The following is a 111249-nucleotide window of genomic DNA, read 5'->3' on the forward strand; positions in this document are numbered from 1 at the left end:
TGCCGCCGCCGACGCCACGACGCGGCGCTTGGCGATCGCCAGCGCCGCCACCGACACCGCGGTGCCGACCACCAGCGCGACGACGAAGCTGCCCAGGTGCGTCACCGCGTTCGGGATCGGCAGCACGAAGACGCCGCCGTGCGGCACCTTGAGCTGCACGCCCATCGCCAGGCAGATCGCGCCGGCGACCGCAGAGCCGGCGATCAGCGACGGGATCACGCGCAGCGGGTCGCGTGCCGCGAACGGGATCGCGCCTTCGGTGACGAAGGCCAGCCCGAGCACGAAGGCGGCGTTGCCGGCTTCACGCTCCTCGGCGGTGAAACGCGAGGGCAGCAGCTTGCAGGCCACGGCCAGCGCCAGCGGCGGCGTCATGCCGGCGCACATCACCGCGGCCATCGGCTCGGTGACGTTGGCCGCGATCAGCGTCGTGCCGAAGACGTAGGCCGCCTTGTTGATCGGCCCGCCCATGTCCACCGCCATCATGCCGCCCAGGATCAGCCCGAGCACCACGGCCGACGCGCCCTGCATGCCCTGCAGCCAGGTGGTCAGCGCCGCCAGCAGCGTCGCCGCCGGCGCGCCGACGACGTAGTACATCAAGAGCCCGGTCGCCGCCGTGCCCAGCAGCGGCAGGATCAGCACGGGTTTGAGGCCCTCCAGCGTGCGCGGCAGCTTGATCGCCTTGTTCAGCCACTGCACGCCGTAGCCGGCGATGAAGCCGGCGACGATGCCGCCGAGGAAACCGGCGCCGATCGCCCCGGCGATGACGCCGCCGGTCATGCCCGGCGCGATGCCCGGCCGGTCGGCGATCGAGTAGCCGATGTAGCCGGCCAGCGCCGGCACCATCAGCGTGAACGCGCCCTTGGCGCCGATCTGGAACAGCGTCCAGCCCAGCGTGCCCCTGTGAGCGTCCTCGTAGACGTAGATGCCGCCGAGCGCGAAGGCGATCGCGATCAGCAGCCCGCCGGCGACGACGAAGGGCAGCATGAAGGACACGCCGGTCATCAGGTGCTTGTAGACGCCGGTGCGTGCGGCCGGGGCAGCGGCCGATGCCGACGCGTCCGGCGCAGCCTCGCCGCCGTGCACACGCGCCTCGGCCAGCGCACGCTTGATCAGGCCGGCGCCGTCGCCGATCGCCGGCTTGGTCGGCGACTGGAACAGGCGCTTGCCGGCGAAACGCGACAGCTCGACCTGGCGGTCGGCGGCGATCAGCACCAGGTCGGCGGCGGCGATCTCCTCGGCCGTCAGCGCGTCCTGCGAACCGACCGAGCCCTGGGTCTCGACGCGGATCTGGTGGCCCAGCGCCTTGGCGCCTTCCTGCAGCCCTTCGGCGGCCATGAAGGTGTGCGCGATGCCGGTCGGGCAGGAGGTGATGGCGACGATCTTCAGCGCCGCCGACGCCGGCGCAGCAGCCGGCGAGACGGGTGCCGGCGCGGCCGGCCGCGGCGCGCTGGCTGCCGCCGGCGTCGCCGCCGCGGCGCCGGCCAGCACGAGCACGGCGCGGGCGTCGTGCAGCACCTCGGCCAGCGTCGCGGTGTACGGCGACAGGCCGTCGAAACGTGCGTCGGGACGCAGGTCGCCGACCAGCAGCAAGGCGTGCGCCTCGTGCAGCGCGGCGGCGTCCAGCGGGTCGATCACACCGTCCTCGGTGTGCAGCTCGACGGCGATCGTGCGCCCGGCTTCGCGTGCGGCGCGCTTCAAGGCCTCGCGCACGAGGTAGGCGTGGGTGCCGCGGTCCCCGGCACCGACGACGGCAACGATGTGACTCATGTTCTGCTCCCGGGGGCCGCGGCCCAGACGTCCAGCGGCTGCGGCCGCACCGCGGCGGCCAGGGCATCCAGTTCGGCGGCCGGCGGCAGGTGCGCACCTTCGCGCCCCAGCTTGCCGGCGGCAAAAGCCGTCGCGCGCCGCGCCAGCGCGTCCAGCGCCAGGCCGTCGGCCAGCGCCGAGGTGATGCCGGCGACCATCGCGTCGCCGGCACCGACCGTGCTGCCGGTCGCCAGCCGCGGCGGCGCCGCCTGCAGCGCGCCTTCGGCGGTGACGAAGGCCGCGCCTTCGGTGCCCAGCGAGACGACGACCAGCGCGATGCCGCGTGCGACCAGCGCGCGCGCCGCGTCGATCAGCGCCGTGCGTTCGTCGAAGCGCCGCCCGGCCCAGGCTTCGAGCTCGGCGCGGTTGGGTTTGACGGCGTAGGGCAGCGCGCCGGGCGGCAAGGCGAGCACGGCGTCCAGCGCCGCGCCGCTGAGGTCGGCGACGACGCGCGCGCCGCGCCCCGCCAGCGCGGCGGCCAGGCGGGCGCTGGTGTCGGCCGCCAGCCCGCCCGGCTGGCTGCCGGAGATCACGACCAGCTCGCCGGTGCCGACCTCGGCCAGCCCGGCGAACACCGCCTCGGCGTCGGCCGCGCCGGCCGTGAAGCCCGGCAGGTTGACGTCGGTGGTGCGGCCGCCGGTCTCCAGCAGCTTGACGTTGGTGCGCGTCGCGCCGGTCACACGCTGCAACCAGTCGGCGATGCCTTTGGCGGCGAAGAGCTGCTCGAAGATCGCCGCGTTGTCGCGGCCCAGAAGCCCGTGCAGCTCGACCGCCTGGCCGGCGTCGGCCAGACAGGAGGCGACGTTGACGCCCTTGCCGCCGGCGTCGTGGCGCACCGCGAGCGCGCGCACGACCTCGCCGGGCACCAGGCGTTCCAGCGTCACCGTCTGGTCGATCGCCGGGTTGAAGCTGACGCAGCGGATCGTCATGCGCCCTCCCCGCCGTCGGCCAGCGCACGCACCGCGGCGGCGTCGGGCGCGGCCAGCGCCTGGCGTGCCAGCGCCTGCAGCGCCGGGAGTTCGGCGGCGCGCAGCCGCTCCTTGACCGCCGGGATGTCGCGCGGCGTCATCGACAGCTCGTCGACGCCCAGGCCGGCGAGCAGCGCGGCGCCGTGCGGGTCGCCCGCCAGGCCGCCGCAGACGCCGACCCAGCGGCCGTGCATATGCGCGCCCTGCACCGTCAGCCCGATCAGCCGCAGCACCGCCGGGTGCAGGCTGTCGGCCTCGGGCGCCAGCACCGGGTTCTGGCGGTCGATGGCCAGCGTGTACTGCGTCAGGTCGTTGGTGCCGATGGAAAAGAAGTCGGCGTGCTGCGCCAGGTCGGCGGCCAGCAGCGCCGCCGACGGCACCTCGATCATGATGCCCAGCGGCAGCTTGGGCGCCTGCAGCTCCTCGCGGATGCGCTCGCAGGTCTCGCGCAGCGCCAGCAGCTCGGCGGCCGAGGTGATCATCGGGAACATCACCGAGATCGGCGCGCCGTCGCGGCCGGCGCGGTACAGCGCGCGGATCTGCGGCACCAGCAGCTCGGGCCGGCGCAGCAGCAGGCGCGCGCCGCGCACGCCGAGGAAGGGGTTCTCCTCGCGCGGCAGCTCCAGGTGCGCGACCTGCTTGTCGCCGCCGATGTCCAGCGCGCGGATGACCAGCGGCCGGCCTTGCAGCGCGTCGGCCATCGCCTTGTAGGCCTGGTACTGGTCTTCCTCGGACGGCGTCTCGCCGCGTTCGAGGAACAGGAACTCGGTGCGCATCAGGCCCACGCCTTCGGCGCCCTGGGCGATGGCGAACGCGGCCTGGTCGGCGAGGTTGATGTTGGCGCCGATCGAGACCGTGTGGCCGTCGCGCGTGCGCGCCGGCAGCGCACGCGCCTCGGCGGCCTGGGCGCGGCGCGCTTCCTCGGCGGCGATCCAGGCGCGCGCCGATTCCAGGTCGGCGTCTGACGGCGCCAGGAACAGCCGGCCGCCGCTGCCGTCGACGATGGCCGGCGCGCCGGCTTCCAGCGCCGCCAGCGCGGCCCCGGCGCCGACCACCGCCGGCAGCCCCAGCGTGCGCGCCAGGATCGCGGTGTGCGAGGTCGGCCCGCCTTGCGCGGTGACGATGCCGACGACACGCTCGGCGTCCAGCCCGGCGGTGTCGCTGGGCGTCAGGTCCTCGGCGACGAGGATGCTGCCGGCCGGCACCTCGGCGGCGGCCGGGCGCGCCAGCGCCGGGTCGATCTGCGCCAGCACACGGTGGCCGACGTCGCGCAGGTCGGTGGCGCGCCCGGCGAGCACGGCGTTGCCCAGCGAGGCCAGCCGGCCGGCGGTGTCCTCGACCGCGGTGTGCCAGGCCCAGGCGACACCGTGGCCTTCGACGAGGTGCTGCGAGGCCAGCGTGATCAGCGCCGGGTCGTTCAGCAGCTCGGCCTGGGCGCGGAAGATCGCCGCGTCGGCGGCGCCCAGGCGGCGGCGGGTGTCGTCGGCGACGGCACGCAGTTCGTCGCGGGCGCGTGCCAGCGCGCCGTGCAATCGGTCGGCGGCCTCGACCAGGTCGACCGGCTCGTCGGGCACGACCATCGGCCCGGCGTGCAGCCGGTGCAGCCGGCCGATCGCCAGCCCCGGCGACGCGCCGACCCCGGCGACGACCTCGGCCGCGCCCGGCGGCTGCCAGGCGCCGGCGGCGGCGCGGCGCTTGCGCTCGGCCTTCTCGGCGTCGGCCTTCTCGCGGGCGCTCAGGCCGGCGAGCACGATGCGCAGCGTGGCCAGCGCGTCGGCGGCGTCGGGGCCGTCGGCCGAGACGGTGACGGTGTCGCCGCAGCGCAGGCCCAGCTGCAGCAGCGCGATCAGGTTGCGTGCGTCGGCGGCTTCGGCGCCGTGGCGCACACGCACCCGGGCGGCGAAGCGGCGTGCGGTCTCGGCCCACTCGGTGGCCGGGCGCGCGTGCAGACCGCTCGGGTAGTCGACGACCCAGTCGAAGCGGCGCGCGAAGTCCTCGGCCGGCGCGTCGGCTTCGTCGGGCGCGATCTCGACGCCGGCCAGCGCACGGATCAGCGCGTCGGGGTCGTCGGTGCGCGCCAGCATCGCCAGGCGCGCGTCGTCGGCCATCAGCCGCGTCAGCCGGCGCAGGATGCCGATGTGGGCGTCGGAGCGCGCGGCGATCGCGACGACCAGATGGGCGCGCTGGCCGGGGTTCCAGTCGACGCCGTCGCGCACCTGCAGCACGGCGATGCCGTCGCGCTGGATCAGCTCGCGCTCGTCGACCATGCCGTGCGGGATGGCGATGCCCTTGCCGAGGAAGGTGTCGGCGGCGGCCTCGCGGCGCAGCATGCTGGCCTCGAAAGCCGGGCGCACGCAGCCGGCGGCGGTCAGCAGGCCGGTGGCCTGGCGGATGGCTTCGGCCTTGTCGGCCACACGCGCGTCCAGGCGGACGAGTTCGCGCGGCAGCAGGCCGCTGGCGTTGAAGGTGGACACGTCAGAACTCCGTCGGTTTGACCTGCGACGGTAGCGCAGGCGGCCGTGGCCGGCGAGTTCCGACGATCCCGGATGGTCGTCGTGCGCGGGCCGCGCACGGCGGCCCGAAACACGGTAAACGTTATTGCAGTGGCACGCCGGTCTTGGCCTGCAGCTCGTCGCGCGTGACGCCGGGCGCCATCTCGACGACCTTCAGCCCGTGCGGCGTGACGTCGAGCACCGCGAGGTCGGTGATGATGCGGTCGACGACGCCGACGCCGGTCAGCGGCAGCGTGCACTGCGGCAGGATCTTCAGCTCGAAGCCCGAGCCGTCCTTCTTCTTCGCGACGTGCTCCATCAGCACGACGACGCTGCGCACGCCGGCGACGAGGTCCATCGCGCCGCCCATGCCCTTGACCATCTTGCCGGGGATCATCCAGTTGGCCAGGTCGCCCTTGGCGCTGACCTGCATCGCGCCGAGGATCGACAGGTTGATCTTGCCGCCGCGGATCATCGCGAAGCTGTCGTGGCTGCCGAAGATGCTGGAGCCGGCGATCGTCGTCACCGTCTGCTTGCCGGCGTTGATCAGGTCGGCGTCGACCTCGTCCTCGGTCGGGAACGGGCCGATGCCGAGCATGCCGTTCTCGCTCTGCAGCCAGACCTCGATGTCCTCGGGCACGAAGTTGGCCACCAGCGTCGGCAGGCCGATGCCGAGGTTGACGTAGAAGCCGTCCTGCAGTTCCTGGGCGGCGCGCGCCGCCATCTCGTCGTGGGTCCAGGCCATGATCGCTCCTTCAGGCGGTCTTCTCGCGGATCGTGCGCTTCTCGATGCGCTTCTCCGGGTGCGGGTTGTGCACCAGGCGGTGCACGTAGATGCCGGGCAGGTGCACCTCGTCGGGGTCGAAGCTGCCGACCGGCACGATCTCCTCGACCTCGACGACGCTGACGCGCCCGGCCATGATCACCGCCGGGTTGAAGTTGCGCGCCGTGCGGCGGAACACGAGATTGCCACTCTCGTCGGCCTTCCAGGCCTTGGCCAACGACACGTCGGGCACGATGGCGCGCTCCATCACATAGAGCTTGCCGTCGAACTCGCGGGTCTCCTTGCCTTCGGCGACCAGCGTGCCGACGCCGGTGCGCGTGAAGAAGGCCGGGATGCCGGCGCCGCCGGCCCGCAGCTTCTCGGCCAGCGTGCCCTGCGGCGTGAACTCCAGCTCCAGCTCGCCGGCCAGGAACTGGCGCTCGAACTCCTTGTTCTCGCCGACGTAGCTGGAGATCATCTTGCGGATCTGGCGCGTCTCCAGCAGCTGGCCGAGGCCGAAGCCGTCGACACCGGCGTTGTTGGAGACGACGGTCAGATCCTTGACGCCGCTGTCGCGCAGCGCGGCGATCAGCGCCTCGGGGATGCCGCACAGGCCGAAGCCGCCGACGGCCATCAGCTGGCCGTCGTGCACGATGCCGGCGAGCGCGGCCTGCGCGCTCGGATAGAGCTTCTTCATCGGGACGCCTCTCGCACTCAGGGAAACCGAGGCAGCGTACTACGTAAGGGGTTAAGTAGTCGTTACGTAGAATTGACTACGGATCTGCCCCGAAGGACCTCGCGATGCAGACGCTGGACTACCGCACCGCGTTCGAACTGGCGCCCATCGGCCTGGTGATCAGCCGCGAACGCGTGATGATCGACTGCAACGCCGAGATGCTGGCGATCTTCGGCGCCGTGCGCGAGCAGATCGTCGGCCAGTCCTTCGAGGTGCTCTACCCCACCGCGGCCGAATACGAACGCACCGGCGAGCGCATCGTCGAGATGCTCGACGCCCAGGGCCGCTACGCCGACGACCGCATCATGAAGCGCGCCGGCGGCGAACTCTTCTGGTGCCACGTCTCGGGCCACGCGCTGGACACGCGCGCGCCGCACGCGGCGGGCATCTGGTCCTTCGAGGACCTGTCGGCGCGGCGCGTGCTGAAGGTCGACTTCACGCCGCGCGAACGCGAGATCGCGGCCCTGGTCATCGAGGGCCACACGAGCAAGGAAATCGGCCGCAAGCTGGCGATCAGCCCGCGCACGGTCGACGTCTACCGCGCACGGCTGATGCGCAAGACGGGCGCGGCGACGACGCCCGAACTGGTCAACAAGCTCCTCAACGGCTGAACCTGGAGAACAACGCATGATCGTCGTCCACCACCTGGAGAACTCGCGCTCGCAGCGTGTGCTGTGGCTGCTCGAGGAACTGGGCCTGGCTTACGAAGTGAAGCGCTACGAGCGCGACCGCGAAACGATGCTCGCGCCGCCCGAACTGAAGCGTGTGCACCCGCTGGGCAAGTCGCCGGTGATCGTCGACGGCGCGGTGACGGTGGCCGAGACCGGCGCCATCGTCGAGTACCTGCTCGACACCTACGACCCCGAAGGCCGCCTGCGCCCGCCGCCGGCCACCGAGGCGCGCCGGCGCTTCACCTACTGGCTGCACTTCGCCGAAGGCAGCGCGATGCCGCCGCTGCTGATGAAGCTGGTCTTCGACCGCGTGCGCAGCGCGCCGGTGCCGTTTTTCATCAAGCCCGTCGTCAAGGGCATCGCCGACAAGGTGACCGGCAGCTTCATCGCGCCGAACATCGCCGCGCAGCTGGCCTTCATGGAAGCCGAACTGAGCGCCCGCCCCTGGTTCGCCGGCGAGGCCTTCAGCGCCGCCGACGTGATGATGAGCTTCCCGCTCGAAGCCGCGGCGGCCCGCGCCGGGCTCGACGCCCGCTACCCGAAGCTGCAGGACTGGCTCAAGCGCGTGCACGCACGCGCCGCCTACGGCCGCGCGCTGGAGCGTGGCGGGCCGTATTCGATCATCGGCTGAGGCGCCGGCGGGGCCGGCGGGCCCCGGCCGTCAGCCGAACAGTGCCCGGATGGCCTCCGGCAGCGGCACCGCCTTCTTCGCCGCGTAGTCGGTCCACACCGTCTTCGCGCCGCCTTCGGCGTAGACCACGCCGGGTTCGCCGACACGCTCCATCACGACGTAGGTGTCGAAGCTCGTGCGCCCGGGGTTGGCGATGTAGTGGCGCGCCAGCACCTCGCCGGGGAACTCGAGCTGGCGCATGAAGTTGCAGAACGCGTTGACGATCACCGGGCCGCTGCCGTGGCTGGGGTGCGCCGGGCCGCCGATGCGGTACAGCCACTCCAGCCGCGCGATCTCCAGGTAGCGGAAGTAGACGGTGTTGTTGACATGGCCCATCGCGTCCATGTCGCCCCAGCGGATAGTGATCACCGTCTCGTGGGTCAGCGTCTTGTGTTCGGGCAGCGTGAAACGCATGGTGCTCTCCAGCGTCGCCCGGCCTGCCCGCGGCCGGGCGCGGGGGTCAATCGGTGGCCGACACGCCCAGCTCGCGCGCCAGCCGCTCGACCAGCGCACGCAGGTCGGCGACCTCGGCCGCCAGCCGGGCCTGCTCGGCCTTCAGCGCCGACAGCTCGCCGGCCGACACCGCTTCGGCCGGCAGCGCCGCGGCGCCGGCCGGCCAGACCGGCTGCGCGACCTCGCCGCACAGCCGATGCGCCCAGCGCGACTCGCGTTCGCCCGGCGCACGCGCCAGCTTGACGACCTTGGGCGGCTGCTTCTCGGCCAGCTCCTCCAGGAAACCCTCGACCGAGGAGATGTCGGCGAAACGGTGCAGGCGCTCGCTGTTCAGGCGCAGCTCGGCCGCGGTCTGCGGGCCGCGCAGCATCAGCACCGCCAGCAGCGCGACGGCCGCGCCCGGCACGCCGAGGCCGCGCGCGGCGTTGTGGTCGAAACGCACGACGCGGCTGCCGCTGACCTCGTTGACCAGGGCCAGCGACTTCAGCCCTTCCAGCGCCGCCAGCACGTCGGCGTCGGCGGCGTCCATCACCGGCTGGCGCGCGGTCTTCTGGTTGCAGCCCGCGACCAGCGCGTTCAGCGACAGCGGATAGGTGTCGGGCACGGTGTGCTGCTTCTCGACGAGCACACCGAGCACACGCGCTTCGAGCGGGGTCAGGTCACGCATGCTGCACGCCCCTCAGACGCCGAAGCCGTCGTCGGCGGAGATCACCGCGCCGTTGACGAAGTGGCTCTCGTTGGCGCACAGCATCATCAGCACGGCGTCCAGGTCCTCGGGTTTGCCGACACGCTTGCGCGGCAGCATGTCGACCAGCTTGCGCCCGGCCTCGGTCTGCCAGTGGTGGTGGTTGATCTCGGTGTCGATGTAGCCCGGGCAGATGGCGTTGACGTTGATGCCGTGGCGGCCCCATTCCAGCGCCATCGCGCGCGTCATGTGGATCACCGCGGCCTTGCTCATCGCGTAGACGCCGATCTGGCCCAGCACACGCAGCCCGGCCATCGACGCCACGTTGACGATGCGCCCGCCGGTGTAGGTGCCCGGCGCCTGGCCGCGGCTGCGCGCGATCATGCGTTTGGCCACCGCCTGGGCGACGAAGAAGGCGCCGCGGGTGTTGGTGTCCATCACGTAGTCGTAGTCCTCGGGCGTGACGTCGACCAGCTTCTGCGTCGTGCTGACGCCGGAGTTGTTGACCAGGATGTCGATGACACCCATCTCGGTCTCGGCATGGGCCACGGCCGAGGCGATGCTCGCCGGGTCGGTGACGTCGAGCGTGACGACGTGGGCGTCGCCGCCTTCGGCCTCGATCTCGGCGCGCAGCGTCTTCAGGCGCTCGACGCGGCGCGCGGCGAGCACGACGCCGGCGCCGGCACGCGCCAGCGTCTTCGCGAAGCTCGCGCCCAGGCCGCTGGAGGCGCCGGTGACGAAGGCGACGCGGCCGGAAAGGTCGATCTGGTAGCTCATCGGTGGAGTCCTGGTTCGGTCTGTCGGGGGCGCGGGCACGATAGCACCGAAGCCGTGGCCGACAATCGGCCCATGGACCGTGTCGAAGTCGTCGTCGTCGGGGCCGGGGTCGTCGGCCTCGCGGTGGCGCGCGCGCTGGCGTGCGCCGGGTCGGAGGTGCTGATCCTCGAGCGCGAGGGCGCGATCGGCAGCGGCGTCTCGTCGCGCAACAGCGAGGTCGTGCACGCCGGGCTCTACTACCCCGCCGGCAGCCTGAAGGCGCGGCTGTGCGTGGCAGGCCGCGAGCGGCTCTACGCCTATTGCGCCGAACGCGGCGTCGACGCGCGCCGCTGCGGCAAGCTGGTCGTCGCGACGACCGCGGCCGACCTGCCCAAGCTGGACACGATCGAGGCCCGCGGCCGCGCCGCCGGCGTCGCCGACCTGCAGCGCCTGACGGCCGCCGAGGCGATGGCGATGGAGCCGGCACTGGCCTGCGCCGGCGCGCTGTGGTCGCCGTCGTCGGGCATCGTCGACAGCCACGGCCTGATGACCGCGCTGCTGGGCGACGCCGAGAACGCCGGCGCGATGCTGGCGCTGCGCTCGCCGTTCGCCAGCGCGCGCCGCGACGGCGAGGGCTGGATCGTCGGCACCGGCGGCGACGAGCCCTTCGAGCTGGCGACACGCTGGATCGTCAATGCCGCGGCGCTCGACGCGCAGCAGGTGGCGCTGGCGATGCAGGGCTTTGCGGCCGCCGCGGTGCCGCCGACCTGGCGCGCCAAGGGCCACTACTTCTCGCTCGCCGGGCGCGCGCCGTTCTCGCGCCTCGTCTACCCGACGCCGGTCGACGGCGGCCTGGGCGTGCACCTGACGCTGGACCTGGGCGGCCAGGCGCGTTTCGGCCCCGATGTCGAATGGCTGGCGCCCGGCGCCCCACTGGACTACGCCGTCGACCCGGCGCGCCAGGCCGGTTTCGAGGCCGACATCCGGCGCTACTGGCCGGGCCTGCCGGCCGGTGCGCTGCAACCGGCCTACAGCGGCATCCGGCCCAAGATCTCCGGCCCCGGCGAGCCGGCGGCCGACTTCGTCATCGCCGGCCCGGCCGAACATGGCGTGCCGGGGGTCGTGCAGCTGTTCGGCATCGAGTCGCCCGGGCTCACCGCGTGCCTCGCGCTCGCCGACGAGGTGGCCGGGCGCATTGTCCCTTTCGCGACCTCAAAATAGAACGACCGTTCGTTTTTCGGGGCCCGGACTTATAGAATGCTCGCGGCCTCACCCAGGAGACAAAGGTCAAGATGCGCTCAGAAGAAATCCTCGAGCAGTACGGTCCGCGCGAGGCGATGGAGTACGACGTCGTCGTCGTCGGGGCCGGCCCGGGCGGGCTCGCGGCGGCGATCCGCCTCAAGCAGCTGAACCCCGAGCTCTCGGTCGTCGTGCTCGAGAAGGGCAGCGAACCGGGCGCGCACGTGCTGTCCGGCGCGGTGATGGACCCGCGCGCGCTGACCGAGCTGATCCCGGACTGGAAGGAACGCGGCGCGCCGCTGAACCAGCCCTGTGCCGAGGACGAGGTGCTGTTCCTCAACGCCAACGGCAGCCACCACGAGGCGCCGTCGTGGCTGATCCCGGGCTGCCTGCACAACCACGGCAACTACATCATCAGCCTGGGTGCGGTGACGCGCTGGATGGCCGCGCAGGCCGAGGAACTGGGCGTCGAGATCTTCCCCGGCTTCGCCGCGGCCGAAGTGCTGTACGGCGAGGACGGCCGGGTGCGTGGCGTCGCCACCGGCAACATGGGTGTCGGCAAGGACGGCCAGCCGCACGACGGCTTCCAGCTCGGCATGGAGCTGCTGGGCAAGTACACGATCTTCGCCGAAGGCGCACGCGGCCACCTGGGCCGTCAGCTGATCAGCCGCTTCGAGCTGGACAAGGGCCGCGACCCGCAGACCTACGCCATCGGCATCAAGGAGCTGTGGGAAGTGCCCGAGTCGGTCGCCAGGCCCGGCCTGGTGCTGCACAGCGCCGGCTGGCCAGTCGACGAGCAGACCTACGGCGGCGGCTTCCTGTACCACATGGAAGGCAAGCAGGTCGCGCTGGGCTACGTCGTCGGCCTGGACTACCAGAACCCCTGGATCAGCCCGTTCGAGGAGATGCAGCGCTGGAAGACGCACCCGGCGATCCGCCGCCACCTCGAAGGCGGCAAGCGGGTCGGCTACGGCGCGCGTGCGATCACCGCCGGCGGCCTGCTGTCGGTGCCCAAGCTGGTGTTCCCGGGCGGTGCGCTGGTCGGCTGCGAAGCCGGCACGCTGAACGCCGCGCGCATCAAGGGCAGCCACGCCGCGATCAAGACCGGCATGCTGGCCGCCGAGGCCGCCGCCGCGGCCATCGCCGCCGGCCGCGCCGGTGACGAGCTCGAGGCCTATCCGCAGGCCTTCCGCGCCAGCTGGCTCCACGAGGAGCTGGACGCCAGCCGCAACTTCAAGACCTGGTTCAAGAAGGGCAACACGGTCGGCACGCTGATGACCGGCATCGAGCAGTGGCTGCTGCCCAAGCTGGGCATGAAGAGCCCGCCGTGGACCATCCACCGCCACGCGCCGGACCACGTACGGCTGCACGCGGCCAGCCAGGTCGAGCCGATCGCCTACCCCAAGCCCGACGGCCAGCTGACCTTCGACCGCCTCAGCTCGGTGTTCCTCAGCAACACCAACCACGAGGAAAACCAGCCGGCGCACCTGACGTTGAAGGACGCGTCGGTGCCGGTGGCGGTGAACCTGGCGCGCTACGCCGGCCCCGAGAGCCGCTACTGCCCGGCCGGCGTCTACGAGTTCGTCGCCGCGGCCGACGGCGGCGAGCGCCTGCAGATCAACGCCCAGAACTGCGTGCACTGCAAGACCTGCGACATCAAGGACCCGACGCAGAACATCGTCTGGGTCACGCCCGAAGGCGGCGGCGGGCCGAACTACGCGGGCATGTGAAGCCGCACGCGGCATGAAATACGGCGGGCCTGGGCCCGCCGTTTTTCGTTGGGGCGCCGCCCGGCTCAGCGCGCCAGCAGCACCTGCTCGGCGAAGCGCACGAAGGCGTAGAAGCGCCAGTCGGCGTTCTCCTTGCGCTGGAAACCGTGGCCTTCGTTCTCGGCGCGCAGGTACCAGACCGGCGTGCCGTTGGCGCGCACCTGGGCGACGATCTGCTCGGCCTCGGTGTAGGGCACACGCGGGTCGTTGAGGCCCTGGACGACGAACAGCGGCTTGCGAATCTTCGCCGCGTTGGTCAGCGGCGAGATGCGGTCGAGGAACTCGCGCATCGCCGGGTCGCGTTCGTCGCCGTACTCGGCGCGGCGCAGGTCGCGGCGATAGCTCTCGGTGTTCTGCAGGAAGGTCACGAAGTGCGAGATGCCGACGTCGTCGACCGCGCCGGCGATGCGCTCGCCGTAGTGCACCGCGCTGGCCAGCGTCATGTAGCCGCCATAGCTGCCGCCGGCGACCAGCACACGCGAGGCGTCCAGCCCCGGCTGCGTGGCGATCCAGTCCAGCAGCGCGCCGATGTCCTTCACCGAGTCCTCGCGCTTGTAGCCGTCGTCCAGCGACAGGAAGGTCTTGCCGAAACCCGACGAGCCGCGCACGTTGGGCTGCACGATGGCGATGCCCAGCTCCTGCAGCAGGTAGTTGTAGCGGCCCATGAAGCCGACCGTGGCCTGGCCTTCGGGGCCGCCGTGGATCTGGACCAGCACCGGGCGCGGGCCGGTGAACCGCGCCGGCGGGCGGTGCAGCAGGCCGGAGATCGTGCGGCCGTCGAAGCTCGTCCAGCGCACGATCTCGGCCTCGCCGAAGCGCGACACGTCCAGGCCCGGCGGCACATGGGGCGTGGTCCAGTCGGCGACCGCGCCGCCGGCCAGGCGCAGCGAGTGCAGCCGGCTCGGGCCTTGCGCGCTGTTGGTCGAGAACGCGAGTTCGTCGCCACGGCGGTCGAAGGCCGCGCTGCCGACGCTGCCGGCGGGCAGCGGCGGCAGCGCCAGCTCCTTCAGCGTGCGGCCGTCGAGCAGGCGCAGCTCGTCGCGGCCCTCGACGTTGGCCTGGAAGGCGATCCAGCGCCCGTCCTCGCTGGGTGCGACGCCGCTGACGTCCCAGGGGATCTGCGACGTGAGCCGCGTGATGCGGCCGTCGGCCAGCGACAGCAGCATCAGCTCGCGGAACTCGCCGGCGCGGTCGCTGAGGAACAGCAGCCCCGAGCCGTCGGGCCGGAAGGCGACCGGGAAGTGCGAGGCTTTCAGCGTCTCGCCGGGCGCCGGCAGCACACGCCGGCGCTCGCCGCTGGCGAGGTCGACGAGCCAGGCTTCGGACTCGGTGGCCGAAACGTAGCGTGTGATCGCCAGCGTGCGGTCGTCGTGCGAGATCGCGCCGCCGAACCAGCCGGCGCCGGGCAGCACGGCGATCTGGCGCCGGCCCTCGGGCGAGAGCGGGTCCATCAGCCACAGCGTCGTGTCGATCGCCGAACGCTTGCCGCCGTCGGCGGTGCGGTCCAGCGGCACCGCGCCGTAGACCAGCTTGGACGCGCCATGCAGCCAGCCGACGAAGTCGTGGCGCTGGTCGGGGTCGGTCAGCAGCGTCGCCTGGCGTGTCGCCGGGTCCAGGCGGTAGAGCTGCGTCGCCTCGTTGCCGCCGCGGCCGCGCGCGAAGACGATGTAGCGGCCTTCGCGCGGCTCCCAGCTCGCTTCGGCCACCGGGTCGGGTTCGGCGGTCAGGCGCTCCAGCGCGGCGCCGGGGGCGGCGGCACGCCAGAGCTGGGCCGTGGCGTCGGTCTCGCCGCGGTGCAGCACCAGCATCTCGCGCCGCGTCGGGTGCCAGTCGGCGAAGCCGTGGCCGCGGAAGTCGTTGTAGCGCTGCACACGCTCGGCCAGCGACTGCGGGATCGGCGGGATGCCCTGCACGACGAGGTTGGCGTTGGGCGCGACCGTCGCCTCGGTGGCCGGTGCGCTGGCACAGCCGGCCAGCACCAGCGCGGCGGCGGCACAGGCCGCCGAAAACAGCATTCGTTTCATCGTTCTCCAAGGGCCCAGGAGGGCTTGCGTTTGTCGATGAAGGCCTGCACGCCTTCGAGTGCGGCCGGGTCCATCATGTTGCAGGCCATCGTGCGGCCGGCGTCTTCGTAGGCCGCGGCGATGCCGGTCTCGACCTGACGATAGAACAGCGCCTTGCCGGCGGCGATCGCGACCTGCGGCTTGGCGACGATGGCGGCGACCAGGCGCTCGACCTCGGCGTCCAGTGCCTCCGGCGCGGCGACGCGGTTGACCAGACCTTTGGCGCAGGCTTCGTCGGCACCGATGAACTCGCCGGTGACGAGCATCTCGAAGGCCGCCTTGCGCGGCAGGTTGCGCGCCAGCGCGACGCTGGGCGTCGAACAGAAAAGGCCCAGATTGACGCCGCTGACGGCGAACTTCGCGTCGCGCGAAGCGACCGCCAGATCGCACATCGCGACCAGCTGGCAGCCGGCCGCGGTGGCGATGCCGTGCACCCGCGCGATGACCGGCACCGGCAGCTTCTGGATCGTCAGCATCATGCGTGCGCAGGCCGCGAACAGGCGCTCGTAGTAGCCCAGCGAAGGCTCGGCGCGCATTTCCTTCAGGTCGTGGCCGGCGCAGAAGGCGCGGCCGGCGGCGGCGATGACGACCACACGCGCCGTCGTGTCCTCGGCGACACGTTCCAGCGAGGCCTGCAGCGCCGCGATCATCGCCTCGGACAGCGAGTTGAAGGCCTGCGGCCGGTCCAGCGTCAGCGTCACGACGCCGCGCTCGTCCTTCTCGTGCCGCAGCAGCGGTTCTTCGGTCATCGGTATCTCCTGGTCAGGCTCCCTCTCCCGCGACGGCGGGAGAGGGCGGGGGGTGAGGGCCGGGGTCTGCCGCCACCCTCACCCCAACCCTCTCCCGCAAGCGGGAGAGGGAGAGGAACTTCTCATTCGATCGCCGACGAGCTCCTGGCCCGCTGGCGCAACTGGAACTTCTGGATCTTGCCGGTGCTGGTCTTGGGGATCGTCTCGAAGCGGATCTCCTTGGGCACCTTGTAGCCGGCGAGCACACGCTTGCAGTGCGCGATCAGCTCGTCGGCCGTGACGTCGACGCCCAGCTTCAGCTCGACGTAGGCCACCGGCGTCTCGCCCCACTTCGGGTCGGGCTTGGCGACCACCGCGCAGGCCAGCACCGCGGGGTGGCGGTACAGCGCGTCCTCGACTTCCAGCGAGCTGATGTTCTCGCCGCCGGAGATGATGATGTCCTTGCTGCGGTCGCGGATCTTCACGTAGCGGTCGGGCTCGATGACCGCCAGGTCGCCGGTGTGGAACCAGCCGCCGGCGAAGGCCTTGTCGGTCGCCGACGGGTTCTTCAGGTAGCCCTTCATGACGATGTTGCCGCGGAACATGATCTCGCCCATCGTCTGGCCGTCAGCCGGCACCTCGGCCATCGTCTCCGGGTCGAGCACCGTCATGCCTTCCTGCAGCGCGTAGCGCACGCCCTGGCGGCCGTTGAGCCGCGTCTGCTCGGACAGGTCGGCGTCGCTCCAGGCCGGGCGTTTGACGGCCACCGCGGCCGGGCCGTAGACCTCGGTCAGGCCGTAGACGTGGGTGATGTCGAAGCCGATCTTCGCCATGCCCTCGATCATCGCGGCCGGCGGCGCGGCGCCGGCGACCATGCCGCGCACCTGCTGCGTGATGCCCTCGCGCCAGTCGGCCGGCGCGTTGATGATCAGCCCGTGCACGATCGGCGCGGCGCAGTAGTGGTCGACGCCGTGCTCGCGCATCGCGTCCAGGATCGCCTTGGGTTCGACCCGACGCAGGCAGACGTGGGTGCCGCCCAGCATCGCCACCGTCCACGGGAAGCACCAGCCGTTGCAGTGGAACATCGGCAGCGTCCACAGGTACTTCGGGAAGTGCGGCATGGTCCAGGTCGCCGCGTTGCCGACCGCGTTCAGGTAGGCGCCGCGGTGGTGGGTGACGACGCCCTTGGGGTCGCCCGTGGTGCCGCTGGTGTAGCTGACGGCGATCGCGTCCCACTCGTCGGCCGGGCCTTCCAGGCGCGCCAGCGGCGCGTGCGCGGCCAGCAGTTCCTCGTATTCCAGCGTGCCGACACGCTCGCCGCGGCCGGTGTATTCGCTGTCGCAGACGTCGATGACGACCGGCTCGCGGCCGTGTTCGGCCTTCAGCCGCGCCAGCGCGTCGGCCATCAGCGGGCCGAACTCGCGGTCGGTGATCAGCACCGCGGTCTCGCAGTGGTTCATCTGCCAGGCCAGCAGCGGCGCGTCCAGCCGCGTGTTGAGCGTATTCAGCACCGCGTTGACGGCCGGCACCGCGTAGTGCGCCTCGACCATCTCCGGCGTGTTGGGCAGCATCACGCTGACCGTCGTGCCGCGGCCCACGCCCAGCGCGCGCAGCGCCGCCGCGAGCCGGGCGCTGCGCTCGCGCACCTGGGCCCAGGTGTAGCGCCGCGCGCCGTGGATCACGGCCGGCAGGTCGCCGAAGACCTCGGCGCTGCGCTCGACGAAACTCGTCGGCGACAGCGCCACGTGGTTGGCCGCGTTGCGGTCCAGGTGCTGATCGTAGATGCTCATCCGGCCTCCTGTCGGTGCGCGGCGAATGTTATGCAAGCGGCTGACACCAGGCTGCCTCGGCCCCTCGTCTGCGGCGGGTGCGCGGCGCCGGATGGGCGCTGATACACTGCGCGCCGTCAGGAGAGAGCCCACCTCGAGCGGGCCGCCGAAGGCGCAGGGTCCAGCCCGAACGCTCAGGCAAAAGGACTGGCTTCCCACCTCACTGGAGAGAGGCCGCCGCGACAGGCGGCCCACCGAAGGGGCAAGGACCACCGCCGGGGTGGCTTCCGAATCTCTCAGGTAAAGCGGACAGCGGGGGCACGTGCGTCGGCGACAGCCGGCGATCCGAAGACGATGCCCTCGATGGAGTCCGCCGTGAGCGACCTTCTGAAGACGCCCCTGCACGACCTGCACCTGAGCCTCGGTGCGCGTTTGGTGCCGTTCGCCGGCTACGCGATGCCGGTGCAATACCGCGACGGCCTGATCGCCGAACACCGCCAGTGCCGCAACGCCGCGGCGCTGTTCGACGTCTCGCACATGGGCCAGGTGCGGCTGTCGGGCGCCGACGCCGCAGCCGCGCTGGAGACCCTGGTGCCGGTGGACGTCGTCGACCTCGCCGTCGGCCGCCAGCGCTACGCCTTCTTCACCAACGAACACGGCGGCCTGCTCGACGACCTGATGATCTCGCGCCCCGCGCCGGGCACCGGCTTCGGCGACCTGTTCCTCGTCGTCAACGCCGGCTGCAAGGACGCCGACCTGCGCCATCTGCAGACGAACATCGGCCACCGCTGCACCGTCGTCGGCATGCCCGAGCGCGCGCTGCTGGCGCTGCAGGGCCCGCTGGCCGCCGACGCGCTGGCGCGGCTGAACCCGGGCGTCAAGGAACTCGTGTTCATGACCGGCGGCGTGTTCGAACTGGCCGACGCGCCCTGCTTCGTCACGCGCTCGGGCTACACCGGCGAAGACGGCTTCGAGATCTCGGTGCCGGCCGAACGGGCCGAGGCGCTGGCCTCGGCGCTGCTGGCGCTGCCCGAGGTCAAGCCCGCCGGCCTGGGCGCACGCGACACGCTGCGCCTGGAAGCGGGGCTGTGCCTGTACGGCCACGACATCGACGAGAACACCTCGCCGGTCGAAGCCGGCCTGACCTGGGCGATCCAGAAGGTGCGCCGCCCGGGCGGTGCACGCGAAGGCGGCTACCCCGGCGCGGCGGCCGTCGAACGCCACCTGGCCGGCGGCGCGATGCGCAAGCGTGTCGGCCTCGTCGGCCTGGAACGTGTGCCGGTGCGCGAGGGCACGGCCATCGTCGATGCGCACGGCCATGCGCTGGGCCGCGTGACCAGCGGTACGCTGGCGCCCGGGGTCGACCGTCCGATCGCGATGGCCTACCTGCCGCAGGACCATGCTGCCCCCGAACACGAGGTCTACGCCGAGGTGCGAGGCAAACGCCTGCCGATGCGCGTGACCCCGATGCCGTTCCAACCCCACCGCTACCACCGCGGTTGAAATCTTCAGGAGAAGCCGATGACCACCATGTTCACCCCCGACCACGAATGGATCAACATCGAAGACCACGAGGCCGCGGTCGTCGGCATCACGCCGCACGCGCAGGACGCGCTCGGTGATGTCGTCTTCGTCGAGCTGCCCGAGGTCGGCCGCACGTTCAAGAAGGGCGAGGTGGCCGGCGTCGTCGAGTCGGTGAAGGCCGCCGCCGACCTCTACATGCCGGTCAGCGGCGAGATCGTCGAGGTCAACGAAGCGCTGCGCGACGAGCCGGCGCTGGCCAACAGCGACCCGATGGGCAACGGCTGGTTCTTCAAGGTCCGTGTCGCCGACATGGCCGAGTTCGACCAGCTGATGGACCCGCCCGCCTACGACGCGTTGCTGAAGACGCTCTGACCCCGCTTCCCCTCTAGCAGTCCACCGCCCATGCTGATGTCCGCCCTTCCCACGCTCGCCGAGCTCGAGCACCACGACGAGTTCGCCGCCCGCCACCTCGGGCCCAACGAAGCCGAGGAACGGCAGATGCTGTCGGTGATCGGCGCCGCCTCGCGGCAGGCGCTGATCGAGGCGGTGGTGCCGCGCACCATCGCCCGGCCGCAGCCGATGCAGCTGCCGGCGCCGGTGCCCGAGCACCAGGCGCTGGCCGAGCTGCGTGCGATCGCGGCGAAGAACCGCACGCTGCGCAGCTTCATCGGCCAGGGCTACCACGGCACGCGCACGCCGACGGTGGTGCTGCGCAACGTGCTCGAGAACCCCGCCTGGTACACGGCCTACACGCCTTACCAGGCCGAGATCTCGCAGGGGCGGCTTCAGGCGCTGGTCAACTTCCAGACCATGATCGCCGAGCTGACCGGCATGGCGATCGCCAACGCCTCGATGCTCGACGAGGCCACCGCCGTCGCCGAGGCGATGACGCTGGCCCGGCGCAGCGTGCGCGCCAAGTCGGACACGATCCGCGTCGCCGACGACTGCCACCCGCAGACGATCGAGGTGCTGCGCACGCGCGCCGAGCCGCTGGGGCTGGCGGTCGACGTGCGGCCCTTCGCCACGCTCGCCGACGACGGCGAGTTTTTCGCCGCCGTCGCGCAATACCCGGCCACCGACGGCACGGTGCACGACCTGCGCACGCTGGCCGACGCGGTGCATGCGAAGCAGGCGGCCTTCGTCGTCGCCGCCGACCTGCTGGCGCTGACACTGCTCGTGCCGCCGGGCGAGTTCGGTGCCGACATCGCCGTCGGCACGACGCAGCGTTTCGGCGTGCCGATGGCCGCCGGCGGCCCGCACGCCGCCTACCTGGCCTGCCGCGACGAGTACAAGCGCGCGATGCCCGGCCGCCTGGTCGGCGTCAGCGTCGACGTGCACGGCCGCCCGGCCTACCGCCTGGCGCTGCAGACGCGCGAGCAGCACATCCGCCGCGAGAAGGCGACGTCCAACATCTGCACCGCGCAGGTGCTGCCGGCGGTGCTGGCGTCGATGTACGCCGTCTACCACGGCCCCGCGGGGCTCAAGCGCATCGCCCAGCGCATCGCCGCCTACGCCGCGGCGCTGGCCGCCGGCCTGCGCGCGATGGGCCTGGAGGTGCTGACCGAAGCCGGCTTCGACACCGTCGCCGTCGAGCTCGGCGCACGCGCCGACGCGGTGATGGCGCGCGCGCTGGCCGACGGCGCCAACCTGCGCCGGCTGTCAGCGACGCGTGTCGCCGCGGCGCTGGACGAGACCACGAGCCGCGCCGACATCGCCGACCTCTGGCGCTGGTTCGCGCCGGACGGCGCGACGCTGCCATCGATCGACGAGTACGAGCGTGGCGTCGAGCCGCTGCTGCCCGAGGCGCTGCGCCGCAGCAGCGCCTTCCTGACGCACCCGGTCTTCAACTTGCACCACAGCGAGACCGAGATGCTGCGCTACCTGCGTCGCCTGTCCGACCAGGACCTGGCGCTGGACCGCACGATGATCCCGCTGGGCTCGTGCACGATGAAGCTCAACGCGACCAGCGAGATGATCCCCATCACCTGGCCGGAGTTCGCCAACCTGCACCCGTTCGCGCCGCGCGACCAGCTGGCCGGCGTCTGGGAGATGAACGACCAGCTCTGCGCCTGGCTGGCGCAAGCCACCGGCTACGCCGGCATCAGCCTGCAGCCCAACGCCGGTTCGCAGGGCGAGTACGCCGGCCTGCTGGCGATCCGCGGCTGGCACGCCTCGCGCGGCGACGAGAAGCGCGACCTCTGCCTGATCCCCGAGTCGGCGCACGGCACCAACCCGGCGAGCGCGCAGATGGCCGGTCTCTCGGTCGTCGTCGTCAAGTGCGACGCCAACGGCAATGTCGACCTCGCCGATCTGGAGGCCAAGTGCGTCCAGCACGCCGAACGCCTGGCCTGCGTGATGATCACCTACCCGTCGACCTACGGTGTCTTCGAGCCGGGCGTCAAGCAGCTCTGCGAGATCGTGCACCGCCACGGCGGCCGGGTCTACGTCGACGGCGCGAACATGAACGCGCTCGTCGGCCTGGCGGCGCCGGGCGAGTTCGGCGGCGACGTCAGCCACCTGAACCTGCACAAGACCTTCTGCATCCCGCACGGTGGCGGCGGCCCGGGCGTCGGCCCGGTCTGCGTCGTCGCCGACCTCGTGCCCTTCCTGCCCGGCCACGGCGACGCCGCCGCGCCGGTGGGCGCCGTCAGCGCCGCGCCGCTGGGCAACGCCGGCGTGCTGCCGATCAGCTGGATGTACGTGCGCATGATGGGCGCCGACGGCCTGCGCCAGGCCACCGAGACCGCGATCCTCAGCGCCAACTACATCGCCGCGCGGCTGGCGCCTTACTACGACATCCACTACAGCGGCGGCATCGAAGGCATCGCCGGCGGCGGTGTCGCGCACGAGTGCATCCTCGACCTGCGGCCGCTGAAGGAGACCAGCGGCGTCAGCGCCGAGGACGTCGCCAAGCGCCTCATCGACTACGGTTTTCACGCCCCGACGCTGAGTTTCCCGGTGCCCGGCACGCTGATGGTCGAGCCGACCGAGAGCGAGCCGCTGGTCGAGCTGGACCGCTTCTGCGACGCGATGATCGCCATCCGCGCCGAGATCGCGAAGGTCGAGGCCGGAGCCTGGCCGCGCGAGGACAACCCGCTGAAGCACGCCCCGCACACCGCCGAGGTGCTGCTCGCAGCCGAGTGGCCGCACGCCTACGGCCGCGAGGAAGCCGCCTACCCGGTGCCGGCGCTGCGCCGCCACAAGTACTGGTCGCCGGTGGGCCGCGTGGACAACGTCTGGGGCGACCGCAACCTCAGCTGCAGCTGCCCGCCGATGGCCGACTACGCCTGAGCCCGCGGGCGCGGCCGTCGCCGCGCCCGCCATCGTCGGAGGTCACGATGGCCGTTTCCGTCTTCGACCTCTTCAAGATCGGCATCGGGCCGAGCAGCAGCCACACCGTCGGCCCGATGCGCGCCGCGCGGCTGTTCGTCTCGCGGCTGGCGCACGAGGGCCTGCTGGAGCGCACCGCGCGTGTGGGCGCCCAGCTCTACGGCTCGCTCGGCGCCACCGGCAAGGGCCACGGCAGCGACACCGCGGTGCTGCTGGGCCTGGCCGGCCACGAGCCCGACACGGTGCCGATCGACGAGGTGCCGGCGCTTCTGGCGGCGATCCGCGCCAGCGCGCGCCTCGAGCTGCTGGGCCGCCAGGCGGTGGACTTCGTCGAAACGCGCGACCTGAAGTTCCACCGCCGCGAGACCCTGCCGTTCCACGCCAACGGCATGGCCTTCGCGGCCTGGGACGCCGCCGGCGCGCTGCTGGCCGAACGCCGCTACTACTCGGTGGGCGGCGGTTTCGTCGTCAGCGACGAGGTCGCGGCCGACGGCAGCCGGCACCCGGTGATCGCACCCGACACGACCGTGCTGCCGCACCCGTTCCACACCGGCGCCGAATTGCTGGCGCTGAGCACCGAGCTGGGCTGCGACATCGCCGGCGTGATGCGCCGCAACGAGCGCCACTGGCGCAGCGACGCCGAGATCGACGCCGGCCTGCTGGCGATCTGGCAGGTGATGCAGCAGTGCGTGGCGCGCGGCATGCGCACCCGCGGCACGCTGCCCGGCGGCTTCAAGGTGCAGCGGCGTGCCCCCGACCTGGCCGAGGCGCTGCAGGCGCAGGCGCCCGACGGCACGCCGGCCGACCCGCTGGCGGTGCTCGACTGGGTCAACCTCTTCGCGCTCGCCGCCAACGAGGAGAACGCCGCCGGCGGCCGGGTCGTCACCGCGCCGACCAACGGCGCCGCCGGCATCGTGCCCGCGGTGCTGCACTACTACCAACGCTTCGTGCCCGGCGCCAGCGAACGCGGTGTCGTCGACTTCCTGCTGACGGCCGGCGCCATCGGCCTGCTCTACAAGGAGAACGCCAGCATCTCCGGCGCCGAGGTCGGCTGCCAGGGCGAGGTCGGCGTCGCCTGCTCGATGGCCGCCGGCGCCTTGTGCGCGGTGCTCGGCGGCAGCCCGGCGCAGGCCGAGAACGCCGCCGAGATCGGCATGGAGCACCACCTGGGCCTGACCTGCGACCCGGTCGGCGGCCTGGTGCAGATCCCCTGCATCGAACGCAACGCGATGGGCGCGGTGAAGGCGATCAACGCCGCACGCATCGCGCTGCGCGGCGACGGCACGCACAAGGTCAGCCTGGACCAGGTCATCAAGACGATGCGCGAGACCGGCGCCGACATGCTGACCAAGTACAAGGAGACGGCCCGCGGCGGCCTGGCGGTGAACATCGTCGAATGCTGAGGCCGCTGCGGTCCGCCAAGCGCGAGGCCGCAGCCCGAGTCAAGCGCAGGGGGGCCGACGTTGCGCCCGCCCCTCAACGCGCGCTTTCATCGGATTCCACGGGGTTACGGCCCTTGATCTGGCCCACGTAGCGGCGCATCCTCGTCGCGGCGAGGCCCGGGCGACACTGCGCGTGGCACCCGGCACCTCGCACGACCCACCACGAACGACAGCCGCCACGAGCGGCGCACACGAGGTAGACGGACATGAAGAACACCCCCATCCGCACCCTGGCGGCCGCCGCCGCACTGGCCGCCTGTGGCATGGCCCAGGCCGGCGAAGTCGAGGTCCTGCACTGGTGGACCAGCGGCGGCGAGGCCAAGGCCGCGGCAGCCCTGAAGGCCACGATGCAGGCCAAGGGCCACACCTGGAAGGACTTCGCGGTCGCCGGTGGCGGCGGCGACTCGGCGATGACGGTGCTGAAGTCGCGTGTGGTCTCGGGCAACGCCCCGGCCGCGGCGCAGATCAAGGGCCCGGCGCTGCAGGAATGGGCCGCCGAAGGCGTGCTCGCCAACATCGACGACGTCGCCAAGGCCGAGAACTGGGACGCCGTGCTGCCCAAGGCGGTGGCCGACGTGATGAAGTACAAGGGCAACTACATCGCCGCACCGGTCAACGTGCACCGCGTGAACTGGCTGTGGGCCAACCCGGAAGCCTTCAAGAAGGCCGGCGCCAAGGTGCCGACGACCTGGGACGAGTTCTTCGTCGCCGCCGAGGCGCTGAAGAAGGCCGGCATCATCCCCGTCGCGCACGGCGGCCAGAACTGGCAGGACTTCACCACCTTCGAGAGCGTGGCGCTGGGTGTCGGCGGCACCGAGTTCTACCGCAAGGCCCTGGTGCAGCTCGACCCGGCGACGCTGAACAGCCCGACGATGGAGAAGGTGCTGACGACCTTCAAGCGCGTGAAGGGCTACACCGACCGCAACGCCCCCGGCCGCGACTGGAACCTCGCGACCGCGATGGTCATCAAGGGCGAAGCCGGCATGCAGCTGATGGGCGACTGGGCCAAGGGCGAGTTCGTCGCCGCCGGCAAGGCGCCGGGCAAGGACTTCGTCTGCGCCCCGGCTCCGGGCACCGCGCAGGCCTTCACCTTCAACATCGACTCGTTCGCGATGTTCAAGCTGAAGAACGCCGAGAACACCAAGGCCCAGAAGGCGCTGGCCGCGGCCATCATGTCGCCGGACTTCCAGCAGGTGTTCAACCTCAACAAGGGCTCGATCCCGGTGCGGCTGGGCATGAACATGGACAAGTTCGACGACTGCGCCAGGCTGTCGGCCAAGGACTTCGTCGCGACGTCGAAGAACGGCGGCCTGGTGCCGTCGATCGCCCACGGCATGGCCGTCGCCCCGGCCATCGAAGGCGCGATCAAGGACGTCGTCAGCCAGTTCTGGAACAGCGACAAGATGAGCGCCAAGGACGCGATGACGCGCATCGCCAACGCCGCGAAGGCGCAGTAAACCCGCCGTAGAACCGACGCGCCGCGTTCCCCGCCAGCGGGACGCGGCGCGTCTGCCGTGCCGCCTCCATGCCGTCTTCATCGCCCGCGGGCGCACGCTGGCTGCCCAAGCTGGTCGTCGCGCCGTCCTTCGTCCTGTCGTTCCTGTTCATCTACGGGCTGATCGCCTGGAACGGCTACCTGTCGCTGTCGGCCTCGCGCCTGCTGCCCAACTACGAGTTCGTCGGGCTGGAGCAGTACGTGCGCCTGTTCGACAACGAGCGCTTCCACGTCGCGCTCGTCAACATGGGCATCTTCGGCACGCTGTTCATCGGCGGCTCGATGGCCCTGGGCCTGCTGCTGGCCATCCTGCTGGACCAGAAGATCCGCGCCGAGGGCCTGCTGCGCACGATCTACCTGTACCCGATGGCGATCTCGTTCATCGTCACCGGCACGGCCTGGAAGTGGATCCTGAACCCCGGCCTGGGGCTGGAGCACGTGGTCCAGCAATGGGGCTTCGAGAGCTTCAGCTTCGGCTGGCTGGTCGACCCGGAGAAGGCGATCTACTGCGTCGCGATCGCCGGCGTCTGGCAGAGCGCGGGCTTCGTGATGGCACTGTTCCTGGCCGGGCTGCGCGGCATCGACGACTCGGTCATCAAGGCCGCGCAGGTCGACGGTGCGAGCCTGCCGCTGATCTACTGGCGCATCGTCATCCCGACGCTCAGGCCCGTGTTCTTCAGCACGCTGATGGTCGTCAGCCACCTGGCGATCAAGAGCTTCGACCTCGTGATGGCGCTGACCGCCGGCGGCCCCGGCTACGCCACCGACCTGCCGGCGACCTTCATGTACGCGATGGCCTTCTCGCGCGGCCAGATCGGCCTGGGCGCGGCCAGCGCGACGGTGATGCTGGCCACCGTGGCCGCGATCGTCGTGCCCTATCTCTACAGCGAACTGAGGGCCAAACGATGAGCCGCCACGCCGTGCAACGCGCCCTGCTGTGGGCGGCCCTGCTGCTGTTCGCGGCCTGGTTCCTGACGCCGCTGTACGTGATGGTCACGACCTCGCTGAAGGACATGGACCAGGTGCGCGCCGGCAGCCTGCTGTCGCTGCCCACGAGCCCGAGCCTCGAGTCCTGGGCACGTGCCTGGAGCAGCGCCTGCACCGGCACCGACTGCGGCGGCCTGAAGCCCTTCTTCATGAACTCGGTGCTGATGGTCGTGCCGGCGGTGCTGGTGTCGACGGCGATCGGCTCGATCAACGGCTACGTGCTCTCGAAGTGGCGCTTCCGCGGCAGCGAGACGATGTTCGCGCTGATGCTGTTCGGCGTCTTCATGCCGATGCAGGTGGTGCTGCTGTCGATGAGCCAGGTGCTCGGCTGGCTGGGCATCGCCAGCTCGATCTGGGGGCTGATCCTGGTGCACGTCGTCGCCGGCATCCCGAGCACGACGCTGTTCTTCCGCAACTACTACGTCGGCCTGCCCGACGAGCTGATCAAGGCCGCGATGCTGGACGGCGCCGGCTTCTGGAAGATCTTCACGCGCATCATCCTGCCGCTGTCCACGCCGATCCTCGTCGTGACGCTGATCTGGCAGTTCACCAACATCTGGAACGACTTCCTCTACGGCGTCGTCTTCTCCGGCGCCGACAGCAAACCCGTGACCGTCGGTCTCAACAACCTCGCCAACACCTCCAGCAGCGTGAAGGAATACAACGTCGACATGGCCGCGGCACTGATCGCGGCGCTCCCCACCCTCTTCGTCTACGTCGTCGCCGGCAAGTACTTCGTGCGCGGCCTGACGGCCGGCGCGGTGAAAGGCTGAACCATGGGAGCCCTGTCCATCCGCTCCGTGCGCAAGGCCTTCGGCAAGACCGAGATCCTGAAAGGCATCGACATCGAGGTCGAGGCCGGCGACTTCCTGATCCTCGTGGGCCCCTCGGGCTGCGGCAAGAGCACGCTGCTGAACATGATCGCCGGCCTGGACGCGCCGAGCTCGGGCCGCATCTTCATCGACGGCCGCGACGTCACCGACGTGCCCAGCAAGGACCGCGACATCGCGATGGTGTTCCAGAGCTACGCCCTGTACCCCAACATGGACGTGCGCCAGAACATCGCCTTCGCGCTGGAGATGCGCAAGGTGCCCAAGGCCGAGCGCGAGGCGGCCGTGCAGCGTGTCGCCAAGATGCTGCAGATCGACCACCTGCTCGACCGCAAGCCCGGCGCGCTGTCGGGCGGCCAGCGCCAGCGCGTCGCGATGGGCCGCGCGCTGGCGCGCGACCCCAAGCTGTTCCTGTTCGACGAGCCGTTGTCCAACCTCGACGCCAAGCTGCGTGTCGAGATGCGCGCCGAGATCAAGCTGCTGCACCAGCGCACGCACACGACGACGGTCTACGTCACGCACGACCAGGTCGAGGCGATGACGCTGGGCGACCACATCGCGGTGATGAAGGACGGCGCCGTGCAGCAGCTCGGCTCGCCGCACGAGATCTACACCCGGCCGGCGACCCGTTTCGTCGCCGAGTTCATCGGCTCGCCGGCGATGAACATGATCCTCGCCCAGCGCAGCGCCGACGGCGGCCTGACGGCGGCCGGCCACGCGCTGCCGCTCAGCGCCGCGCAGCGCCAGGCGCTGGCCGGCGGCAGCGGCGACGTCATCTACGGCCTGCGGCCGGAGAACGTCTGCCTGGGCGCCGAAGGCCTGCCGGGCGAACTCGTCATCGTCGAGCCGACCGGCCCCGAGACCTACATGACCGCCAACACCGTGGCGGGCAAGCTGACCGCGCGCCTGCCCGGCACCGCCGAAGGCCAGGTCGGCGGCACGGTGCATCTGCACTGGGCGGCCGAACACGCGCACCTGTTCGACGCGGCGAGCGAGAAGCGCATCGGCTGAGCGCCGCTCACGTCCGGACGGCCGCGATCAGCGGCTTGCAGCCGTCAGCTGATGGCCTGCAGGCCCTTGTCGGCGATGAGGTTCAGCAGCTTCAGCGCCGGCCCGGCCGGACGGGTCTCGCCTTGCTCCCACTTGCGCACCGTCGACGCCGTGGTGTGCAGGTGCAGCGCGAAGACCGGCTGGCTGACGTTCAAGGCTTCACGCAGGCGCTTGATGTCGGCGGCGTCGAAAGGCCTGACGGGCGGAGGACAGATCGCGTCGAACTCGCGCATCGTGAGCTTGCTGATCGCGCCCGCTTCATGGAGCGCCGCCAGGTCGCCACGCAGGGATTCAACGATCTTGCTCACCATGCACCTCCAGCAGCACGCCCGTTCGCAGGGCCTTCGACAAGGCTTCGGCCGACAACTCGAGAAACACCCGACCGGCAAACCGCAGCGCCGACTTCTCGTCCTGAGTGATGTTCGCCTTGTCGCTCTTGGAAAAGCCGTGCAGGAACACATAACGCCCGCCGATCCGGGCCGACAGCAGCGTCCTGCAGCCGCCGCTCTTGCCCGCGCCCTGGCGAGCCACTCGCTTCTTGTAGAGACCGCCACCCAGATCGGCGTCGATCAGTCCGCTTTCCATCTCCTGCACGGCCTTGCACAAGGCAGAGTCGGGCAGCTTCTCTGCCGCCTGCCATCGTGCGAAGTCCTTGCGCTTGAAGATCTGGGACATCGCGGGCTCCAAATCATACCCGTTACGGGTAGCTTTCTGCAGAAAGCTGATCGGTTCGACGACACCCGTCGTCTGGTTGCGGGGCGAGCATGCGCCCTGTGCCGCCGCCCACGAGGCCCCAAAAAGAAGGCCGCCCTCGGGCGGCCTTCTCGTTCAACGTTGCAGCCTCAGTCGCGATCCGCGCTGGCCCCTGCCGGCAGCACCCCGCCGCCGGGCTCGGCCGCCGGCGCCGGTTTCGGCTTGCGATCACGCACCAGGTAGCTGTAGAGCACCGGCACGACGACCAGCGTCAGCAGCGTCGAGGTGATGACGCCGCCGATGATCGCGCGGCCCATCGGCGCCTGGATCTCGCCGCCGTCGTTGAGCGCCATCGCCAGCGGCAGCATGCCGAAGACCATCGCCGCGGTCGTCATGACGATCGGCCGCATGCGCGTCAGCCCGGCCTGCAGCAGCGCCTCGGGCACGCTGGCGCCGTCGCGCCGGGCGTGGTTGGCGAAATCGACGAGCAGGATCGCGTTCTTCGTCACCAGGCCCATCAGCATCACCAGGCCGATCATCGAGAAGACGTTGAGCGTCGAGCCCGAGACCAGCAGCGCGATCATCACGCCGATCAGCGACAGCGGCAGCGAGGCCATGATCGCCACCGGCTGCACGAAGCTGCCGAACTGGCTGGCCAGCACGATGTAGATGAAGATCACCGCCAGCGCCATCGCGCCGAGCATCGCCGTGAAGGCCTCGTTCTGGTCCTTGGTCTGGCCGCCGACGTCGAAGGTGAAACCCGGCGGCAGCGAGGTCTCGGCGATCAGCTTCTGCACGTCGGCGCCGACGTCGCCGGCCGGGCGCCCCTGCACCCCGGCGAAGATCGCCTCGCGGCGCTGCAGGTTCTGGCGCCGGATGACCTCCGGGTTGACCACCGACTCGATCGAGGCCACCGCGTCCAGCGGGATCGGCGTGCCGTCCTTGGCGAAGGCCACCGGCAGCTTGCGCATCTGCTCGAGCTCCTGGCGCGCGTCCTGCGGCAGGCGCAGCAGCACCTCGACCTGCTCGCCGTCGGGCGTCGTCCAGTAGGTCGCGACCTCGCCGTTGACGTAGGCGCGCAGGCTCGACGCCAGCTGCGGCGCGGTCAGGCCGAGCTCGCGCACCGCCGCCGGCAGCAGCCGCACCGCATAGGCCGGCACGCCGGGCTTGACCGACAGCTCGACGTCGGCGATGCCGGGGATCTTCTTCACCTTCTCGGCGAAGTCGCTGGCCACACGCGCCAGGCCTTCGGGGTCGCTGCCGAGGATGGCGACGTAGATCGGGCGGTCGAAGCCGACCGAGGTCTCGATGCCCGGGATCGCCGCGATGCGCTCGCGGATCGCGTCCTCGACCTGCTTCTGCGTGCGGTCACGTTCGCGGCGGTCGACGAGGCCGATGTTCAGCACCGCCTGGTTGCGCCCGGTCGAAAGCCCCGCCCCCTGGCCGCCGACGCTGGTGGCGACGTTCTTGACCTCGGGGAACGAGGCGACGATCTCCTCGACCTGGCGCACCTTGGCGTCGCTGCGCTCCAGGCTGGAGCCCACCGGCATGCGGATCGACAGCTGCGTGAAGCCCTGGTCGGTCTGCGGCACGAACTCCGAGCCGACCAGCGGCGCCAGCATCAGCGCGGCGACGAAGCTCGCGCCGCCGGTGGCCATCACGACGCCGCGCGGCGTCAGCGTCGCCCAGCGCCAGCGGCGGCGCTGGCTGCGGTCGCGCCGGCCGTCGGCGCCGAAAGGCCGGGCGAAGGCCGGCACGCCGAACAGGCGCCAGCGCTTGGGGCCGAAGGCCCAGCGGATCAGGCGCTCGTAGACCGTGTGCAGCCCGTCCATGCCGCGGTCGACGCCGCGCAGCATCGCGCCGATGACCGGCAGCCGCGCCAGGCGCGCCGACGGCGGGTCGCGCCAGACGCTGGACAGCATCGGGTCGAGCGTGAAGCTGACGAACAGGCTGACCAGCACCGCGACGACGACGGTGATGCCGAACGGGTAGAAGAACTTGCCGATGATCCCGCCCATGAAGGCCACCGGCACGAACACCGCGCAGATCGCGAAGGTCGTCGCCATCACCGCCAGGCCGATCTCGCGCGTGCCTTCGTCGGCGGCGGTGTAGTGGTCCTTGCCCATGTGCACGTGGCGCACGATGTTCTCGCGCACGACGATCGCGTCGTCGATCAGCAGGCCGATGCACAGCGACAAGGCCATCATCGTCATGAAGTTCAGCGTGAAGCCGAAGGCGTGCACGGCGATGAAGCTGGAGATCACCGCGATCGGCAGCGTCAGCCCGGTGATGACCGTGCTGCGCCACGAGTGCAGGAACAGGAAGACGATGGCCACCGTCAGCAGCGCGCCTTCGATCAGCGTGTGGCGCAGGCCGACGAGCGAGCCCTTGACCCAGTCGCTGGCGGCGTAGACGAGCTCGATCTGGGTGTCCGGCGGCAGCGTGCGGCCGAGTTCGTCCATCGCCTCCTTGACCTTCTCGCCGGTGGCGACGATGTTCGCGTCCTGCTGCTTGAAGACGTTGAAGTTGATCGCCGTGCGGCCGTTGAGCCGGGCGAACGAGTCGGGCTCGCGCTCGCGCTCGACCAGCCGGCCCAGGTCACCCAGGCGCAGCGGCAGGCCGTTGCGGTGCGCGACGATGGTGTTCTCGAACTCGCGCGGGTCGCGCACGCGGCCCTCGACCCGCAGGATGGCGTCGGCGCGCTCGTTGCTGAGCAGGCCCACCGGCTCGTCGGCATTGGCCTCGTCCAGCGCCTTGGCCACCTCGGCCGGCGTCACCGCGTAGGCGCGCAGACGTTCGGGGTCGAGGTCGATGCGCACCTCGCGCAGCGCCAGGCCGCTGACGTCGACGCGGGCGACGCCGTCGACACGCTGCAGCCGGCGGCTCACCACCTGGTCGGCGATGATCGACAGCTCGCGCTGGCTGCGTGTGTCCGACAGCAGCGCCAGCGCGACGACCGGCTGCGAGTTCTCGTTGTCGAAGCGGTTGATCAGCGGCGGCTTGGCGTCGTCGGGGAAACGCGCCTGCGCGGCGGCGACGCGGTCGCGCACGTCCTGCATCGCGCGGCCCATGTCGGTGTCCAGCGTGAACTCGATGCTGGTCTGGCTGCGGCCCTCGAAGCTGCGCGAGGTCAGGCGCTTGACGCCGGCGATGCCGTTGACCGACTCCTCCAGCGGCTTGGTGATCTCACGCTCGACGGCCTCGGGCGAGGCGCCCGGGTAGGACACCTCGACGTAGGCGCCGGGCAGCGCGATGTCGGGCATCTGCTCGACACCCAGCCGCATGTAGGAAAAGACGCCCAGCACGCACAGCGCGACCATGACCATGGTCGCGAAGACGGGGTTGCGGATCGAGACGCGGGTGATCCACATGCTTCACTCCACGCGCGGTGACGAGGCCGCCGTCGCCGCGGACGCCACCGACCCGGCGCTGCCGGCCGGCGCGACCTGCGCCTTGGCGCCCTCGCGCAGGTTGTCGAAGCGCAGCGCCAGCACGGTGGCCTTCTCGGGCACGCCCGACAGCAGCTCGACACGGCCGGCCGCGTCGTCGCGGCGGCCGAGCTTGACCGCGCGGCGCGCCAGCACGCCGTCCTCGATGACCCAGACGTGGTCCTGGCCGCCGACACGCGAGACCGCGTCGACCGGCAGCGTCAGCCGTTCGCCGGCGTCCTTCAGCGTCACCGCGGCGACGGCGTACTGGCCGGCGCGCAGGCGCTCGCCAGGGTTGTCCAGCGCGATCGTCACGCCGATCGAACGCGTGCCGGACTCGGCCGCCGGGGCGATGCGCGCCAGGCGGCCGCGGAACGGCTCGGCCAGGCCCTCGACGCGCACTTCGGCCGTCATGCCAGGCGTCAGCTTGCCGACCTCGTGCGTGCCGACACTGCCGGCGAGCTCGAGCTCGCGGATGTCGACGATCGTCAGCAGCTGCTGCTCCTCGGCCAGCTTCTCGCCCGGCACCGCATGGCGCTTGGCGACGATGCCCGCGATCGGCGCCACCAGCGCCGCCTCGCGCATCGTCGTGCGCACCGTGTCGCGCGCCGCGGCGGCGGCGTCGTAGGCGCCGCGAGCCGTCTCCAGCGCGGCACGCGAGTTCTCCAGCGCGATCGGCGAGATGAACTTCTGCTGCGCCAGCCGTTCGTTGGACTCGTGCGTGCGCTCGGCCTGCACCAGCGTGGCCTTGGCGGCGGCGAGCTGGGCGTCGCGCTCGGCGACGCGGCTGGCCAGCTCGGACAGGTCCATGCGGCCCAGCACCTGGCCGGCCTTGACGCGGCTGCCTTCGGCGACGTCCAGCGCCAGCAGCGTGCCTGCGGCCTTGGCGCGCACGATGGCCGTCTGAGGCGCGACCAGCGGGCCGGAAAACTCCACGCGCTCGGGCATCGTCGTGCGCTGCGGCAGCGTGACCTCGCGGGCGACGAACTTCAGCGGCGGCGGGCCGGCAGGCGCCTCCTTGGCGGCGCCGTTGCCGGCGCCCTTCATCCAGACGGCGGCAGCGCCACCGGCGAGTGCCAGCACGACGGCGGCCGACACCCAGGTTCTCGTTCTCATCGAATGCCTCCTGGCCGTCCTCGGGAGACGGCGGCCTGCAGTGTAGAAAGACCGCCGATCACCCTGGCGGCGCTGCGACGAAGCGCAGCGGCGGCGGCATCAGCTGCCGGACACGGCGACAGACGGCAGCGCTCAGGCGGCGTGGGTCTCGGCGATGCGGCGCTCGAGCGCGGCGGCCTCCAGCGGCCGGCCGTACAGCCAGCCCTGGCCGTAGTCGCAGCGCAGGCGTGTCATCAGCGCCGCCTGGCCGGCGGTCTCGATGCCCTCGGCGACGGTCGCCATGTCCAGCGACTGGGCGACGCGGATCGTCGCCTCGATCAGCACGCGGTGGTACTCGATGGTCTCGGCGTGGGCGATGAAGCTGCGGTCGATCTTCACCGTGTCCACCGGCAGCAGATGCAGGCAGGCCAGCGAGGAGTAGCCGGTGCCGAAGTCGTCGAGCGCCAGCCGCACGCCGAGCTGCTTGAGCTGGCGCAGCGTCGCCTGCACGACCTCGTCCTGCGCCGCCAGCGACTCGGTGACCTCCAACTGCAGCACCTGCGGCGGCAGGCCGTGCTCGGCCAGGATCGCGCCGACGAGCTCGGGCAGCGCCGGCGAGCGCAGCTGGGCGCGCGACAGGTTGACGTTGAGCTGGCGCGGCGCGCGCGAGCCCAGGCGCGCGCGCCAGTCGGCGAAGCAGGCGCAGCTCTCGCGCAGCACGTGCTCGCCGATGGCGTCGATCAGCCCCACCTCCTCGGCGACGCCGATGAAGCCGCCCGGCGTCAGCACGCCGCGTGTCGGGTGGCGCCAGCGCACCAGCGCCTCGACGCCGGTGGCGCGGCCACCGGGCAGCGCGACGATGGGCTGGTAGACGACGAAGAGCTCGCCCTCGGGCAGCGCGCGGCGCAGGTCGTTCTCGATCTGCAGCTGCTGGCTGACACGCTCGTGCATCGCCGGGTCGAAGACCATGCAGCAGTCGCGCCCGGCGCGCTTGGCCTCGTACATCGCGGTGTCGGCGTCGCGCAGCAGGTCGTCGGGCGTGCGCGACTCGGCACCCGCCGCGGCAACGACGACGCCGATGCTGACGCTGGACTGCACCCAGCGGCCGTTGATCGTGTACGGCTCGGCCAGGTCGCGCAGCAGGCGGTCGGTGATCGCCCGCGCGTCCTCGACACGGCAGACGCCGTCGAGCACGACGATGAACTCGTCGCCACCCAGGCGCGCTGCGGTGTGCTCGCCGCCGGCCCGCGCAACCGCGTCGCCCGGGCGCAGCGCCAGCTCGATGCGCCGCGCCATCTGCTTGAGCAGCTCGTCGCCTTCGCTGTGGCCCAGCGTGTCGTTGATCTGCTTGAAGCGGTCGAAATCCATGAACAGCAGCGCGAAGCCGTAGCCCGGGTTGCGCCGCGCATGGTCGATCGCCCGCTCCAGGCGCTGGATCGCGGCGGCGCGGTTGGGCAGGCCGGTCAGCGCGTCGGTGCTGGCGGCCAGGCGCAGCCGCTCGCCGAGCTCGCGCCGCGCGGTGACGTCGGTGGCCAGCGAGACGAAACCGCGGTGGCTGCTGTCCTCGTCGAACAGCGGCTGCATGTCGATGGCGAACCAGACCTCGCCGCCGTGTTTGCGGCGCGTCAGCACCTCGAAGCGCGCCGGGCGCTGGCTGCGCAGCGCCTCGTGGAACGGCGCCACGTCGGCCGAGGCGTTGCGCGGGCTGTGCAGCGCGCCGTCGACGGCCCGGCCGCGCACCTCGTCGGCCGACCAGCCGGTGATGCGCGTGAAGGCGTCGTTGACCCACTCGATGCGGCCGCCGGGGTCGGTGACGACGACCACGTTGTCGGTGCGCGAGACCACCAGCGCCAGGCGCTTGAGCTCGCGTGTCTGCACCGCCAGGCGCTGCAGCTGCTCGCGCAGCGCGCGCATCGTCGGCGCCGCGACCAGCAGCACGACGGCCGCCAGCACCAGCAGCGTCATGCCCACGCCCCACTGCAGCACGCTGGACTGGCGCGCGCTGCGCTCCAGCGAGGCCTCGTGCAGGCGGCGGTACAGCAGGTCGGCGCCGGCGAGCGCAGGCTCCACCTCCTCCTGCAGGGTCTCGGCGACCCGGGTCGCGTTGTCCGCATCACGGCGCGCGAGGTGCCAGTCCAGCGTGTCGGCGCGATACCAGAGGCGCTCGCGCACCACGTGCCAGCGCGCCAGCGCGGTGGCGACCTCGTCCTCGTCGTGCCATGAGAGCGTCTGCTGCGCCGCCAGCAGCGCCTCGATGCGCAACTCGGTGCTGCGCGACCGGTCGATCGCCTCGGACAGCAGCGCCGTGTCCACGGTCCCCGTCATGCCGCCGCCGGCGACCATCGCCGCCAGGCGGCCGACCTGCTGGCAAAAGCCGCGCTGCGCGCCGGCCAGGCCGATCAGCTCGGCATCCAGCGCACGCACGCGCTCGAGCCGGCCGTTGTACCAGGACTGGAAGCCGGCCAGCGCCACCAGCGTCGCGAACGTGAACCACAACGCATAGCGGATGCGGCGGTGCGCTCGGTCAACGCTGCCAGGCGTCGTCGACGGGCTGGTGTCCATCAGGGGCGGGGGGGAGGGAAAGTCGCGGCCGGCGCGGACTGCGCCACGGCGTTTATCGGCCGTTGGGTGCGCCGGCTGAAGCGGTTTCGTGCGCCACGCGGTCGTGGCGCGCGGCACGCGCCGCGGCGGCCGCACCGCCCAGGCCGGCGACGGCGGCCAGCCAGAACACCGCCGGCAGGCCGTGGTGCTCGGCGACCCAGCCGCCGGCCAGGCCACCGCAGACGCCCGGCACGCCGTAGCCCAGCACCGAGTACAGCGCCTGGCCTCGGGTGCGCAGCGCGCCGGGGAAGTGACGGCTCACCAGCACGATGCTGGCGGCGTGGTGGGCAGCGAAGGTCAGCGCGTGCAGCAGCTGCGCGGCCACCAGCAGCGCCGTCGAGCCCTCGGCCGCGGCCGTCATCGCGAAACGCGCCGCCGACGCCAGCCCGGCCCACTGCAGCCAGCGGTAGGCGTCGAAACGCGCCAGCGCCTGGCCCTGGAACCAGAAGAAGACGATCTCGACGGCCACCGACACCGCCCACAGCGCGCCGACCGCCGACTTCGGGTAGCCGCGCGCGTCCAGCAGCAGCGAGAAGAAGGCATAGAGCGCGGTGTGCCCCAGCACCGTCAACGCCACCGAGGCGAAGAACCAGGCCACCGCGGGCCGGCGCAGCACCGGCAGCACCGGCGGCGGCAGCGCTGCGCCGGCGGCCTTGGCCCCGGGCTCGGGCAGGCGCATCGCGACCGCCAGCAGCAGCGCGTACAGCAGGCACAGCAGCACCGGGAACAGCGAGATGCCGGCACGCTGCAGCAGCGCGCCGGCGGCGACGACCGAGACCACGAAGCCGATCGAGCCCCAGACGCGCACGCGGCCGTAGCGCCGCGCGTCGAAGCCGCCGGTGGCGCTGAGCCGCGAGGCCAGCGCCGACTCGGACAGCGGCACGATGGCGCCGTTGGCCAGGAACAGCAGCGCGGTGCAGGCCGCCACCGCCCATTCGCCACGCACGAAGAGAAAGCCGCTGGCGGCCACCAGCGCCGCAGCCGCCGCCAGGCGGATCAGCCGCACGCGCGAGGCGCCGTGGTCGGCCCACCAGCCCCAGCCGTAGGGCGCGACGACGCGTGTCCAGCTCTGCAGCGAGGCCACGGCGCCGATCAGCAGCGTCGAGAAGCCCAGCTCCTTGAACCACAGCGGCGCGTAGGGGTTGAACAGCGCGATGCCGGCGAAATAGACGAACCAGACCGCGCCGAAGGCGCGCAGCCCGGTGGGCGCGGGGTTCAAGCGCCGGCCGGCCGGGCCGCGGGGATCGGCGGGATCGGCAGCTCGACGTCGCCGCACTGCGCACGCTGGCGCAGCACGTGGTCCATCACCACCAGCGCCAGCAGCGCCTCGGCGATCGGCGTCGCGCGGATGCCGACGCAGGGGTCGTGGCGGCCGTGGGTCTCGACCGTCGTCGGCTGGCCGGCACGGTCGATCGAGGCGCGTGCGATGCGGATCGAGCTCGTCGGCTTGATCGCCAGGCGCACGACGATCTCCTGCCCGGTCGAGATGCCGCCGAGCACGCCGCCGGCGTGGTTGCTGGCGAAACCTTCGGGCGTCAGCTCGTCGCCGTGTTCGCTGCCGCGCTGGGCGACGCAGGCGAAGCCGGCGCCGATCTCGACGCCCTTGACGGCGTTGAGGCCCATCATCGCGTGCGCGATGTCGGCGTCCAGGCGGTCGTACAGCGGCTCGCCCAGGCCGGCCGGCACGCCGCGCGCACGGACCTCGATGCGCGCGCCGCAGGAGTCGCCGGCCTTGCGCAGCGCGTCCATGTAGGCCTCCAGGCGCGGGATGTCGCGGGTGTTGGCGGCGAAGAAGTCGTTGGCGCCGATGTGGCGCTCGTCCTCGAACGGGATCTCGATCTCGCCGAGCGCGCTCATCCAGCCGGTGAACGTGCAGCCGTGGCGTTCCTTCAGCCACTTGCGCGCGACGGCGCCGGCGGCCACCGTCGGCGCCGTCGTGCGTGCCGACGAGCGGCCGCCGCCGCGCGGGTCGCGCAGGCCGTACTTGCGCCAATAGGCGTAGTCGGCATGCCCGGGGCGGAAGGTGTCCAGCAGGTTGCCGTAGTCCTTGCTGCGCTGGTCGGTGTTGGGGATCAGCAGCGCGATCGGCGTGCCGGTGGTGCGGCCTTCGTAGACGCCCGACAGGATCTGCACCCGGTCGGCTTCCTGGCGCTGCGTGACGTGGCGGCTGGTGCCCGGGCGGCGGCGGTCGAGCTCGGGCTGGATGTCGGCTTCCGACAGTTCCAGGCCGGGCGGGCAGCCGTCGATGACGCAGCCGATCGCCGGGCCGTGGCTCTCGCCGAAGTTGGTGACGCGAAAGAGTTCGCCGAGGGTGCTGCCGGACATGGGAACGCTGCGTTGGGGGCAGCGGATTCTATGCGGCGGCCCCCGGCCGGCCGCTCAGGCCGCCGGCTGCGCCGGCGTGTCTTCCTCGGGCCAGTCCTTGATGTAGGCCTTCAGCATGCGGTTCTCGAAGTCCTGCGCGTCGACCACCGACTTGGCGACGTCGTAGAACGAGATCACGCCCATCAGCGTGCCGTGGTCGAGCACCGGCATGTAGCGCGCGTGGCGCAGCAGCATCATGCGGCGCACCTCGTCGATGTTGGTCTCGGGCGTGCAGGTCAGCGGCGCGTCGTCCATCACCGAGCGAACGTGGCGCGTGCCGACGTTGCCGTGGCATTCGACGACCGCCGAGATCACCTCGCGGAAGGTCAGCATGCCGACGAGGTCGCCGTGCTCCATCACGACCAGCGAACCGACGTCGAACTCGGACATCGATTTCATCGCCTCGGCGAGCAGCTGGTCCGGCGAAACCGTGTACGTCGTGTTGCCCTTGACGCGCAGGATGTCGGTGACTTTCATGCGGGCAATATAGCCCACAATCCGGCGCCATCCCCCCTGTGGAAGGTCCGTCATGGCCGGTCCCGCCGACCCTGGTTTCGACACGCTGGCGCTGCATGCCGGCGCCGCACCCGACCCCGCCACCGGCGCCCGCGCGGTGCCGATCCACCTGACGACGAGCTTCGTCTTCGACAGCGCCGAAGGTGCCGCCGCGCTCTTCGACCAGGAACGTTCGGGCCACGTCTACAGCCGCATCAGCAACCCGACGACGGCGGTCTTCGAGGAGCGCATGGCGGCGCTCGAAGGCGGCGTCGGCGCGATCGCCACGGCCAGCGGCCAGGCCGCGCTTCACCTGGCGATCACGACGATTGCCGGTGCCGGCAGCCATGTCGTCGCCTCGCGCGCGCTGTATGGCGGCTCGCACAACCTGCTGGCTTACACGCTGCCGCGTTTCGGCATCGAGACGAGCTTCGTCGATCCCGGCGACGTAGCCGCCTGGCGCGCAGCGATCCGGCCGAACACCCGGCTGCTGTTCGGCGAGACACTCGGCAACCCGGGGCTCGACGTGCTCGACATTCCGGCGGTGGCCGCCGTCGCCCACGACGCCGGGCTGCCGCTGCTCGTCGACTCGACCTTCACCACGCCCTGGCTGATCCGGCCCTTCGATCACGGTGCCGACCTCGTCTTCCACTCGGCGACCAAGTTCCTGTCCGGCCACGGCACCGTCGTCGGCGGCGTGCTGGTCGATGGCGGCAGCTTCGACTGGGAGGCCTCGGGGCGTTTCCCCGAGCTGACCGAGCCCTACGCGGGCTTTCACGGCATGGTCTTCAGCGAGGAGAGCACGGTCGCCGCCTTCCTGCTGCGCGCGCGCCGCGAAGGCCTGCGCGACTTCGGCGCCTGCATGAGCCCGCACACGGCGTGGCTGGTGCTGCAGGGGCTGGAGACGCTGCCGCTGCGCATGGCGCGCCACGTCGACAACGCACGCCGCGTCGCCGAGTTCCTGGCCGGCCAGCCCTTCGTCGAACGGGTTCGACACCCCGATCTGCCGGGGCACCCGAGCCACGAACTGGCGAAGCGCCTGCTGCCGCGCGGCTGCGGCTCGGTGTTCAGCGTCGACCTGCGCGGCAGCCGCCGCCAGGGCCAGGCCTTCATCGAGGCGCTGCAGATCTTCTCCCACCTGGCCAACGTCGGCGACTGCCGCTCGCTCGTCATCCACCCGGCGTCGACGACGCACTTCCGCATGGACGACGCGGCGCTGGCCGCCGCCGGCATCGGGCCGGGCACGGTGCGGCTGTCGATCGGGCTCGAAGACCCGGCCGACCTGATCGAGGACCTGAAGCGGGCGCTGAAGGCCGCGGAGCGTGCGGCATGAAGCTCGTCGTCAACGGCCACACGCTGGTCGCCTACACCGGCGGCGTCGAGTTCGACCCCGCCCTGCCCTGCGTCGTCTTCGTGCACGGCGCGCTCAACGACCACAGCGTCTGGACGCTGCTGGCGCGCTGGTTCGCGCACCACGGCCGCTCGGTGCTGGCCGTCGACCTGCCCGGCCACGGCCGCAGCGAGGGGCCGCCGCCGGCCAGCGTCGAAGCCGCCGCCGACGGCCTGCTGGCGCTGCTCGACGCCGCCGGCGTCGAGCGCGCGGCCATCGTCGGCCACAGCCTGGGCTCGCTGATCGCGCTGGAGGCCGCGGCACGCGCCCCCGAGCGCATCACGCAGCTGGGCCTGATCGGCACCGCGTTCCCGATGAAGGTCAGCCCGGCGCTGCTGGCGACCGCACGCGAGACGCCGCAAGCGGCGATCGACCTGGTCAACACCTTCTCGCTGTCGACGATCGCCGCCAAACCTTCGTTCCCGGCACCCGGCGCCTGGCTGCACGGCGGCCAGCGCGCGCTGATGCGCCGGATGCAGGGCCAGGCCGAAGCCGGCGGGCTGAACCTCTTCGCGCACGACTTCGCGATCTGCGACGCCTATGCCGGCGGCCTGCAGGCCGCGGCGGCCGTGCGCTGCCCGGCGGCGCTGGTGCTGGGCCGGCGCGACTCGATGACACCGCCGCGTGCGGCGCGTGAACTCGGCGAGGCGCTGCGCGCGACGGTGACGACGCTGCCGGCCGGCCATTCGCTGATGGCCGAGGCGCCCGACGGCGTGCTCGCGGCACTGCGCGCGCTGCTCGATTGAGCCGGCGCCGGCGGCGCGCCGGCCCCAGGCTCCTACAATGGCGCCTCGTCCCCACGACGGATGAACCGGGAGCGAAGACGCCGCGACACCGCGGCGCACGCGGGCCGCACCAGGCCCGCCGTCTTCGCTACGGCCGCGGCCCTCGCCGCGAGCCGCCGCGAGCCTACCCCCGCGCTCGCGTCCCCGGTGCACCCCGGCGGCGCCATCCGGCGCGCGCCGGCTTTCGCTTTCTGCGCCGTCGCCCCCGATGTCCTCGCCTTCCGAACTGCCGCCCGCTCCTGCCACGCCCGATGAAAAGACGGCGGTACCGCTGAAGATCGAGGACTGGCTCACCGTCGCCGTGATGGCGGCGCTGGCGCTGATCACCTTCGCCAACGTGCTGGTGCGTTACTTCAGCGACCAGTCCTTCGCCTGGACCGAGGAGATCTCGGTCTTCCTGATGATCGTGCTGGCGCTGGTGGCCGGCTCGGCGGCGGTGGCGCGCAACCGGCACATCCGCATCGAGGTCTTCGCCGACGCCGGGCCGCCGCGGCGCCAGCGTGCGCTGGCGCGTTTCGGCGCGCTGATGGTGGCGCTGCTGTTCGCGATCATGGCGGTGCTGTCGGCGCGCATCGTCTGGGACCACGTGCAGTGGGAGGAGACCTCGCCGGGCATCGGCGTGCCGCAGTGGTGGTACTCGATCTGGCTGCCCATCCTCTCGGTGGTGATCGCCGGGCGTGCGCTCGGGCTGTTCGTGCGCCGCGGCAGCGAGCGTGACGACGACGAGGAGGCCGGGCGATGATCCCGACGCTGCTCTTCGTCGGCTTCCTGGCGCTGATGCTCCTCGGCGTGCCGATCGGCGTCGCGCTCGGGCTGGCCGGCACCGCGGCGATCGCGCTGGCCAACCTGGACACGCAGTGGTTCGGGCTGCTGGCGGTGCCGCAGAACTTCTTCGCCGGGCTGGGCAAGTATCCGCTGCTGGCGATCCCGATGTTCGTGCTCGTCGGCTCGATCTTCGACCGCTCCGGCGTCGCGCTGCGGCTGGTGAACTTCGCCATCGCGATCGTCGGCCGTGGCCCCGGCATGCTGCCGCTGGTGGCGATCGTCGTCGCGATGTTCCTCGGCGGCATCTCGGGTTCGGGCCCGGCCAACGCCGCGGCCGTCGGCGGCGTGATGATCGCGGCGATGGCGCGCGCCGGCTACCCGGCCTCGTTCTCGGCCAGCGTCGTCGGCGCCGCGGCGGCCACCGACATCCTGATCCCGCCCAGCGTCGCCTTCATCGTCTACTCGGTGCTGGTCTCGGGCGCGTCGGTGCCGGCGCTGTTCGCCGCCGGCATGGTGCCCGGCATCCTGGCCGGCATCGCGCTGATCCTGCCGGCGGTGTGGCTGGCGCGCAAACACGGCATGGGCGCCGCCGAGGCCACGCTGCCGCGCCCGCCGTTCTGGGCCAGCCTGCGCGAGGCGAGCTGGGGCCTGTTCGCGCCGGTGCTGATCCTCGGCGGCATGCGCGCCGGCTGGTTCACGCCGACCGAGGCCGCCGTCGTCGCGGTGTTCTACGGCCTGTTCGTCGGCGTCTTCATCCACCGCACGATCGCGCTGCGCGACCTGGCGCCGATCCTGCGCGAGTCCGGCGAGCTGTCGGCGGTGATCCTGTTCGTCGTCGCGCTGGCGGGCATCTTCGCCTACTCGCTGTCGACGATGGGCGTGATCGACCCGCTGACGAACGCGATCGTCAACTCCGGGCTCGGCGAGTACGGCGTGCTGTCGCTGCTGATCCTGATGCTGATCGTCGTCGGGATGTTCCTCGACGGGGTCTCGATCTTCCTGATCTTCGTGCCGCTGCTGCAGCCGATCATGACCCACTACCAGTGGGATCCGGTGTGGTTCGGCGTGCTGCTGACGCTGAAGGTGGCGCTGGGCCAGTTCACGCCGCCGCTGGCGGTGAACCTGATGGTGTCCTGCCGCATCGCCGGCGTGCGCATGGAGGAGACCGTGCGCTGGGTCGGCTGGATGCTGCTGGCGATGTTCATGGTGATGGTCGCGGTGATCGTGTGGCCCCAGCTCGCGCTGTGGCTGCCGGCGCAGCTGGGTTATTGATCCCTGTCCCGAGGAGAAGACGACGATGAAACGAACGTTCCTGAAGTTCACGCTGGCCGCCTGCGCGCTGGCCGCCGCCGGTGTCGCCAGCGCCCAGACCTCGCTGCCGCCCGGCTACAAGGCCGAGTACCGCATGAGCCTGGTGCTCGGCACCGCCTTCCCCTGGGGCAAGGGCGGCGAGATCTGGGCGAATCTCGTGCGCGAGCGCACGCAGGGCCGCATCAACATCAAGCTGTATCCGGGCACCTCGCTGGTGGCCGGCGACCAGACGCGCGAGTTCCCGGCGATCCGCCAGGGCGTCATCGACCTCGCGGTCGGCTCGACGATCAACTGGTCGCCGCAGGTCAAGCAGCTGAACCTGTTCTCGATGCCCTTCCTGATGCCCGACCACGCGGCGCTGGACGCGCTGACGCAAGGCGCGGTCGGCCAGCAGATCTTCCAGGCCATCGACCGCGCCGGCGCGCTGCCGCTGGCCTGGGGCGAGAACGGCACGCGCGAGATCAGCAACAGCAAGAAGCCGATCCACACGCCGGCCGACCTGAAGGGCATGAAGATCCGCGTCGTCGGCTCGCCGCTGTTCCTGGACACCTTCACCGCGCTGGGCGCCAACCCGACGCAGATGAGCTGGGCCGACGCCCAGCCGGCACTGGCCTCGGGCGCCGTCGACGGCCAGGAGAACCCGCTGTCGATCTTCACCGCGGCCAAGCTGCACACCGTCGGCCAGAAGCATCTGACGCTCTGGGGCTACGTCGCCGACCCGCTGATCTTCGTCGTCAACAAGGACGTCTGGAAGAGCTGGACGCCGGCCGACCAGGCCATCGTGCGCCAGGCCGCCATCGACGCCGGCAAGCAGCAGATCGCGATCGCGCGCAAGGGCGTCGTCGAGGCCGACCAGCCGCTGCTCAAGGAGATCGGCGCGCTCGGCGTCACGGTGACCAAGCTGACGCCGGCCGAACGCGAGGCCTTCGTGAAGGCCACGCGCCCGGTCTACGACAAGTGGAAGAAGCAGATCGGCGCGGATCTGGTCGACGCCGCCGAGAAGGCGATCGCGGCGCGCAAGTAGACGCCGCTCAGGCAGGCCGACGGCGGCGCGCCAGCGCCGCCGCGGCCAGCGCGGCCATCACCAGCGCCGGACCGGCCGGCTCGGGCACGTCCTGCGTCACCTCGGTGAACACGAGGCTGCCGAGGCCTTCGGTGCCGGCGCCGGTGGTGTCGTAAGCCAGGTAGGCTTCGCTGGCCGAACCGAAGCCGGCGACGAGCTGCAGCAGCGGCTGCACGAACGGGTCGCCGGTGACGAACGACAGGTCCACACCGAGCAGGCTGCCGCCCGAGAACCAGGCCAGCGGCAGGATGTCGGCATCGGCCATGTCCAGCGTGTAGCGGTGGCCGGCGAAGTCCAGCGTGAAGCTGTTCAGTTCGAGGCTGCCGTCGTACCCGGCCGCCGGATCCTCGAAGCCGACGCTGCCGCTGATCGTGCTGCCGTCCAGCGGGCCGTAGTCGACGGCGCCGTCGATGCGAAAGAGCGCGGCCTGCGCGGGGGCGGCCAGGCCGGCGAACAGCGTGGCGGCCAGCGCCGCGGCCGACAAGAGTTGGCGGGTCATCCAGGTCTCCAGGTTCAGAAGAGGAAGTTCGAGGCTTTGAGAAGCTCGGCGCAGGTGCGGCCCTTGACCAGCACCATCGCGCGCGCCGCGGCGGGGCCGGCAGCATCCGGGTCGATGCTCAGCAGCGCATCGGCGCCGGAGACGCTGCAGAAGAGGTAGCCCTGGCCGATCGGGTCAGCGGACGGCACACGCAGGCTGCGCAGCAGCTCGGCGAACGAGATGCGGTCATCACCCGGCGTGAAGTCGGTGATCGTCGCGCCGCCGGCAAAGCCGCTGCTGAAGACGAAGGTGTCGCGGCCGCCACCGCCGCTCAGCGTGCGCCGGCCGGCGCCGCTGACGATGAGGTCGTCACCCGGCGTGCCGGTGACGCTGGTGCTGGACGGTGCCGCGGTGATCGTCTTCACCAGGTTCAGGCCGACGAGCACCGGGTCGTGGTCCGACGAGCGGTACGGCGTCGCCGCATACGGGTCGGGCGCGCAGGCGGCGCAGGCCGGCTGCTTGAACTCCAGGTTGTAGTCGTGCGCCACCGACTCGTCGGCGTTGATGTGCCAGTGCCGCGCACCGCTGACCTTGGGCGACAGCGTGGCGGTCGAGATCGCGTGGTCCAGGCGGCCGGCGGCGCCGTCGAAGACGTAGGAGTAGCCGAAGCCGTCGAAGCGCCCGACCTCGTCGACGTAGCCGCTGCCGGTGAACTGGTAGACCGGGTCTTCCTGGGCGTAGGCGTTGAAGTCGCCGACCAGCAGCACGTCGTGGCTGCCGCTGGCGGCCTGCAGCTGGGCGACGAAGCGGCGCAGCTGCTCGGCCTGGGCGACACGCAGCGCGTTCCAGCAGCCCTGGCCGTCACCGCTATCGACGTTGCCGGGGGCGTCGGCATCACCGGCGGCCGGGCAGCTGCTCTTGCTCTTCAGGTGGTTGACGACGACGGTGAAACGTTCGCCGTTGGCCGGCGCGAAGGTCTGCGCCAGCGGCGGGCGGCTGTTGACCGCGGCGGTGTCGCTGGCCGGCGCGCCGACACGCGTCAGGCGCGAAGGCTTGTAGATCATCGCCACCTTGATCGCGTCGCTGCCGGTGCCGGCCGCCGGCTCGGGCAGCGCGGCGTAGGTGCCCGAGCCGACACGCAGGTTCAGCGCGTCGACGAGGTTCTGCACCGCCACCACGCCGTTGTTCTGGATCTCCATCAGCCCGACGACGTCGGCGTCCAGCGCAGCCAGCGCCTCGACGATCTTGGCGCGCTGGCGCTGGAACTCGGCCAGGCTGTTGGCGCCGCGGCAGTTGGACGCCGAGACCGTGCCGCCCTGGCTGCAGCCCTGCCCGGTCTGGCCGCCGGCGGTGGCGCCGTTGGTGAAGGTCGTGAAGTAGTTCAGCACGTTGAAGCTGGCGACCTTGACGTTGCCGCCGACCGCGGGCGGCGCGACCGGGCGCGGGTTGGCCGTCGTGTAGCGCAATGCGCCCGTGTCCAGCGGCAGGATGCGGTAGTCGCTGGGCGCACCGGCACCGCTGGTCGCGGTCGACAGGCCGTAGTCGATGACACCGGTGATCGAGCCGATGACGTCGCCGGCGCGCAGCGCGCCGTTGGGGCCGGTGAACGGCGTCGGGTTGACGTTCTGTGCCGAGCTGCCGTCGTCCAGCACGATGCGGCGTGCGGCGTTGTCGGCGGCCAGCGCCTGGGCCTGTGCGCCGGGGCGATGGCGGTTGGTCGGCGTCTCCAGCCGGCCGCCGGCCGACAGCGTCAGCTGGCCGTAACGCGCCTGGAAGTAGTTCTGGTCCACCGTCAGCGGGCCGGACAGCGTGACCAGCATGCCTTCGTAGCGCTCCAGCCCGCCGGCGACCGGCAGCGCGAGCGGCAGCGGCGTGATGCTGCCGCTGCCGAGCAGGGTGATCGCGCTGGGCGTCGTCAGCTGGGTGACGCTGCCGCTGCCGGCGGCGAACTCGGCGACCTGGCCGGTCAGCTGCAGCAGCTGGCCGGCGGAGACCGTCGGCGCGCTGCCGGTGAAGACGAAGAGGCCGTCGGAGGTGGCGGTGTCGCCGTCGCCGCTGGCGTCCTGCAGGAAGAAGCCGTTGTTCGTCAGCCGGGTGACGACACCCGAGGTCCTGACCGTCTGGCCGACGAAGGGGCTGCGCTCGCCGCTGCCCTGGATCTCCGGGATGCGGCGCGACGCCACCGTGTCGTCGCCGCCGCCCGTGTTGCTGCAGACCGTGGCCGCGCTGGTGCTGTTGCGCGGCGCCGGCGTGCCGGTGACGAAGTCGCTGGCGTTGTCGCCGCTGTCGGTGCAGCCGCCGGCCTTGCGCAGCAGCGCGCTGCTGCTGCTGGCCGCCGGCGCGGCGCCGCTGCCCTTGTAGAAGTTGGCGCTGCCGTAGCCGACGAGATCGACGATGTGCGCCTGCTGCTCGGCGCTGCAGGCGGTGGAGCCGCCGTTGCAGGCCAGGCCGGTGGCGATGTCCAGCAGCGCGACCTTGCCGTTGCTCGCCGACAGCTCGGTGTTGCCGATGGCGTCAGGCGCCGGCAGCGTCGGGCCGGAGCTGCTGCCTCTCAGCTGCACCAGATACCAGCGGCCGGGCTGCAGCGTGCCGCCGAGCAGCGTCACGCCGTTGCCGGCGAAGCTGCCCGTGCCGGTGGCGCTGGCGTACTGGACCGACCAGCCGTCCAGGCTCACCGGCGTGCGGCCGTTGTTGAACAGCTCGACGTAGTCGTTGGCGAAGACGTTGCCGTTGCCGCCGTAGACCTGGCTGATGACGACGCCGGCACTGGCCGGCGCTGCCGCCAGCCAGGCTGCGATGGCCGCCGCGACGGCCGAAACACGCTGGTTCATATCACGCCCCTCCTCAGGTGATGGGGCGGCACGCTATCCAGGCGTCGTGAAGCGTCCGTGACGCGGCCTGCCGCCGCCGCGCCATCCCCCCGAAGTGCGCGTCCCTTCGGGGAGGGGGTTCAAAAGCGAGACCTGACCCCGTCGGAAGCGGGGCTCAGACCGGTGGCGCGAAGACCGGGCTGCCGGGCAGGCCCTCGGGCACCGGCGGGTGGGTGACGAGGGCCTTCAGCTCGGGCCGCGGCCGGGCCAGCGGCGCAAGATCGGGGCGCGGGCGCGCGGTGGCGGGGTCGGCGGCGAGCATGCGTTCGAGCGCCGCGGCCTGGGCGAGCAGCGTGGCGTCGCCGTGGCGACGGCCGACGAGCTGCAGCGCGAACGGCATGCCGGCTTCGTCGCGCCCGGCGGGCAGCGCCAGCGCCGGGTGGGCGGCCAGCGTCACGCCGTAGCAGCAGGCCAGCCAGCGGTAGTAGGTGTCGAGCCGGCGGCCGTCGACGCGCTCGACGTAGAGCTGCGTCCACGGCGGCGGCGACACCGGCAGCACCGGGGCGACGATCAGGTCCAGGCGTTCCAGCGCCGCGGCGAAGGACCGGGCGATGCGGGTCTGCGCGCGCTGCGCACGCGCCCGGTCGGCGAGCGTGCAGCCCCCCGCCAGCTCGAGGTTGGCACGCAGGTTGGGGCCCAGCTGATCGGGCTCGACGCCGTCGAACGCGGCGGCGAAGGCCTCGGCCCGCGCGACGTCGAAGGCCAGGTCGGCGTCGGCCAGGTCCAGCTCGACCGGCTCCAGACGGGCGACCTGCGGCGCCAGCGCCGCCACGCGTGCGCGCAGCACGCGGCGGATCGCCGGGTCCAGCGGCAGGCCGCCGAAGTCCTCGCAGAAGCCCACGCGCAGCGTCGACGGGTCGCACTCGGGCAGCGGCCAGAAGGCCGACGGCGAGACCTCGACGGACAGCGGGTCGCGCCGGTCCAGCCCGACCATCGCCGACAGCATCAGCGCGGTGTCGGCGACGCAGCGCCCCATCGGCCCGAGCACCGGCAGCGGCGACCAGCCCAGCGTGCGCGCCGGGTCGGCGACCAGGCCAGGGCTGGGCCGCATGCCGACGACGCCGCTCCACGCGGCGGGGATGCGCAGCGAGCCGCCGGTGTCCGAGCCGGTGGCCAGCGACACCATGCCGGTGGCCAGCGCGACGGCGCTGCCGCCCGACGAGCCGCCGGCGCTGCACGCCGGGTCGAAGGGGTTGCCGGTCGCGCCCCAGACGGCGTTGCGCGTGTTCGCGCCGGCGCCCAGGTCGGGCGTGTTGGTCTTGCAGACGACGATGGCGCCGGCCGCGCGCAGCCGGGCGACCAGCGCGTGGTCCTCGCGCGGGACGTAGCCGCGCATCGCGGTGTTGCCGCAGGTCGTCAGCAGGCCGGCGGTGTCGAGCAGGTCCTTCACGCCCAGCGGCAGGCCGTGCAGCAGCGGCAGCGGCTCGCCGCGCGCCCCCGCGGCCTCGGCGGCGCGGGCGGCGGCGCGGGCACGCGCGAAGTCGGTGGCGCAGATGGCGTTGACGCCGGGATTCAGCGCTTCGATGCGCGCGATGCTGGCGTCCAGCAACTCGACGGGAGAGAGCTCGCCGCGCCCGATCAGTGCGCGTTGCTCGACGGCGCTGAGCGCCAGCAGGGTGTCGGGATTCATCAGGGGCCGGGGTTCGGAACTTGAAACGGTGGATTCGGGAGAGGGCCGCGAAAGATGGGGTCAGGTCCCGCAGGACCTGACCCCGGTGTTCCGACGGCACGGCTCACCCGAGCAGTTCGGCCAGCGTCAGCGCCTCCAGCCGCGCGCGGCGGCGGAACGGCGCGGTGGCGGCGGCCGGGGCGACCAGCAGCGCGTCGAGCAGCGGCAGGGCCGCGGTGGTGTCGGGGTCGCAGAGCAGCACGTGGCGCGCGGTGCCGCCTTCGTCGAGCCGCGCGACCCAGTCCAGGCCGGCCAGCAGTTCCAGCACCGGCTCGAGCTCCAGCGGGTCGGCACGCAGGCGCTCGGACAGCGCCGGCAGCGACAGCCCGTGGCCGGCCCCGCGGCGCGCGGCGGCCAGTTCGCCCAGCACGACGAGGGCCAGCTCGAAGCGGTGGCCCGCCGTCGGCGGCCGGCGCACGACACGCATCTGCAGGCTGGGTGCGTAGGCCGCGATGACCGCGCCGAGCAGCACGATGACCCAGCTGAGGTAGATCCACAGCAGCAGGATCGGCAGCGACGCGAAGGCGCCGTAGACCGAGGAGTACATCGGCACCTTGTCGACGTACCAGGCCAGCCCTTCCTTGGCGAACTCGAAGGCCACGGCGACGAACAGCGCGCCGGCCCAGGCGTGCTGCCAGCGCACCGTCGTGTTGGGCACGTAGCGGAACAGCCCCGCCAGCGCCGCGGCCAGCAGCGCGAACTCGGCGACGTTGAGCGCCGCGCTGACGCCGCCGGGCAGCACGCCGACCAGCCCGCGCGAGGCCGACAGCGCGTAGGACGTCATCGACAGGCTGACGCCGACGACCAGCGGCCCGAGCGTCAGCGCCGCCCAGTAGACCAGCACCCGCTGGGCGATCGGCCGCGGCTGGCGCACGCGCCAGATGGCGTTGAGCGTGCGGTCGATCGTCAGCATCAGCGCCAGCGCGGTGGCGCCGAGGAACAGCAGGCCCACCGAGCCGGCGCGGTTGGCCTGCGACGCGAACTGCGTCAGCGCACGCATCACCGGCCGCGCGATCGTGTCGGGCACCAGCGACTGCAGGAAGTACTTCTCCAGCGCGATCTGGAACTTGGCGAAGATCGGGAAGGCGGTGAACACGGCCAGCATCACCGTGACCAGCGGCACCAGCGCGATCAGCGTCGTGAAGGTCAGGCTGCTGGCGGTGAGGCCGAGGCGGTCTTCGCGGAAACGCTGGCGCAGCGTGCGCAGCGTGTCCAGCCAGGGCCACTGGCGCAGCGCGGCGGCGGCCTCGTGCCAGCGGGCACGCAAACGGCGGCCGATCGCTGCGGCCGAGAGACGATTCATGCTGGATATGATGCCAGCATGGTTTCCCCCGCCGTCCCCGACGTCCCCGCCGTTCCCGATGCCGCCGTGCGGCAGACCCGCGCGCTGGCCCTGGCCTCGCTGATCGCCCTGATCGTGCAGGGCCTGGCCTGGGAGCTGTGGATCGCGCCCACCGGCAGCGGCACGCTGGCGCTGAAGGTGCTGCCGCTGGTGGCCGCCATCCCCGGCATGCTGCGCCACCGGCTCTACACCTTCCGCTGGGTCAGCATGGCGCTGTGGCTCTACGTCACCGAGGCGCTGGTGCGCTCGACCAGCGAACACGGCGCCGGCCAGGCGATGGCCGTCGTCGAGCTGGTGCTGTGCATCGTGCTCTTCGTCTTCTGCTCGCTGTACGTGCGCCGCCGGCTGCGCGGCGTGAAGGCGGCGGCATGAATGCGGGGCTGCTGCAGACGCTGCGCGAGGTGGTCGGCGCGGCCCAGGTGCTGACCGACGGCGACCTGACGGCCTATGAACTCGACTGGCGCCGCCGCTGGCGCGGCCGCGCGCTGGCCGTCGTGCGCCCGGGCAGCACCGCCGAGGTGGCGGCCGTCGTGCGCGCCTGCGCCGCGGCCGGCGTGGCCATCGTGCCGCAGGGTGGCAACACCGGCCTGGTCGGCGGCGGCGTGCCAGACGCCAGCGGCACGCAGGTGCTGCTCAACCTGCAGCGGCTGAACCGCATCCGCACGATCGACGCCGCCAACCTGACGCTGACCGCCGAAGCCGGCTGCGTGCTGCAGGCGGTGCAGGAGGCGGCCGCCGCGCAGGGCCTGCTGTTCCCGCTGAGCCTGGCGGCCGAAGGCAGCTGCACGATCGGCGGCAACCTCGCGGCCAACGCCGGCGGCACCCAGGTGCTGCGCTTCGGCAACGCGCGCGAGCTGTGCCTGGGGCTCGAGGTCGTCACCGCGGCCGGCGAGGTCTGGGACGGGCTGTCGGGCCTGCGCAAGGACAACACCGGCTACGACCTGCGCGACCTCTTCGTCGGCAGCGAAGGCACGCTGGGCATCATCACCGCGGCGACGCTGAAGCTGTTCCCGCAGCCGGCAGCGGTGACGACCGCACTCGCCGCCTGCGACAGCCTGGACGACTGTGTCGCGCTGCTGAACCTGGCGCGCACGCGGCTGGGCGCCGGGCTGACCGGTTTCGAGGTCATGGGCCGCTTCGCGCTGGAACTGGTGTCCAAGCACTTCCCGGCGCTGCCGCGGCCGCTGCCCGGTGCGCCGTGGACGGTGCTGCTGGAGCAGAGCGACACCGACGGCGAGGCCGCGGCGCAGGAGCGTTTCGAGGCCCTGCTGGGCGCGGCGCTGGAAGACGGCATCGTCGGCGACGCGGCAGTCGCCGCCAACCTGGCGCAGTCGCATGCGATGTGGCACTTGCGCGAGTCGATCCCGCTGGCCCAGGCCGAGGAAGGGCTGAACATCAAGCACGACATCGCGCTGCCGGTGTCGGCCATTCCCGGCTTCTGCGCCGCCACCGACGCCGCGCTGGCCGCGGCGATCCCGGGCGTGCGGCTGGTGTGTTTCGGCCACCTCGGCGACGGCAACCTGCACTACAACGTGCAGGCGCCCGAAGGCGGCGACGCCAAGCGTTTCCTGGCCGAGCAGGAGCCTGCGGTCAACCGCATCGTCTACGACGCGGTGACGGCCTGTGGCGGCTCGATCTCGGCCGAACACGGCATCGGGCAGCTGAAGCGCGAGGAGCTCGCCGAACGCAAGTCGCCGGTGGCGCTGGCGATGATGCGCGCGATCAAGGGCGCGCTGGACCCGCAGAACCTGCTGAACCCCGGCCGCGTGCTCTGACGCCGCGCCGGGCGCGGTCTATTGGAGCGGCCCCTTCAGCGCCGCCGGCAGCGGCAGCGAGAGCACCTCGATGCCCTCCTCGTTCAGCGCCTGGCGTTCCTCGGGCGTGGTCTGGCCGCGGATGCCGCGGTTCTCGCTCTCGCCGTAGTGGATGCGCCGCGCCTCCTCGGCGAAACGCTCGCCGACGTCCTCGGTGTCGGCGAGCAGCTGGCGCACGGCGCCCAGCCAGGCGGCCTGCAGGTCGGCGTCGGTGGCCGGGGCCTTGGGCGGCTCGGGCGGCGGCTCCTTGGCACCCGACAGGTTCAAGCGCGGCGCGCTCGGCAGCCGCGTGACGACGTGGTCGCCGCAGATCGGGCACTCGACGAGGCCACGGCCGTTCTGGTCCATGAACTCGTCGTCGGAGGCGAACCAGCCCTCGAAGCGGTGGCCGTTCGCGCAGCGCAGGTCGAGCACCTTCATCGTCGCGGGCTCAGGCGCTGGGGCCGTGCTCCGGGTCGGGGGTCCAGGCCAGCGGCCAGGCGCCGGCGCGCCAGCGCTGCAGCCAGTGCAGGCCGACGCGGGTCTTCACGTCGGGCAGGCCGTCGCCCATCGCCAGCGCGTCGAGCTCGGCTTCGGTGAGCTTCATCACCTCGACGAACTCGCCGTCGTCGAGCTGCTGCTCGCCGGCGACCAGACCGCGCGCGAAGTAGATCCAGATGCTCTCGCTGGAATAGGCGGCGGCGTTGTGGATCTCGCAGGCGAAGGCCCACTCGCGGGCGCGGTAGCCCGTCTCCTCGAGCAGCTCGCGGCGGGCGCATTCGAGCGTGTCCTCGCCGGCATCACGTTTGCCCGCCGGGAACTCGACGATCGAGCGGGCGATCGGGTAGCGGTACTGGCGCACCAGCACGACGCGGCCGTCGTCGAGCAGCGGCACGACGGCCACCGCGCCCGGGTGGCGGATGTACTCGCGCGTGGCCGCGCTGCCGTCGGGCAGCACGACCTCGTCGCGATGCACCTCGAGGAAACCGCCTTCGAGCAGCGTGCGCCCGCCGGTGCGGCGTTCGCGCAGGTGGACGTCGTCGGTTTCGTCGCTCATCGGGAGAGGCTCAGCTGGACAGCGCCTTCACGATCGCGTCGCGGCACATCGCCATCAGGCCGCCGGGCAGCAGACCGAAGACCAGCACCGCCAGGCCGTTGACGGCGAGCAGCGCGTTGACGCCGGTGCTCTGGCCCACCGGGCCGGCGAGCTTGGGCTCGTCGAAGTACATGACCTTCACGACACGCAGGTAGTAGAACGCGCCGATCAGCGACATCATCACCGCGAACACCGCCAGCCAGACGTAGGCCTCGACGTTGGTCGACACCATCGCCTGCAGCACCGCGAGCTTGGCGTAGAAGCCGACCATCGGCGGCAGACCGGCCAGCGAGAACATGAAGATGCTCATCACGCCGGCGATCCACGGGCTGCGGCGGCCGAGGCCGGCGAGGTCCTCGATCTGCTCGCTCTCGAAGCCCTGGCGCGACAGCACCATGATCAGGCCGAAGGTGCCCAGCGTCGTCAGCACGTAGGCGACGACGTAGAACATCGACGAGCTGTAGGCGTTGCCGGCCGACAGCGTGTTGCCGCTGACGACGCCGGCCGACATGCCGAGCAGGATGAAACCCATCTGCGCGATCGTCGAGTACGCCAGCATGCGCTTGAGGTTGGTCTGCGCGATGGCGACGACGTTGCCGACGACCAGCGAGGCCACCGCCAGCACGATGAACATCTGCTGCCAGTCGACCGCCAGACCCAGCATGCCCTCGACGAGCAGGCGGATCGTGATCGCGAAGGCGGCGAACTTCGGCGCGCCGCCGATCAGCAGCGTCACCGAGGTCGGCGCGCCCTGGTAGACGTCGGGCACCCACATGTGGAACGGTGCTGCGCCGAGCTTGAAGGCGACGCCGGCGACGACGAACACGACGCCGAAGACCAGCACCTCGCGGTTGATGTTCGGGTTGGTCGCGATCTGCTCGAAGACGCGCGGGATCTCCAGCGAGCCGGTGGCGCCGTACATCATCGACAGGCCGTAGAGCAGGAAGCCGCTGGCCAGCGCGCCGAGCACGAAGTACTTCATCGCCGCCTCGGTGGCGACGGCGTGGTCGCGGCGCAGCGCGGCCAGCGCGTACAGCGACAGGCTCATCAGCTCCAGGCCGAGGTAGACGACGAGGAAGCTGTTGGCCGAGGTCATCACCGAGATGCCCAGCAGCACCATCAGCGCGAGCACGTAGAACTCGCCCTTGAGCATGTCGCGCGAGGCCAGCGTCGGCCGCGCGTAGGCCACGGTGGCGAGCATCGCGATGCCGGCGAAGAAGGCCAGCAGGTGGCCCATCGGGTCGGTGACGACCTGGCCGCCCATCGCGTAGGTGGTCTCGCCGCCGTTGAAGGCCGCGAAGTGCATGCCGGAGAACACCAGCACCGCGAGCTGGGTCAGCCAGAAGGTCGGCCGGCGCTCGGGGTCGGTGATGAAGAGATCGGCGATCGCGATCACGCAGATCGCCGCCAGCAGCCAGATCTCGGGCTGGAGGGCGAGCCAGTTCATCGGATTCAGGTTCTGCATCGCGTGGCTCGGGTCAGGGCAGCTTCGAGACGGCAACGTGCTTGAGCAGTTCGCTCACCGACACGTCCATCACCTCGGTGAAGGGCTTGGGATACAGGCCCATCCACAGCACCGCGGCGGCCAGCAGGGCCAGCATCAGGAACTCGCGGGCGTCGATGTCCTGCAGTTCCTTGACGTGGTCGTTGGCCACCGGGCCGAAGTAGACGCGCTTGACCATCCACAGCGTGTACGCGGCGCCGAAGATCAGCGTCGTGGCGGCCAGGCCGGCGACCCAGAAGTTGTGCTTCACGGCGCCGAGGATGACCATCCACTCGCCGACGAAGCCGGCGGTGCCCGGCAGGCCGCAGTTGGCCATCGCGAACAGCACCGCGAAGGCCGCGAACTTGGGCATCGTGTTGACGACGCCGCCATAGGCCGAGATCTCGCGGCTGTGCACGCGGTCGTAGAGCACGCCGATGCACAGGAACATCGCGCCGGAGACGAAACCGTGCGAGATCATCTGCACGATCGCGCCGGTGACGCCGAGCTCGTTGAAGATGAAGAAGCCCAGCGTCACGAAGCCCATGTGGGCGATCGACGAGTAGGCCACCAGCTTCTTCATGTCGCGCTGCACCAGCGCGACGAGGCCGATGTAGACCACGGCGATCAGCGACAGCGTGATGATCACCCAGGCGTACTCGCGCGCCGCGTCGGGCGCGATCGGCAGCGAGAAGCGCAGGAAGCCGTAGGCGCCCAGCTTCAGCATGATCGCCGCCAGCACCACCGAGCCGCCGGTCGGCGCCTCGACGTGGGCGTCGGGCAGCCAGGTGTGCACCGGCCACATCGGCACCTTCACCGAGAACGCGGCGAAGAAGGCGACGAACAGCAGCGTCTGCGCGGCCAGCGTCAGCGGCAGCTTGTGCCAGTCCTGGATCTCGAAGCTGCCACCCGACTGGTAGTACAGGTAGACCACCGCGACGAGCATCAGCAGCGAGCCCAGCAGCGTGTAGAGGAAGAACTTGAACGCCGCATAGACCCGGCGTGCGCCGCCCCAGACGCCGATGATGATGTACATCGGGATCAGGGTGGCCTCGAAGAAGACGTAGAACAGCAGGCCGTCGGCAGCCGAGAACACGCCGACCATCAGGCCCGACAGGACCAGGAACGCGCCCAGGTACAGCGGCACGCGGTCGGTGATGACCTGCCAGCCGGCGATGACGACGATGACGGTGATGAAGGCCGTCAGCGGCACGAACCACACCGACAGCCCGTCGACACCGAGGTGGTAGTTGACGTTGAAGCGCTCGATCCAGGGCACGAGCTCCTGGTACTGCAGCGCCGCCGTGCCGGCGTCGAAGCCGGTGATCAGCGGGATCGTCACCAGGAAGCTGGCGACCGCGCCGACGAGAGCGATCCAGCGCGCGAGGTGGGGATTGCTGTCGCGGCCGACGGCCAGCAGCAAGATCCCGAAGGCGATCGGCATCCAGATCGCGAGACTCAGAAGACCCATTCTTTGCTCTCTTCTATTGCGGTCGCGAGTCAGCCCGTCAGGCCGCCGAGGAACGGCCACAGGCGCCAGGTCATGAAGCCGAAGATGCCCAGCAGCATGACGAGCGCGTACCAGTACAGGTGACCGGTCTGCACGCGGCGCAGCACGCCGGCGAGCAGGCCCACCGTCTTGGCCGAGCCGTTGACGATCGCGCCGTCGATCAGGCCGACGTCGCCCCCCTTCCACAGACCGGTGCCCAGCAGGCGCGCGCCGGCGGCCAGCACGTGCTCGTTGAACCAGTCCATGTAGTACTTGTTCTCGAGCACGGTGCGCAGCGGCTTGAGCGTGCGGTCCAGCGCGGCCGGGATCTGCGGCGCCTTCAGGTAGAAGACCCAGGCGGTGACGACACCGGCCAGCGCCAGCCAGAACGGCGCGGTCTGCAGGCCATGCAGCGCCATCGCGGTCGCGCCGTGCCACTTCTCGGCCAGCTCGGCCATCGCCGGGTGCTTCGCAGCGTCGACGAAGATCGCGCCGGCGAAGAAGTCGCCGTAGAGCATCGGGCCGATGGTCATGAAGCCGATCACGACCGAGGGCAGCGCCAGCAGCAGCAGCGGCGCGGTCACGACCCAGGGCGACTCGTGCGGCGTGGCGTCGTGGCCATGGCCGTGCTCATCGCCATGCGCGTGGTCGTCCTCCGGCGGGAAGGGCTTGTGGCGGAAACGCTCCTCGCCGTGAAAGACGAGGAAGTACATCCGGAACGAGTAGAACGCGGTGACGAAGACACCGGCCGTGACCGCGAACAGCGCGAAGCCGGCGCCCGGCAAGGTGCTGGCGTGCACCGCCTCGATGATGCTGTCCTTGGAGTAGAAGCCCGAGAACAGCGGCGTGCCGATCAGCGCCAGCGAGCCCAGCAGCGCGGTGATCCAGGTAATGGGCATGTACTTGCGCAGGCCGCCCATGTTGCGGATGTCCTGGTCATGGTGCATGCCGATGATCACCGAGCCCGCGGCCAGGAACAGCAGCGCCTTGAAGAACGCGTGCGTCATCAGGTGGAACACCGCCACCGAATACGCCGACACGCCCAGCGCCACCGTCATGTAGCCCAGCTGCGACAGGGTCGAGTAGGCGACGACCCGCTTGATGTCGTTCTGGATGATGCCCAGGAAGCCCATGAACAGCGCGGTGATCGAACCGATCACGAGCACGAAGTTCAGCGCCGTGTCCGACAGCTCGAACAGCGGCGACATGCGCGCCACCATGAAGATGCCGGCGGTGACCATCGTCGCGGCGTGGATCAGCGCCGAGATCGGGGTCGGGCCTTCCATCGAGTCGGGCAGCCAGACGTGCAGCGGGAACTGCGCGCTCTTGCCCATCGCGCCGATGAACAGGCAGATGCAGATCACGGTGATCAGCATCCAGTCCTGGCCGGGGAAGCTCAGCGCGGCCAGCTCCGGGCCCTTGGCGAAGGCCTCGGCGTAGTCCAGCGTGCCGGCGTAGGCGACGATCAGGCCGATGCCGAGGATGAAGCCGAAGTCGCCGACCCGGTTGACCAGGAAGGCCTTCATGTTGGCGAAGGTCGCGCTCGGCTTCTTGAACCAGAAGCCGATCAGCAGGTAGCTCACCAGGCCCACCGCCTCCCAGCCGAAGAACAGCTGCAGGAAGTTGTTGCTCATGACCAGCATGAGCATCGAGAAGGTGAACAGCGAGATGTACGAGAAGAAGCGCTGGTAGCCCGGGTCCTCTTCCATGTAGCCGATGGTGTAGACGTGCACCATCAGCGACACGAAGGTCACGACGCACATCATCATCGCCGTCAGGCCGTCGACGAGGAAGCCGACTTCCATCCTCAGGCCGCCGACGACGGCCCATTCGTAGATCGTGCCGGCGAAGCGGGCACCGTCCATCGCCACGGCCTTCAGCACGATGGCCGAGCAGATGAACGAGATCAGCACGCCGAGGATCGTCACCGTGTGCGCGCCGCGGCGGCCGACCGCCTTGCCGGCCAGGCCCGCGACGAGCGCACCGACCAGCGGCGCGAGCGGGACGGCGAGCAGGAGGTTTTGCGAGAGAGTCGCTGCCATGTCTGTCGTCAACCCTTCAGTTCGTCGAGTTCCTCGACGTTGATCGACGCGCGGTTGCGGAACAGCACGACGAGGATCGCCAGGCCGATCGCCGACTCGGCGGCGGCGACGGTCAGGATGAAGAACACGAAGATCTGGCCCGCCATGTCGCCCAGGTAGTGCGAGAAGGCGACGAAGTTCAGGTTGACGGCCAGCAGCATCAGCTCGATGGCCATCAGCAGCACGATCAGGTTGCGCCGGTTCATGAAGATGCCGATGACCGACAGCGCGAACAGGATGGCGCCCAGCGACAGGTAGTGGCCGAGCGTGATCGGTCCGAGGCTCATGCTTGGCCTTCCTTGTTGTCGGTCGCGGCGTCGGCCTTGACCGTGGGCACCTTGACCAGGCGCACGCGGTCGGCGCGCTTGACGCGCACCGCCATGGCCGGGTCGACGCGGCGGCTGTCCTTGCGGTGGCGCAGCGTCAGCGCGATCGCGGCGACGATGGCCACCAGCAGCAGCACGGCCGCCAGCTGCAGCGGGTACAGGTAGTGCGTGTAGAGCTCGATGCCCAGCAGCCGGGTGTTGCCCATCTCCAGCGCCTGCGCCGTCAGCTCGGGCGCCTGCGCCGGCTGGAAGCCGCGCAGCAGCACCAGCGACATCTCCAGCGCGATGACCGCGCCGACCATGCCGGCCAGCGGGAAGTGCTTCCAGAAGCCGGTGCGCACCGATTCGCTGTTGATGTCCAGCATCATGACGACGAACAGGAACAGCACCATCACCGCGCCGACGTAGACCAGCACCAGCACGATGGCCAGGAACTCGGCCTGCAGCAGCATCCAGATGCAGGCCGCGTTGAAGAAGGCGAGCACGAGGTAGAGCACGCCGTGCACCGTGCTGCGCGCGGTGATCACGCGCAGCGCGGCGAACAGCAGCACCGCGGAGAAGAGATAGAAGAGCGCCGTGGTCGTGTTCATGTTCTCAGCGGTAGGGAGCGTCCGCCTCGCGGTTGGCCGCGACTTCCTTCTCGTAGCGGTCACCGACGGCCAGCAGCATGTCCTTCGTGAAGTACAGGTCGCCGCGCTTTTCGCCGTGGTACTCGAAGATGTGCGTCTCGACGATCGAGTCGACCGGGCAGCTCTCCTCGCAGAAGCCGCAGAAGATGCACTTCGTCAGGTCGATGTCGTAGCGCGTCGTGCGGCGCGTGCCGTCGGCGCGCACGTCGCTCTCGATCGTGATCGCCATCGCCGGGCACACCGCCTCGCAGAGCTTGCAGGCGATGCAGCGCTCCTCGCCGTTCTCGTAGCGGCGCAGCGCATGCAGGCCGCGAAAGCGCGGCGACAGCGGCGTCTTCTCCTCGGGATACTGGATCGTGATCGCCTTGGACAGGAAGTGCCTGCCGGTCAGCGCCATGCCCTTGAAGATCTCGGCGAGCATGAAGCTCGACAGCACGTCCTTGATGGCGGAGGCGTTGGGCATCGTCGACCTCACTTCCAGATGTTGAACGGCGACTGGATCCACAGGCCGATCACGACCAGCCAGACCAGGGTCACCGGAATGAAGACCTTCCAGCCCAGGCGCATGATCTGGTCGTAGCGGAAGCGCGGCAGCGTCGCGCGCACCCACAGGAACATCGTCACGACGACGAAGACCTTGGCGACCAGCCAGAACCAGCCGGGGAGGAAGTCGAGGAAGGCGAACGGGGGCAGCCAGCCGCCGAGGAACAGCACGACGGTCATCGTGCTCACCAGGATCATGTTCGCGTACTCGGCCAGGAAGAACATCGCGAACGACATCCCCGAGTACTCGATCATGTGGCCGGCGACGATCTCGGACTCGCCCTCGACGACGTCGAACGGCGCGCGGTTGGTCTCGGCCAGGCCGGCGATGAAGAAGACGAAGAAGATCGGCAGCAGCGGCAGCCAGTTCCACGACAGCAGGTTGGCACCGTTGTCCACGCCCAGGCCGCGGCCCTGCGCGGCGACGATCTCGCCGAGGTTCAGCGTGCCCGAGACCATCACCACGACGACGAGCGCGAAGCCCATCGCGATCTCGTAGCTGACCATCTGCGCCGACGCGCGCAGCGCGCCGAGGAAGGCGTACTTCGAGTTCGACGCCCAGCCGGCGATGATGACGCCGTAGACCTCGATCGAGGTGATCGCCAGCAGCAGCAGCAGGCCGGCGTTGACGTTGGCCAGCACCGTCTCCGGGCCGAACGGGATCACCGCCCAGGCCGCCAGCGCCGGCGTGATCGTCATGATCGGGCCGAGGAAGAACAGGCCCTTGCTCGCCGCGGACGGACGGATGATCTCCTTGAAGATCAGCTTGACCGCGTCGGCGATCGGCTGCAGCAGGCCGCCCGGGCCGACGCGGTTGGGGCCGAGGCGGATCTGCGTGAAGCCGATGCCCTTGCGCTCCCACAGCGTCAGGTAGGCGACGCAGCCCATCAGCGGCAGCACCAGGACGATGATCTTCAGCAGCGTCCAGACCACCAGCCAGCCGCCGGGGCCGAGCGCGGCAGTGCCGTATTGGTTCAGCGAGTCCAGCATGGTCAGGCCTTCTCCACCGTGATCGGGCCGAACATCGCGCCCAGCGCGACGGTGTCCGGGTGGCCGGCGGCCACGCGCACGGCGCCGTCGGCCAGCCAGGGCTCCTCACGCGCGGCGAGCACGGCAGCGCCCTGCCCCTGCGCGACCAGCACCTTGTCGCCCTTGGCGAGACCGAGCTGGCGCCACAGCGACGACGACAGGCCGACCGGCGGCACACGCGCGTCGGCGCTGCGCTGCAGCGGCGCCGAGCGGCGCACCAGCGAGTCGGTGGCGTAGATCGGCACGTCGGCGACACGCTCGAGCGCGCCGTCGCGCGCGACCGGCGAGCCGGTGGCGGCGGCCGGCGTGTTGTCCAGACGCGCGGCGATCGTGGCCGGGTCGCCCAGCGCCTCGGCGCGCACGGCCTCGGCGCTGTCGTGATCGAAGCCCGGCAGTCCGAGCAGGTTGCCGAGCACGCGCAGCACCTTCCAGGCCGGACGCGTGTCGCCCAGCGGGCGCACGACGCCCTGGAAGCTCTGCAGCCGGCCTTCGGCGTTGACGAAGCTGCCGGCGGTCTCGGTGAACGGCGCGATAGGCAGCATGACGTCGGCGACGTCGGCCATCGCGTCCTCGAACGGCGACAGCGAGACGACGAGCCCCGAGCCACCCAGCGCGGCACGCGCGGCGGCGGCGTCGGCGGCGTCAAGCACCGGCTCGAGGTTCAGCGCGATCAGCGCCTTCATCGGCTGCGACAGCATCTGGCCGGCGTTGAACCCGCCTTCGCCCGGCAGCGCGCCGACGAGCTGCGCACCGACCGTGTTGGCCGCCTCGCCGAGGTAGCCGACGGCGGCGCCGGTGTGCTGGCCGATCCACTGCGCCAGCACCAGCAGCGCCGAGGCCTGCGGGTGTTGCGCGGCGGCGTTGCCCAGCAGCACGGCCTTGTGTTCGCCGGCGACGAGCGCGGCGGCGACGGCCTGGGCAGCTTCGCCCGGCTGTGCGGCGACCGGCGCGGCGACGCCCTTGGCGGCCGCGACGGCCGCGGCGACTTCGGCCAGCGCACCGTGCCAGCCCGACGGCAGCGCCGCCAGGTGGCCGGCCAGCGGCATCGCCCAGTCTTCGCGCGACGCCGACAGCGAATGGACGCGGGCCCCGTGGCGCGCCGCCTGGCGGATGCGCTGCGCGAACAGCGGGTGGTCCTTGCGCAGGAAGGAGCCGACGACGAACACCGTGTCCAGCGTCGTCAGCGCGGCGATCGGCAGGCCCAGCCAGCGCGCGTGGCCGGCCGGCGCGACGTTGGCGAAGTCGGCGTGGCGGGTGCGGAAGTCGACGCTCTGGCTGCCCAGGCCGCGCACGAGCTTGGCCAGCAGGTGCAGTTCCTCGACGGTGGAGTGCGCGCTGCCGAGCGCGCCGACGCCTTGCGGGCCGAACTCGGCGATGACGCGCTTCAGGCCGTCGGCGACGTAGCCCAGCGCGGTGTTCCAGTCCACGGCCTGCCACTGGCCGCCCTGCTTGATCATCGGCCGGGTCAGGCGCGACGGGCTGTTCAGCGCGTCGTAGCTGAAGCGGTCACGGTCGGCGATCCAGCACTCGTTGACGTCCTCGTTCTCGAACGGGACGACGCGCAGCACCTTGTTGGCCTTGACCTGGACGATCAGGTTGGCGCCGGTGCTGTCGTGCGGGCTGACGCTCTTGCGGCGCGACAGCTCCCAGGTCCGGGCCTGGTAGCGGAAGGGCTTGCTGGTGATCGCGCCGACCGGGCAGAGGTCGATCATGTTGCCCGAGAGCTCGCTGTCGACGGTGTTGCCCAGCATCGTCGTGATCTCGCTGTGCTCGCCGCGGTGGACCATGCCGAGCTCCATGACTCCGGCGATCTCCTGGCCGAAGCGCACGCAGCGCGTGCAGTGGATGCAGCGCGACATCTCCTCCATCGACAGCAGCGGGCCGACGTCCTTGTGGAAGACGACGCGCTTCTCCTCGCTGTAGCGCGAGGCGAAGCCGCCGTAGCCCATCGACAGGTCCTGCAGCTGGCACTCGCCGCCCTGGTCGCAGATCGGGCAGTCCAGCGGGTGGTTGATCAGCAGGAACTCCATCACGCCCTTCTGGGCGCGGACGGCCTTCTCGCTGTTGGTGCGCACCACCATGCCCTGCGTGACCGGGGTCGCGCAGGCCGGCATCGGCTTCGGGGCCTTCTCGATCTCGACCAGGCACATGCGGCAGTTGGCCGCGATCGAGAGCTTCTTGTGGTAGCAGAAGTGGGGAACGTAGGTGCCGGCCGCGTCGGCGGCATGCATGACCATGCTGCCTTCGGCGACCTGGACCTTTTTCCCGTCGAGTTCGAGTTCGATCATGCGAGCCCTAGGCGTGCTGGGAGACCATGCAGGTCTTGTGTTCGACGTGCCAGGCGAATTCGTCGCGGAAGTGCTTCAGCATGCCCTGCACGGGCATGGCAGCCGCGTCACCGAGGGCGCAGATCGTGCGGCCCTTGATGTTGTCCGCGACGGAGTCGAGCAGCGCCAGGTCCTCGGCGCGCCCCTTCCCGGTCTCGATGCGTTCCACCAGGCGCCACAGCCAGCCGGTGCCCTCGCGGCACGGCGTGCACTGGCCGCAGCTCTCGTGCTGGTAGAAGTAGGACAGGCGCATCAGGCTCCTGACCATGCAGCGCTTGTCGTTCATGACGATGACGGCGCCCGAGCCCAGCATCGAGCCGGCCTTGGCGATGGCGTCGTAGTCCATCGTCAGGTCCATCATCACCCGGGCCGGCAGCACCGGGGCCGACGAGCCGCCGGGGATCACCGCCTTCAGCGCCCCGCCCTTCACGCCGCCGGCCATCTCCAGCAGCGTGGCGAAGGGCGTGCCCATCGGGATCTCGAAGTTGCCCGGGCGCTCGACGTCGCCGACCACCGAGAAGATCTTCGTGCCGCCGTTGTTCGGCTTGCCGACCTCGAGGTAGGCCTGGCCGCCGTGGTTGATGATCCACGGCACCGCGGCGAAGGTCTCGGTGTTGTTGATCGTCGTCGGCTTGCCGTACAGGCCGAAGCTCGCCGGGAACGGCGGCTTGAAGCGCGGCTGGCCCTTCTTGCCTTCGAGCGACTCGAGCAGCGCCGTCTCCTCGCCGCAGATGTAGGCGCCGAAGCCGTGGAAGGCGTGCAGCTGGAAGCTGTGCTGCGAGCCGAGGATGTTGTCGCCGAGGAAACCGGCGGCACGCGCCTCGTCCAGCGCCTCCTCGAAGCGCTGGTAGACCTCGAAGATCTCGCCGTGGATGTAGTTGTAGCCCGTGCGGATGCCCATCGCGTAGGCCGCGATGCACATGCCTTCGATGACGATGTGCGGGTTGTACGAGAGGATGTCGCGGTCCTTGCAGGTGCCGGGCTCGCCCTCGTCGGAGTTGCACACCAGGTACTTCGGCCCGGGGAACTGGCGCGGCATGAAGCTCCACTTCAGCCCCGTCGGGAAGCCCGCGCCGCCGCGGCCGCGCAGTGCCGACAGCTTGACCTCGGCGATGACCTGGTCCGGCGTCATGCCCGGGCCGCCGTCGGCGCCCAGGATCTTCTTCAGCGCCGAGTAGCCGCCGCGCGCGACGTAGTCGGCCAGGCGCCAGTTGCGGCCGTCGAGGCCGGCGTAGATCTGCGGCTGCAGGTGCCGGCCGTGGAAGCAGGTCTCGACACCGCGGGTCTTGAACTTGGACAGGTCGACCATGCTCATCCTTCCTTGCGCAGCGTCTCGATCAGCTCGTCGAGGCGCTCGTCGCTCATGAAGCTCAGCATCTCGCGGTCGTTGACGAGCATCACCGGCGCGTCGGCGCAGGCGCCCAGGCACTCGCTGGGCTGGACGGTGAACAGGCCGTCCTCGGTCGTGCCGTAGGGCTCGACGCCGAGCTTCTTGCAGACGTGGTCCAGCGCATGCTCGCCGTGGCGCAGCTGGCACGGCAGGTTGGTGCAGACGTTGAGCTTGTACTTGCCCACGCGCCGCTGGTTGTACATGTTGTAGAAGGTCGTGACCTCGTGGACCGCGATCGCCGGCATGCCCAGGTAGGCGGCGATCGCCTCCTCGGCTTCCTGCGACACGTGGCCCTGCTCGTGCTGGACGATCGCCAGACAGGCCATCACGGCCGACTGCTTCTGGTCGGCGGGGAACTTGGCCACTTCGCGCGCGAAGCGCGCCAGCGTGGCTTCGGAGAAATTCATCGATCGACCTCGCCGAACACGATGTCCATGGTGCCGATGATCGCGACCGCGTCGGCGAGCATGTGGCCGCGCGCGAGCTCGTCGAGCGCGGCCAGATGCACGAAACCCGGCGGACGGATCTTCATGCGGTAGGGCTTGTTCGCCCCGTCGCTGATCAGGTAGATGCCGAACTCGCCCTTGGGGTGCTCGACGGTGGCATAGGCCTCGCCCTCGGGGACGTGCATGCCTTCGCTGAAGAGCTTGAAGTGGTGGATCAGCTCTTCCATGTTGGCCTTCATGTCCACGCGGGCCGGCGGCGCGACCTTGTGGTTGTCGGTGATGACCGGGCCGGGGTTCGCACGCAGCCAGTCCACGCACTGCTGCACGATGCGGTTGGACTGGCGCATCTCCTCCATGCGGACGAGATAGCGGTCGTAGGTGTCGCCCTTCACGCCGACCGGGATGTCGAAGTCGACGCGGTCGTAGGCGTCGTAGGGCTGCTGCTTGCGCAGGTCCCAGGCGATGCCCGAGCCGCGCAGCATCGGGCCGGAGAAGCCCAGGTTCAGCGCGCGCTCGGGGGTGACGACCCCGATGCCGACGGTGCGCTGCTTCCAGATGCGGTTGTCGGTGAGCAGCGTCTCGTAGTCGTCGACGCGGCTGGGGAAACGCTTGACGAAGTCCTCGATGAAGTCGAGCAGCGAGCCCTGGCGGTTGGCGTTCAGCTCCTTGAGCGCGCGCTCGTTGCGGATCTTGCTGAACGTGTACTGCGGCATCGCGTCCGGCAGGTCGCGGTAGACGCCGCCCGGACGGAAGTAGGCCGCGTGCATGCGTGCGCCCGACACCGCCTCGTACATGTCGAAGATGTCCTCGCGCTCGCGGAAGGCGTAGAGGAAGACGTTCATCGCGCCGCAGTCCATGGCGTGCGTGCCCAGCCACAGCAGGTGGTTGAGCAGGCGCGTGAGTTCGGCGTACATCGTGCGGATGTACTTGGCGCGCAGCGGCACCTCGATGCCCAGCAGCTTCTCGACCGCCAGGCAGTAGGCCTGCTCGTTGACCATCATCGACACGTAGTCGAGACGGTCCATGTACGGCAGGTTCTGCAGGTAGGTCTTGGTCTCGGCGAGCTTCTCGGTGGCGCGGTGCAGCAGGCCGATGTGCGGGTCGGCGCGCTGGATGACCTCGCCGTCGAGCTCGAGCACGAGGCGCAGCACCCCGTGCGCGGCCGGGTGCTGCGGGCCGAAGTTCAGCGTGTAGTTCTTGATCTCGGCCATCAGTGCAGCCCGCCGTAGTTGTCCTCGCGCACGACGCGCGGAATGATCTCGCGCGGCTCGATCGTCACCGGCTGGTAGATCACGCGCTTCTTCTCGGGGTCGTAGCGCATCTCGACGTTGCCGGTGGTCGGGAAGTCCTTGCGCATCGGGTGACCGATGAAGCCGTAGTCGGTGAGGATGCGGCGCAGGTCGAGGTGGCCCTCGAAGACGATGCCGTAGAGGTCGAAGGCCTCGCGCTCGAACCAGTTGGCCGAGCCCCAGATGTCGTTGACCGAAGCCACCACCGGCAGGTCGTCGTCGGGGCAGAAGACCTTCAGGCGCAGGCGCCAGTTGTGCGTCACCGACAGCAGGTGCGAGACGACGCAGAAGCGCGGGCCGTCCCAGGGCTGGTTGCGGTAGTCCGAGTAGTCGACGCCGCAGAGGTCGACGAGCTGCTCGAAGCGCAGTTCGGGCGTGTCGCGCAGCGTGCGCGCGACGTCCAGGTAGTCGGCGGCGCCGACGGTGATGGTGATCTCGCCGAGCGCGCGCACGGACGTGCGGATCTTGCCGGCCAGCGCGCTTTCGAGGGCGCTCTGCAGGAGGTCGAGTCGGATGCTCATCGTGCGGATCGCGCGGTCAGCGCGCGATGGTGTTTTCGCGTCGGATCTTGCTCTGCAACTGCATGATCCCGTACAGCAGCGCCTCGGCCGTCGGCGGGCAGCCCGGCACGTAGACATCCACCGGAACGATGCGGTCGCAGCCGCGCACGACGGAGTAGCTGTAGTGGTAGTAGCCGCCGCCGTTGGCGCAGGAGCCCATGCTCAGCACCCAGCGCGGCTCGGCCATCTGGTCGTAGACCTTGCGCAGCGCCGGCGCCATCTTGTTGCACAGCGTGCCGGCGACGATCATCAGGTCGCTCTGGCGCGGACTGGGCCGGAACAGCATGCCGAAGCGGTCCATGTCGTAGCGCGCGGCGCCGGCATGCATCATCTCGATGGCACAGCAGGCGAGGCCGAAGGTCATCGGCCACAGCGATCCGGTCTTGGACCAGTTGATCAGCTTGTCCACCGAGGTGGTGACGAAGCCTTCCTTGATGACGCCTTCGATTCCCATAGCGTGTCTCCCAGCCGGCCGGGTTCAGTCCCAGTCCAGCGCGCCTTTCTTCCACTCGTAGACGAAGCCGACGACGAGGATGCCGAGGAACAGCATCATCGCCCAGAACCCGGTCGCGCCGATGTCGTGCAGGGCGACGGCCCAGGGGAAGAGGAAAGCGATCTCGAGATCGAAGAGGATGAAGAGGATGGCGACGAGGTAGTAGCGCACGTCGAACTTCATGCGTGCGTCCTCGAAGGCCTCGAACCCGCATTCGTACGGGCTGTTCTTCTCGACGTCCGGCCGGTTGGGGCCGAAGATGAAGCCGAGGACCTGTGGCGCGACGCCGACGGCAAGGCCGACGAGCACGAACAGGATGACGGGGAGGTAGGCCTGGATGTCCATGTTTCTTTGATCCTAGTCAGAGTCCCGTCAGGTTCTGTCAGGTCGAAAAAAAACGCGCCTCGAACAGCCTACACGACTGCCCGACGGGCGCGCTTCTCGCCCGTTCGGATTGCTCCTCGGGGCGGCGTTGCCGGATGCTTGGACCACCTCCGGACAACACGTCACTCGGTCTTTGGTGCCGACGGCGAGACTCGAACTCGCACAGCTTTCGCCACTACCCCCTCAAGATAGCGTGTCTACCAATTTCACCACGTCGGCAAGACGTCAAACTCTGGCGCTTACTGTCTGGTTGGCATGAGGGTCGCTCACCAGACAAAGACGCATTCTATATCGATTCGCGGTTTCTTTCTCGTAAAGCCTTACAGACGATTCAGTCGCGCTCAATTCGCACCGGTCGCGCCGGAGGCCGGCGCCGCCGGGGTCAGCGCACCCGGAATCGCACCGGTGGCCGGCGCGCTGGGTTCGGCCGGGGCCGTGGGCGCCGCGCGGTCGAGAACGCTGCCGCGCTCCTGGGACGGGCCTCGCACGCTGTTGGACATGAAGGCCAGCGCCAGCGTGCAGCAGAAGAAGAGCGTCGCGCAGGCCGCCGTCGAGCGCGACAGGAAGTTCGCGCTGCCGGTGGCACCGAACAGGCTGCCCGAGGAGCCGCCGCCGAACGAGGCGCCCATGTCGGCGCCCTTGCCGTGCTGGATCAGCACGAGGCCGATCATCGCCAGGGCCGACAGGATCTGCAGGACGAGGATGAGGTTCATCCAGATGTGCATGGGAAAACTCCGGGAAATACTCAGGCCGCGGCGCGGCAGATCGCGATGAAGTCGGCGGCCTTCAGCGAGGCACCGCCGATCAGCCCGCCGTCGATGTCGGGTTGCGCGAACAGCGTCGCGGCGTTGTCCGCCTTGACGCTGCCGCCGTAGAGGATGCGCATCGTCTGGCCGCGGCCGGTGGCGGCCTGCAGCTGCGCACGCAGCACCGCGTGCACCGCCTGCGCCTGCTCGGGCGTCGCAGTGCGGCCGGTGCCGATGGCCCAGACGGGCTCGTAGGCAACGACGATCTCGCTGGCGCAGTGCGTCAGCTGGTGGATCACCGCCGACAGCTGGCGCTTGACGACAGCCTCGGTCTCGCCGGCGTCACGCTGCTCCAGCGTCTCGCCGACGCAGACGATCGGCGTCACGCCACGCGCCAGCGCCGCCTGCGCCTTGCGCGCGACGACGGCGTCGCTCTCGGCGTGGTAGGCGCGGCGTTCGGAGTGGCCGACGATGGCATAGCGGCAGCCGCATTCGGCCAGCATCGCCGCCGACACCTCGCCGGTGTAGGCGCCCTGCTCGTGCTCGGAGACATCCTGCGCACCCCAGCGCAGGTCCGTGCCGGCCAGCGTCGCCGCGGTTTCGGACAGGAACACGTGGGGCACGCAGACCGCCACGTCGGCGGCGTAAGGCCGGCCGGCGATCAGCGCGGCCAGCAGCTCGGCATTGGCCGGGCGGCTGCCATGCATCTTCCAGTTGCCCACCACGAGCTTGCGTCGCATCTTGGGAGTCCTCGAGAAGGGGTTCACCAGCTCAGCACGATCTTGCCGACGTGCGAACCGGATTCCATCAGCGCGTGCGCCGCGGCCGCCTCGGCCGCCGGAAACACGCGATGCACGACCGGCTTGACGGCGCCGGTCTCCAGCAAGGGCCAGACCTGCTCGTGCAGCGCACGGGCCAGGCCGGCCTTGTAGCCGACGCTGCGCGCACGCAGCGTCGAGCCGGTGATCGTGATGCGCTTGCGCAGCACCTGGCCGGCGTCGAAAGCGCTGGCCGTGCCGCCCTGGACCGCGATGATCGCCAGGCGGCCGTCGACCGCCAGGCACTCGACCTCGCGCGCGACGTAGTCGCCGGCGACCATGTCGAGCACGACGTCGACGCCGCGGCCATCGGTCAGGCGATTGGCTTCGGCGGCGAAGTCCTGCGTGCGGTAGTTGATCGCGTGGTCGGCACCGATCGCCCGCGCGGCGGCGCACTTGTCGTCGCCGCCGGCGGTGACGATCACCTGCGCGCCGAAGGCCTTGGCGAGCTGGATCGCGGTGACGCCGATGCCGCTCGTGCCGCCTTGCACCAGCAGCGTCTCGCCACGCGCCAGGCGCGACAGGGCGAACACGTTCTGCCAGACGGTGAAGAAGGTCTCGGGCAGGCTCGCCGCCTCGACCATCGTCAGCCCGCGCGGCACCGGCAGGCACTGCGCCGCCGGAGCGACGCACTGCTCGGCATAACCGCCGCCGGCGACCAGCGCACAGACCGCGTCGCCGATCGCCAGCCCCGCGGCCGCGAGATCCTCGGGCGCACCGTCGAGCACCGTCCCGGCGACCTCCAGACCGGGAAGGTCGGAAGCGCCCGGCGGCGGCGGGTAGTGGCCGCGGCGCTGCAGCACGTCCGGGCGGTTGACGCCCGAAGCCTGCACCGCGATCAGCAGCTCGCCGGCCGCCGGCACCGGCGCCGGGCGCTGCACGATCTGCAGCACCTCGGGCCGGCCGAAACGGCTGATCTCGACAGCACGCATCGCTGCGGCTTACTCCTGGCCGGGCGCGCGCTCGGCGCCCTGCTCCGGAGCCGGCGCCTCAGCGGCCGGCGCGTCGGCGACCGGAGCCGCCTCGGCACGCGGCTCGCGCGGTTCACGCGGCTCGCGGGGTTCACGCTCGCGGCGCGGACCACGATCGCCGCGATCGCCACGGTCACCCCGCTCGCTGCGCTCGCGGCGCGGACGCTCTTCCTCGACGTAGCCTTCCGGCTTGTCGAGCAGCGCCTTCATGCTGAGCTTGATGCGGCCCTTCTCGTCGGTCTCGAGCACCTTGACCTTGATGACCTGGCCTTCTTCGAGGAAGTCGGTGACCTTCTCGACACGCTGGTGGGCGATCTGGCTGATGTGCAGCAGGCCGTCCTTGCCCGGCAGGATGTTGACCAGGGCGCCGAAGTCCAGGATCTTGGTGATCGGGCCTTCGTAGACCTTGCCGATCTCGGCCTCGGCCGTGATCTCCTCGATGCGCTTCTGCGCGAAGGCGGCCTTGTCGGCGTCGGTGCTGGCGATCGTGATCGTGCCGTCTTCGCCGATGTCGATCGTGCAGCCGGTCTCGTCGGTCAGCGCCCGGATCGTCGCGCCACCCTTGCCGATGACGTCGCGGATCTTCTCCGGGTTGATCTTCATCGTGTACAGGCGCGGGGCGAACTGGCTCACCTCGGCCTTGGCGCCGCCGACGGCCTCGACCATCTTGCCCAGGATGTGCAGACGCGCTTCCTTGGCCTGCGCCAGGGCGACCTGCATGATCTCCTTGGTGATGCCCTGGATCTTGATGTCCATCTGCAGCGCCGTGATGCCGCTGGCGGTGCCGGCCACCTTGAAGTCCATGTCGCCGAGGTGATCCTCGTCACCGAGGATGTCGGTCAGCACGGCAAAGCGGTTGCCTTCCTTGATCAGGCCCATCGCGATGCCGGCGACGTGCGCCTTCAGCGGCACGCCGGCGTCCAGCAGCGACAGGCAGCCGCCGCAGACCGAGGCCATCGACGACGAACCGTTGGACTCGGTGATCTCCGAGACCACGCGCATCGTGTACGGGAACTCGTCCTTGTTCGGCAGCACGGCGACCAGCGCCCGCTTGGCCAGGCGGCCGTGGCCGATCTCGCGGCGCTTGGGGCTGCCCACGCGGCCCGTCTCGCCGGTGGCGAACGGGGGCATGTTGTAGTGCAGCATGAAGCGGTCCTCGAACTCGCCGGCCAGCGCGTCGATGCGCTGCGCGTCGCGTTCGGTGCCCAGCGTCGCGGCGACCAGGGCCTGCGTCTCGCCGCGCGTGAACAGCGCCGAGCCGTGGGTGCGCGGCAGCACGCTGGAGCGGATCTCGATCGGGCGCACGGTGCGCGTGTCGCGGCCGTCGATGCGCGGCTCGCCGGCCAGGATCTGGCCGCGCACGATGCGCGCCTCGATCTCGAACAGCAGGTTGTCGACGGCGACCGGGTCGAAGGCGACGCCCTCTTCCTTCAGCGCGGCCTGCACGCTGGCGCCGACGGCACGCGTGGCCTGGGTGCGGGCCTGCTTGCTGCGGATCTGGTAGGCGGCGCGCAGCGGCTCCTCGGCCAACGCGGTGACCTTGGCGATGAAGGCCTCGTCCTTGGCCGGCGGCTGCCAGTCCCAGGCCGGCTTGCCGGCTTCACGCACCAGCTCGTTGATCGCGGCGATCGCGATCTTGCCCTGGTCGTGGCCGAAGACGACGGCGCCGAGCATCACTTCCTCGGACAGGCCGGTGGCCTCGGACTCGACCATCAGCACGGCGGCTTCGGTGCCGGCGACGACGAGGTCCATCTGGCTGTCGACCAGCTGGGCGGCGCTCGGGTTGAGCACGTACTCGCCGTTGACGTAGCCGACGCGCGCGGCGCCGATCGGGCCATTGAACGGGATGCCGCTGATCGACAGCGCGGCGCTGGTCGCGATCATCGCCGGGATGTCGGCCTGGACCTCGGGGTTCAGGCTCAGCACGTGGATGACGACCTGGACCTCGTTGTAGAAGCCTTCGGGGAACAGCGGACGGATCGGGCGGTCGATCAGGCGCGAGGTCAGCGTCTCGAGTTCGCTCGGACGGCCTTCACGCTTGAAGAAGCTGCCGGGGATCTTGCCGGCGGCGTAGGTCTTCTCGATGTAGTCGACGGTCAGCGGGAAGAAGTCCTGGCCGGCCTTGGCGTCGGACTTGGCGACCACGGTGGCCAGCACGACGGTGTCGTCGACGCTGACGACGACGGCGCCGGTGGACTGGCGGGCGATCTCGCCCGTTTCCATCGTGACCTGGTGCGAGCCCCATTGGAAGCTCTTCGTGACCTTGTTGAACATGCTCATGGGCATTGCCTTTCGGTGTTGGGCCGGCGCGATGCCATTCCAGTGAAACCCTGTTCGAGGCGTCGTTGGAATGACACGGCTGCGTCCGTGCCCGGTTGGAGAAACCTGGGAAGACGGGGCCGCCGCGGCGCGGCGCCCCCGATCCGATTCTTACTTGCGAAGGCCCAGCTTGGCGATCAGCGCGGTGTAGCGATCGGGCGCACGGTCCTTCAGGTAGGCCAGCAGGCGCTTGCGCTGGTTGACCATCTTCAGCAGGCCGCGGCGGCCGTGGTGGTCCTTCAGGTGCTGCTTGAAGTGCGGGGTCAGCTCGTTGATGCGAGCGGTCAGCAGCGCGACCTGGACTTCGGGGGAGCCGGTGTCGTTGGCGCCACGGGCGTTGGCCGCGACGATCTCGGCCTTCTTCGCGATATCGAGGGACATGGGCGTTTCCTCTTGACGAGTGGAGACCGCCCAGGCCGTTGGCGCTGGCTGCGGTTTCCGTGTTGCGGACTTGCGGATCACCAGTGAAACCGACCGGTGCCGTGCGTGGATCCCGCCGGCCGAAACCAGCGGAACACGCGATTATAGACGGATCGCGGCCGCCAGCCGTTCCAGACCCGCATCCAGCCGTGCCGGGTCCTTGGACGCGAAGCACCAGCGCAACCAGCCCTCGCCTTCCGGGCCGAAGGCCGCGCCCGGCGCCAGACCCAGGCCGTGGTCGCGCACCAGCGCCTTGGCGAAGGCCAGCGAGTCGTCGCGGCCCTCGACGCGGAAGAAGGCGTACATGCCACCCGGCGGCGAAGCCACCGTGACGCCGGGCAGCGCCTGCAGCCCGGCGACCAGCCGGTCGCGGCAGCCGCGCAGGCGCCCGACGAGCCCGGGCACGAAGCTCTCGGCGATGCCCAGCGCCGCCAGGCCGCCGCGCTGCACGAAGACCGGCGCGCAGGAGCTGTTGAACTCCAGCAGCTTGCCGATGCCGTCGTGGTGGCCGGCCGGCAGCACCAGCCAGCCCAGGCGCCAGCCGGTCATCAGGAAGCTCTTGCTGAAGCTGTGCACGACGACCAGCCGGTCGCCGTCACCGGCGATGTCCAGGAAGCTCGGCGCCGCCTGGGCGCCGCCGTCGAAAACCAGGCGCTCGTAGACCTCGTCGGCGACGATCCAGGTGCCCGTCCTGCGGCAGTGCTCCAGGATCGCCTGCTGCTCGGCGCGTGTCAGCGTCCAGCCGGTCGGGTTGTTCGGCGCGTTGACCAGCAGCACGCGGCTGCGCTCGGTGACACGCGCCAGCAGCTCGTCCAGGTCCAGCGCCCAGCGCCCGCCCTGCGGCCGCAGCGGCACGCGGGTGACGGTGGCGCCCAGGATCTCCGGCTGCGCCGTCAGGTTGGGCCAGACCGGCACGACGGCGACGACCTCGTCGCCGGCACCGACCAGCAGCTGCATCGCCAGCATCAGCGCGTTGACGCCCGAGGACGTGACGGCGATGCGGCCGGCGTCGACCGGGCCGTGCAGCGCGCTGGCGTAGGCGGCGATCGCCTCGCGCAGCTCGGGCAGGCCGAGGTTGTGCGAATAGAAGGTCTCGCCGGCTTCGAGCGAGCGTGCCGCGGCCCGCCGCACCGGTTCGGGCGTGACCTCGTCGCTTTCGCCGAACCAGAAGGCGAGCACATCGTCGCGGCCGAGGCCGGCGTTGGCGACTTCGCGGATCTTGGAAGCCGGCAGGGTCTGGATGGTGTCGCGCATCGGGGTCTCGGCGTCAGCGGGGGCGGTTCATGCGGCAGGTGCTGGGCTGGGCGACAGCTGCGGCGTCCAGGCGGCGCAGCGTCCTGAAGCCGTAGCCCGAGCCTTCGACGTCGTGCGGCACGTCGCGCGTGCCGGCGCGTTCCATCACGCTGACGACCAGCGGCTGCTGCAGTTGGTGGTCCTCGGCGCGCATCGTCGCGCGGTGCAGGCCGCCGAGCGTGGCGCCGTCGTAGCTCAGGCCTTCGAGCGCACGCGCCACCGCGGCGGCCTCGGTGCCGCGTGCACGTTCGATCGCCGCGGCCAGCATCTCGACCAGCACCTGCATGCGCGCGTGCACGTAGTCCTCGCGCGGGTCCGGGAAACGTTTGCGGAACGCGGCGTAGAAGGCCTCGGCCGGCGCGCCCCCGACGTTGGGGTGCCACTCGGCCACCGCCAGCACCGAACCGATGCCGGCGTCGCCCACCGCGGCCGGCGCGCCGAGCGCGTTGCCGTAGAAGGTGTAGAGCTTGGCGTCGCTGCCGACCTCGCGCAGCGCGCGCACCAGCAGCGTCAGGTCGTTGCCCCAGTTGCCGGTCAGCACCGCCTGGGCGCCGCTGGTCTTGATCTTCGTGGCGTAGGGGATGAAGTCCTTCACCCGGCCCATCGGGTGCAGCTCGTCGCCGACGATCTCGATGTCGGGGCGCTTGGCGGCGATCATCTCGCGCGCCTTGCGGTTGACGTGCTGGCCGAAGCTGTAGTCCTGGCCGATCAGGTAGACCTTCTTCACGGCGCGGTCGCCCTGCAGCACGTCGGTCAGTGCCGCCAGCCGCATGTCGGCGTGGGCGTCGAAGCGGAAGTGCCAGAAGCTGCAGCGTTCGTTGGTCAGCGCCGGGTCGACGGCCGAGTAGTTGAGGAAGATCGCGCGCCGGTCGGGCTCGCGCGCGTTGTGCTTGTCCAGCGCGTCGATCAGCGCCGCCGCGGTGGCCGAGCTGTTGCCCTGCAGCACGAAGGCAATGCGCTGGTCCAGCGCCGCGCGCAGCAGCGACAGCGCCTCCTCGGTCGAACCCTTGCTGTCCAGGCGCACCAGCTCCAGCGGCCGCGCGCCGCCGGGCAGGCGCACGCCGCCCCGTGCGTTGACACGTTCGACGGCCCACTGGATGTTGCGTGCGACGGCGTCACCGGCGTTGGCGAAAGCGCCCGAGAGGCCCTCGATCAGCGCGATCTTGATCGGCGCGGCCTGGGGTTGCGCGTGCAGCGGGGCGGCCAGGCCGGCGGCGGCGAGCGCGAGCCAGGCGCGGCGCGTCAGGGAGGAGGGGTTCATCGCGGAGACGTTCGGCTGGCGGCGGGCGCGGCGCGCCCGCCCGGAGACCGTCGCGCGCGGGCGGCGCGCCGGGGCGGAAGCGGGATTCTAGGAGGCCGCTGCCGAGACCTCGTCCAGCGGCCAGCGCGGCCGCACGTCGAAGGCGCCGTCGGTGCTGCCCTGAGCCAGACCGCGCTCCAGCCGCATCGCCGCGGCCATCGCGATCATCGCGCCGTTGTCGGTGCACAGCGCCAGCGGCGGGTAGAAGACACGCGCGCCGAGCTTCTTCGCGCCGGCGTCCAGCGTCTCGCGCAGCCGGCGGTTGGCGCCGACGCCGCCGGCGACGACGAGGCGCTTCGTGCCGCTGGCCTTCAGCGCGCGCAGCGCCTTGGCCGACAGCACGTCGACGATCGCCGCCTGCGTCGACGCCGCCAGATCGGCACGCGACTGCTCGCAGACGTTAGGGCCCAGCTTGCGCTGCTGCGTCATCACCGCGGTCTTGAGGCCGGCGAACGAGAAGTCGAGGTCGCCGCTGTGCAGCAGCGGCCGCGGCAGCGCGAAAGCCGTGGCGTCACCGAACTCGGCCAGCCGCGACAGCGCCGGCCCGCCGGGGTAGCCCAGACCGAGCAGCTTGGCGCTCTTGTCGAAGGCTTCGCCGGCGGCATCGTCGATGGTCTCGCCGAGCAGCTCGTACGAGCCGACGGCGTCGACGCGCATCAGCTGCGTGTGGCCACCCGACACGAGCAGCGCGACGAAGGGGAACTCGGGCGCCGGGTCGGCGAGGAAAGGCGACAGCAGATGCCCTTCGAGATGGTGCACGCCGAAGGTCGGCCGGCCGAGCGCGGCGCCGAGCGCGACGGCGACGCCGGCGCCGACCAGCAGCGCGCCGGCCAGCCCCGGGCCGCGCGTGTAGGCGACGAGGTCGACCTCGGCCAGCGTGCGCCCCGATTCGGCGAGCACCTGGCGCGCCAGCGGCAGCACGCGGCGGATGTGGTCACGCGAGGCCAGTTCGGGCACGACGCCGCCGTATTCGGCGTGCATCTCGGCCTGGCTGTGCAGCGCTTCGCCGAGCAGGCGCGGCGCGGCGCCGGGCCGGGTCTCGACCAGCGCGACGCCGGTCTCGTCGCAGGAAGACTCGAATCCGAGAACGATCATGGCGGGCAGTGTCGAGGCGCTGGTGCGCGCCTCCCGATGTGCTGGCACGGTGCTTGCGAGAGAGAAAGCGACACCTCCGTCGGGTGTCTGTCTATCTCCTCAGCAGGGCAACAGGCCCTTTATACCCACCTCTCCGGCTCCCGCCGGGGAGGTTTTTTTTCGTTTGGCGGCAAGACCCTGGCACCGACGCGGGGCGCGGTGCTCCGGCTCAGTGCTTCTCGCGCGCGTGGTTGATCGAGTAGCGCGGGATCTCGACCGTCACGTCCTGGTTCGACAGGATGGCCTGGCAGCTCAGCCGCGAGGTCGGCTGCAGCCCCCAGGCGCGGTCGAGCAGGTCTTCCTCGGTCTCGTCGAGTTCGCCCAGCGACGCGAAGCCCTCCTTCACGACGACGTGGCAGGTGGTGCAGGCGCAGCTCATCTCGCAGGCGTGCTCGATCTCGACGCCGTTGTCCAGCAGCGCCTCGCAGATCGAGGTGCCGGCCGGCGCCTCGACGGTCTTGCCCTCGGGGCAGTACTCGGGGTGGGGAAGGATTCGGATGACAGGCATGGTTCAGACGTCCTCGACACGGCGGCCGGACAGCGCCTGCCGGATGCCTTGGTTCATGCGCGCTGCGGCGAAGGCTTCGGTGCCGTCGGCCAGCGCCTTGACGGCAGCTTCGATCGCCGCGGCGTCGCTGCCGGCGGCGATCGCCAGCGTGTCGGCGATCAGCGTGTCGATCTCGGCACGCTCCTCGGGCGACAGCAGCGCGCCGTCGGCGTCCAGCGCGGCGCGCGTGGCCAGCACCATGCGCTCGGCCTCGACCTGGGCCTCGCGCAGCGCGCGTGCGGCCATGTCGTCGGCGGCGTGCGTGAAACCTTCCTGCAGCATGCGGGCGATCTGGCCGTCGTCCAGGCCGTAGCTGGGCTTGACGACGACGCTGGCCTCGACGCCCGAGCCCTGCTCGCGCGCCGAGACGCTGAGCAGGCCGTCGGCGTCGACCTGGAAGGTGACGCGGATGCGCGCCGCGCCGGCGGCCATCGGCGGGATGCCACGCAGCTCGAAACGCGCCAGCGAGCGGCACTCGGAGACGAGGTCGCGCTCGCCCTGGACGACGTGGATCGCCATCGCCGTCTGGCCGTCCTTGAAGGTCGTGAAGTCCTGCGCCTTGGCCACCGGGATCGTCGTGTTGCGCTCGACGATGCGCTCGACCAGGCCGCCCATCGTCTCCAGCCCCAGCGACAGCGCGATCACGTCGAGCAGCAGCAGCTCGCCGTCGCCGGCATTGCCGGCCAGCGCGTTGGCCTGCACCGCCGCGCCCAGCGCGACGACCTCGTCGGGGTTCAGGTTGGTCAGCACCTCGCGGCCGAAGAGTTCGCCGACCGCGGTGCGCACCAGCGGCATGCGCGTCGCGCCGCCGACCATCACCACGCCCTGCACCTCCTCGCGCGTGACGCGGGCGTCGCGCAGCACCTTGCGCACCAGCGCCAAGGTGCGCTCGACCAGCGGCCGCGCCAGCGTCTCGAGCTGCCCGCGCGTCAGTTCGACGGCGTGTTCGGCGCCGCCGATGGTGGCGCGCCAGGTGGCGCTCTCGGCGGCGCTCAGCGCCTCCTTGGCGGCGCGCGCGGCGACCAGCGCGGCGCGTTTGTCCTGCGGCGACACCGCCGCGACACCGGCCTGCGCCAGCGCCCAGTCGGCCAGCGCGTGGTCGACGTCGTCGCCGCCCAGCGCCGCGTCGCCGCCGGTGGCGACGACCTCGAAGACGCCGCGGTTCAGGCGCAGCAGCGACAGGTCGAAGGTGCCGCCGCCCAGGTCGTAGACGGCGTACAGGCCTTCGCTGCCCTGGTCCAGGCCGTAGGCGACGGCGGCCGCGGTCGGCTCGCTGATCAGGCGCAGCACGTTCAAGCCGGCGAGTTGCGCCGCAGCCTTGGTCGCCTGGCGCTGGGCGTCGTCGAAATAGGCCGGCACGGTGATGACGGCGCCGAAGATCTCGTCGTCGAACGAGTCCTCGGCACGCTGGCGCAGCGCCGCCAGGATCTCGGCCGAGACCTCGACCGGCGTCTTCTCGCCGTCACGCGTGGCGATGGCCACCATGCCCGGCGTGTCGACGAAGCGGTACGGCAGCTTGCCCGCCGTGCCCTGCAGGTCGGCCAGGCGGCGGCCCATCAGGCGCTTGGCCGAGACGACGGTGTTCTCGGGGTCCTCGGCGGCCGCGGCCAGCGCGTCCCAGCCGATGCGGCGACCGCCGCCGTCCAGGTAACGCACCGCCGACGGCAGCAGCACGCGGCCCTGCTCGTCGGGCAGGCACTCGGGCACGCCGTGGCGCAGCGAGGCGACGAGCGAATGCGTCGTGCCCAGGTCGATGCCGACGGCGATGCGCCGCTGGTGCGGGTCGGGCGTCGCGCCCGGTTCGGATATCTGCAGCAGCGCCATCGGCTCTTCAGCGGGTCGGGTCCAGGGCGTCGAGACGGCGCTCGATGTCCTGGCGGAAACGGTTCACGAACATCAGCGCACGCACGTCGGCGGCAGCCGCGGCGGCATCGTCCTCGGTGTCGAGACGGCGCTCGACGTCGGCCAGCAGCGCCCGTTCGGCGGCGGCGACCTCGGCGTCCAGCGCCTCGACGGCGGCCAGGTCGGCGGCTTCTTCCAGCGCTTCGCGCCACTGCATCTGCTGCATCAGGAACGAGGTCGGCATCGCCGTGTTGCGTTCGGCGTCGACGGCGGCGCCACGCAGCTCGCAGAGGTAGGCGGCGCGCGCCAGCGGGTCCTTCAGGCGCTGGTAGGCCTCGTTGACACGCACCGCCCACTGCATCGCCACGCGCTGCGCGGCGGCGCCCTGGGCGGCAAAGCGGTCGGGGTGCACCTCGCCCTGCAGCCGGCGCCAGGCGGCGTCGAGCGCGGCGCGGTCGACGCCATGGCGGCGCGGCAGGCCCAGCAGCGTGAAATCGTCGTCGTCGAGCTTCATAGCGCCTTGGCGTAGAAGGCCGAGAGGCCGTTGTCGGGGTAGCCGGCGAAAGCACCGCGGCGCACGTAGCCGCAGCGCTCGTAAAGACGAATCGCCTCGTGCTGGTCGACGCCGGTCTCCAGCAGCGCCCAGCGGTAGCTCTCGGTGCGCAGCCGGTCTTCCAGCGAGTTCAGCAGCTTCTCGGCGATGCGCTGGCCGCGTTCGGCCGGCGGCACGAACATGCGCTTGATCTCGCCGTAGGGCTCGCCCGCGGTGGCGGTCTCGCCGGGCATGCGGCGGAAGGCACCGATGCCCACCAGCCGGCCGGCGCGGCGCGCGACCTGGAAATACACGTCCGGCGCCAGCAGCGCCTGCACGTCGAGGATGTGGTTGGCCTCCGGCGGGTACAGCGATGCAAGATAGGCGTCGAGCTGCTCGAGCAGCGCGGCGACCTCGGGCTGGTCGGGGCGTTCGGGGCGGATGGTCAGCATCGCGTGCAAGGCAAAGCGCGGCCACGAGGGCCGCGCCGGACTCGGGGCAACCCGGTATTGTCGGTCAGACGCGGAAGGACTCGCCGCAGCCGCAACGGTCGCGTTCGCGAGGGTTGTGGAACTTGAAGCCTTCGTTGAGGCCTTCGCGCACGAAGTCCAGCTGCGTGCCGTCCAGGTAGGGCAGGCTCTTCGGGTCGACGAGCACCTTGACGCCGTGGTCCTCGAAGACGATGTCCTCGGCGCCCACCTCGTCGGCGTACTCCAGCTTGTAGGCCAGGCCCGAGCAGCCCGTCGTCTTGACGCCCAGGCGCACGCCGACGCCCTTGCCGCGGCGGCCGAGATAACGCGTGACGTGGCGGGCCGCCGCTTCGGTCAGAGTGATCGACATGATCCCCTTACGGCTGCGTCGCCACGGCTTCGCCGTGTTTGGCCTTGTAGTCCTGGACGGCGGCCTTGATCGCATCCTCGGCGAGGATCGAGCAGTGGATCTTCACCGGCGGCAGCGCCAGTTCCTCGGCGATGTCGGTGTTCTTGATCTCCAGCGCCTGGTCCAGCGTCTTGCCCTTGACCCATTCGGTGACCAGCGAGCTCGACGCGATCGCCGAGCCGCAGCCGTAGGTCTTGAAACGCGCGTCCTCGATCAGCCCGGTGCTCGGGTCGACCTTGATCTGCAGCTTCATCACGTCGCCGCAGGCCGGGGCGCCGACCATGCCGGTGCCCACCGTCTCGTCACCCTTCTCGAAGCCGCCCACGTTGCGAGGGTTCTCGTAGTGGTCGACGACCTTGTCGCTGTAGGCCATGTGAGTTCTCCTGGTTCTATCCGTTCAGTGCGCAGACCACTGGATCGTGCTCAGGTCGACGCCGTCCTTGTACATGTCCCAGAGGGGCGACAGCTCGCGCAGCTTGGCGACGCGGTCCTTGAGCGTCGCCACCGCGTAGTCGATCTCCGCTTCGGTCGTGAAGCGGCCGATCGTCATGCGCAGGCTGGAGTGCGCCAGCTCGTCGCTGCGGCCCAGCGCACGCAGCACGTAGCTGGGCTCCAGGCTGGCCGAGGTGCAGGCCGAGCCCGAGGACACCGCGATGCCCTTGATGCCCATGATCAGCGACTCGCCCTCGACGAAGTTGAAGCTGGCGTTGACGTTGTGCGGCACGCGCCGCTCGAGGTCGCCGTTGATGAAGACCTGCTCGATGTCGGCGATGCCGTCGAGCAGGCGCTTCTGCAGCATGCGGATGCGCTCGCTCTCGGTGCCCATCTCGGCCTCGGCGATCGCGAAGGCCTCGCCCATGCCGACGATCTGGTGCGTGGGCAGCGTGCCCGAGCGCATGCCGCGCTCGTGGCCGCCGCCGTGCATCTGCGCTTCCAGCCGCACGCGCGGCTTGCGGCGCACGTACAGCGCGCCGATGCCCTTCGGGCCGTAGCTCTTGTGCGAGGCCAGGCTCATCAGGTCGACCGGCAGCGTGCCGAGGTCGATCGCCACCTTGCCGGTGGCCTGCGCGGCGTCGACGTGGAAGATGATGCCGCGCTCGCGGCAGAGGCGGCCGATCTCCGGGATGTCCTGGATCACGCCGATCTCGTTGTTCACGAACATCACCGACACGAGGATCGTGTCCGGACGCAGCGCCGCCTTGAAGCGCTCCAGGTCGAGCAGGCCATCCTCCTGGACGTCGAGGTAGGTGACCTCGAAACCCTGGCGCTCCAGCTCGCGCATCGTGTCGAGCACCGCCTTGTGCTCGGTCTTCACGGTGATCAGGTGCTTGCCGCGCGAGGCGTAGAAGTGCGCCGCGCCCTTGATCGCGAGGTTGTTGCTCTCGGTGGCACCCGAGGTCCAGACGATCTCGCGCGGATCGGCCTTGATCAGCGAAGCGACCTGCGCACGCGCCTTCTCGACCGCCTCTTCCGCTTCCCAGCCCCAGGCATGACTGCGAGACGCCGGGTTGCCGAAGTGCTCGCGCAGCCACGGGATCATCACGTCGACGACGCGCGGGTCCACCGGCGTCGTCGCGCCGTAATCCATGTAGATCGGGAAATGCGGGGTCATGTCGCTTACTTGGTGAAGGAACTGCCGAACGCGAAGACCGAGTTCGGCGCGGTGACCTTGATCGGCTTGACGACCGGCTGCGAGGAGATCGCGCGCTTGATCGGCGCTTCCTCGACCGAGACGCCCTTGGCGATCTGCTCGTCGACGAGCTTCTTCAGCGAGATCGAGTCGAGGTACTCGATCATCTTGTTGTTCAGGCTCGCCCAGAGGTCGTGCGTCATGCAGCGGCCGCCGTCGTCGCCGTGGCAGTTTTCCTTGCCGCCGCAGCCGGTGGCGTCGATCGGCTCGTCGACGGCGACGATGATGTCGGCGACGGTGATCTCGTCGGCGCCACGGCCCAGCGAATAACCGCCGCCCGGGCCGCGCGTGCTCTCGACCAGCTCATGGCGGCGCAGCTTGCCGAACAGCTGTTCCAGGTAGGACAGCGAAATCTGCTGCCGCTGGCTGATGGCCGCCAGCGCCACCGGGCCGCTGTGCGAGCGCAGCGCGAGGTCGATCATCGCGGTGACGGCGAAGCGGCCTTTGGTGGTCAGTCTCATGGATGTCTCCTTACGAAGGCGTCGGCGATCGCGGGTTTCCCCGTAGAGCGATCCCGACTAGATTGCTCAAGTATAGCTGAGACCAACCAATTTGGTCAAGCTTGGGGCGGCGCCGTCACGTGGACTGCGCACGCAGCAGGCGGGCGACGATCCCGTCGCACGCATCCTCGACCAGATCGAGAACACGTTCGAAACCCGCTGCCGACCCGTAATACGGGTCCGGCACCTCGCGCACGCCTGCATGCTGCAGTGCGTGCTCCATGAGCAACCCGAGGTCGGCGCGGGCGTCGTCGGGTGCGATCTGCCTCAGCCGGGCCAGGTTGTCCTCGTCCATCGCGAGGATCCAGTCGAAGCGCGAGAAGTCCTCGCGCTCGACCTTCCGGGCCCGCAGCCGGGCGAGATCGTAACCCCGCGCAGCCGCGTGGCGCACGGCGCGTGGATCCGGCGCCTCGCCGGCGTGATAACCGTGGGTGCCGGCCGAGTCGACTCGCAGCCGCTTCGCGAGCCCGGCGGCGTCGAGCTTGGCACGCAGCACGCCTTCGGCAGTCGGCGAACGGCAGATGTTGCCCATGCAGACCAACAGGATGCTGCTCGGCGCCGGGTTCATCGAGCGCCTCCGCGCGCGGCGTCAAGCGGAACCACGTTGACATCGTGGCCGTCGGCGCCGAAGGCCTGCTCGCGCAGCAGCGCCAGTTGGTCGCGCACCCGCGCCGCCTTCTCGAACTCAAGGTTGCGCGCGTGTTCGAGCATCTGCTTCTCCAGCGCCTTGATGCGCTTGCCCAGGTCCTTCTCGGACATCGCCTCGACCTCGGCGGCCGCCTGCGCCGACTGCAACTCGTCCTTGGCGGTCTTGTCGCTGACGACGCCGTCGATCAGGTCGCGGATCCTCTTGTTGACCGTGCGCGGCACGATGCCCATCGCCTCGTTGTGCGCGATCTGCTTGGCGCGCCGCCGCTCGGTCTCGTCGATGGCGCGGCGCATCGAGTCGGTGATCTTGTCGGCGTAGAGGATGGCCTTGCCGCGCGCGTTGCGCGCCGCGCGGCCGATGGTCTGGATCAAGCTGCGCTCGGCACGCAAAAAACCTTCCTTGTCGGCATCGAGGATCGCCACCAGGCTCACCTCGGGCAGGTCCAGGCCTTCGCGCAGCAGGTTGATGCCGACGAGCACGTCGAACAGGCCCAGGCGCAGGTCGCGCAGGATCTCCACGCGCTCGACGGTGTCGATGTCGCTGTGCAGGTAGCGCACCTTGACGCCGTTGTCCGACAGGTAGTCGGTCAGCTGCTCGGCCATGCGCTTGGTCAGCGTCGTGATCAGCACACGCTCGTTGACGTCGACCCGCTCGCGGATCTCCTGCAGCACGTCGTCGACCTGGGTCGAGGCCGGACGCACCTCGACCTCGGGGTCGACGAGGCCGGTCGGACGCACGACCTGCTCGACGACCTGGCCGGAATGCGTCTTCTCGTAGTCGGCCGGCGTCGCGGTGACGAACACCGCCTGGCGCATGCGGCGCTCGAACTCCTCGAAACGCAGCGGGCGGTTGTCCAGCGCGCTGGGCAGGCGGAAGCCGTACTCGACCAGCGTCGTCTTGCGCGCGCGGTCGCCGTTGTACATGCCGCCGAACTGGCCGATCAGCACGTGGCTCTCGTCGAGGAACATGATCGCGTCGCGCGGCAGGTAGTCGACCAGCGTCGACGGCGGCTCGCCCGGTGCGGCGCCCGACAGGTGGCGGGTGTAGTTCTCGATGCCCTTGCAGTGGCCGACCTCCTGCAGCATCTCGACGTCGAAGCGCGTGCGCTGCTCGACACGCTGGGCCTCGACGAGCTTGCCGTTCTTGACGAAGAAGTCGACACGCTCGCGCAGCTCGGCCTTGATGCCGTCGACGGCGCGCAGCACCTGCTCGCGCGGCGTCACATAGTGACTGGACGGGTAGATGACGAAACGCGGCACCTTCTGGCGCACGCGGCCGGTCAGCGGGTCCAGCAGCGCCAGCGACTCGATCTCGTCGTCGAAGAGCTCGATGCGCAGCGCCAACTCGCTGTGTTCGGCCGGGAAGACGTCGATCGTGTCGCCGCGCACGCGGAAGCTGCCGCGGCCGAAGTCGATCTCGTTGCGCGTGTACTGCATGGCCACCAGCCGGGCGATGACGTCGCGCTGGCCCATCTTGTCGCCGACACGCACGATGAGCCGCATCTGCGTGTAGTCCTCGGGCTTGCCGATGCCGTAGATCGCGCTGACGGTGGCGACGATGACGACGTCGCGGCGCTCGAGGATGCTCTTCGTCGCCGACAGCCGCATCTGCTCGATGTGCTCGTTGATCGCGCTGTCCTTCTCGATGAACAGGTCGCGCTGCGGCACGTAGGCCTCGGGCTGGTAATAGTCGTAGTAGCTGACGAAGTACTCGACGGCGTTCTTCGGGAAGAACTCGCGGAACTCGCTGTACAGCTGCGCGGCCAGCGTCTTGTTCGGCGCGAAGACGATCGCCGGCCGGCCCAGCCGGGCGATGACGTTGGCCATCGTGAAGGTCTTGCCCGAGCCGGTGACGCCCAGCAGCGTCTGGTAGCTCAGGCCGTCGTGCACGCCTTCGACGAGCTGGTTGATCGCGGTCGGCTGGTCACCGGCCGGCGGATACGGCTGGAAGAGCTGGAACGGGGAATCGGCAAACGTGACGAACTCGCCCCGGGCGGGCTCCGTCGCGACGTCGGTGTCTTCGGTCATCGGGGAAACCTGGTGGCGGACATCTAGAATTCGAGGGCAACCGCAGAGGGTAACGCAGCCGCGAACTGTCTGCCGGCCGCCCCGTCCGCCCCGCCACTCCTCAGGAATCCGCCATGTCCGCCTCCGTGTTCGCCGCCGTCCAGATGGCCCCGCGCGACCCGATCCTCGGTCTCAACGAACAGTTCGCCGCCGATCCGAACCCGGCCAAGGTGAACCTGGGCGTGGGCGTCTACTTCGACGACAACGGCAAGCTGCCGGTGCTGGCCTGCGTGGCCGCCGCCGAGAAGCAGCTGCTCGAAGCCACCAAGCCGAAGGGCTACCTGCCGATCGACGGCATCGCCGCCTACGACAAGGCCGTGCAGGGCCTGGTGTTCGGCGAAGGCAGCGAGGTGCTGCAGGCCGGCCGCGTGGCCACCGTGCAGGCGCTGGGCGGCACCGGCGGCCTGAAGGTCGGCGCCGACCTGCTGAAGAAGCTGAACCCCGCCGCCCGCGTGCTGATCAGCGACCCGAGCTGGGAAAACCACCGCGCGCTGTTCAGCAACGCCGGCTTCGAGGTCTCGACCTACCCGTACTACGACGCGGCGACACGCGGCATCCGCTTCGACGCGATGCTCGCGGCGCTGAAGGCCGCCGCGCCCGGCACCATCGTCGTGCTGCACGCCTGCTGCCACAACCCGACCGGCTGCGACCTGACGCCGGCGCAGTGGACCGAAGTCGTCGCCGCCTGCCAGGCCGCCGGCCTGGTGCCCTTCCTCGACATGGCCTACCAGGGCTTCGGCGAAGGCATCGCCGAGGACGGCGCGGTCATCGGCCAGTTCGTCGCCAGCGGCCTGCAGTTCCTCGTCTCGACCTCGTTCTCCAAGAGCTTCTCGCTCTACGGTGAACGTGTCGGCGCGCTCAGCGTCGTCTGCGCCGACCGCGACGAGACCACGCGCGTGCTGTCGCAGCTGAAGATCGTCATCCGCACCAACTACTCCAACCCGCCGACCTTCGGCGCCCAGCTCGTCGCCACCGTGCTGACGACGCCGGCGCTGCGTGCGCAGTGGGAGGAAGAGCTGGCCGGAATGCGCCTGCGCATCCGCGCGATGCGCGCCGCGCTGGTCGAGAAGCTGGCCGCCGCCGGCGTGGCGGGTGACCTGTCCTACATCACGCGCCAGAAGGGCATGTTCAGCTACTCCGGCCTGTCGGCCGAGCAGATGCAGCGCCTGCGCAGCGAATTCGGCGTCTACGGCGTCGATTCGGGCCGCATCTGCGTCGCCGCGCTGAACAGCAAGAACATCGACGCCGTCGCCACGGCGATCGCCAAGGTCGCCTGACGCCCCTCCGGCCGGTGACAACCGGCCGGAACCCAAGCGTTTTCCGCGTTTCCCCCTGCCGTCCGGCGCGGCAGGATGCTCGTTGACCGACTACTATTGCTGCACTGCACAATGCAGGCCGCGAGGACGGAGACGAGCATGCTGTATCACCTGTACGAGACGCAGCGCGCGCTGATGGCGCCGTTCGCGGAATTCGCGGCCGCCACCGCCAAGCTCTACGACCACCCGCTGTCGCCGTTCGCGCACACGCCGATGGCGCAGCGCGTGTCGGCCGGTTTCGACCTGCTGCACCGGCTGGCCAAGGAATACGAGAAGCCCGAGTTCGGCATCACCTCGGCCACCGTCGACGGCGTCGCCGTCGCGGTGCAGGAGCAGGTGGCGCTGGCCAGGCCCTTCTGCCGGCTGCTGCGCTTCAAGCGTTTCAGCGACGACCCGCACGCGCTGGCGCGCATGAAGACGCAGCCGACGGTGCTCGTCGTCGCGCCGCTGTCGGGCCACCACTCGACGCTGCTGCGCGACACCGTCACCAGCCTGCTGCACGACCACAAGGTGTTCATCACCGACTGGACCGACGCACGCATGGTGCCGGCCGACGAAGGCCCGTTCCATCTCGCCGACTACGTCGCCTACGTGCAGGACTTCATCCGCCTGATCGGCCCGAACGTGCACGTCATCTCGGTCTGCCAGCCGACCGTGCCGGTGCTGGCCGCGGTGTCGCTGCTGGCCAGCGGCGGCGAGGCGACGCCGCGCACGATGACGATGATGGGCGGCCCGATCGACGCCCGCCGCAGCCCGACCGCGGTGAACAACCTGGCGATGAACAAGAGCCACGCCTGGTTCGAGGCCAACGTCATCTACCGAGTGCCGAGCAACTACCCGGGCGCCGGACGCGCCGTCTACCCCGGCTTCCTGCAGCACTCGGGCTTCGTCGCGATGAACCCCGACCGCCACGTCAGCAGCCACTACGACTACTTCCTCGACCTCGTGCGCGGCGACGAGGACAGCGCCGACGCCCACCGCAAGTTCTACGACGAGTACAACGCCGTGCTCGACATGCCGGCCGAGTACTACCTCGACACGATCAAGACCGTGTTCCAGGACTTCGCGCTGGTCAACGGCACCTGGGACGTGCACGGGCAGCGGGTGAGGCCGCAGGACATCACGACGACGGCGCTGCTGACCGTCGAAGGCCAGCTCGACGACATCTCCGGCGCCGGCCAGACGCGTGCCGCGCACGACCTGTGCTCGGGCATCCCGCGCACGCGCCAGTTCCACTACGACGTCGAAGGCGCCGGCCACTACGGCATCTTCTCGGGCCGACGCTGGCGCGAGAAGGTCTACCCGGAGGTGCGCGGTTTCATCGCCCGCTTCGACAAGCCGGCACCGCGCGCGGCCGCCCGATAATCGGGCGGTGACCGCCGCCCTCGCCGACCGACTCGACGCCGCCCTGCCGCAGACGCAGTGCACGCGCTGCGGCTACGCCGACTGCCGCACGTACGCCGAGGCGCTGGCCGCCGGCAGCGCCACCCTCGACCGCTGCCCGCCTGGCGGCGCCGAAGGTGTCGCGCGGCTGGCCGCGCTGCTGGGCGTCGAAGCCCGCCCGCTCGACCCGGCGCACGGCGCCGAAGGCCCGCGCGGCCTGGCCGTCGTCGACGAGAGCTGGTGCATCGGCTGCACGCTGTGCCTCAAGGCCTGCCCGGTGGACTGCATCGTCGGTGCGAACAAGCGCATGCACACCGTCATCGACGCACTGTGCACCGGCTGCGGTCTGTGCCTGCCCGCCTGCCCGGTCGACTGCATCACGATGGTCGAAGCCACGCCCGGCGCCAGCGGCTGGGGCGCCTGGAGCGCCGCGCAGGCCGACGAGGCCCGCGCCCGCTACAACGCCCGGCGCACGCGGCTGGAACGTGAGAAGCGCGAGAACGACGAGCGCCTGGCCGCCAAGGCCGCGGCCAAACTCGCCGACCTGCCGAACCAGACCCGGCTCACCGATCCGGCGGCGATCGACCGCAAACGTGCCGTCATCGAAGCCGCGCTGGCGCGTGCACGCGCCCGGCGCCAGGAAGCCTGATGCACGACGACGCGATCGAGCCCTTCTTCGCGACGCTGGCCGCGGCCAACCCGTCGCCGCAGACCGAGCTCGAGTTCACCAGCGTCTTCGAGCTGCTGTGTGCGGTGCTGCTGTCGGCGCAAGCCACCGACGTCGGCGTCAACAAGGCGACGAAGCGCCTGTTCGCGCTGGCACCGACACCGCAGCGTTTGCTGGATCTGGGGCTGGACCAGGTCACCGAGTCGATCCGAACGATCGGCCTGTTCCGCACCAAGGCGAAGAACCTGATCCAGACCTGCCGCATCCTCGTCGAGCAGCACGGCGGCGAGGTGCCGCGCTCGCGCGAGGCGCTGGAGGCGCTGCCCGGCGTCGGCCGCAAGACAGCCAACGTCGTGCTCAACGTCGCCTTCGGCGAGCCGACGATGGCGGTGGACACGCACATCTTCCGCGTCGCCAACCGCACCGGGCTGGCGCCGGGCAAGACCCCGCTGGCCGTCGAACTGAAGCTGCTGGAACGCGTGCCGCCGAGGTACGCCGTCGACGCGCACCACTGGCTGATCCTGCACGGCCGCTACGTCTGCCAGGCGCGGCGGCCGCAGTGCGAACGCTGCGCGGTGCGCCGCTGGTGCGACAGCGCTGCTTCTACAATGCCCGCGGAGGGATAGGCGTCGAAGATGGGCAACCTGCAGGATCTGAGCGAGCGCGTCGACCGTCTCGTGTTGCGGCACGAGGAACTCAAGCGCTCCAACGCGCTGCTCGAGGCCCGGCTGGCCGCGGTGACCGCCGAGCGCGACAGCCTCGTGTCGCGGCTGGCCGCGGCACGCGCGCGCATCGACGCGCTGATCGAGCGCCTGCCGGCCACGCCGCCGGCGGCACCTGCAGCGCCGGCGCCCGGAGAAGGCGCATGAAGCAGGTCGAAGTCACGATCCTCGGCCAGGGTTACATCCTCGGCTGTCCCGAAGGCGGCGAGGCGCTGCTCGCCGCCGCCGTCGCCGCGGTCGACCGCGAGATGAGCGCGATCCGCGACGCCGGCAAGGTCAAGGCGCGCGAACGCATCGCCGTGCTCGCGGCCCTCAACCTGGCCTACCAGATCGCCGAACGCGGCAACGCAGCGGCGCCCGCCCCGGCTCCGGCACCCGCGCCGCAACCGGAAGCCGCCACGGCGACGTCCGCGGCCGACACCGAGGCGATCGACGCCCTGGTGCGCCGCCTCGACGCGGCACTGGGTGAAGACGGGCATCTTCTGTAGCCCTTTTCGCCTTCGGGCCGCGAGTCGGCCGACTAGAATGGCAGCGTCCGTCGCGCGTGCGCGGGTCTAGATTTCCTCGATCCGATGGTCTTTGACCATGGGCTTGGAACATCGCCTCGCTGGTGTGAACGTCTCGCGTCAGATGAGCCCGAAGCTTGGCTGACCTCGCCCACCTGAACGTTCCCCATGGGTTCTTCAGGAATGCGACCCCCGAGCGCGCGGCGGACACCCTTCCCGATTTTCCCGATCTCCCCGCGACGGTCCCTCGCATGGCGCGCCACTGGCTGATGAAGAGCGAGCCCGACGAGGTCTCGATCGACGACCTCGCCGCCGCGCCCGGCCGGCACCTGCCCTGGACCGGCGTGCGCAACTACCAGGCGCGCAACTTCATGCGCGACGCGATGCGCCCGGGCGACGACGTGCTCTTCTATCACTCGTCCTGCGCCGAACCGGGCATCGCCGGGCTGGCGCGCGTGAGCGGCCCCGCGGTGCCCGACGAGACCCAGTTCGACCCGGCGAGCCCGTATCACGACCCGAAGAGCACGCGCGACCAACCACGCTGGCTGCAGGTCGAGGTCGAACTGGTGCGCAAGACGCGGCTCTTGAGCCTGCGCGAGATGCGCCAGGCGCCCGAACTGGCGACGATGCGCGTGCTGCAGCCGGGCAACCGGCTGTCGATCACCGAGGTCGACGACGCCGAATGGGCCGCCGTGCTGGCCCGGCTCGAACGCTGACGCCGGCGTGGACTTCGGCGTCCTGCTCGTCGCCGAGCTGATCGCGCTCGGCATCGCCACCGGCTTCGTCGCCGGGCTGCTGGGTGTCGGCGGTGGCATGACGATGGTGCCCTTCCTGACCGCCATCCTGTCGCACCGCGGCGTCGAGGCTGGCCTGGCGGTGAAGATGGCGATCGCGACCTCGATGGCGACCATCGTCTTCACCTCGCTGTCGAGCATGCGCGCCCACCACCGCCACGGCGCGGTGCGCTGGGACTACGTGCGCGGCATCGCGCCGGGCATCGTGCTCGGCGGCCTGGTCTCGGGCGCCGGCGTCTTCGCGCTGGCCAAGGGCCGCGGGCTGGCGCTGTTCTTCGCCGTCTTCATCGGTTTCTCGGCGCTGCAGATGCTGCGCGGCAAGCAGCCGCGGCCGACGCGCACGATGCCCGGCGCGGCGGGTCAGGCAGCGGTCGGCTCGGGCATCGGGCTGGTGTCCGGGCTGCTGGGCGCCGGCGGCGGCTTTCTGTCGGTGCCGTTCATGAGCTGGTGCAACGTGCCGCTGCGCCAGGCGATCGCGACCAGCGCCGCGCTCGGTTTCCCGATCGCGCTGGCCAACGTCGCCGGCTACCTGATCGCCGGGCGCGACCTGCCGCCGGCGCTGCCCGGCGCCTTCGGCTACCTGTATCTGCCGGCGCTGGCGATCGTCTCGGTGGCCAGCGTGACGCTGGCGCCGCTGGGCGCACGCGCGGCGCAGCGCATGGACCAGCGCCGGCTGCGGCGCATCTTCGCGCTGATGCTGTTCGCGCTCGCGGCGTACATGGCCACGCGGGCCTTCGCCTGAGGCCGCGCGCTCAGCGCGGCTCGAACGGGATCGCCGCCAGCGTGACGTGGTTGCCGCCGCGGCGGCGCGCCTCGGCGATGGCGGTCTCGCAGGCCGACAGCAGCTCGTCGCGGCTGTGCGCGGTGTGCGGGAAGCTGGCCACCCCCATCGACACGGTGAAGGACATCTCGCGGCCGTCGAGCACGACGATCTGCGCCGCGCACTGGCGGCGGATGCCTTCCATGCGCGAGTGCGCGGTCGCCAGGCCGACGCCCGACAGCAGCACCGCGAAGCGGCGGTCGTCGAGCCGGCAGGAGGCGTCCATCGCCCGCGTGCCGCTGCGCAGCAGCCGGCCCAGGGCCTCGAGGATGCGCTTGTGCGCGGCCTCGCCGAGCGCACGCACCGGGTCGGACAGCGGATCGAGCTCGATGAAGACGATCGAGAACTCGCGGTGCTCGCGCGTGGACAGGTCGACCTCGCGGCGCAGCTGGTCCTCGAAATGGGCGCGGGTGTACAGGCCCGAGGCCGGGTCGCGCAGCGCCTGGTCGGCGAGTTCGCGGCGCAGCGACTCGTTGGCCTTCTGCAGCTGCTCGATCTGCGCCAGCGCGGTGGCCAGCTGCGCCTGCTGCTGATGCAGCGGCGCCAGGTCGATCCACAGGCTGGCGATGCGCCGCTGGCCGTCGCGCTCGTCGACGACACGCAGCACCGAGAAGTCGTGGCGGCGGCCGTCGCGCTCGATGCGGTGCTCGCTGCTGAACGGCGCGCCATGCATCAGGGCCGACTGGTCGGCGGCACGCAAGGCGCCGACGACCGGCGCGTCGAACAGTTCGGCGTCGGTGTGGCCGATCACCGCCTGGGCTTCGCGACCGAGGAAGCGCAGCAGCGCGTCGTTGGCGTACTCGTATCGGCCGCTCGCCGCATCCTTGATGCCGGCCAGCGCACCCTCGCGCTGCATCCAGGCGTCCAGCAGCAAGGCCAGCGCCGCGGGCACGCGGGCGTCGGCAAGGCCGGCATCGATCACATCGGACATGGGCAAATGGAGGTTGGACGGTGATTGCAGGTCGCAGACACAAAAAGCGCGCGACAAGCAAAGCACCAATTCTGGCGCAAGCGGACCCCTAGCTTGAGCGTCGGCCCCCCCGGACAGGGCAGTCAGGCCGACACCCCCTGGCACCGGAGCGAGGTGCCCCCGTGTCGGGCCGGATTGCCGCGGCGTTCCGGCGGGTCCCCAATCCGCTCGATGACGCCCGGGTTCCGCGCCGAAATCGGTCCGGAACTTGCGAAACCGACTTAGGGAGACACCAGACCATGGGCATCGCGGGCTATCTGAAGGAGATCGGACGTGGCGCTGCCGGCGCGCGTTCGCTGTCGGCCGACGCCGCCGAGGCGCTGATGGGCGCGGTGCTGGACGGCGAGGCGTCCGACCTGGAGATCGGCGCCTTCGCGCTGGCGATGCGCATGAAGGGCGAGACGCTCGACGAGCTGGTCGGCTTCCTGGCGGCGACCCAGGCCCGGCTGACGAGCTTCCACGCCGACGGGCCGGTCGTCGTGATCCCCAGCTACAACGGCGCCAGGCGCCTGCCCAACCTGACGCCGCTGCTGGCGATGACGCTGGCCCAGGAAGGCGCGCGCGTGCTCGTGCATGGCATCGGCCACGATCCGGCGCGCGTGACGACGGCGACGATCTTCCACGACCTGGGCATGCCGGTCGCCCAGGACGAGGGCGACGTGCACGCCTTCTGGGCGCGGCACGAGCCCGCCTACGTCGCCACGGCGACGCTGAGCCCGGCGCTGCAGCGCCTGCTGGACGTGCGCTGGAGCGTCGGCCTGCGCAACAGCGGCCACACGATCGCCAAGATGCTCAACCCCTGCACCGGCGCGCGTGTGCTGCGCCTGGCGAGTTTCACGCACCCCGAGTTCGGGGCGCTGCTGGGCGCCTGGGCGCAGCGCGAGCGTGTCGACGTGATGCTGCTGCGCGGCACCGAAGGCGAGGCGGCAGCCGACCCGCGCCGGCAGCCGCGCATGGAGACCTGGATCGGCGGCCAGCTGCGCAGCGAATGGTCGCTGCCGGCGCACGAGGGCGTGGTGACCGAGCTGCCGGTGCTGCCGCGCGAGATCGACGCCGCGACCACCGCGCTGTACATCCAGTCGGTGCTCAGCGGCGAGAAGCCGGCCCCGGCGCCGCTGGCCCGGCAGGTGGCCTGCATCCTCGGCGCGCTCGACGAGCTGCAGGAGCCGCGCCTCGCGCGCGAGGCCGCCGGCGCTTGAGGCCCGCGTCATCACCAGCTTGGCAAGCGCCGCCAGAACAGGCTAGAATCGCGCGCTTTGCTGGCAAACACCTAGCGTGTCGATCTCGGTTCGCCTGGGTCAGCCCAGAACCGCCGAGACACCGAGCGCACACACCACACGGGATCCCTGCTTACATGACCACCATCCGCGTCAAAGAGAACGAGCCGTTCGACGTTGCCCTGCGCCGCTTCAAGCGCACCATCGAAAAGATCGGTCTGCTGACCGAACTGCGCGCGCGCGAGTTCTACGAGAAGCCCACGGCCGAGCGCAAGCGCAAGAAGGCCGCCGCGGTGAAGCGTCATTTCAAGCGCGTGCGCAGCATGCAGCTGCCGAAGAAGCTCTACTAAGACCTTCGGCCGCGCGCCACAACGAACAGCCCGCGCGGGACGCCGCAGCGGGCTTTTCCTTTTTGTCCGACGAAAGAAGACGATGAGCCTGAAGGAACGGATCAGCGAAGACATGAAGGCCGCGATGCGGGCCAAGGACAGCGAACGCCTGTCGACGATCCGCATGCTGCAGGCGGCGATCAAGCAGCGCGAGGTCGACGAGCGCGTGGTGCTGGACGATGCCGCCGTCATCGCCATCGTCGACAAGCTGATCAAGCAGCGCAAGGACTCGGTCGTCGCCTTCGAGCAGGGCGGCCGGCCGGACCTCGTGGCCAAGGAGAGCGCCGAGATCACGGTGCTCGAGGCCTACGTGCCGCAGCGCCTGTCGGCCGAGCAGATCGGCGCCGAGATCGCGGCGCTGGTGGCCGAGCTCGGCGCCGCCGGCCCCGGCGACATGGGCCGCGTGATGGCCGCTGCCAAGACCCGTCTCGCGGGGAAGGCGGAAATGGCGCTGGTGTCCGCCGCGGTCAAGCAGGCTCTGGCAAAGTAGGGGCATGAACGCCCCAGCACTGCGCGCGATCGCCCCAGACGTCTACGTCGCTCCCCAACTCCCCCCGGAAGCGATGGCCGAGGCGGCCCGCGCCGGGTTCCGCAGCGTCATCAACAACCGGCCCGACCACGAGCACGGGCCCGGTCAACCCACCAGCGCGGAGATCGAGACCGCGGCCCGCGCGGCGGGGTTGGAGTACCGGCACCTGCCGGTCGCCGGCGGCTACCAGTCGCCCGAAGAGATCGCGGCCTGCGCCGCGCTGCTGCGCGAACTGCCGCGGCCGCTGCTGATGTTCTGCCGCTCCGGCAGCCGCTCGGCGCGGCTGTACCAGCTGGCCACGGCCGGCTGAGCGCGGCCGCAACCGGCCGCACCCGCCACCGGCATCCCCTGGCGTCCGCCTCGCCGGACGCGAGCGGCGGCGAGCGCCCGCCACTGGAGACAACGTGTCCGCCCTACTCCGCCTCTCAAGGCTCATCGACGCGATCAACGAGTTCGTCGGCCGCCACCTCGCCTGGCTCGTGCTGGTGATGGTGCTGATCAGCGCCACCAACGCCGTCGCGCGCAAGGCCTTTGCCGTCAGCTCGAACGCCTTCCTCGAGATCCAGTGGTATCTGTTCGCCGCGGTGTTCCTGCTCGCCGCGGGCTACACGATGCTGCGCCAGGAGCACGTGCGCATCGACGTCGTGCTCGGCCGCTTCCAGCGCCGCACGCAGGTCGTGGTCGAGGCGGTCTGCATCGTGCTGTTCCTGATGCCCTTCGGCCTGCTCGTCATCGACCTGGTGCTGCCGCTGGTCATCAAGGCCTACGAAACCGGCGAGATGTCGTCCAACGCCGGCGGCCTGATCCGCTGGCCGGTCTACGCGCTGGTGCCTGCCGGCTTCACGCTGCTGCTGCTGCAGGGCGTGTCCGAGTTCATCAAGCGCATCGCCTTCCTGCGCGGGCTGGCCGATGACCCGGGCCGGCGCGGCAAGAGCCGCAGCGACGAGGAGGAACTGGCCGCCTTCCTGCGCCAGCAGGCCGATGGAGCGAAGAAGTGATCGAGTTCCTCTCGGCCAACATGGCCCCGATCATGTTCGCGGGCCTGGTGCTGTTCCTGCTGGCAGGCTACTCGGTCGCGTTCTCGCTGGCTGCCTGCGGGCTGGCCTTCGGCTTCATCGGCATCGAGCTCGGCCTGCTGCCGTCGTCGCTGATGCAGGCGCTGCCGCTGCGCATCTTCGGCATCCTGCAGAACGACACGCTGCTGGCGGTGCCGTTCTTCACCTTCATGGGGCTGATCCTCGAGCGCTCGGGCATGGCCGAGGACCTGCTCGACACCATCGGCCAGCTGTTCGGGCCGATCCGCGGCGGCCTGGCCTTCGCGGTGATCCTCGTCGGCGCGATGCTCGCGGCGACCACCGGCGTCGTCGCCGCGTCGGTGATCTCGATGGGGCTGATCTCGCTGCCGATCATGCTGCGCTACGGCTACGACCGGCGCGTGGCCAGCGGCGTCATCGCCGCGTCGGGCACGCTGGCGCAGATCATCCCGCCGTCGCTGGTGCTGATCATCATGGCCGACCAGCTCGGCCGCAGCGTCGGCGACATGTACAAGGGCGCCTTCATCCCCGGCTTCCTGCTCACCGGGCTGTACGTGCTCTACGTCGTCGGCATCGCCTTCCTGCGGCCGGCCGCCGTGCCGGCCCTGCCGCCCGAGGCGCGCACGATCCGCGAGGACGACGGCCGCTCCGGGCTGCGCTCGCTGGGCGTGCTGGCGCTGGTCTCGCTGGCCTCGGCGCTGGCCTTCGCCCACACCCGCCCCGACAGCATGCCGACCGACGAGCTGATCGTGCTGTCGATGTCGGTCGGCGTCGGCACCGCCTTCGTGCTGGCGGTGCTCAACCGCGTCGTGCGCGCGCGGCTGCTGTCGCAGATGGCCGAGCGCGTGACCTTCGTGCTGATCCCGCCGCTGGCGCTGATCTTCCTGGTGCTGGGCACGATCTTCCTGGGCATCGCCACGCCGACCGAAGGCGGCGCGATGGGCGCCGTCGGCGCGCTGGCGATGGCGGTGGTGCGCCGGCGGCTGTCGCTGCCGCTGCTGCGCCAGGCGATGGACACGACGATGAAGCTCTCGTGCTTCGTCATGTTCATCCTGATCGGCTCGACGGTCTTCAGCCTGACCTTCCAGGGCGTCGAGGGCCCGCACTGGGTGGAGAAGCTGCTCACCGGCCTGCCGGGCGGCCAGACCGGCTTCCTGATCGCGGTGAACGTGCTGATCTTCGTGCTCGCGTTCTTCCTCGACTACTTCGAGCTCGCGTTCATCGTCGTGCCGCTGCTGGCGCCGGTGGCCGACAAGCTGGGCATCGACCTCGTCTGGCTGGGCGTGCTGCTGGCGCTGAACATGCAGACCTCGTTCATGCACCCGCCGTTCGGTTTCGCGCTGTTCTACCTGCGCAGCGTGGCGCCGGCCGAGGACTACGTCGACCGGCCGACCGGCCGGCGCATCGGCCGCGTGACCACGGGCCAGATCTACCGCGGCGCGATCCCGTTCGTGATCATCCAGATCATCATGGTGGCGCTGGTCATCGCCTTCCCGAACCTGGTCTCCGGCGGGCTGGACAAGAAGGCCGCGCTGGACACCAGCGGCGTCGTCATCGAGGCCCAGCCGCCGGCCGAGGACCGCGACCAGAGCACCGAGAACCTGGACGAGCTGTTCGGCGCACCGCCGGCCAGCGCGCCGGGGCAACAAGAATGAAAGGGGTCAGGTCCCACAGGACCTGACCCCTCTGCTGGCCGCCGGAGCGTGGGCGCGACGCCCTGACCCGGCCTCGCGCGTCAGACCTTCTGCGACTGCATGTAGCTGTCGAAGCCGGCCTCGGCGAAGCGGTACCAGAGGTTCTGCTCGCTGCGGAACTTGGAGAAGTCGGTGTAGACCTTCTTCCAGGCCGGGTTCTTGGCCGAGATCTCGGCGTACAGCGCCATCGCCTGCTTGAAGGCCTCGTCCATCGTGTCCTTCGGGAAGCGGAACAGCTTGGTGCCGCCGGCCACCAGCTGGCGCAGCGCGTTCGGGTTGCGCGCGTCGTACCGGGCCTGCATGTCGACGTGGGCCTCGGAGGCCGCCGCCTGGATCATCGCCTTGTACTCGGCCGGCAGGCCGCCGAAGGCCTTGGTGTTGATGAAGAAGTCCAGCTGCGGGCCGCCTTCCCACCAGGCCGGGTAGGCGTAGTGCGGCGCGACCTTGTTGAAGCCCAGCTTCAGGTCGTCGTAGGGGCCGACCCACTCGGCGGCGTCGATCGTGCCCTTCTCCAGCGCCTGGTAGATCTCGGCGCCGGGCAGCGCCTGCACGACGACGCCCAGGCGCTCCATCACCTGGCCGGTGACGCCCACGGTGCGCAGGCGCAGGCCCTTCAGGTCGGCCAGCTTGGTGATCGGCTTGCGGAACCAGCCGCCCATCTGGGCGCCGGTGTTGCCGCCGGGGAAGCTGATGATGTTGTAGTTGGCGTAGAACTCGCGCATCAGCGTCAGGCCGTTGCCCTGGTACATCCAGGCGGTCATCTGGCGCGAGTTCAGGCCGAACGGGATCGCCGTGCCGAGCGCGAAGGTGATGTCCTTGCCGACGAAGTAGTACGGCGCCGTGTGCGCCATCTCGACGGTGCCGTTCTGCACGCCGTCGACGACGCCAAACGCGGGCATCAGCTCGCCGCCGGCATGCACCGAGATCTGGAACTTGCCGCCCGACATCTCGCCGACGCGCTTGGCGAACAGTTCGGCGGCACCGAAGATGGTGTCGAGCGACTTCGGGAAGCTCGACGCCAGGCGCCAGCGGATCGTGCTCTGCGCGTGAACGATGGCCGGCGCGGTGCCGGCGGCGAGCACGCCGGCCAGGCCGGCGCCTCGGACGAAGGAACGACGTTCCATGAAAGTGTCTCCTGATCCCGACAGCGGTGAGAGGTTCGGGTGCGCAGGATTCTAGGCAGCACCCCCCTGGGTCTCCGAGGGGTTTTCCCGTTCGGCAGCGCGCGCCGTGCGGCGGCGCAACAGCGTCAGGCGCCGGCCAGCTTCATGCGGTCCAGCAGCACCGAGCCGACCGACTTGCTGCCCTGCTCGTAGACGTCCGAGCCGATGGCGACGATGCCGGCGAGCATCTCGCGCAGGTTGCCGGCGATCGTCACCTCGTGCACCGGGAAGGCGATGCGGCCGTCCTCGACCCAGAAGCCGGCAGCGCCGCGCGAGTAGTCGCCGGTGACGTAGTTGACGCCCTGGCCCATCAGCTCGGTGACGAACAGGCCGCGACCCAGGCGGCGCAGCATCGTGTCGAGGTCGTCGCCGGGCTGCGTCAGCCGGCTGCTCATCGCCAGGTTGTGCGAGCCGCCGGCGTTGCCGGTGGTGCGCAGGCCCAGCTTGCGCGCCGAGTAGCTCGACAGGAAGTAACCCTGCACGACACCGGCGTCGACGACGCGACGGCCGCGGGTGCGCACGCCTTCGTCGTCGAAGGGCGCGCTGCCCTTGCCCTTGGCGGCATGCGGGTCCTCGACGATGTCGACGTGCGCCGGCAGCACCTTCTCGCCCAGGCAGCCGTACAGGAAGCTGGCCTTGCGGTACAGCGCGCCGCCCGAGGTGGCCTGCACGTAGGCCCCCAGCAGGCCGGCGGCGACCGTCGACTCGAACAGCACCGGCACCTCGGCGGTGGCGACGCGGCGCGACTTCAGCCGCGACAGCGCGCGTTCGGCGGCGTAGCGGCCGACGGCCTCGGGCGAGGCCAGCTCGGCGGCGTTGCGCATCGAGCTGTACCAGGCGTCGCGCTGCATGTCGTGGCGACGGCCCGGCAGCGAGGCGATCGGCGCCACCGACAGGTAGTGGCGCGAACTCGCGTAGCCGCCGCGGAAGCCGCGCGTGTTGCCGGCCCAGAAGTGCGACTGCTGCGCCGAGACGCCGGCGCCCTCGGAGTTGGTGATGCGGCGGTCGACGGCGAAGGCCGCGGCCTCGCAGCGCCGCGCCAGCTCGGCGGCGCCGGCAGCGTCGATGTCCCAGGGGTGGAACAGGTCGAGGTCGCGCGCGGCCTCGTCGGCGGTGGCCAGATCCTGCTCGTCGGGCAGGCCGGCGACCGGGTCCTCGGCGGTGAAGCGGGCGATGTCGTAAGCCGCCTGCACGGTGCGCGAGATCGCCGCGGGCGAGAAGTCGGAGGTGCTGGCGTTGCCGCGGCGGTGGCCGAGGTAGACGCTGACGCCCAGCGACTTGTCCTGGTTGCGCTCGACGTTCTCGAGCTCGCCCATGCGCACCGACACCGACAGGCCCACGCCTTCGGAGACCTCGACGCCGGCGTCGCTGGCCCCGAGCTTCTTCGCCTGGGCGAGAACGTCGTCGACGATCTGCTGGAACTGGTCGCGGCGGTAGGCGAAGCCGGGGGCGCTGGAGGTCGTCATCGTGGGGAGGAACGGGCCGGAACCGGCTCGGAAAGCGGAGAAAGGAGGCGCCCGACTATGATACCGGCCCGCTTCCAAGACCCTGTCCGCGATGACCCGACGCGCAGCACCGCACCGCGGCCTCGAACTCCCCTACGGCGGCGGCACCGACGCCGACGACGACCGCCCCAGCAAGACCCAGCTCAAGCAGAAGTCGCACGAGCTGCAGACCCTCGGCGAGCAGGTCGCCGCGCTGTCCGACGAGCGCCTGGCCGCCGTCGAGATGCCCGAAGCCTTGCGCGACGCGATCGAGGAGTACCGCCGCACGCGCTCGCACGAGGGGCGGCGCCGCCAGATGCAGTACATCGGCAAGCTGATGCGCTCGGCCGACGAGGAGGTGCTGCGCGAGGCCGTCGCCGCCGCCGCGCTGGGCTCGGCGCGCGAGACGCTGAAGCTGCACGAGGCCGAACGCTGGCGCGCCGAGCTGATCGCCGACGACGCGGCGCTCGACCGCTGGGTTCAGGCCCACCCCGAGACCGACGTGCAGCGTCTGCGCAGCCTGGTGCGCGCCGCGCGCCGCGACGCCGCGGCCAGCGTCGAGCAGCGCCAGACGAAGAACTTCCGCGAGCTGTTCCAGTTCCTCAAACCCTTCATCGAGATCCCGGCATGAGCGCTCAGGACAGCGTGCGCATCGGCCTGGTCTCGATCAGCGACCGGGCCTCGTCCGGCGTCTACGAGGACAAGGGCCTGCCGGCGCTGCGCGCCTGGCTGTCGGCGGCGCTGCGCAACCCGGTCGAGTGGGAGGAGCGGCTGATCCCCGACGAACGGCCGCTGATCGCCGCGACGCTGCGTGAACTGGTCGACGAACGCGGCTGCGCTCTGGTGCTGACCACCGGCGGCACCGGCCCGGCGCCGCGCGACGTGACGCCCGAGGCGACACTCGACGTCGCCGAGCGCGAGCTGCCCGGCTTCGGCGAGCAGATGCGCCAGATCAGCCTGGCCTTCGTGCCGACGGCGATCCTGTCGCGCCAGACGGCGGTGGTGCGCGGCCGGGCGCTGATCCTCAACCTGCCGGGCCAGCCCAAGGCGATCGCCGAGACGCTGGAAGGCCTGCCGCAGGCCACGCCGCCAGTGCGCGGCATCTTCGCCGCGGTGCCCTACTGCATCGACCTGATCGGCGGGCCGTACCTGGAGACCGACCCGGCGCGCTGCGCGGCCTTCCGGCCGAAGTCGGCGCAGCGGCCGGCTTCAGAGAGCTGAACGACTGGAGACCGGAGGACGGGGTCAGGTCCCACGGAAGACGGGGTCAGAAGACGGGGTCAGGTCCCGTGGGACCTGACCCCGGGCTTCCGGGCTTCGGCGGCGTCACGAAAGAAAAGGGGTCAGGTCCCGCAGGACCTGACCCCGGCATCCGCCGGCCTTGCGGCGCTACTTGACCAGGCGGTTCAGCCGGTCGGCGTCGAAACGCTCGGTGGTGTGCGCGTCCTGCGGCACGCAGTCGGCGGCCGGCAGCTCGCGCGAGCGGGCGGCGAGCTTCTCGATCGCCTGCCAGAGCAGCGCGATCTGGTGCTCGTGGCCCGAGGCGCTGTCGATCAGCCCCTTCATCGCCAGCGACACCGGGTCGTCGCCCTGCGTCACGCCGTAGGCCGAGAAGCCCAGGCGCGCGGCGCGTTCCTCGCGCTCGGCGTCGGCGTTCTTGACGACGATGCGCGCCGGGATGCCGACCGCGGTGGCGCCCGGCGGCACCGGCTGCAGCAGCACGGCATTGGAGCCGACACGCGCGCCGTCACCGACGGTGAAGCCGCCCAGCACCTTGGCGCCGGCGGCGACGATGACACCGCGGCCCAGCGTCGGATGGCGCTTGGCGCCGCGCTCCAGCGAGGTGCCGCCCAGCGTCACGCCGTGGTAGAGCGTGCACTCGTCGCCGACCTCGGCGGTCTCGCCGATCACCAGGCCCATGCCGTGGTCGATGAACACCCGGCGGCCGATCTTGGCGCCGGGGTGGATCTCGATGCCGGTGGCCCAGCGCGAGACGTGCGAGATGAACCGCGCCAGCCAGCGCAGGCCGTGCGTCCAGCACCAGTGCGCGCGGCGGTGCATCACCAGCGCGTGCAGACCCGGGTAACAGGTCAGCACCTCCCACGTCGAACGGGCGGCGGGATCGCGCTCGCGGATGCAGGCGATGTCCTCACGCAGACGGGCGAACATGGGGTGGGCTCCGGGGGAATCAGTCGCGTTTCAGTGTAGCTGCACGTGCGATCCCTCGCAGGATCTGCACTTCTTCATGCGTCAGGCGCATACGGTTGGCCAGCTGGTTGAGCCGCGGCATCAGCTTCTTCGGCGCCTCGGGGTCGAGGAAACCGATCTCGACCAGCGTGCGCTGCCAGTGCTCGAGCACGCCCTGCACCGCGGCGGCGTCGGCCAGGCGCGGGTCGGCGGTGCGCGCGACGACCGGGAAGCCGCCTTGCGCCTGGCGCCAGTCGTAGGCCAGGATCTGCACCGCCTGGGCCAGATTCAGCGAGCCGTAGTCGGGATGCGTCGGGATCGAGAGGCAGACGTGGCAGCGGTAGACGTCGTCGTTGGCCAGCCCCGTGCGCTCGGGGCCGAAGACGAAGGCCACGCGGTCATCGCCGCGTGCGGCCAGCTCGGCGAAGTGCGGGCGCGGCGCTGCCGTCGGCGGGCCGAAGTCGCGCGGCGTCATCGCCGTCGCGCAGGCGTGCGTGACGCCGTCCAGCGCCTCGGCCAGCGTGGCGACGATGCGCGCGCCGGCCAGCACGTCGGTGGCGCCGCTGGCCATCGCCAGCGTCTCCTCGCGCTGCAGCACGTCGGCCCAGCGCGGGCGCACGAGCACCAGATCCGTGAAGCCCATCACCTTCATCGCACGCGCGGCCGCGCCGACGTTGCCGGCATGGCTGGTTTCCACGAGAACGAATCGGGTCGGGTCGGTCATCACCGTTAAAATGCCGGGTTGCACACGCTGCGGGGCGCGCATTGTCGCCGGCCCTGCGTGCACCGCTCTTTCATCCCGCCCCGCCCCCACTCCCCTACGAACAGGCCCTGCCCATGTCGACCGCGATCCATCCCATGCTCAACATCGCCGTGAAGGCGGCCCGCGCGGCAGGGTCCATCATCAACCGGGCGGCGCTGGACCTGGACGTGCTGAAGGTCGGCAGCAAGGGCCCGAACGACTTCGTCACCGAGGTCGACCGTGCGGCCGAGCAGGTCATCATCGAGACGCTGCTGGAGGCCTATCCGGGCCACGGCATCCTGGCCGAGGAGTCGGGCCGCGAACACGGCTCTCGCGACAGCGAGTTCGTCTGGATCATCGACCCGCTGGACGGCACGACCAACTTCCTGCACGGCTTCCCGGTCTACGCGGTGTCGATCGCGCTGGCCCACCGCGGCCAGGTGCAGCAGGCCGTCGTCTACGACCCGACGCGCAACGACCTGTTCTACGCCTCGCGCGGCCGCGGCGCCTACCTCAACGACCGCCGCCTGCGGGTCTCCAAGCGCACGCGGCTGTCGGACTCGCTGGTCGGAACCGGCTTCCCGTTCCGCAAGGGCGACAACTTCAAGCGCTACGTGAAGATGTTCGAGGAGGTGATGCAGAGCTGCGCCGGCCTGCGCCGCCCGGGCGCTGCCGCGCTGGACCTGTGCTACGTCGCCGCCGGCCATTACGACGGCTTCTTCGAGACCGGGCTGAGCCCCTGGGACATCGCCGCGGGCTCGCTGATCATCACCGAGGCCGGCGGCCTGATCGGCAACTTCACCGGCGAAGCCGACTTCCTCTATCAGCGCGAGGTCGTCGCCGGCAACCCGAAGGTCTACGGCCAGCTGGTGCAGATCCTGGCGCCGTACACCCGCGTCATCAAGGAACCCGAGGCCGCGCCGGCCACCGCCGCCGCCCAGCCCGACGCGACCGACGCCTTCGTCGCCGCGGCCGCGCCGACGCCGGCCGCCCCGGCCGAGAAGAAGCGCCCGACGCGCATCCGCAAGGCCGACCTGGCCAAGCCCGGCGACGCGCCGATGTGAGGCCGCGGCGGCGCCTCTGGCGCCCCGCCCCGTGAATCCCCGCGCCGCCGGCCGCTCACGCGAGCCGGCGGCTGTCGTTTCAGCGCCCCCACCGCATGTCCGCCGACACCCCGACCGCCTCCGCCCCCGCCGCGCCCGATTTCTCGGGTCACACGCCCATGATGGTCCAGTATCTACGGATCAAAGCGGAGTTTCCGGACACGCTCGTCTTCTACCGGATGGGCGATTTCTACGAGCTCTTCTACGACGACGCGCGCAAGGCCAACCGGCTGCTGGACATCACGCTGACGACCCGCGGCCAGAGCGCCGGCGAGCCGGTGGTGATGGCCGGCGTGCCGGTGCATTCGGTCGACGCCTATCTCGCGCGGCTGCTGAAGCTGGGCGAGGCGGTGGCGATCGCCGAGCAGGTCGGCGAGGTCGGTGCCGCCAAGGGCCCGGTCGAACGCAAGGTGGTGCGTGTCGTCACGCCGGGCACGGTGACCGACAGCGAGCTGCTGGCCGAACGCAGCGACACGCTGCTGCTGGCCGTGCACCGCCAGCGCAACGCCTGGGGCCTGGCCTGGCTGGGCCTGGCCAGCGGCGAGCTCGGGCTCACCGAATGCAGCGAGCGTGAACTCGCCGGCTGGCTGGCGCGGCTGCAGCCGGCTGAGCTGCTGCACGACGGCAGCGGCGAGCTGCCGGCAGCACTCGCCCAGGCGCCTTGCGCGCGCACGGCGCGCCCGGCCTGGCAGTTCGAGTCGGCTTTGGGCGAACGCAAGCTGCGCGAGCAGCTGCAGGTCGCGACGCTGGCCGGCTTCGGCGCCCAGGAGCTGAAGGTCGCGCACGCCGCCGCCGCGGCGCTGCTGAGTTTTGCCGAACACACCCAGGGCCGCGCGCTGGCGCATCTGCGCAGCGTCGCCGTGCCGCGTTCCAGCGAGCTGATCGAGCTGCCGCCGGCTACGCACCGCAACCTCGAGCTGGTGCAGACGCTGCGTGGCGAGGACAGCCCGACGCTGCTGTCGCTCTTGGACACCTGCCGCACCGGCATGGGCAGCCGCCGGCTGCGCCACTGGCTGACGCACCCGCAGCGCGACCGCAGCGAGGCGCGCGCGCGCCACGAAGCCATCGCCTGCCTGCTGGACCAGGGCTACGAGCCGCTGCGCGACGCGCTGCGCGGCGTCAGCGACGTCGAGCGCATCACCGCGCGCATCGCGCTGCGCCAGGTGCGCCCGCGCGAACTGTCGGGGCTGCGTGCGACGCTGCTGGGCCTGCCGGCGCTGCGCACCGCGGTGCCGGCCGGCGCGCCGCTGCTGGCCGAGTTCGACGCCGCGCTGGCGCCCGACGACGGCATCGCCAACGTGCTGTCGGCGATCGCCGAGGAGCCGGCAGTGATGCTGCGCGACGGCGGCGTCATCGCCGCCGGCGTCGACGCCGAACTCGACGAGCTGCGCGCGATCAGCCAGAACTGCGACGCCTTCCTGCTCGACCTGGAGTCGCGCGAACGTGCGCGCACCGGCATCGGCAACCTGCGTGTGCAGTTCAACAAGGTGCACGGCTTCTACATCGAGGTCACCAGCTCCGGCCGCGACAAGGTGCCGGCCGACTACCAGCGCCGCCAGACGCTGAAGAACGCCGAGCGCTACATCACGCCCGAGCTGAAAGCCTTCGAGGACAAGGCGCTGTCGGCGCAGGAGCGTGCGCTGGCGCGCGAGAAGTGGATCTACGAGCAGGTGCTCGACGCGCTGCAGCCGCTGCTGCCGCCGCTGACCGCGCTGGCGCGGGCGCTGGCTTCGCTGGACGCGCTGGCAACGCTGGCCGAACGCGCCGCGGCGCTGGGCTGGTGCCGCCCAGAGTTCGTGCCCTACCCCTGCATCGAGATCGAGGCCGGCCGCCACCCGGTCGTCGAGGCGCGGCTGCGCGAGACCGGCGCCGGGCCGTTCATCGCCAACCACTGCCGGCTCGACGCGAAGACCAGGCTGCTCGTCATCACCGGCCCCAACATGGGCGGCAAGAGCACCTTCATGCGCCAGGTGGCGCTGATCGTGCTGCTGGCGGCGATGGGCTCGTACGTGCCGGCCAGCGCCTGCCGTCTGGGGCCGGTCGACGCGATCCACACCCGCATCGGCGCGGCCGACGACCTGGCCAACGCGCAGTCGACCTTCATGCTCGAGATGACCGAGGCCGCGGCCATCGTGCACACCGCCACCGAGCACAGCCTGGTGCTGATGGACGAGATCGGCCGCGGCACCAGCACCTTCGACGGCCTGGCGCTGGCCGCGGCCATCGCGACCCAGCTGCACGACCGCAACCGCAGCTTCACGCTGTTCGCGACGCACTACTTCGAGCTCACCGAGTTCCCGGCCGAGCACGAACGCGCGCTGAACCTGCACGTCGGCGCCGTCGAGAGCGGCCACGACATCGTCTTCCTGCACCAGATCGAACCCGGCCCGGCGAGCCGCAGCTACGGCGTGCAGGTCGCCCGCCTGGCCGGCATGCCGGCGACGGTGATCCGCCAGGCGCGGGCGACGCTGGAGGCGCTGGAAGCCAAGGCCCAGGCCGGCCACGCGCAGGTCGACCTGTTCGCGCCGCCGCCGGCCGCGGCAGCGCCAGAGCCTTCGGCGGTGGAAGCGGCGCTGGCCGCGATCGACCCCGACCGCCTGGCGCCACGCGAGGCGCTGGACGCGCTGTACCGGCTGAAGGCGCTGCTCGGCTGAGGCCGGACATGGACGGCCCGGCGGGCCGTTCCTGGCGGCGCCTCGGCGATGGGGTCACGGCGATGGCGGCGATGGGGTCGGCGGCGATGGGGTCGGCGGCGATGGGGTCACTCGGGCGGCGATGGGGTCAGGTCCCTCGGGACCTGACCCCATACTGGCCCCCATACTGGCCCCCGTACTGACCCCGTACCTGACCCCGACCCCGGCACCCCCGGCCGCTGCTACGCTTGCGGCCTTCGTCGCATCACCTCCACGGGCGAAACCGCCCGCCCCCTCCGATGACTTACTGCGTCGGCATCCGGCTCGAAGCCGGGCTCGTCTTCCTCTCCGACTCGCGCACCAACGCGGGCCTCGACCAGATCAGCACCTATCGCAAGATGATGATCTACGAGCGCCCCGGCGACCGCTTCATGGTGATGCTGTCGGCCGGCAACCTGAGCATCAGCCAGAGCGTGCGCGAGATCCTGCAGGTCGAGAAGCTGGACAACGGCGACGAGGAACCGCTGACGATCTGGAACGCGCGCAGCATGTTCGACGCCACGCGCGTGCTCGGCGCCGCCGTGCGCCGCGTCTACCAGCAGGACGGCCCGTCGCTGAAGGCCGCCGGTGTCGACTTCAACACCAGCATGATCTTCGGCGGCCAGATCGGCGGCGAGGCGATGCGCATGTTCCTGGTCTACTCGGCCGGCAACTTCATCGAGGCCACGCGCGAGACCTGCTTCTTCCAGATCGGCGAGAGCAAGTACGGCAAGCCCATCCTCGACCGCGTGCTGACGCCGTCCACGCCGCTGGACGAAGCCGCCAAGTGCGCGCTGGTGTCGATGGACTCGACGCTGAAGTCCAACCTCTCGGTCGGCCTGCCGCTGGACCTGATGGTCTACCGCGCCGGCGCGCTGTCCTCGGGCGACCACGTCTGCATCGACGAGCAGAACCCGTACTTCCGCATGATCCGCAGCACCTGGGGCCAGCGCCTGCGCGAGGTCTTCGAGTCGATCGACGACCCGCGCTGGGACGGCGGCGACACCGCGCACCCGCTGCTGGCGCGCCATTCGCGCTACGAGCCGATGCGGAAAATCACGCACCCCGGAGAGAGGATCGTCTGAACCTTGGGCCCCCGGCCGCCTGGCGGCCGCCTTGCAGGCCGCGCGGGGCCAGTGGCCCCGCCCCTCGCCAGGCGTGAGCCGTCCACCGGACGGCTCACGTCCGGGCTCGGCCCCCCGAGGGGGCTACCTGACCGGACCGGGAGACCCGGATCCGGTCAGGCGCGTTAACAACGCCGCTGCCCCCTGGTCGCCGATGGCGACCTGTCCCCGAGGGGCGACACGAGCCGGGACAGGCGGGGTCAGGTCTCCTGAGACCTGACCCCGGGGCTCCCCGGTCAGGCGCGTCAACAACGCCGCTCCCCCTGGTCGCCGATGGCGACCTGTCCCCGAGAGGCGACACGAGCCGGGACAGGCGGGGTCAGGTCTCCTGAGACCTGACCCCGGGGCTCCGAGCCAGGCGATCGAGGTTGTCCCGCCGGAGACGTGCTCCGCGTCCCGGTTGTCGACGATCATTCGCCGTCCACGAGAACTGCTGATGGCCACGGAGCACTCCACGATCGTCTTTTCGCACGCCAACGGCTTCCCGGCCGGCACCTACGGCGTGCTGTTCGCGCACTGGCGCGCCGCCGGGCACGAGGTGCTGGCGCTGCCCAAGGTCGGCCACGACCCGCGCTACCCGGTCACCGGCAACTGGCCGCACATCGCGCGCCAACTGCTGGACTTCGTCGACGAGGCGGCGCCGGGCCGGCGCGTGCACTTCGTCGGCCATTCGCTGGGCGGCTACCTGAGCCTGATGGCGGCCTGCCGGCGGCCCGAGCTCGCCGCCTCGGTCGTGATGCTCGACTCGCCGGTGCTCGCCGGCTGGCGTGCGCACAGCGTGCAGGTCGCCAAGGCGACGAAGCTGATCGGCCGCATCTCGCCCGGCAAGGTGTCCAAGGCCCGGCGCCAGCACTGGCCCTCGGCCGAGGCGGCGCTGGAGCACTTCGCGAAGAAGGCGGTGTTCGCGCGCTGGGACCCGCGTGTGCTGGCCGACTACATCGCCCACGGCACCGAGCCCGACCCGGCCGGCGGCGTGCGCCTGGCCTTCCACCGCGACGTCGAGACGCGCTTCTACAACACGCTGCCGCACCACCTGGGCGAACTGGTGCACCGCCATCCGCCGCGCTGCCCGGTGGCCTTCATCGGCGGCACGCAGTCGCTGGAAGTGCGCCAGGTCGGCATGGCGGCGACACGCGCGATCACACGCGGCCAGGTCGAGTGGATCGCCGGCACGCACCTGATCCCGATGGAGCAGCCGCAGGCGGTTGCCGACGCGGTGCTGGCGCGCCTGGCGGCCGCCGAAGCGGCATGAAGACGCTGCCGCTGCGGCTGCCGCCCGGCGCCGACCTGCGGCGTGCGCTGGAAGCGGCGCTGTCCGAACACGGCGCCGAAGCCGGCTTCGTGCTGCAGGGCATCGGCAGCCTGCAGCCCGCAGTGCTGCGGCTGGCCGGCGCCGAGACGACGGTGCGGCCCGAAGGCAGCGTCGAGCTGCTGACGCTGGCTGGCAGCGTGGCGCCCGGGGCGTCGCACCTGCATGCCAGCGTCTGCGACGCCACCGGCCGCGTGCTCGGCGGCCATCTGGGCTACGGGGCCATCGTGCTGACGACGGCCGAGGTGTTGCTCGTGCTGCTGCCCGACTGGGCGTTCTCTCGCGAGCCCGACACGGCGACGGGCTACGCGGAACTGGTGGTGCGGCGGCGCTGAACGCCTCAGGCGCGCGGCGCCGGCGCGGCGGCCAGCTGGCCGGCCGAGGCGGTGGTCTGCGGCGTGGCCAGGAAGTCCACGCTGCCGAGCACGCCGAAGGTCATCATCGCGGCCAGACCGAAGGCGGCGGCACGGGCAACGAAGCTGTCTTTCATTTCGCTCTCCATCGGGTGACGTTGTCGATGGAGTGAACTCTAGGCAGCGCCCCCGGCCGCCGCGAGCCGCGTGCGACGAACTGCGCAGCGCGGCCGATGAACTGCGTTTTCAGCCCCGCCAGACGACACACTCGCCGTGGCGCGGCGGCGCCGGCCAGTCGCGTGCGGCAAAGCCGGTGGCGCCGCGCGGCACGGCGCGCAGCGCGTTCAGCCAGCCGGCGTGGCCGACGACCAGGCGCACGCCCTGCACCGCACCGGCCCAGCCGTGCACCCGCGCCGTCAGCGCCTGCAGCGTCTCGCCGCCGCCGGGCGCGTAGCGCCACAGGTCGTTCTGCCAGGCCTCGACCTCGGGCCAGGCGATGTCGCTCCAGCGCTGTCCGTCCCAGGCGCCGAAGTCGAGCTCGGCGAGGCCGGCGTCGACGTCGACCTTCCAGCCCCAGAGCGCCAGCCAGCGGCCGACCTCGCGGCAGCGTGCCAGCGGCGACACCGTCACCGCCCGCGGCAGGCCGTGGCGGCGCGCCGCGGCGCGGATGCGGTGCGCCAGACGTTTGGCGCGGCGCCGGTCGACCGGCAGGTCGGTGCGGCCCAGGCAGCGGCCGGCGGCGCCGGCCACACGCGGATGTCGCCAGGCCCAGAGCTCAGCCATGCTGCATGCCCGCCAGGAAGGCGAGGTAGACGCCGAGCTCGGCGAACTGCTGCGCCGCGCCCAGCGTGTCGCCGGTGTAGCCGCCCAGGCGGCGCGCCAGCCAGCGCGCCATCCACAGCGTCACCGCACCGACGACCAGCGCCGCCAGCGTCGTGTGCGCCAGGTCCAGCCGCCACAGCACCGCGGCGGCGCCGGCAGCGGCACACCACGCCACGACGACGAACAGCGTGCCGGCGCTCGCCTTCTGCGCCAGCGGCTTGGACTTGGCGTGCTCCAGGTCGCCGGCGTAGCTCAGCAGGCGCAGCATCAGCACCGGCACCGCACGCGACCAGGCGTGCGCCAGCGGCAGGATGGCCAGCGTGGCGAGGAAGTCGCGTGTCGCCAGCCCGTGCAGCGCCGCGGCCTTCAGGCCGAGCACGGCCACCAGAGCGCAGGCGCCGTAGCTGCCGATGCGCGAGTCCTTCATGATCGTGAGCGCCTTCTCGCGGCTCACCGCGCCACCCAGCGCGTCGCAGGTGTCGGCCAGCCCGTCCTCGTGGAAGGCGCCGGTCATCCAGACGGTGGCCGCCATCGACAGCCCGATGGCCACCGGCGCCGGCCACAGCGGCGCCGCGAACCACAGCACCGCGGCGCCGAAGCCGCCGACCAC

Annotated in this window: 105 protein-coding genes, 1 tRNA gene and 1 riboswitch (1 of these 107 only partly in view); of the genes, 40 read left to right on the forward strand and 66 right to left on the reverse strand. The window is 70.9% G+C overall.

Annotated elements, in window-relative coordinates; genetic code table 11:
* The 5 genes from G5B56_RS06470 to G5B56_RS06490 all read right to left on the reverse strand — a co-directional run.
* Positions 1 to 1767, reverse strand: a 1767-nt coding sequence (locus G5B56_RS06470; RefSeq protein WP_164962696.1) for a PTS fructose transporter subunit IIC, incomplete at its 3' end; no start/stop codon positions are given.
* Positions 1764 to 2735 (reverse strand): 1-phosphofructokinase family hexose kinase, encoded by a 972-nt coding sequence (locus G5B56_RS06475; protein ID WP_164962697.1) that lies wholly within the window; start codon positions 2733 to 2735, stop codon positions 1764 to 1766. The genes G5B56_RS06470 and G5B56_RS06475, both read right to left, overlap by 4 nt.
* Positions 2732 to 5248, reverse strand: a complete 2517-nt coding sequence (gene ptsP / locus G5B56_RS06480) for a phosphoenolpyruvate--protein phosphotransferase (protein ID WP_164962698.1) — start codon at positions 5246 to 5248, stop codon at positions 2732 to 2734. The genes G5B56_RS06475 and ptsP overlap by 4 nt, the downstream gene beginning before the upstream one ends.
* 121 nt (positions 5249 to 5369) lie before the next feature.
* Positions 5370 to 6011: a CoA transferase subunit B gene (locus G5B56_RS06485; protein WP_009857852.1), complete on the reverse strand. Its 642-nt coding sequence runs from the start codon at positions 6009 to 6011 to the stop codon at positions 5370 to 5372.
* Between the two features lie 10 nt (positions 6012 to 6021).
* Positions 6022 to 6726 (reverse strand): CoA transferase subunit A, encoded by a 705-nt coding sequence (locus G5B56_RS06490; protein ID WP_009857851.1) that lies wholly within the window; start codon positions 6724 to 6726, stop codon positions 6022 to 6024.
* Positions 6727 to 6830: 104 nt separating this feature from the next.
* On the opposite strand from G5B56_RS06490, the gene G5B56_RS06495 reads away from it, so the two are divergent.
* Both G5B56_RS06495 and G5B56_RS06500 read left to right on the forward strand, forming a co-directional pair.
* Complete coding sequence (locus G5B56_RS06495) at positions 6831 to 7376, forward strand: PAS and helix-turn-helix domain-containing protein (protein WP_009857850.1); 546 nt, start codon at positions 6831 to 6833, stop codon at positions 7374 to 7376.
* Between the two features lie 16 nt (positions 7377 to 7392).
* The gene (locus G5B56_RS06500; protein ID WP_009857849.1) at positions 7393 to 8067 is read left to right on the forward strand and encodes a glutathione S-transferase; all 675 of its coding nucleotides are present in this window, start codon (positions 7393 to 7395) and stop codon (positions 8065 to 8067) included.
* Between the two features lie 30 nt (positions 8068 to 8097).
* On the opposite strand, the gene G5B56_RS06505 is transcribed toward G5B56_RS06500, so the two are convergent.
* Genes G5B56_RS06505 through G5B56_RS06515 form a run of 3 tightly spaced genes read right to left on the reverse strand, consistent with a single transcriptional unit; the run spans position 8098 to position 10021 of the window.
* A complete protein-coding gene (locus tag G5B56_RS06505) occupies positions 8098 to 8520 on the reverse strand; it encodes a thioesterase family protein (RefSeq protein WP_164962699.1) in 423 nt (140 codons plus the stop codon).
* Positions 8521 to 8566: 46 nt separating this feature from the next.
* Positions 8567 to 9226 (reverse strand): YceH family protein, encoded by a 660-nt coding sequence (locus tag G5B56_RS06510; RefSeq protein WP_164962700.1) that lies wholly within the window; start codon positions 9224 to 9226, stop codon positions 8567 to 8569.
* 12 nt (positions 9227 to 9238) lie between these two features.
* Positions 9239 to 10021 carry an SDR family oxidoreductase gene (locus tag G5B56_RS06515; RefSeq protein WP_009857846.1) on the reverse strand — a complete coding sequence of 261 codons (783 nt, stop codon included), beginning with the start codon at positions 10019 to 10021 and terminating at the stop codon, positions 9239 to 9241.
* A gap of 72 nt (positions 10022 to 10093) precedes the next feature.
* On the opposite strand from G5B56_RS06515, the gene G5B56_RS06520 reads away from it, so the two are divergent.
* Positions 10094 to 11221 carry an NAD(P)/FAD-dependent oxidoreductase gene (locus G5B56_RS06520; protein WP_164962701.1) on the forward strand — a complete coding sequence of 376 codons (1128 nt, stop codon included), beginning with the start codon at positions 10094 to 10096 and terminating at the stop codon, positions 11219 to 11221.
* A 71-nt stretch (positions 11222 to 11292) separates the two neighbouring features.
* A complete protein-coding gene (locus tag G5B56_RS06525; RefSeq protein ID WP_164962702.1) occupies positions 11293 to 12969 on the forward strand; it encodes an electron transfer flavoprotein-ubiquinone oxidoreductase in 1677 nt (558 codons plus the stop codon).
* A 65-nt stretch (positions 12970 to 13034) separates the two neighbouring features.
* On the opposite strand, the gene G5B56_RS06530 is transcribed toward G5B56_RS06525, so the two are convergent.
* From G5B56_RS06530 to G5B56_RS06540, 3 genes are all read right to left on the reverse strand, one after another.
* The gene (locus G5B56_RS06530; RefSeq protein WP_206023490.1) at positions 13035 to 15023 is read right to left on the reverse strand and encodes a S9 family peptidase; all 1989 of its coding nucleotides are present in this window, start codon (positions 15021 to 15023) and stop codon (positions 13035 to 13037) included.
* A gap of 5 nt (positions 15024 to 15028) precedes the next feature.
* Positions 15029 to 15820 (reverse strand): enoyl-CoA hydratase, encoded by a 792-nt coding sequence (locus G5B56_RS06535; protein ID WP_164962703.1) that lies wholly within the window; start codon positions 15818 to 15820, stop codon positions 15029 to 15031.
* 122 nt (positions 15821 to 15942) lie between these two features.
* Positions 15943 to 17589: an acyl-CoA synthetase gene (locus tag G5B56_RS06540; protein WP_164962704.1), complete on the reverse strand. Its 1647-nt coding sequence runs from the start codon at positions 17587 to 17589 to the stop codon at positions 15943 to 15945.
* A gap of 192 nt (positions 17590 to 17781) precedes the next feature.
* Positions 17782 to 17891: riboswitch (glycine riboswitch) on the forward strand.
* A 40-nt stretch (positions 17892 to 17931) separates the two neighbouring features.
* Between G5B56_RS06540 and gcvT the strand changes: the two genes are divergently transcribed.
* The 8 genes from gcvT (at position 17932) to G5B56_RS06580 (ending at position 28187) form a co-directional block, all read left to right on the forward strand.
* Positions 17932 to 19071, forward strand: a complete 1140-nt coding sequence (gcvT, locus tag G5B56_RS06545) for a glycine cleavage system aminomethyltransferase GcvT (protein WP_206023491.1) — start codon at positions 17932 to 17934, stop codon at positions 19069 to 19071.
* A gap of 18 nt (positions 19072 to 19089) precedes the next feature.
* Positions 19090 to 19464, forward strand: a complete 375-nt coding sequence (gene gcvH / locus G5B56_RS06550; RefSeq protein ID WP_009857791.1) for a glycine cleavage system protein GcvH — start codon at positions 19090 to 19092, stop codon at positions 19462 to 19464.
* A gap of 30 nt (positions 19465 to 19494) precedes the next feature.
* Complete coding sequence (gene gcvP / locus G5B56_RS06555) at positions 19495 to 22383, forward strand: aminomethyl-transferring glycine dehydrogenase (protein WP_164962706.1); 2889 nt, start codon at positions 19495 to 19497, stop codon at positions 22381 to 22383.
* 47 nt (positions 22384 to 22430) lie between these two features.
* Complete coding sequence (locus G5B56_RS06560; RefSeq protein ID WP_164962707.1) at positions 22431 to 23825, forward strand: L-serine ammonia-lyase; 1395 nt, start codon at positions 22431 to 22433, stop codon at positions 23823 to 23825.
* 245 nt (positions 23826 to 24070) lie between these two features.
* Complete coding sequence (locus G5B56_RS06565; protein WP_164962708.1) at positions 24071 to 25321, forward strand: ABC transporter substrate-binding protein; 1251 nt, start codon at positions 24071 to 24073, stop codon at positions 25319 to 25321.
* A 68-nt stretch (positions 25322 to 25389) separates the two neighbouring features.
* Positions 25390 to 26268 (forward strand): carbohydrate ABC transporter permease, encoded by an 879-nt coding sequence (locus G5B56_RS06570; RefSeq protein ID WP_164962709.1) that lies wholly within the window; start codon positions 25390 to 25392, stop codon positions 26266 to 26268.
* Entirely contained in the window at positions 26265 to 27119 is an 855-nt protein-coding gene (locus G5B56_RS06575; protein ID WP_164962710.1) for a carbohydrate ABC transporter permease, read from the forward strand. The genes G5B56_RS06570 and G5B56_RS06575 overlap by 4 nt, the downstream gene beginning before the upstream one ends.
* A gap of 3 nt (positions 27120 to 27122) precedes the next feature.
* Positions 27123 to 28187, forward strand: coding sequence for an ABC transporter ATP-binding protein (locus G5B56_RS06580; RefSeq protein WP_164962711.1), 1065 nt, complete (start codon positions 27123 to 27125; stop codon positions 28185 to 28187).
* Between the two features lie 44 nt (positions 28188 to 28231).
* Here G5B56_RS06580 and G5B56_RS06585 read toward each other — a convergent pair whose 3' ends face one another.
* The 8 genes from G5B56_RS06585 to G5B56_RS06620 form a co-directional block, all read right to left on the reverse strand.
* A complete protein-coding gene (locus G5B56_RS06585; RefSeq protein ID WP_164962712.1) occupies positions 28232 to 28534 on the reverse strand; it encodes a DNA-binding transcriptional regulator in 303 nt (100 codons plus the stop codon).
* The gene (locus G5B56_RS06590) at positions 28518 to 28901 is read right to left on the reverse strand and encodes a type II toxin-antitoxin system RelE/ParE family toxin (RefSeq protein WP_164962713.1); all 384 of its coding nucleotides are present in this window, start codon (positions 28899 to 28901) and stop codon (positions 28518 to 28520) included. The genes G5B56_RS06585 and G5B56_RS06590 overlap by 17 nt, the downstream gene beginning before the upstream one ends.
* A 167-nt stretch (positions 28902 to 29068) precedes the next feature.
* Positions 29069 to 32290, reverse strand: a complete 3222-nt coding sequence (locus tag G5B56_RS06595; protein WP_164962714.1) for an efflux RND transporter permease subunit — start codon at positions 32288 to 32290, stop codon at positions 29069 to 29071.
* A gap of 3 nt (positions 32291 to 32293) precedes the next feature.
* Positions 32294 to 33463 carry an efflux RND transporter periplasmic adaptor subunit gene (locus G5B56_RS06600; protein ID WP_240920671.1) on the reverse strand — a complete coding sequence of 390 codons (1170 nt, stop codon included), beginning with the start codon at positions 33461 to 33463 and terminating at the stop codon, positions 32294 to 32296.
* Between the two features lie 132 nt (positions 33464 to 33595).
* The gene (locus tag G5B56_RS06605; protein WP_029718870.1) at positions 33596 to 36004 is read right to left on the reverse strand and encodes a bifunctional diguanylate cyclase/phosphodiesterase; all 2409 of its coding nucleotides are present in this window, start codon (positions 36002 to 36004) and stop codon (positions 33596 to 33598) included.
* A gap of 52 nt (positions 36005 to 36056) precedes the next feature.
* On the reverse strand, positions 36057 to 37262 hold the full coding sequence (locus G5B56_RS06610; RefSeq protein ID WP_164962715.1) for an MFS transporter: 1206 nt from the start codon (positions 37260 to 37262) through the stop codon (positions 36057 to 36059).
* Complete coding sequence (aroC, locus tag G5B56_RS06615) at positions 37259 to 38368, reverse strand: chorismate synthase (RefSeq protein ID WP_164962716.1); 1110 nt, start codon at positions 38366 to 38368, stop codon at positions 37259 to 37261. Before aroC ends, G5B56_RS06610 begins: the two co-directional genes overlap by 4 nt.
* Before the next feature lie 54 nt (positions 38369 to 38422).
* Positions 38423 to 38884, reverse strand: a complete 462-nt coding sequence (locus tag G5B56_RS06620) for a CBS domain-containing protein (protein WP_009857774.1) — start codon at positions 38882 to 38884, stop codon at positions 38423 to 38425.
* Positions 38885 to 38936: 52 nt separating this feature from the next.
* On the opposite strand from G5B56_RS06620, the gene G5B56_RS06625 reads away from it, so the two are divergent.
* The 5 genes from G5B56_RS06625 (at position 38937) to G5B56_RS06645 (ending at position 44177) form a co-directional block, all read left to right on the forward strand.
* Positions 38937 to 40235, forward strand: a complete 1299-nt coding sequence (locus tag G5B56_RS06625; RefSeq protein WP_009857773.1) for an O-acetylhomoserine aminocarboxypropyltransferase — start codon at positions 38937 to 38939, stop codon at positions 40233 to 40235.
* Positions 40232 to 41038 carry an alpha/beta fold hydrolase gene (locus G5B56_RS06630; protein ID WP_164962717.1) on the forward strand — a complete coding sequence of 269 codons (807 nt, stop codon included), beginning with the start codon at positions 40232 to 40234 and terminating at the stop codon, positions 41036 to 41038. The genes G5B56_RS06625 and G5B56_RS06630 overlap by 4 nt, the downstream gene beginning before the upstream one ends.
* A gap of 247 nt (positions 41039 to 41285) precedes the next feature.
* Complete coding sequence (locus G5B56_RS06635; RefSeq protein ID WP_164962718.1) at positions 41286 to 41819, forward strand: TRAP transporter small permease; 534 nt, start codon at positions 41286 to 41288, stop codon at positions 41817 to 41819.
* Positions 41816 to 43114 (forward strand): TRAP transporter large permease, encoded by a 1299-nt coding sequence (locus G5B56_RS06640; RefSeq protein ID WP_164962719.1) that lies wholly within the window; start codon positions 41816 to 41818, stop codon positions 43112 to 43114. The genes G5B56_RS06635 and G5B56_RS06640 overlap by 4 nt, the downstream gene beginning before the upstream one ends.
* Before the next feature lie 25 nt (positions 43115 to 43139).
* Positions 43140 to 44177: a DctP family TRAP transporter solute-binding subunit gene (locus G5B56_RS06645; protein WP_164962720.1), complete on the forward strand. Its 1038-nt coding sequence runs from the start codon at positions 43140 to 43142 to the stop codon at positions 44175 to 44177.
* A gap of 7 nt (positions 44178 to 44184) precedes the next feature.
* Here G5B56_RS06645 and G5B56_RS06650 read toward each other — a convergent pair whose 3' ends face one another.
* The 4 genes from G5B56_RS06650 to G5B56_RS06665 all read right to left on the reverse strand — a co-directional run bounded on the left by G5B56_RS06650 (position 44185) and on the right by G5B56_RS06665 (position 50536).
* Entirely contained in the window at positions 44185 to 44715 is a 531-nt protein-coding gene (locus G5B56_RS06650; protein WP_240920672.1) for a PEP-CTERM sorting domain-containing protein, read from the reverse strand.
* 14 nt (positions 44716 to 44729) lie between these two features.
* Positions 44730 to 47525: an ExeM/NucH family extracellular endonuclease gene (locus G5B56_RS06655; protein WP_164962721.1), complete on the reverse strand. Its 2796-nt coding sequence runs from the start codon at positions 47523 to 47525 to the stop codon at positions 44730 to 44732.
* A gap of 154 nt (positions 47526 to 47679) precedes the next feature.
* Positions 47680 to 49194 carry an amidase gene (locus G5B56_RS06660; protein WP_206023492.1) on the reverse strand — a complete coding sequence of 505 codons (1515 nt, stop codon included), beginning with the start codon at positions 49192 to 49194 and terminating at the stop codon, positions 47680 to 47682.
* Between the two features lie 103 nt (positions 49195 to 49297).
* Positions 49298 to 50536: a YihY family inner membrane protein gene (locus G5B56_RS06665; protein ID WP_009857765.1), complete on the reverse strand. Its 1239-nt coding sequence runs from the start codon at positions 50534 to 50536 to the stop codon at positions 49298 to 49300.
* 18 nt (positions 50537 to 50554) lie between these two features.
* On the opposite strand from G5B56_RS06665, the gene G5B56_RS06670 reads away from it, so the two are divergent.
* Together G5B56_RS06670 and G5B56_RS06675 are read left to right on the forward strand one after the other, a co-directional pair.
* Positions 50555 to 50947, forward strand: a complete 393-nt coding sequence (locus G5B56_RS06670) for a DUF2069 domain-containing protein (RefSeq protein ID WP_009857764.1) — start codon at positions 50555 to 50557, stop codon at positions 50945 to 50947.
* Positions 50944 to 52350: an FAD-binding oxidoreductase gene (locus tag G5B56_RS06675; RefSeq protein WP_164962722.1), complete on the forward strand. Its 1407-nt coding sequence runs from the start codon at positions 50944 to 50946 to the stop codon at positions 52348 to 52350. The genes G5B56_RS06670 and G5B56_RS06675 overlap by 4 nt, the downstream gene beginning before the upstream one ends.
* 18 nt (positions 52351 to 52368) lie before the next feature.
* Here the strand turns inward: G5B56_RS06675 and G5B56_RS06680 are convergent, their stop codons facing one another.
* The 35 genes from G5B56_RS06680 to uvrB all read right to left on the reverse strand — a co-directional run bounded on the left by G5B56_RS06680 (position 52369) and on the right by uvrB (position 85600).
* Positions 52369 to 52809 (reverse strand): DUF1178 family protein, encoded by a 441-nt coding sequence (locus G5B56_RS06680; protein WP_009857762.1) that lies wholly within the window; start codon positions 52807 to 52809, stop codon positions 52369 to 52371.
* 10 nt (positions 52810 to 52819) lie between these two features.
* Positions 52820 to 53425 (reverse strand): NUDIX hydrolase, encoded by a 606-nt coding sequence (locus G5B56_RS06685; RefSeq protein ID WP_009857761.1) that lies wholly within the window; start codon positions 53423 to 53425, stop codon positions 52820 to 52822.
* Between the two features lie 10 nt (positions 53426 to 53435).
* Positions 53436 to 54929: an NADH-quinone oxidoreductase subunit NuoN gene (gene nuoN, locus G5B56_RS06690; RefSeq protein ID WP_009857760.1), complete on the reverse strand. Its 1494-nt coding sequence runs from the start codon at positions 54927 to 54929 to the stop codon at positions 53436 to 53438.
* A gap of 13 nt (positions 54930 to 54942) precedes the next feature.
* Positions 54943 to 56418 carry an NADH-quinone oxidoreductase subunit M gene (locus G5B56_RS06695; RefSeq protein WP_164962723.1) on the reverse strand — a complete coding sequence of 492 codons (1476 nt, stop codon included), beginning with the start codon at positions 56416 to 56418 and terminating at the stop codon, positions 54943 to 54945.
* 29 nt (positions 56419 to 56447) lie between these two features.
* Positions 56448 to 58478 carry an NADH-quinone oxidoreductase subunit L gene (gene nuoL, locus G5B56_RS06700; protein ID WP_009857758.1) on the reverse strand — a complete coding sequence of 677 codons (2031 nt, stop codon included), beginning with the start codon at positions 58476 to 58478 and terminating at the stop codon, positions 56448 to 56450.
* A gap of 8 nt (positions 58479 to 58486) precedes the next feature.
* Entirely contained in the window at positions 58487 to 58804 is a 318-nt protein-coding gene (gene nuoK, locus G5B56_RS06705; protein WP_009857757.1) for an NADH-quinone oxidoreductase subunit NuoK, read from the reverse strand.
* Complete coding sequence (locus G5B56_RS06710; protein WP_009857756.1) at positions 58801 to 59433, reverse strand: NADH-quinone oxidoreductase subunit J; 633 nt, start codon at positions 59431 to 59433, stop codon at positions 58801 to 58803. The genes nuoK and G5B56_RS06710 overlap by 4 nt, the downstream gene beginning before the upstream one ends.
* 4 nt (positions 59434 to 59437) lie before the next feature.
* Positions 59438 to 59935: an NADH-quinone oxidoreductase subunit NuoI gene (gene nuoI, locus G5B56_RS06715; RefSeq protein ID WP_009857755.1), complete on the reverse strand. Its 498-nt coding sequence runs from the start codon at positions 59933 to 59935 to the stop codon at positions 59438 to 59440.
* Between the two features lie 8 nt (positions 59936 to 59943).
* Entirely contained in the window at positions 59944 to 61005 is a 1062-nt protein-coding gene (gene nuoH / locus G5B56_RS06720; protein ID WP_164962724.1) for an NADH-quinone oxidoreductase subunit NuoH, read from the reverse strand.
* A gap of 2 nt (positions 61006 to 61007) precedes the next feature.
* Entirely contained in the window at positions 61008 to 63332 is a 2325-nt protein-coding gene (nuoG, locus tag G5B56_RS06725; protein ID WP_164962725.1) for an NADH-quinone oxidoreductase subunit NuoG, read from the reverse strand.
* Positions 63333 to 63339: 7 nt separating this feature from the next.
* Complete coding sequence (nuoF, locus tag G5B56_RS06730) at positions 63340 to 64686, reverse strand: NADH-quinone oxidoreductase subunit NuoF (protein WP_009857752.1); 1347 nt, start codon at positions 64684 to 64686, stop codon at positions 63340 to 63342.
* Complete coding sequence (gene nuoE, locus G5B56_RS06735) at positions 64683 to 65168, reverse strand: NAD(P)H-dependent oxidoreductase subunit E (RefSeq protein WP_009857751.1); 486 nt, start codon at positions 65166 to 65168, stop codon at positions 64683 to 64685. The genes nuoF and nuoE overlap by 4 nt, the downstream gene beginning before the upstream one ends.
* Complete coding sequence (locus tag G5B56_RS06740; protein WP_009857750.1) at positions 65165 to 66418, reverse strand: NADH-quinone oxidoreductase subunit D; 1254 nt, start codon at positions 66416 to 66418, stop codon at positions 65165 to 65167. Before G5B56_RS06740 ends, nuoE begins: the two co-directional genes overlap by 4 nt.
* Complete coding sequence (locus tag G5B56_RS06745; protein ID WP_009857749.1) at positions 66418 to 67017, reverse strand: NADH-quinone oxidoreductase subunit C; 600 nt, start codon at positions 67015 to 67017, stop codon at positions 66418 to 66420. The genes G5B56_RS06740 and G5B56_RS06745 overlap by 1 nt, the downstream gene beginning before the upstream one ends.
* Before the next feature lie 16 nt (positions 67018 to 67033).
* A complete protein-coding gene (locus G5B56_RS06750) occupies positions 67034 to 67510 on the reverse strand; it encodes an NADH-quinone oxidoreductase subunit B family protein (RefSeq protein WP_009857748.1) in 477 nt (158 codons plus the stop codon).
* A 24-nt stretch (positions 67511 to 67534) separates the two neighbouring features.
* Entirely contained in the window at positions 67535 to 67894 is a 360-nt protein-coding gene (locus tag G5B56_RS06755; RefSeq protein WP_009857747.1) for an NADH-quinone oxidoreductase subunit A, read from the reverse strand.
* 173 nt (positions 67895 to 68067) lie between these two features.
* Positions 68068 to 68152, reverse strand: a tRNA-Leu gene (locus tag G5B56_RS06760).
* 122 nt (positions 68153 to 68274) lie between these two features.
* Entirely contained in the window at positions 68275 to 68658 is a 384-nt protein-coding gene (gene secG, locus G5B56_RS06765) for a preprotein translocase subunit SecG (protein ID WP_009857746.1), read from the reverse strand.
* 20 nt (positions 68659 to 68678) lie between these two features.
* Positions 68679 to 69419 carry a triose-phosphate isomerase gene (gene tpiA, locus G5B56_RS06770; protein WP_164962726.1) on the reverse strand — a complete coding sequence of 247 codons (741 nt, stop codon included), beginning with the start codon at positions 69417 to 69419 and terminating at the stop codon, positions 68679 to 68681.
* A gap of 23 nt (positions 69420 to 69442) precedes the next feature.
* Positions 69443 to 70429, reverse strand: coding sequence for an NAD(P)H-quinone oxidoreductase (locus tag G5B56_RS06775; RefSeq protein ID WP_164962727.1), 987 nt, complete (start codon positions 70427 to 70429; stop codon positions 69443 to 69445).
* A 9-nt stretch (positions 70430 to 70438) separates the two neighbouring features.
* Positions 70439 to 72748 carry a polyribonucleotide nucleotidyltransferase gene (gene pnp, locus G5B56_RS06780; protein WP_164962728.1) on the reverse strand — a complete coding sequence of 770 codons (2310 nt, stop codon included), beginning with the start codon at positions 72746 to 72748 and terminating at the stop codon, positions 70439 to 70441.
* Between the two features lie 150 nt (positions 72749 to 72898).
* Complete coding sequence (gene rpsO / locus G5B56_RS06785) at positions 72899 to 73168, reverse strand: 30S ribosomal protein S15 (protein ID WP_009857742.1); 270 nt, start codon at positions 73166 to 73168, stop codon at positions 72899 to 72901.
* A gap of 141 nt (positions 73169 to 73309) precedes the next feature.
* Positions 73310 to 74461 (reverse strand): pyridoxal phosphate-dependent aminotransferase, encoded by a 1152-nt coding sequence (locus G5B56_RS06790; protein WP_164962729.1) that lies wholly within the window; start codon positions 74459 to 74461, stop codon positions 73310 to 73312.
* Between the two features lie 13 nt (positions 74462 to 74474).
* On the reverse strand, positions 74475 to 75761 hold the full coding sequence (locus G5B56_RS06795) for a branched-chain amino acid ABC transporter substrate-binding protein (RefSeq protein WP_164962730.1): 1287 nt from the start codon (positions 75759 to 75761) through the stop codon (positions 74475 to 74477).
* Positions 75762 to 75848: 87 nt separating this feature from the next.
* On the reverse strand, positions 75849 to 76895 hold the full coding sequence (tsaD, locus tag G5B56_RS06800; RefSeq protein ID WP_009857739.1) for a tRNA (adenosine(37)-N6)-threonylcarbamoyltransferase complex transferase subunit TsaD: 1047 nt from the start codon (positions 76893 to 76895) through the stop codon (positions 75849 to 75851).
* Between the two features lie 208 nt (positions 76896 to 77103).
* A complete protein-coding gene (fdx, locus tag G5B56_RS06805) occupies positions 77104 to 77442 on the reverse strand; it encodes an ISC system 2Fe-2S type ferredoxin (RefSeq protein WP_009857738.1) in 339 nt (112 codons plus the stop codon).
* Between the two features lie 3 nt (positions 77443 to 77445).
* Complete coding sequence (gene hscA, locus G5B56_RS06810; RefSeq protein ID WP_164962731.1) at positions 77446 to 79305, reverse strand: Fe-S protein assembly chaperone HscA; 1860 nt, start codon at positions 79303 to 79305, stop codon at positions 77446 to 77448.
* A gap of 7 nt (positions 79306 to 79312) precedes the next feature.
* Positions 79313 to 79837: a Fe-S protein assembly co-chaperone HscB gene (hscB, locus tag G5B56_RS06815; RefSeq protein ID WP_009857736.1), complete on the reverse strand. Its 525-nt coding sequence runs from the start codon at positions 79835 to 79837 to the stop codon at positions 79313 to 79315.
* On the reverse strand, positions 79834 to 80307 hold the full coding sequence (locus G5B56_RS06820) for a GNAT family N-acetyltransferase (protein WP_009857735.1): 474 nt from the start codon (positions 80305 to 80307) through the stop codon (positions 79834 to 79836). The genes hscB and G5B56_RS06820 overlap by 4 nt, the downstream gene beginning before the upstream one ends.
* Before the next feature lie 64 nt (positions 80308 to 80371).
* Positions 80372 to 80695, reverse strand: a complete 324-nt coding sequence (gene iscA / locus G5B56_RS06825; protein ID WP_009857734.1) for an iron-sulfur cluster assembly protein IscA — start codon at positions 80693 to 80695, stop codon at positions 80372 to 80374.
* A 7-nt stretch (positions 80696 to 80702) separates the two neighbouring features.
* Positions 80703 to 81107 carry a Fe-S cluster assembly scaffold IscU gene (iscU, locus tag G5B56_RS06830; protein WP_164962732.1) on the reverse strand — a complete coding sequence of 135 codons (405 nt, stop codon included), beginning with the start codon at positions 81105 to 81107 and terminating at the stop codon, positions 80703 to 80705.
* A gap of 24 nt (positions 81108 to 81131) precedes the next feature.
* On the reverse strand, positions 81132 to 82346 hold the full coding sequence (locus G5B56_RS06835) for an IscS subfamily cysteine desulfurase (RefSeq protein ID WP_009857732.1): 1215 nt from the start codon (positions 82344 to 82346) through the stop codon (positions 81132 to 81134).
* A 5-nt stretch (positions 82347 to 82351) separates the two neighbouring features.
* Positions 82352 to 82885: a Fe-S cluster assembly transcriptional regulator IscR gene (iscR, locus tag G5B56_RS06840; protein WP_009857731.1), complete on the reverse strand. Its 534-nt coding sequence runs from the start codon at positions 82883 to 82885 to the stop codon at positions 82352 to 82354.
* A 115-nt stretch (positions 82886 to 83000) separates the two neighbouring features.
* Positions 83001 to 83492, reverse strand: coding sequence for a low molecular weight protein-tyrosine-phosphatase (locus G5B56_RS06845; RefSeq protein WP_164962733.1), 492 nt, complete (start codon positions 83490 to 83492; stop codon positions 83001 to 83003).
* A complete protein-coding gene (gene uvrB, locus G5B56_RS06850) occupies positions 83489 to 85600 on the reverse strand; it encodes an excinuclease ABC subunit UvrB (RefSeq protein ID WP_164962734.1) in 2112 nt (703 codons plus the stop codon). Before uvrB ends, G5B56_RS06845 begins: the two co-directional genes overlap by 4 nt.
* 113 nt (positions 85601 to 85713) lie before the next feature.
* On the opposite strand from uvrB, the gene G5B56_RS06855 reads away from it, so the two are divergent.
* The 8 genes from G5B56_RS06855 (at position 85714) to G5B56_RS06890 (ending at position 91769) form a co-directional block, all read left to right on the forward strand.
* Positions 85714 to 86916 (forward strand): amino acid aminotransferase, encoded by a 1203-nt coding sequence (locus G5B56_RS06855; RefSeq protein WP_009857728.1) that lies wholly within the window; start codon positions 85714 to 85716, stop codon positions 86914 to 86916.
* 138 nt (positions 86917 to 87054) lie between these two features.
* Positions 87055 to 88320 (forward strand): polyhydroxyalkanoate depolymerase, encoded by a 1266-nt coding sequence (locus G5B56_RS06860; RefSeq protein ID WP_009857727.1) that lies wholly within the window; start codon positions 87055 to 87057, stop codon positions 88318 to 88320.
* Between the two features lie 7 nt (positions 88321 to 88327).
* Entirely contained in the window at positions 88328 to 88987 is a 660-nt protein-coding gene (gene rsxB, locus G5B56_RS06865) for an electron transport complex subunit RsxB (RefSeq protein ID WP_164962735.1), read from the forward strand.
* A complete protein-coding gene (gene nth, locus G5B56_RS06870) occupies positions 88987 to 89631 on the forward strand; it encodes an endonuclease III (protein WP_164962736.1) in 645 nt (214 codons plus the stop codon). The genes rsxB and nth overlap by 1 nt, the downstream gene beginning before the upstream one ends.
* A gap of 9 nt (positions 89632 to 89640) precedes the next feature.
* Positions 89641 to 89874, forward strand: a complete 234-nt coding sequence (locus tag G5B56_RS06875) for a hypothetical protein (protein WP_009857724.1) — start codon at positions 89641 to 89643, stop codon at positions 89872 to 89874.
* Complete coding sequence (locus G5B56_RS06880) at positions 89871 to 90215, forward strand: cell division protein ZapA (protein ID WP_009857723.1); 345 nt, start codon at positions 89871 to 89873, stop codon at positions 90213 to 90215. The genes G5B56_RS06875 and G5B56_RS06880 overlap by 4 nt, the downstream gene beginning before the upstream one ends.
* Before the next feature lie 269 nt (positions 90216 to 90484).
* Positions 90485 to 90949: an EVE domain-containing protein gene (locus G5B56_RS06885; RefSeq protein WP_009857722.1), complete on the forward strand. Its 465-nt coding sequence runs from the start codon at positions 90485 to 90487 to the stop codon at positions 90947 to 90949.
* Positions 90950 to 90956: 7 nt separating this feature from the next.
* Positions 90957 to 91769, forward strand: a complete 813-nt coding sequence (locus tag G5B56_RS06890) for a sulfite exporter TauE/SafE family protein (protein WP_009857721.1) — start codon at positions 90957 to 90959, stop codon at positions 91767 to 91769.
* A gap of 10 nt (positions 91770 to 91779) precedes the next feature.
* On the opposite strand, the gene G5B56_RS06895 is transcribed toward G5B56_RS06890, so the two are convergent.
* Positions 91780 to 92778, reverse strand: a complete 999-nt coding sequence (locus G5B56_RS06895) for a sensor domain-containing diguanylate cyclase (RefSeq protein WP_009857720.1) — start codon at positions 92776 to 92778, stop codon at positions 91780 to 91782.
* A 278-nt stretch (positions 92779 to 93056) separates the two neighbouring features.
* Here G5B56_RS06895 and ybiB point away from each other — a divergent pair, with 278 nt between their 5' ends.
* From ybiB to G5B56_RS06925, 6 genes are all read left to right on the forward strand, one after another.
* On the forward strand, positions 93057 to 94016 hold the full coding sequence (gene ybiB, locus G5B56_RS06900; protein ID WP_164962737.1) for a DNA-binding protein YbiB: 960 nt from the start codon (positions 93057 to 93059) through the stop codon (positions 94014 to 94016).
* 155 nt (positions 94017 to 94171) lie between these two features.
* The gene (rpsU, locus tag G5B56_RS06905; RefSeq protein ID WP_009857718.1) at positions 94172 to 94384 is read left to right on the forward strand and encodes a 30S ribosomal protein S21; all 213 of its coding nucleotides are present in this window, start codon (positions 94172 to 94174) and stop codon (positions 94382 to 94384) included.
* Between the two features lie 82 nt (positions 94385 to 94466).
* Positions 94467 to 94913: a GatB/YqeY domain-containing protein gene (locus tag G5B56_RS06910; protein WP_009857717.1), complete on the forward strand. Its 447-nt coding sequence runs from the start codon at positions 94467 to 94469 to the stop codon at positions 94911 to 94913.
* 4 nt (positions 94914 to 94917) lie between these two features.
* Positions 94918 to 95262 carry a TIGR01244 family sulfur transferase gene (locus G5B56_RS06915; RefSeq protein ID WP_029718867.1) on the forward strand — a complete coding sequence of 115 codons (345 nt, stop codon included), beginning with the start codon at positions 94918 to 94920 and terminating at the stop codon, positions 95260 to 95262.
* Between the two features lie 94 nt (positions 95263 to 95356).
* Positions 95357 to 95950 (forward strand): TRAP transporter small permease subunit, encoded by a 594-nt coding sequence (locus G5B56_RS06920; protein WP_009857715.1) that lies wholly within the window; start codon positions 95357 to 95359, stop codon positions 95948 to 95950.
* A complete protein-coding gene (locus tag G5B56_RS06925) occupies positions 95950 to 97641 on the forward strand; it encodes a TRAP transporter large permease subunit (protein WP_164962886.1) in 1692 nt (563 codons plus the stop codon). Before G5B56_RS06920 ends, G5B56_RS06925 begins: the two co-directional genes overlap by 1 nt.
* A gap of 80 nt (positions 97642 to 97721) precedes the next feature.
* Here the strand turns inward: G5B56_RS06925 and G5B56_RS06930 are convergent, their stop codons facing one another.
* Complete coding sequence (locus G5B56_RS06930; RefSeq protein WP_009857713.1) at positions 97722 to 98804, reverse strand: TRAP transporter substrate-binding protein; 1083 nt, start codon at positions 98802 to 98804, stop codon at positions 97722 to 97724.
* A 125-nt stretch (positions 98805 to 98929) separates the two neighbouring features.
* Positions 98930 to 100309: a metalloprotease PmbA gene (gene pmbA, locus G5B56_RS06935; protein WP_164962738.1), complete on the reverse strand. Its 1380-nt coding sequence runs from the start codon at positions 100307 to 100309 to the stop codon at positions 98930 to 98932.
* A gap of 91 nt (positions 100310 to 100400) precedes the next feature.
* On the opposite strand from pmbA, the gene yjgA reads away from it, so the two are divergent.
* Entirely contained in the window at positions 100401 to 100958 is a 558-nt protein-coding gene (gene yjgA / locus G5B56_RS06940; protein WP_009857711.1) for a ribosome biogenesis factor YjgA, read from the forward strand.
* A complete protein-coding gene (mog, locus tag G5B56_RS06945) occupies positions 100955 to 101548 on the forward strand; it encodes a molybdopterin adenylyltransferase (protein ID WP_164962739.1) in 594 nt (197 codons plus the stop codon). Before yjgA ends, mog begins: the two co-directional genes overlap by 4 nt.
* Positions 101549 to 101716: 168 nt before the next feature.
* Here the strand turns inward: mog and cysE are convergent, their stop codons facing one another.
* Both cysE and G5B56_RS06955 read right to left on the reverse strand, forming a co-directional pair.
* On the reverse strand, positions 101717 to 102496 hold the full coding sequence (cysE, locus tag G5B56_RS06950) for a serine O-acetyltransferase (protein ID WP_009857709.1): 780 nt from the start codon (positions 102494 to 102496) through the stop codon (positions 101717 to 101719).
* A gap of 19 nt (positions 102497 to 102515) precedes the next feature.
* Positions 102516 to 103238 (reverse strand): RNA methyltransferase, encoded by a 723-nt coding sequence (locus G5B56_RS06955; RefSeq protein ID WP_029718866.1) that lies wholly within the window; start codon positions 103236 to 103238, stop codon positions 102516 to 102518.
* 113 nt (positions 103239 to 103351) lie between these two features.
* On the opposite strand from G5B56_RS06955, the gene G5B56_RS06960 reads away from it, so the two are divergent.
* The 5 genes from G5B56_RS06960 (at position 103352) to G5B56_RS06980 (ending at position 109799) form a co-directional block, all read left to right on the forward strand.
* Entirely contained in the window at positions 103352 to 104320 is a 969-nt protein-coding gene (locus G5B56_RS06960; protein WP_009857707.1) for an inositol monophosphatase family protein, read from the forward strand.
* A 95-nt stretch (positions 104321 to 104415) separates the two neighbouring features.
* Positions 104416 to 107013 carry a DNA mismatch repair protein MutS gene (gene mutS, locus G5B56_RS06965; RefSeq protein ID WP_164962740.1) on the forward strand — a complete coding sequence of 866 codons (2598 nt, stop codon included), beginning with the start codon at positions 104416 to 104418 and terminating at the stop codon, positions 107011 to 107013.
* A gap of 278 nt (positions 107014 to 107291) precedes the next feature.
* Positions 107292 to 108116: a proteasome-type protease gene (locus G5B56_RS06970; RefSeq protein ID WP_164962741.1), complete on the forward strand. Its 825-nt coding sequence runs from the start codon at positions 107292 to 107294 to the stop codon at positions 108114 to 108116.
* A 475-nt stretch (positions 108117 to 108591) separates the two neighbouring features.
* Positions 108592 to 109407: an alpha/beta fold hydrolase gene (locus G5B56_RS06975; protein WP_164962742.1), complete on the forward strand. Its 816-nt coding sequence runs from the start codon at positions 108592 to 108594 to the stop codon at positions 109405 to 109407.
* On the forward strand, positions 109404 to 109799 hold the full coding sequence (locus G5B56_RS06980) for a PPC domain-containing DNA-binding protein (protein ID WP_164962743.1): 396 nt from the start codon (positions 109404 to 109406) through the stop codon (positions 109797 to 109799). The genes G5B56_RS06975 and G5B56_RS06980 overlap by 4 nt, the downstream gene beginning before the upstream one ends.
* Before the next feature lie 5 nt (positions 109800 to 109804).
* Here G5B56_RS06980 and G5B56_RS06985 read toward each other — a convergent pair whose 3' ends face one another.
* The 3 genes from G5B56_RS06985 to G5B56_RS06995 all read right to left on the reverse strand — a co-directional run.
* Positions 109805 to 109954, reverse strand: coding sequence for a hypothetical protein (locus G5B56_RS06985; protein WP_009857702.1), 150 nt, complete (start codon positions 109952 to 109954; stop codon positions 109805 to 109807).
* A gap of 109 nt (positions 109955 to 110063) precedes the next feature.
* Positions 110064 to 110600, reverse strand: coding sequence for a histidine phosphatase family protein (locus G5B56_RS06990; RefSeq protein ID WP_029718903.1), 537 nt, complete (start codon positions 110598 to 110600; stop codon positions 110064 to 110066).
* Positions 110593 to 111249, reverse strand: the 3' portion of a protein-coding gene (locus G5B56_RS06995) for an adenosylcobinamide-GDP ribazoletransferase (protein WP_009857700.1). Its footprint extends 129 nt past the window's final position; 657 of the gene's 786 nt are visible here — the last part of the coding sequence; its start codon lies off the right edge, out of view; it ends in the stop codon at positions 110593 to 110595. The genes G5B56_RS06990 and G5B56_RS06995 overlap by 8 nt, the downstream gene beginning before the upstream one ends.

Origin of the sequence: Rubrivivax sp. JA1026 (genome assembly GCF_011065555.1) — a bacterium.
Taxonomy (GTDB): domain Bacteria; phylum Pseudomonadota; class Gammaproteobacteria; order Burkholderiales; family Burkholderiaceae_C; genus Rubrivivax; species Rubrivivax benzoatilyticus.

What these genes read in the sequence shown, in the direction of transcription:
- G5B56_RS06475 (WP_164962697.1), bottom strand. Translation starts at nt 2,735, where the DNA reads ATGACGATCCGCTGCGTCAGCTTCAACCCGGCGATCGACCAGACGGTG.
- G5B56_RS06485 (WP_009857852.1), bottom strand. Translation starts at nt 6,011, where the DNA reads ATGGCCTGGACCCACGACGAGATGGCGGCGCGCGCCGCCCAGGAACTG.
- G5B56_RS06490 (WP_009857851.1), bottom strand. Translation starts at nt 6,726, where the DNA reads ATGAAGAAGCTCTATCCGAGCGCGCAGGCCGCGCTCGCCGGCATCGTG.
- G5B56_RS06495 (WP_009857850.1), top strand. Translation starts at nt 6,831, where the DNA reads ATGCAGACGCTGGACTACCGCACCGCGTTCGAACTGGCGCCCATCGGC.
- G5B56_RS06500 (WP_009857849.1), top strand. Translation starts at nt 7,393, where the DNA reads ATGATCGTCGTCCACCACCTGGAGAACTCGCGCTCGCAGCGTGTGCTG.
- G5B56_RS06505 (WP_164962699.1), bottom strand. Translation starts at nt 8,520, where the DNA reads ATGCGTTTCACGCTGCCCGAACACAAGACGCTGACCCACGAGACGGTG.
- G5B56_RS06510 (WP_164962700.1), bottom strand. Translation starts at nt 9,226, where the DNA reads ATGCGTGACCTGACCCCGCTCGAAGCGCGTGTGCTCGGTGTGCTCGTC.
- G5B56_RS06515 (WP_009857846.1), bottom strand. Translation starts at nt 10,021, where the DNA reads ATGAGCTACCAGATCGACCTTTCCGGCCGCGTCGCCTTCGTCACCGGC.
- G5B56_RS06520 (WP_164962701.1), top strand. Translation starts at nt 10,094, where the DNA reads ATGGACCGTGTCGAAGTCGTCGTCGTCGGGGCCGGGGTCGTCGGCCTC.
- G5B56_RS06525 (WP_164962702.1), top strand. Translation starts at nt 11,293, where the DNA reads ATGCGCTCAGAAGAAATCCTCGAGCAGTACGGTCCGCGCGAGGCGATG.
- G5B56_RS06530 (WP_206023490.1), bottom strand. Translation starts at nt 15,023, where the DNA reads ATGCTGTTTTCGGCGGCCTGTGCCGCCGCCGCGCTGGTGCTGGCCGGC.
- G5B56_RS06535 (WP_164962703.1), bottom strand. Translation starts at nt 15,820, where the DNA reads ATGACCGAAGAACCGCTGCTGCGGCACGAGAAGGACGAGCGCGGCGTC.
- G5B56_RS06540 (WP_164962704.1), bottom strand. Translation starts at nt 17,589, where the DNA reads ATGAGCATCTACGATCAGCACCTGGACCGCAACGCGGCCAACCACGTG.
- gcvT (WP_206023491.1), top strand. Translation starts at nt 17,932, where the DNA reads ATGGAGTCCGCCGTGAGCGACCTTCTGAAGACGCCCCTGCACGACCTG.
- gcvH (WP_009857791.1), top strand. Translation starts at nt 19,090, where the DNA reads ATGACCACCATGTTCACCCCCGACCACGAATGGATCAACATCGAAGAC.
- gcvP (WP_164962706.1), top strand. Translation starts at nt 19,495, where the DNA reads ATGCTGATGTCCGCCCTTCCCACGCTCGCCGAGCTCGAGCACCACGAC.
- G5B56_RS06560 (WP_164962707.1), top strand. Translation starts at nt 22,431, where the DNA reads ATGGCCGTTTCCGTCTTCGACCTCTTCAAGATCGGCATCGGGCCGAGC.
- G5B56_RS06565 (WP_164962708.1), top strand. Translation starts at nt 24,071, where the DNA reads ATGAAGAACACCCCCATCCGCACCCTGGCGGCCGCCGCCGCACTGGCC.
- G5B56_RS06570 (WP_164962709.1), top strand. Translation starts at nt 25,390, where the DNA reads ATGCCGTCTTCATCGCCCGCGGGCGCACGCTGGCTGCCCAAGCTGGTC.
- G5B56_RS06575 (WP_164962710.1), top strand. Translation starts at nt 26,265, where the DNA reads ATGAGCCGCCACGCCGTGCAACGCGCCCTGCTGTGGGCGGCCCTGCTG.
- G5B56_RS06580 (WP_164962711.1), top strand. Translation starts at nt 27,123, where the DNA reads ATGGGAGCCCTGTCCATCCGCTCCGTGCGCAAGGCCTTCGGCAAGACC.
- G5B56_RS06590 (WP_164962713.1), bottom strand. Translation starts at nt 28,901, where the DNA reads ATGTCCCAGATCTTCAAGCGCAAGGACTTCGCACGATGGCAGGCGGCA.
- G5B56_RS06595 (WP_164962714.1), bottom strand. Translation starts at nt 32,290, where the DNA reads ATGTGGATCACCCGCGTCTCGATCCGCAACCCCGTCTTCGCGACCATG.
- G5B56_RS06600 (WP_240920671.1), bottom strand. Translation starts at nt 33,463, where the DNA reads ATGAGAACGAGAACCTGGGTGTCGGCCGCCGTCGTGCTGGCACTCGCC.
- G5B56_RS06605 (WP_029718870.1), bottom strand. Translation starts at nt 36,004, where the DNA reads ATGGACACCAGCCCGTCGACGACGCCTGGCAGCGTTGACCGAGCGCAC.
- aroC (WP_164962716.1), bottom strand. Translation starts at nt 38,368, where the DNA reads ATGTCCGGCAGCACCCTCGGCGAACTCTTTCGCGTCACCAACTTCGGC.
- G5B56_RS06620 (WP_009857774.1), bottom strand. Translation starts at nt 38,884, where the DNA reads ATGAAAGTCACCGACATCCTGCGCGTCAAGGGCAACACGACGTACACG.
- G5B56_RS06625 (WP_009857773.1), top strand. Translation starts at nt 38,937, where the DNA reads ATGGCCGGTCCCGCCGACCCTGGTTTCGACACGCTGGCGCTGCATGCC.
- G5B56_RS06630 (WP_164962717.1), top strand. Translation starts at nt 40,232, where the DNA reads ATGAAGCTCGTCGTCAACGGCCACACGCTGGTCGCCTACACCGGCGGC.
- G5B56_RS06635 (WP_164962718.1), top strand. Translation starts at nt 41,286, where the DNA reads ATGTCCTCGCCTTCCGAACTGCCGCCCGCTCCTGCCACGCCCGATGAA.
- G5B56_RS06640 (WP_164962719.1), top strand. Translation starts at nt 41,816, where the DNA reads ATGATCCCGACGCTGCTCTTCGTCGGCTTCCTGGCGCTGATGCTCCTC.
- G5B56_RS06645 (WP_164962720.1), top strand. Translation starts at nt 43,140, where the DNA reads ATGAAACGAACGTTCCTGAAGTTCACGCTGGCCGCCTGCGCGCTGGCC.
- G5B56_RS06650 (WP_240920672.1), bottom strand. Translation starts at nt 44,715, where the DNA reads ATGACCCGCCAACTCTTGTCGGCCGCGGCGCTGGCCGCCACGCTGTTC.
- G5B56_RS06655 (WP_164962721.1), bottom strand. Translation starts at nt 47,525, where the DNA reads ATGAACCAGCGTGTTTCGGCCGTCGCGGCGGCCATCGCAGCCTGGCTG.
- G5B56_RS06660 (WP_206023492.1), bottom strand. Translation starts at nt 49,194, where the DNA reads ATGAATCCCGACACCCTGCTGGCGCTCAGCGCCGTCGAGCAACGCGCA.
- G5B56_RS06665 (WP_009857765.1), bottom strand. Translation starts at nt 50,536, where the DNA reads ATGAATCGTCTCTCGGCCGCAGCGATCGGCCGCCGTTTGCGTGCCCGC.
- G5B56_RS06670 (WP_009857764.1), top strand. Translation starts at nt 50,555, where the DNA reads ATGGTTTCCCCCGCCGTCCCCGACGTCCCCGCCGTTCCCGATGCCGCC.
- G5B56_RS06675 (WP_164962722.1), top strand. Translation starts at nt 50,944, where the DNA reads ATGAATGCGGGGCTGCTGCAGACGCTGCGCGAGGTGGTCGGCGCGGCC.
- G5B56_RS06680 (WP_009857762.1), bottom strand. Translation starts at nt 52,809, where the DNA reads ATGAAGGTGCTCGACCTGCGCTGCGCGAACGGCCACCGCTTCGAGGGC.
- G5B56_RS06685 (WP_009857761.1), bottom strand. Translation starts at nt 53,425, where the DNA reads ATGAGCGACGAAACCGACGACGTCCACCTGCGCGAACGCCGCACCGGC.
- nuoN (WP_009857760.1), bottom strand. Translation starts at nt 54,929, where the DNA reads ATGCAGAACCTGAATCCGATGAACTGGCTCGCCCTCCAGCCCGAGATC.
- G5B56_RS06695 (WP_164962723.1), bottom strand. Translation starts at nt 56,418, where the DNA reads ATGGGTCTTCTGAGTCTCGCGATCTGGATGCCGATCGCCTTCGGGATC.
- nuoL (WP_009857758.1), bottom strand. Translation starts at nt 58,478, where the DNA reads ATGGCAGCGACTCTCTCGCAAAACCTCCTGCTCGCCGTCCCGCTCGCG.
- nuoK (WP_009857757.1), bottom strand. Translation starts at nt 58,804, where the DNA reads ATGAGCCTCGGACCGATCACGCTCGGCCACTACCTGTCGCTGGGCGCC.
- G5B56_RS06710 (WP_009857756.1), bottom strand. Translation starts at nt 59,433, where the DNA reads ATGAACACGACCACGGCGCTCTTCTATCTCTTCTCCGCGGTGCTGCTG.
- nuoI (WP_009857755.1), bottom strand. Translation starts at nt 59,935, where the DNA reads ATGCCCAACGCCTCCGCCATCAAGGACGTGCTGTCGAGCTTCATGCTC.
- nuoH (WP_164962724.1), bottom strand. Translation starts at nt 61,005, where the DNA reads ATGCTGGACTCGCTGAACCAATACGGCACTGCCGCGCTCGGCCCCGGC.
- nuoG (WP_164962725.1), bottom strand. Translation starts at nt 63,332, where the DNA reads ATGATCGAACTCGAACTCGACGGGAAAAAGGTCCAGGTCGCCGAAGGC.
- nuoF (WP_009857752.1), bottom strand. Translation starts at nt 64,686, where the DNA reads ATGAGCATGGTCGACCTGTCCAAGTTCAAGACCCGCGGTGTCGAGACC.
- nuoE (WP_009857751.1), bottom strand. Translation starts at nt 65,168, where the DNA reads ATGAATTTCTCCGAAGCCACGCTGGCGCGCTTCGCGCGCGAAGTGGCC.
- G5B56_RS06740 (WP_009857750.1), bottom strand. Translation starts at nt 66,418, where the DNA reads ATGGCCGAGATCAAGAACTACACGCTGAACTTCGGCCCGCAGCACCCG.
- G5B56_RS06745 (WP_009857749.1), bottom strand. Translation starts at nt 67,017, where the DNA reads ATGAGCATCCGACTCGACCTCCTGCAGAGCGCCCTCGAAAGCGCGCTG.
- G5B56_RS06750 (WP_009857748.1), bottom strand. Translation starts at nt 67,510, where the DNA reads ATGGGAATCGAAGGCGTCATCAAGGAAGGCTTCGTCACCACCTCGGTG.
- G5B56_RS06755 (WP_009857747.1), bottom strand. Translation starts at nt 67,894, where the DNA reads ATGGACATCCAGGCCTACCTCCCCGTCATCCTGTTCGTGCTCGTCGGC.
- secG (WP_009857746.1), bottom strand. Translation starts at nt 68,658, where the DNA reads ATGCACATCTGGATGAACCTCATCCTCGTCCTGCAGATCCTGTCGGCC.
- tpiA (WP_164962726.1), bottom strand. Translation starts at nt 69,419, where the DNA reads ATGCGACGCAAGCTCGTGGTGGGCAACTGGAAGATGCATGGCAGCCGC.
- G5B56_RS06775 (WP_164962727.1), bottom strand. Translation starts at nt 70,429, where the DNA reads ATGCGTGCTGTCGAGATCAGCCGTTTCGGCCGGCCCGAGGTGCTGCAG.
- pnp (WP_164962728.1), bottom strand. Translation starts at nt 72,748, where the DNA reads ATGAGCATGTTCAACAAGGTCACGAAGAGCTTCCAATGGGGCTCGCAC.
- rpsO (WP_009857742.1), bottom strand. Translation starts at nt 73,168, where the DNA reads ATGTCCCTCGATATCGCGAAGAAGGCCGAGATCGTCGCGGCCAACGCC.
- G5B56_RS06790 (WP_164962729.1), bottom strand. Translation starts at nt 74,461, where the DNA reads ATGCGCGACACCATCCAGACCCTGCCGGCTTCCAAGATCCGCGAAGTC.
- G5B56_RS06795 (WP_164962730.1), bottom strand. Translation starts at nt 75,761, where the DNA reads ATGAACCCCTCCTCCCTGACGCGCCGCGCCTGGCTCGCGCTCGCCGCC.
- tsaD (WP_009857739.1), bottom strand. Translation starts at nt 76,895, where the DNA reads ATGATCGTTCTCGGATTCGAGTCTTCCTGCGACGAGACCGGCGTCGCG.
- fdx (WP_009857738.1), bottom strand. Translation starts at nt 77,442, where the DNA reads ATGCCTGTCATCCGAATCCTTCCCCACCCCGAGTACTGCCCCGAGGGC.
- hscA (WP_164962731.1), bottom strand. Translation starts at nt 79,305, where the DNA reads ATGGCGCTGCTGCAGATATCCGAACCGGGCGCGACGCCCGACCCGCAC.
- hscB (WP_009857736.1), bottom strand. Translation starts at nt 79,837, where the DNA reads ATGAAGCTCGACGACGACGATTTCACGCTGCTGGGCCTGCCGCGCCGC.
- G5B56_RS06820 (WP_009857735.1), bottom strand. Translation starts at nt 80,307, where the DNA reads ATGCTGACCATCCGCCCCGAACGCCCCGACCAGCCCGAGGTCGCCGCG.
- iscA (WP_009857734.1), bottom strand. Translation starts at nt 80,695, where the DNA reads ATGTCGATCACTCTGACCGAAGCGGCGGCCCGCCACGTCACGCGTTAT.
- iscU (WP_164962732.1), bottom strand. Translation starts at nt 81,107, where the DNA reads ATGGCCTACAGCGACAAGGTCGTCGACCACTACGAGAACCCTCGCAAC.
- G5B56_RS06835 (WP_009857732.1), bottom strand. Translation starts at nt 82,346, where the DNA reads ATGACCCCGCATTTCCCGATCTACATGGATTACGGCGCGACGACGCCG.
- iscR (WP_009857731.1), bottom strand. Translation starts at nt 82,885, where the DNA reads ATGAGACTGACCACCAAAGGCCGCTTCGCCGTCACCGCGATGATCGAC.
- G5B56_RS06845 (WP_164962733.1), bottom strand. Translation starts at nt 83,492, where the DNA reads ATGAACCCGGCGCCGAGCAGCATCCTGTTGGTCTGCATGGGCAACATC.
- uvrB (WP_164962734.1), bottom strand. Translation starts at nt 85,600, where the DNA reads ATGACCGAAGACACCGACGTCGCGACGGAGCCCGCCCGGGGCGAGTTC.
- G5B56_RS06855 (WP_009857728.1), top strand. Translation starts at nt 85,714, where the DNA reads ATGTCCGCCTCCGTGTTCGCCGCCGTCCAGATGGCCCCGCGCGACCCG.
- G5B56_RS06860 (WP_009857727.1), top strand. Translation starts at nt 87,055, where the DNA reads ATGCTGTATCACCTGTACGAGACGCAGCGCGCGCTGATGGCGCCGTTC.
- nth (WP_164962736.1), top strand. Translation starts at nt 88,987, where the DNA reads ATGCACGACGACGCGATCGAGCCCTTCTTCGCGACGCTGGCCGCGGCC.
- G5B56_RS06875 (WP_009857724.1), top strand. Translation starts at nt 89,641, where the DNA reads ATGGGCAACCTGCAGGATCTGAGCGAGCGCGTCGACCGTCTCGTGTTG.
- G5B56_RS06880 (WP_009857723.1), top strand. Translation starts at nt 89,871, where the DNA reads ATGAAGCAGGTCGAAGTCACGATCCTCGGCCAGGGTTACATCCTCGGC.
- G5B56_RS06885 (WP_009857722.1), top strand. Translation starts at nt 90,485, where the DNA reads ATGGCGCGCCACTGGCTGATGAAGAGCGAGCCCGACGAGGTCTCGATC.
- G5B56_RS06895 (WP_009857720.1), bottom strand. Translation starts at nt 92,778, where the DNA reads ATGTCCGATGTGATCGATGCCGGCCTTGCCGACGCCCGCGTGCCCGCG.
- ybiB (WP_164962737.1), top strand. Translation starts at nt 93,057, where the DNA reads ATGGGCATCGCGGGCTATCTGAAGGAGATCGGACGTGGCGCTGCCGGC.
- rpsU (WP_009857718.1), top strand. Translation starts at nt 94,172, where the DNA reads ATGACCACCATCCGCGTCAAAGAGAACGAGCCGTTCGACGTTGCCCTG.
- G5B56_RS06910 (WP_009857717.1), top strand. Translation starts at nt 94,467, where the DNA reads ATGAGCCTGAAGGAACGGATCAGCGAAGACATGAAGGCCGCGATGCGG.
- G5B56_RS06915 (WP_029718867.1), top strand. Translation starts at nt 94,918, where the DNA reads ATGAACGCCCCAGCACTGCGCGCGATCGCCCCAGACGTCTACGTCGCT.
- G5B56_RS06930 (WP_009857713.1), bottom strand. Translation starts at nt 98,804, where the DNA reads ATGGAACGTCGTTCCTTCGTCCGAGGCGCCGGCCTGGCCGGCGTGCTC.
- pmbA (WP_164962738.1), bottom strand. Translation starts at nt 100,309, where the DNA reads ATGACGACCTCCAGCGCCCCCGGCTTCGCCTACCGCCGCGACCAGTTC.
- yjgA (WP_009857711.1), top strand. Translation starts at nt 100,401, where the DNA reads ATGACCCGACGCGCAGCACCGCACCGCGGCCTCGAACTCCCCTACGGC.
- mog (WP_164962739.1), top strand. Translation starts at nt 100,955, where the DNA reads ATGAGCGCTCAGGACAGCGTGCGCATCGGCCTGGTCTCGATCAGCGAC.
- cysE (WP_009857709.1), bottom strand. Translation starts at nt 102,496, where the DNA reads ATGTTCGCCCGTCTGCGTGAGGACATCGCCTGCATCCGCGAGCGCGAT.
- G5B56_RS06955 (WP_029718866.1), bottom strand. Translation starts at nt 103,238, where the DNA reads ATGACCGACCCGACCCGATTCGTTCTCGTGGAAACCAGCCATGCCGGC.
- G5B56_RS06960 (WP_009857707.1), top strand. Translation starts at nt 103,352, where the DNA reads ATGTCGACCGCGATCCATCCCATGCTCAACATCGCCGTGAAGGCGGCC.
- mutS (WP_164962740.1), top strand. Translation starts at nt 104,416, where the DNA reads ATGTCCGCCGACACCCCGACCGCCTCCGCCCCCGCCGCGCCCGATTTC.
- G5B56_RS06970 (WP_164962741.1), top strand. Translation starts at nt 107,292, where the DNA reads ATGACTTACTGCGTCGGCATCCGGCTCGAAGCCGGGCTCGTCTTCCTC.
- G5B56_RS06975 (WP_164962742.1), top strand. Translation starts at nt 108,592, where the DNA reads ATGGCCACGGAGCACTCCACGATCGTCTTTTCGCACGCCAACGGCTTC.
- G5B56_RS06980 (WP_164962743.1), top strand. Translation starts at nt 109,404, where the DNA reads ATGAAGACGCTGCCGCTGCGGCTGCCGCCCGGCGCCGACCTGCGGCGT.
- G5B56_RS06985 (WP_009857702.1), bottom strand. Translation starts at nt 109,954, where the DNA reads ATGAAAGACAGCTTCGTTGCCCGTGCCGCCGCCTTCGGTCTGGCCGCG.
- G5B56_RS06990 (WP_029718903.1), bottom strand. Translation starts at nt 110,600, where the DNA reads ATGGCTGAGCTCTGGGCCTGGCGACATCCGCGTGTGGCCGGCGCCGCC.